We start from the raw sequence: 111,534 nt of genomic DNA on the forward strand, positions 1-111,534 counted from the left end.
CATCGGCCGGTTCTTCAGCAGCGCCTGGAACTCCCAGGTCCGCGCCCACCGCTTGTAGTAGGCGACATGTGAATCCAGCGTGCGCACCAGCGCGCCCGCCTTGCCCTCCGGCCGCAGTGCCGCGTCGACCTCGAAGTAGGCGGCGCTGGCAACGCTCATCATCTCGGCCGCCAGCCGGGTCGCGGTGGCGTCGGCGGGTTCCGCGACGAACACCACATCGACATCGCTGACGTAGTTCAGCTCGCACGCGCCGCTCTTGCCCATGGCGATCACCGCGAGCCGCACGGGCACCGGGCCGTCCTTGCACACGCGAGCCACCGCCACCGACAGCGCCGCGGTGAGCGCGGCGTCCGCCAGCGCGGTCAGATGACGACCGACCACCTGGTACGCCAGTACCGGTTCGTTCTCGACGGTGGCCGCGAGGTCGAGCGCGGCGAGCAGCATCAGCTGATCGCGATACCGCTTGCGCAGCAGCGCGACCACCTCGGGTCCGGACGCACCGGCCCGGAACAGCAGCGGACCCGCGTTGGGCCCCTCCTCCGGCACCGCATGCACCGCGTCGAGCAGATCGGCGATCAACTCATCGCGACCCGGCAACTCTTTGCGCCGCAAAATCTCCCAGGCCGCCGGATCGACGACGAGATGGTCGGCGAACGCACTGGACGAGCCGAGCAACGCGAACAGCCTGCCGCGCAACGCCGTTTCCGACCGGATCGCCGAATCCAGTGCGGCCCAATTGTTTTCCATCCGCTCGCGCAGTTTGACCAGCGTGTTCAGCGCCAGGTCGGCGTCGGGCGCACGCGAGAGCGCCCACAGCACGGAGATACTTTCGACGTTGTCCCAGCCCAATTCATGCAGCGAGGCGGCGGCGGAGGGCTCGAGGAGTCCGAGCCGCCCGACGCCGGGGACAGCAGAGCGAGCAGTCGGGGGCCGGACCATAGGTCTCAAATTACATGGTCGCGGCTAACGACTCGCCCGTACCTGGACATACGTTCGGTTGCAGAAACGCGCCTTTTCGCTACAGCCCGAGATATTCCTTGAGCTCGTACGGCGTCACCTGGCTGCGGTAGTCGGCCCACTCCCGGCGCTTGTTGCGCAGGAAGAAGTCGAACACGTGCTCACCGAGCGTCTCGGCGACCAGTTCGGACCGCTCCATCGCCTGCAGCGCCTCGTCCAACGTGCCGGGCAGTTCGCGGAAGCCCATCGCGCGGCGCTCGGCGACGGTCAGCGACCACACGTCGTCCTCGGCCTCCGGCGGCAGCGTGTAACCCTTCTCGATGCCGCGCAGACCGGCCGCGAGCAGCACGGCGAAGGTCAGGTACGGGTTGCAGGCCGAATCTGGGCTGCGGATCTCGACGCGGCGCGAGGAGGACTTGTTCGGCGTGTACATCGGCACCCGCACCAGCGCGGACCGGTTCGACCGGCCCCACGAGGCCGCGGTCGGCGCCTCGCCGCCGTGGATAAGCCGCTTGTAGGAGTTCACCCACTGGTTGGTGATCGCGCTGATCTCCGGCGCGTGCTCCAGGATGCCCGCGATGAACGCGCGCGCGGTGCTGGACAGGTTGATCGGGTCGTCCGGATCGTGGAAGGCGTTCGCCTCGCCCTCGAACAGGCTCATGTGCGTGTGCATCGCCGAGCCCGGGTACTGGGCGAACGGCTTGGGCATGAACGTCGCGCGCACGCCCTCGTCGATGCCGACTTCCTTGATCAGGTAGCGGAAGGTCATCACGTTGTCGGCCATGGACAGCGCGTCGGCGTAGCGCAGGTCGATCTCCTGCTGGCCCGGCGCGCCCTCGTGGTGGCTGAACTCGACCGAGATGCCCATCGACTCCAGTGCGTCGATGGCGTGGCGGCGGAAGTTGGGGGCCGAGTCGTGCACGGCCTGGTCGAAGAAGCCGCCGGAGTCGGCCGGGATCGGCTGCGAGCCGTCCACCGGGCCGTTCTCCAGCAGGAAGAACTCGATCTCGGGGTGCACGTAGCAGCTGAAGCCGACGTCGGCGGCCTTGTTCAGCTGGCGGCGCAGCACGTGGCGCGGGTCGGCCCAGGACGGCGAGCCGTCGGGCATGGTGATGTCACAGAACATCCGCGCGGAGTGCTGGTGTCCCTTGCTCGTCGCCCACGGCAACACCTGGAAGGTCGACGGATCCGGGCGGGCGACCATGTCGGCCTCCGACACCCGGGCGAAGCCCTCGATGGCCGAGCCGTCGAAGCCGATGCCCTCCTCGAAAGCGCCCTCTAGCTCGGCCGGAGCGATGGCAACAGACTTCAGATAACCCAACACGTCGGTGAACCAGAGCCGCACGAAGCGGATATCCCGCTCTTCGAGCGTCCGCAGCACGAATTCCTTCTGGCGATCCATGTCCGCGAGAGTAAGCACCCGGCGTTAAATCCGTGTTACATACACGCTGAGTGTGTTGTGCTTGTTGTGGGAAAATGACATCACCGGCCGATCGGTCAGCAGGTGAGGCCCGGCTCCGGATCTGTCAGATCGACCAAATAGTCGATGACCGCGTCGTCCACACAAGTCGATCCGCCCGAGAGCGCGATCGTGTGCCGATTGCCCTTATAGGTCAGCAGTGAGGCACCGAGCTGCGACGCCAGGTCCACGCCCGCCTGGTACGGCGTCGCCGGGTCCTCGGTGGTCGACACGACTACCACCTTCGGCAGACCGGTCACCGTGATCCGGTGCGGCTCACTGGTATTCGGCACCGGCCAGACCGTGCACTGATCCAGCGGGGCCGCGCCGGTGCCGCGACCGTCGTCCAGGAACGGCGCCGCCTTGCGGTATTCCATGTCCTGCTTGCCGGTGATGCCGCGGTCGCTGATGCGCGGATCGTCCACGCAGCGAATGGCATTGAACGCGTCGGTGGTGTTGCTGTAGGTGCCGTCGTCGCGGCGGCCGTCGTACAGGTCGGCCAGTTGCAGCAGGGTGTCGCCGCGGCCGTCGCGCAGTTCGGACAGGCCGAGGGTGAGCACCGGCCACAGGTCGTTGGTGTAGAGGGCTTGGCGTACGCCGGTGAGCGCGTCACCATAGTTCAGGCCGCGTGGGTCGGTGGTCGGAACGGTCTTGTCCCACAACGGGTTCACCAGTGCGCGGAAACGCTGCACCGTCTGCGTCTTGTCGGTGCCGAGCGGGCAGTCCGCCTTCTTCGTGCAGTCCGCGGCGTAGGCGTCGAACACCTTCTGGAAGCCCGCGGCCTGCCGCAGCGACTCCTGCACCGGGTCCTGCGAGGAGTCGATCGCGCCGTCCAGCACGAGGGCGCGCACGTGGTCCGGGAACTTCTCCGCGTAGGCCGAACCGATCTTGGTGCCGTACGAGTAACCGAGGTAGCTGAGCTTCGCGTCGCCGAGCGCCGCGCGCATCACGTCCATGTCCTGCACCACCTCGCGGGTGCCGACGCGGGCGAGGAAATCCTTGCCGGTGTGTTCGGTGCAGCGGTCCGCGTACTGCCGATTCTCGTTCTCCGCCGCGGCGATGCCCTCGGGCGTGTTGTCCTTCTGCGGTTCGGCCCGCTCGGCGTCCTGCTCCTTTGCGGTCTCGCAGACGATCGCCGGGGTGGACGAGCCGACGCCGCGCGGATCGAAGCCGACCCGGTCGAAGCGCTCGGCCAGCGGGGACTTGTTGCCCAGCGCCGACATGGTCAGGCCGGACTCCCCCGGCCCGCCGGGGTTCATCAGCAGCGAGCCGATCTTCTTGCCGGACGCCTTGATCCGCGAGACGGCGATCTGCGCGGTCGGCCCGTCCGGGGCGGCGTAGTCGACCGGCACGGTGATCCGTGCGCACTGCGCGGTCGGCGCGAAGCGATCGTCCGCGGATCCGAACCCGGTGCAGGTCCCCCACTGGACGGTCTGGGTGTAGAACTTCGTCAACTCGGCGGGTGCCGTAGGCATCGGCCCCGTCGGATGCCCGTTGACCGTGCACCCCGCCGCCACCAACGCCAGCACCGCCACCATCAGCGCACCGCGCCCACTCCGAACCAAAGCCATCCACTGATAGTGGCAGCTCGATGACTCGACAGAGACAACGCACCGGTCAGAAGCCCTGACCACGCCTCCACAGCGACGCGACGACGACTTGACGCAACGACGCAACGACGCAACGACGACTTGACGTACGAAGCGTGCTCCTGACGCATGCTGCAGCGTGCGTCAAGAGGATGTTCGGTACGTCAAGTCGTCATCGTGGGGCGTGTGCGCGAGTCGGAGTGTGAAATGCGGTTGGGTATTTATCGAGGGGTTCGGAGTATTCGTTGCCGAGTGGTCTGCGGATGGGAATTGATCTCGGTTTTGTCGAATTAGTTGGCCGACATTCACGTGTTTTGTCCTTTTGTCATTGGCGCGCTAATCTTCCGGCGATTTCCCCCTCGGCTCACCTATCGGAAGGTGCACTCTTGCGCGCGTACCGGAGGGCAGGACTCCTTTGCGCGGTGACGACTGCGCTCGTGCTCGGTCTGGTGTCGCCAGCGGATGCGGCGACCGCACCGGAGCGGGTGAAGGCCGGCGAGTTCACCAAGGTCTACGACCCGACCACAAATCTGTTGGGGCAGTGGTACATCAACGACCACACCTTCGTCTTCCACAAACCCACCAACACCTGGCACATGTTCGGCATCACCCACGTCGAGCCCGCCGACCCGGCGACCGAAGTCGTCTTCGCGCACGCCATCGCGCCGAGCCTGCATGGGCCGTGGGTGAAACAACTGCCCGCACTGCACGCCGATCCCGCCTACGGCGAGAGCCATCTGTGGGCGCCGCACATTGTTTTCGCCGACAACACCTATTACATGTTCTACGCCGCAGGACCGGACGGCAGTAACTCCGCGATCAATCTCGCCACCTCGACCGACCTTTATCACTGGGTCCGCGAACCGAGCGGCTCGCTGTTCACCGACGGCTATGACGCCCGCGACCCGATGGTGACTCGCGTCGACAACCAATGGGTCATGTATTACACAGCGACCAGGCCGCAATCGCGCGGACATCACGTCGTCGCCTACCGCACCAGCAACGACCTGCGGCACTGGCAAGAAGGCGGCGTGGCCTACACCGACCCGACCGTCGGCACCAGCGGCGGCAACACCGAATCGCCCTTCGTCGTGCAACACGGCATGTATTGGTACCTCTTCATCGGCCCACGTCCCGGCTATGTCGGTACCACCGCGTTCTACAGCGACAACCCGCTCCATTTCGACCCGGACAATCGCGCCGGTCAGATCGACGCACACGCCGCCGAGGTCATCGACGACCGCAACCACTACTGGGTCAGCTCGGCGGGCGACAACCAAGGCGGCGTCTCGATCGCCCCGCTGATCTGGTACTCCGAGCCCGACACAGCGGGCAACTGACCCCCGGTCACTTCCCCCGATGTGACCAATCGCATCGGTCGCGAACCTTAATACGGCCCGGCTACAACTGGCACACTGGAATTCGTCAGACGAACCCGGGGACCCGAATGGGCCCCGAGGAGACACCAGACGAAAGGGACGAAGATGTCCGTATCCGATTCGGAAACCCCTGCCTACGGTGCGGCACCCAGCCAGCCCAAGAAGGCTATGCGCAAGACCCGGGTGCACCACCTGCAGCAGATGAAGGCCGACGGCCAGCGCTGGGCCATGCTCACCGCGTACGACTATTCCTCGGCCCGGCTGTTCGAAGAAGCAGGCATCCCGGTGCTATTGGTCGGCGACTCCGCGGCGAACGTGGTCTACGGCTACGACACCACGGTGCCGATCACCGCGGACGAGCTCATCCCGCTGGTCCGCGGCGTGGTGCGCGGCGCACCGCACGCGCTGGTGGTGGCCGACCTGCCGTTCGGCACCTACGAGTCCTCCGCGCAGCAGGCGCTGGCCACCGCGACCCGGTTCATGAAGGAGGGCCAGGCGCAGGCGGTGAAATTCGAGGGCGGCGAGCGGGTAGCCGAGCAGATCGCGCTGATCACCTCGGCGGGTATTCCGGTGATGGCGCACATCGGGTTCACGCCGCAGAGCGTCAACACCCTCGGCGGGTTCCGCGTGCAGGGTCGCGGCGACGGCGCCGAGCAGCTCATCGCCGACGCCATCGCGGTGCAGGAGGCCGGCGCGTTCGCGGTGGTCATGGAGATGGTGCCCGCCGAACTGGCCGCGCAGGCCACCCGCAAGCTGACCATTCCCACCGTCGGCATCGGCGCGGGCGTGGAAACCGATGCGCAGGTGCTGGTCTGGCAGGACATGGCCGGATACACCAGCGGCAAGACCGCCAAGTTCGTCAAGCGGTTCGGCAATGTCGGCGATGAACTGCGCACGGCCGCGGCGGCCTACGCTGATGAGGTAGCCCGGGGCACCTACCCCGGGCCCGAACACAGCTTTTAGATCGACGCCATGGAGTAACGATGACCGGCCGAGCAGTGCACGCCCCCGCCGCACTGCTCGGCCAGCCGCCCGAACCGTTGCTCGATTGGGCGGCAAGCGTCCTCAAGGCACACGAGGTCGAGGTGACCGGCGCGCCGACGATCACGCGCCGCCGCGCCTGGTCGCTGATCGCCCGCATCCCGACCGAAACCGGCCCGGTGTGGGCCAAAGCCAACGCCCGCGCCTTCGCGCACGAGGGCCCGCTACTCCAGCTGCTCGCCCGGCTGCGTCCCGGTAGCGTGCTGGAACCCCTTGCGGTGCAAGAGGAGCACGGCTGGCTGCTGAGCCCGCACGGCGGCGACACCGCGCGCGATACCGACGCCGAATGGTCTGGGCTGCTCCGCTCCTACGCCGACCTCCAGCAGTCCGTCGCCCCGCACATCGACGACCTGATCGCGACCGGCACCTCGTACCTGCCGCCCGCTCGGCTCGGCTCGGTCTACCGGCATTTCGAGCCGCGCGTGCCCGGCCTCGCGCACCGCATCGAGGAGGCCGCCGCCGAACTGGCCGACTACGGCAGGCTGACCATCGAACACAACGACGTCCACCCCGACAACGTCTTCGCGGATACCGGTCAACTCTTCGACTGGGGCGACGCCGTGATCACCCACCCCTTCCTCTCCCATCGCATCCTGCACAACCCGCACCGCGACGACTACTTCGCGCGCTGGGGGCCGGTCTCCGCCGCCGAGATCCGCCTCGCCGAACGCCTCGCCCCGTTGATCGCCCTCAACCCGTGGCGCACCATCGACACCTCCATCCCCCGCTTCGCGCGCTGTGTCGAAGCACTGCTGGACGAGCTGCGCATCACCTTCCGTTAGCCAGACAGTCCGGGCCACGGTCGCGAATCAATGGCAGACTCGATGCGGACATTCGCGATAAGAAGTAGAGGTACCGATGCCGCACAGCCGTTGGATTTCCCGCAGCACGCTGCTGCTGGCGGGCGTTTTCGCCGCCGCAGCACTGACCGCATGTGGAGGCGAGTCGAACCCGGCTCCGACCGGGAGCTCTGGCTCGACAACGGGCTCAGCGACGGCGACCACCAAGCCGAGCGGCACCGCGGGCACGAACAAGCCGGGCACCCCGCCGGTCATCTCCGATGCCGCGTCCACTCAGCTCTGCGACATGATCAAGCCCGAGCTGTCGAACTGGCGGGTGCAGGGTCCGACGCTCGGCAAGATCGGCCTCAACGCGCTGGTGCACGAGTGGGCGCTGCGCAACGGCGGCATCAACGGCGCGGTGCTGGCCGACAAGCCGATCGTGGACCGGCTCACCACCAAGAGCTGCCCCGACGTACACCAGCAGGCGATCGAAGCGCTGGAACTGCCCGATCTGGCCTCCGGCCTGGCCTTCTGATGGGCGGCGCACAGTTGCGGACGCTGTACCCCGAGATCGAGGCGTACGACTCCGGCAAGCTCGACGTCGGCGACGGCCAGTCGATGTACTGGGAGGTCAGCGGCAACCCCGACGGTAAGCCGGTGGTCTTCCTGCACGGCGGGCCGGGCGGCGGTACCTCGCCGAGCCAGCGGCGGTTCTTCGATCCGGCGGCCTACCGGATCGTGCTGCTCGATCAGCGCGGCTGCGGACGCTCGACTCCGCACCTGGCCGACGACCCGAGCCTGGCGACCAACACCACCCAGCACTTGATCGCCGACATCGAGGCGCTGCGTATCCATCTCGGCATCGAGCGCTGGCAGGTGTTCGGCGGCTCGTGGGGTTCCACCCTCGCGCTCGCCTACGCCGAGACGTACCCGGATCGGGTGACCGAACTGGTGCTGCGCGGCATCTTCCTGTTGCGCCGCAAGGAAATCGACTGGTACTACAACGGCGCCGCGGGCTACGTGTACCCGGACGAGTGGGAGAAGTACCTCGCGCCGATACCGGAATCCGAGCGCGGCGAGGATCTGGTCGAGGTGTATCACCGGCTGCTGCACTCCCCCGACGAGGAGGTCGCGCTCGCGGCCGCCATCGCCTGGTCGACCTGGGAGGGTGCGACGAGTTCGCTGCTGCCGCAACCGGATCGGGTCGCCGAATCCGCCGATCCCCGGTTCGCCCTCGCCTTCGCGCGGATCGAGAACCACTACTTCCGCAATCACGCCTTCCTCGACGAGGGCCAGCTGCTGCGCGACGCCGACACCATCGCGCACATTCCGACGGTCATCGTGCAGGGCAGGCACGACATCGTCTGCCCGACGGTGAGCGCCTGGGATCTGCACAAGGCACTGCCCGATTCGGAGCTGCATATCGTCGAAGACGCCGGACATGCCTCCTTCGAGCCGGGAATCACGCATCATTTGATCGAAGCCACCGATAGATTCGCGAAGGCGGGATAACCATGACGGCCACCGCAGGCAAGGCCATCGTCGCGGCACTCAGCGACAACGTGGACCGGCTGCTGGCCGCTGAACCCGAGGTGCGCGCGGACGAACCGGATTCGGTCCACCAGATGCGCGTGGCCACCCGCAGGCTGCGCAGCGTGCTGCGCTCCTATCGCGGGCTGTTCGAACGGACACCGGCCAGGACGATGGGCGAGGAGCTCAGGTGGCTGGCCGGTGTGCTCGGCGTGGCCCGCGACGCCGAGGTGCGCGCCGAACGTTTCGAGACACTGCTGACCAAACACGGCCAGCAGTCCGAACATTCGGCAGCCGACCTCGAATTGGTGACCGCCCGGCTGGTCACCGCCGAGAACGCCAAGTACTCCGCCGCGCACGCCGACGTGCTGCTCGCCTTGGACAGCGTGCGCTACCGCGAGCTACGCGACGAACTCACCAAGTGGCGCACCGAACCGCCGCTACGTTCCTCCCGGGCCGAGGTACCAGCCGCAGAGTTCTTCAACGTCGTACTGGAACGCGACCGCGACCGCGTACTGGCCCTGATCGAGCAGGAAACCACCGTCACCCCCGCCGAACGAGTCGAGCTGCTGCACGATATCCGCAAGAGCGCCAAGCGATTACGCTACTCCTGCGAGGCCGCCGAACCCGTCCTCGGCACCGACGCCAGCGACCTGGGCACCCGCGCCAAACGCCTACAAACCGTCCTGGGCGACCACCGCGACGCCGTCGAATCCCAACACGCCATCTACGGCATAGCCGCCGACGCAGGCGCCGCAGGCGAAGACACCGCCCTCTACCGAATCCTCGCAGGCGCCGAAGACACCGCCGCCCGCCAAGCCCTAACCCGCTACCCCGACGCCGCCGCAGCCCTCTCCAGCGACTAGCCCCGACTGTCCGGCGACCCACGTCAGCCGCACCACTCTTGATTTCCCGCACTGGGAATTGCATGCGATTTCCGGTGCGCCGAATCAGAGGTAGTGCGGCAGACGTGCTCAACCGCAGGGAGGGTGCCTATGCGGGGTAGGCAAAGCTGATCTTGCGGGTGGTGGGGTCGGCGGAGACCAGGCGCACTCGGACGGACGCGCCTTCCGGGGGTTCGCCGACGCACGGGCCCAGGACTGGTGGGGCGGCGATGAAGATCTCTGCGGCTCGGTTGCCGTTGGCTTCGCGGACGACGACCGCGTCGAATTCGGTGCCTGCTCGTTCGGCGAGCAACGTGGATTCGGTGAGGTCGATGCAGGAGCGTTCTACCTTGTTCGCTATCGCGTCGCTGCGGCGCATGCTTTCGGCGGTTTCTACCAGCCCGTCGCGAACCCATTGGGGCACTTCGGTTCCTGCGCAGCGGGCCAGGCAGATCTCGGTGCTGAACCGGTCGGTCAGCCTGCGCAGCGGGGCGGTGACGTGGGCGTATGGTGCGCGGATGGCACTGTGCTGCAGGCTTTCCGGTGTGGTGACCTGGGTGTCTTCGTTCACCACGGTGTAGGACGCCCCACGCAGCAGACTCGTCGCCTCCGACATGAGCACAAGTGCGGCAGGCGTATTCGGATCCAACCCGGCCAACATCTGCCCGACCGAAAGTTCCTCGGGCCATTCGACGCCCAATGCAGCCGCTGTGCGATGCATGGACGCTATCGCCGACTCGGCCGGAGGGGGCATTGTGCGCAGCAACGCGGGTGCCCCGGCGTCGATCATGATGCGTGCCGCGCACATCCCGGTCAGCAGTGAAACCTGCTCATTCCAGTCGTCGGCGGCGGTCCGTGGCTCGACAATCAGCCGCCAATGACCGTCCGAGTTACCATCGCGCACAATGCTCTGCGCGGGCAGTCGCAGCCCGATCGCGCCGCGCAGCAGCCCGACTTCGATGCGCCGCGTGCCGAATTCCGGCAGGGCAGCTATCGACGGATGCAGCCGGCCCGCGTCGGCGTCGGCCTGCACGCCCGCATAGTCGAGCCTGGCGCGCGAACGCACCAGCGCCCGCTGCACCGAAAACCTTTGTGGTTCAGCCTTTTCGTCGAGCTCGATGGTCCACAGCGCGGCGGGCCTGGTCTGCTCGGGCAGCAGGCTCGCGGTGCCTTCCGACAGCACCGGCGGGTGCAGCGGCACAGTGCCGTCGGGTAGGTAGAAGGTTTGCCCCCTGGCGCTCGACTCCTTGGCGAGCGCGCCGTGCGGATCGATCACGGCGCCGACATCGGCGATGGCGTAGTGCAGGACGAAGCCGGTGTCGGTGCGTTCGAGATGCAGGGCCTGGTCCAGATCCATGGCCCCTGGCGGGTCGATCGTCACGAACGGGATGTCGGTGCGATCGGCCCGGTCGCCCGCGAACGCGTCGGACGCGTCGCGGGCTTCCGTGCTGGCCTCGACGGGATACGTCGAGGCCAGGCCGAATTCGGAACGGATGGCGCCGAAATCTACCGGCGCCGAGACGATCCGCTGATGCAATTCCACGCTGCGAGTGCCAGACCTACTGCAGCGCCAGCATGGTGCCGTTCAACGAGTCGAGCGGCCCGTACACGGTGAAGGTGACATGTCCGCCCGGGACGGCTGCCGACACCGCGGCCGCCGCGTCCAACGCTTCACCGAACGAAGCCGCCGAAGGATGAGGCAGACCCCCGAGGGTCTGTCCGAAACGGTTCTGGGCGACCCAGACCGTGTCAGCCGGGCTGAGGTCGACCTGCACCCCACCCGGCAGCGGCGTCACCGCTACGGCACTGGCGGAGCCAGCACCCATCATGGCGAAAACCGAAGCAGCCCCGGCGATCAACGCGCCGGCGACCAGTGAGCGAACAATCCGCATAGAGTTGAGACCTGCTTTCCCGCATTCGAAGTGTGAAGGGCTCGTTGCGGCCACGCAACGGGCCGTGCCAACGCGCACTACTTTATGACGTCGATCACGGTCCGGCTAGTTAGCGGCGCATACGCACGGCGAGTTCGCCGTTCCAACATGGCTGCGACGTGGCTGCTAACGTGGGCCGTAGTAGCGGGTCTCACACTGTGCCCGCACATTCTGAAATGTCCTGTACGTCGACAATTGGGAGTTCCACAGCTATGTCATCGATTCTGTACGACTACCTGTTGCCGTTGATCGGGGCAGACCAGGCAGCGTATTGGGCCCAGGTCTTCGTCATCGCACCGGTCTGACCCACAAGCCTTCTGCCACAACACGTCGCCTCCCGTTCACCTGACGGGAGGCGACTTTGGTCCCGGACCGCTAGCATCCCGCTCCGTGATCAGAACTACCGCCGCTCTCGCGGCCAGCGCGACCCTCTTTGCCCTGCTGCTCACCGGCTGCGGGGACGACAAAGCCAGCAGCACCCCCTCCTCCTCAGCTCCCGCCGCGCAATCCAACGGTGACGCGCAAGTCGTCGACAACGTGAAGGCGGGCGCCTTCGTCGTCAGCTTCCGCGGCGCGTTCCCGAAACTGGCCGACGGCAAGGACGACACGAAGATCGCCGGCATCCTCAGCGACACGTGCAAGGAAATCAAGGCGAGCAAGTCCGAAGACGACGTCGTCAAGAGCATCACCAAGCGGGCGTCCGGCAAGGCCGAGGCGACCCCCGAGGAGGCGAAGGCCATCTACCAGATGGCCAAGATGATGTGCTGAGTTACCGCTCCTTCAACCACGGCAGGTAGTCGGGCAGATACTTCAGCAGGTAACCGATCGTGATCATGGCGATGATCGCGATGACGGGGATGAGCACGGACATCGGTCCGGTCCTTACGTTGTGCTACCGGTGCGGGTCGTACGGCGCCGCCGAAAAACGGCGTCGGGTACTCGTATCGGTATACGCCGGTTGTGTTACGTGCGTGTGCTGTTTTCCGTCGGCGCTTCGTCCGGCGGATCCAGCTGTCGTTGCCCGGGGCTCGGGGGGATCACCGTGGGTTCACTGGCGGTTACCGCAGGCTGTTCGGCTGCTGCCGCAGGCTTGTCGGTCAGTGCCGCTGGTCGATCGGCGACCGCGGCAGGCTCGTCGGCCCGTTCCACCGGCACCTGTTGCGGCGCTGGCGGATTGGCAGGCACCTGCGGCGTGCTGCGCTCCAGGAAGCGGAGCAGCTCCACCGGGAACGGCAGCACCAGCGTCGAATTCTTCTCCGCCGCAACCTGAACCACCGTTTCCAGCAGGCGCAGCTGCAGCGCGGCAGGCGATTCCGACATCTGCGCGCCCGCCTGCGCCAGCATCTTCGAGGCCTGCAGTTCGCCCTCGGCGGAGATCACCCTGGCGCGGCGTTCGCGTTCGGCCTCGGCCTGGCGCGACATCGAGCGTTTCAGCGAATCCGGCAGTGCCACATCCTTGATCTCCACCCGATCGATGTGCACGCCCCACCCCAGCGCCGGGCTGTCGATCATGATTTCCAGGCCCTTGTTCAGCTCCTCGCGATTGGACAGCAGGCTGTCCAGGTCGCTCTTGCCGATGATCGAACGCAACGAGGTCTGCGCCACCTGACCGACGGCGAACAGATAGTTCTGCACCTCCACGACGGCGAGCACCGGGTCGAACACCCGGAAGTACACGACGGCATCCACCCGCACCGTCACGTTGTCGCGGGTGATGCCCTCCTGCGCGGGCACCGGCATGGTGACGATCTGCGTCGACACCTTACGCATCCGGTCGACGAACGGAATGATCATGCGCAGCCCCGGCTCTCGGGTCCCGACCACCCGCCCGAACCGGAAGATCAGCCCCTTCTCGAACTGCGTGACCACCCGCGCGCTCGCGGCCGTCAGCACGCCGCCTGCGAGCACCCCCACCCCCACAATGCTGCTGAGAATCGCGGCTATGTCCATAGCTGCCCCCGAATCGCGCCCGCCTGCAACAGGAGCGGGCACCTGGGCGCTCCGGCCCCGCGGCTACCACCATCATGGCACCGCGGAACCGGCTGCGGCAGAAGATCAGATCATGCTTATTTGACGGTCAACCGCTTGACGGCCGAGCCGTTCTCCAGGCCCTGCTGGGTCTCGCCCACCATCAACGCGCTGAACACCCGCACCATGTCACCCGCCGCGGGCGTGAACGGCTCGAAGTCCGCGATCTTCGCGGCGGTGACAGTCACGGTCTGGCGTTCGGCATTGCACTTCGCCTTGGTCTTGGCACCGACGGTCTGCTCCGCGCCCTCGCCGGTGCGGCGGACGAACACCTGCAGCGTCACGTCCCGGCCGCCCGTCACCTCGCAGGTGTAGGACACCGAGACGTCTACCCCACCGCCGGTCAATGCGGCGGCGGTGATGTCGACATTGTTGACGGTGGGTGGCGTCGCGGGGGTAGTGGTCGGAGCGGCGGCTGCGACACCGGCGCAGGCCACGGTGGCCAGTGCACTTGCGGATGCGAGGGTGCTCGCGCGACGCAGCATGGTGTGAACGTTGATGACGATCTCCTAGCAGTCGATCCTGCGGTGGCCCCGAATCGGACACACCGCACAAAACCTCGACCGACAATGTACTGGTATCCCGCCCGCCGCGGTCGCCCCAATCATCTGGCCACAGAGTGGATCTCAGCCGTTAACGCGCAGTTCGCCCGGCGACCACCAACTCGAAGGGCGGACGAGTTGGCCTGTAAGCCGGATCCTGTCCCCGGTTCGCACCGGGGGGCGACCATCCATCTGGACACACCGTTGCCGGGTGCCTCGAGCAGTCCACCCGCAGGCTCGGGCGAGCAGCCCTCGAACACCTGCGCAGCCGCACCGCGAACGGTGCGACCTTTGACCTTGCTCCGGGCGGGGTTTACCTAGCCGCCCCGGTCACCCGGGGCGCTGGTGCGCTCTTACCGCACCGTTTCACCCTCACCACACGACCCGAAGGCCGTGGGCGGTCTGTTCTCTGTGGCACTGTCCCGCGGGTTGCCCCGGGTTGCCGTTAGCAACCGCCCTGCTCTGTGGAGTCCGGACTTTCCTCGGCGTCGAGCGGCGGCACACACGTGCCCGTTCCCGATGCCGCGGTCGCCCGGCCAACTCGTCCGCCGTATCAGAGTACTGGTCGCCGCGCACTCCGCCAGGACGCGGGGGCCGCCTACGCAGTACGGTTGGCTGCCATGGAACGTGTCGAGGTCGGCTTCCCCTCCGGAAGCGAGCAGTGTGCCGCCTGGCTCTACCGTCCGGATGGTGCGCCGAAGTCCCGTCCACTCGTCGTCATGGGGCATGGCCTCGGGGCAAATCGTGAGATGGGACTCGACCGGTACGCGCGGCGTTTCGCCGCCGCGGGCATGGCCGTGCTGGTGTTCGACTACCGGCATTTCGGGGCCAGTCAGGGCGAGCCACGTCAGGTGATCCGGATCGGGCGCCAGCGCGAGGACTGGCAGTCCGCCATCGCCTACGCGCGCACCATCCGCGGCATCGACGCGACCCGGATCGCGCTGTGGGGCACCTCGTTCAGCGGCGGGCACGTGCTTGCGGTGGCGCCGCACGACGATTACCTGGCCGCGGTGGTCGCCCAGGTTCCGTTCACCAGCGGGTGGTCCTGCGCGATGGCGAAGGGGCCGATCAGCATGACCAAGGTGACCGCGATCGCCGCCACCGATCTGTTGATCGGGCCGCTGCGGCGCAAGCATGTCGGCATCCGGTTGGCCGGGCGCAAGCGGTCGGCGGCGTTGATGAGCGCGGCCGATGTGCCGGAGGGTAACGGCAGGCTGGCCGAGGAGAGCGAGCACTACAAGCCGAAGGTGGCTGCGCGCGTTGCCTTTTCGGCGCTGTTCGATTCGCCGGGTAAGCGGGCCAAGTCGTTGAAGATGCCGGTGCTGTACGCGTTGTGCGACAACGACTCGATCACCCCGATCAAATCCGCTCTGCGGGCGGCGGAACGGACCAAGCACGCGGTCGTGAAGCGTTATCAGGCCGGGCATTTCGATATCTACTTCGATGATGTTTTCGAGAAGGCGGTGTATGACCAGACGGAATTTCTGGTCTCGATCCTGCGGCCGTGAGGTGTTGCCGGCGGTGACCTGGCCACACGGCCGGATCAGCCCGTGCCGTATCGTGGACGTCAGCCGATTTCCCGGGCACTTCTCGCCCTCGTCGATGGCCCCGATGCGCCGCGAAGCATCATTCTCATGAAACTTGCGCTGCCCCACGGGAAGGCCCTTCCCGTCCGCCGGTGACCACCGCGCGGGCCAAGTCCCGCCCCGACCTGCGCCGCGAACGCCGCCAACGCGCCCACGGCTGCTGGAATCACCTCATCATCGCCCCGCTGTGGCCCAAACACGGCGTCAACCTCGGCACCATGCTGCGTACCTGCGACGCCGTCGGCGCCTGCATGGCAGTCCCGCGCCGCCCTTGGATCCCCGACGCCCTCGCCCACGGCAACACCCTCCGAAAACCCCAGTGCGTCCACTGGATCAACGGCCGCGTAGACCGCTGGCTCGAACGCCAACGCACCGGCGGCTCCGCCATAGTCGGCGTAGAACTCACCGACGAATCCATCCGCCTGGCCGACCTCCCCACCGCCCAACGCCGCACCATCATCGTCCTGGGTCACGAATCCACCGGCATCCCACCCGAAGGACTAGAACTACTCGACGTAGCCGTAGAAATCCCCATGGTAGGCACCGGAAACAGCCTCAACGTCGCCGTCGCCGGTTCCTTGGTGTTGTACAAGTTAGCGGGCTTGTGTTGACGAAAAAACGCTCTGTTCAAAGTGATTCGTAGAGCACAGGGGGTGAAGTCGCCGAACCTATAGCAGCTCTCCAACGCGCGGCCGGACCAGCTAGTTCCCTTGCCAATTTTTCGGCTAGCGTGCTAGCTTGGTCGATGTGATCGCAGAACAGCCGACCATGAAGGTCCTCAAGGCTCTCAAAGCCGCGGGCTGGGCTCGGTTGCGCGATAGCGCCGGCAGCCACACCATCTACGGTTGCCGCACCGGCAAACATGATGTCAGCGTCCCGGACGGACACAAATCCATCTCGCCGGGAGTTGTCCGCACCATCAAGAAGGCTGTTGCGTCCTGTGATTGCACGGAGGAGGAAGAACTGTGAGCAAGGCAATCACCTACGAGATTCACGCGAACCGTGTCGGCCGGTGGTGGGAAATCATCATCCCCGACATCTATGGTGACGATCCGTGCGGACAGGCACGGCACCTCACTGACGTCGACTATGAGGCGCGCACCATCATCGCGGCCAAACTCGATGTTCCGCTCTCTCAGGTCGACACCTCGCTGGTCGTTGACGACTTCGGGTGTGCACGCGACATCCAACCGCGTACCGAACGCATCGCCGCGCTTCGGATTCAAGTAGATCGCCTGACGAGCGAACTCAAGGCGGAACAAGTCGCGCTCGTGAAAGAGCTTCGGCGCGAGGAAGTTCCAGATGTCGACGTAGCGACCCTGCTCGGCGTGGCACGCCAACGAGTAGGCCAGCTCGCCGGGTAACCCAACCCGTCGCCACTCCGGCGATCGGGTTGCGTCAACTCACCCGCTGCGGCGAACATACGGTCGAAGCAGCAGGTCGCGATCGGTCGATCGGGTCGCAGCTGTTCAGGTTTCGAGCAGTTCGCGGGTGAGCGTTGCGGCCCACCACTTTTCGACTCGCGCTGGTGGCCAGCCGCGTTCGATGGTGAGTTCGGAGTAGACGTCTATGTTGCAGATTGCGGCGTAGATGTCGATGGCGGTTTGGAGATCGATGTCGGGGCGGAGAGTGCCCGGTGGCCAGGCGGACAGAACCTGGTGGTGGGCTTCATCGGCGCGGGCGCGGGCGTCTTGATAGGACTGTGCCAGTTCGGGTTCCGTGCGGCCCGCTTCGCGTAGCAGCACGATCACCTCGCCCGCGCGCTCGAATAGGCGGCGATCGTAGGCGACCATCGCGGCGAGTTGCCGGGATGGTTCGGGTGCGGCTTCCAGTTCGGCGAGCAATTGCGATAGGTCGGCGGATAGGTCGGCCGCGTCGGCCAGCGCCCAGGTGAGCCCGTTTTTGTTGCCGTAGGCCGCGTAGACGGTCGGCACCGAGACGCCCGCTTCGCGGGCCACGTCGCGCACGGTGGTCGCTGCCCAACCCTTAGCGACGAACAAAGTGCGTGCCGCGCGAGCTATTTCGGCGCTGGTCTGCTGCGCCTGGGCGGTGCGGCGCAGCGAGTCGTAGCGGCGGCGGGCCGGTTCCTCGGTCACGAGGGGTTCCCCTTTCGGTTTTCACTACTTATATTCAATATATGACAGATAAGATAGAGCGCGCGGGAGGCTGGCCGTTCTCCCGTATCGGGGGCCTCGCCGGGCTCGGTTTCGCAGTGATCATCGTCGGCGCGAACCTGATCCTGGAACCGGCGGGCATGCCACTCGTCGGCGCCGACATCGACAAGGTCAACACCTTCTTCACCACGAAAGCCGTGCCCGCCCAACTCTCGTCGGCCTGCACACCGGCGGCCTGGCTGTGCGTGATCGTGTTCGGCGCGGCCGCCGTCGCCACCATCTGGCCGCGCGAGCGCGCCGCAGGCTCGGCCTGGTCGCTGGTCGGCTTCGCCGGACTACTGCTGCAGACCGGCACGTTCGTCTGCGTCGTCGCCATCCGCCTCGCGCTCAGCGCCACCACCGACCATTCCCCCGCGGCCACCGCAGGGCTCTGGGCCGTGCACAACGCCCTGTTCACCATCAACGGACTCTTCCTCGCCACCGCCATACTCGGCCTATCCCTCGGCGGCCTGCGCACCGGCCTCATCCACCGCTGGCACGCCATCCTCGGATTGACCGCCGCCACCGGTCAATTCGTCTCCGCCACCCTCACCCCCCTGATCATCGACCACCCGAACCCACTCGCCCTGCTCAGCCTCATCACCTGGCTGATGTGGGTGGTCTGGCTCGCCGCCTACGGCATCACCCTGTTCCGCCTCCAACCCGCACGACTCGACCACCAACTCGCCGCCGCCTGACCTCGGCACACCCACTGTGGCAGCCGCACACCCGACGTACTGGGCGCGCGACTGCCAGAGTGGTTGTGCGGCAGAGTGTTTCCCGCAGGGGTAGATTGCGGTCGGGCGAACCGTCCGGAATCTAGGGGGCCGCGATGATAGATCCACTGATACTGGAAGCTCGACGCGTCCGTTTGCTGGAGCAACTGCGAGAGTTGCGGCGCGGCGTGACCGAACTCGCCGAGGGCTACGGCGCGCTGCAAACCTCGGGCCTGCTGATCGACACCGACGGCATCGGCGCCCTCACCACCCCCGCCTACTGCGTCGCGGGTGCCCGAGAAGTGTTCGAGGAGACGACCATCGAACTCGACGCCGCAGTCGACGCCCTCGACCGCGCCGCCATGTACACAACCCGCCTCCGCTCGGTCGTCCTGGACTGAGCACGGCCCGTTCCTGTCGGTGGCCGTCGCTACAGTGCCCGGTTATGAACCCCGCGACTGCCGTCGTCGCCGAGATCGTCAGTGGTATCGCACCGTTCGACGCGCTCGAACAGGAACATATCGACGAGGCTTTGACCTGGCTGGCGTCCACCGATGACGTGTTCCGCCGCATCAAACCTGCGACGCCACCACGGCATCTGGTCAGCTACGTCGTGCTCGTCGACCCGGACGCGCGGGCGGTGCTACTCGGCCGTCATCGACTCGCCGGATTATGGTTGCCGGCCGGCGGACATGTCGATCCCGGGGAGCATCCGCTCACGGCGGCACGTCGCGAGGCAGTCGAGGAGATCGGCATCGAAGCCGATTTCACCATCACCGGCACCGACCCGCTGTTCCTGACCATCACCACCACCCTAGGTCCGGACAGCCACGACGACGTCAGCCTGTGGTACCTCATTCGCGGCGCCCGCTCCGAGAGCTACCCCCTCGATCCTCGCGAGTTCAGCGCCGAACAGTGGTGGGACATAGACACATTCGCCATCCCCGACTCGGACCCGCACTTCGGCCGCTTCCTCGCCAAGTTGGACTCCATGCTGAGCACCGGTACCCGTCAGAGGGGTTGAGCGTCGGGTTCCAGCAGTCGTTTCGGGTGCATGCCGTCTACCTGGCCGATGAAGGGCGGGTGGATGCTGTAGCCGAGCATGCGGCGGATGTCCTCCGACACCGCTCGGACGGTGTCGCGGGTCGTCGACAAGGTGAAAGCTTCTTGCGGCCGTAGCCATGGTTCGCAGTATTGGGCGGTGAGGGCCAGGCGCGGGTGCTGTGCGCGATTGGCACCGCCCCCATGCCACAGTGTGCCGACGAAGAACACGCATGAGCCTGCCTTCATCACCACGGGTTCCCGCTCGCTCTCCTCGGGCATGCGGTGACCCCACAGGTGACTGCCCGGAATGATGTCGGTGGCACCGTTGTCGGCGGTGAAATCGTCGATCGCCCAGATCGTCGCCGCACCGAGGGCGGCGCGGGGGCGCGGTAGCGGATAGAAGCCGTCGTCGGTGTGCAGCATCTGCGCTTTCTCGCCGGGCAGGATGTTGATCACCTGCAGCATCGACAGCAGGTAGTTCGGCAGGAACAGCCGGTCGAGCAACGCCAGCACCCGCGGATGGTCCGCGATCCGGTCGCAGGCGCGGGTCTTGTTCAGCACGCTGTACACCCGCTGGGTGGTCTGTCCTTCGAATAGGTTGCGGCCGCGCCGATCCAACAGCGGCGCGACCGCTTCGCGGATCTCATAGAGTTCGTGCGGGGTGAGCAGATCAGGCAGGATCACGTATCCGTCGCGCTGGAGCGCGGCCAGATCCGCCCCGCTCACCGCCGGGTCGATGCTTTCGCCGCTGCTCGCGGTCCGGCGATAGGTCCCGGCCAGATCGCCGCCGAGGTCCATCATCGATGACACTTCAGCACTCATGGGGGCTCCTCGATAAACATAACTGAGTTCGGTTATGCTTCTGACTGTGGCACGCGCACCGATCGGACGTCAACAACTTCTCGACGCCGCCCGCGACGAACTAGTCCGCGGCAACGGCGTCATGGAGCTCAGCGCGCTCACCCGCCGAGCCGGCTTGAGCACCGGCGCGCTCTATCACCACTTCGGCTCCAAAAGTGGTCTGCTGGCAGCGATTTACCACGCCTTCTACGAAGGACTGCGCCACGCCACCGCCGACGCGCGGCTACCCGCCGACGCCGACTGGGCCACCCGCGAACGCGACCGCACCCACCGCTTCGTCGCCTATCACTTCGCCGACCCCCTGGCCCCCGTCCTCCTCGACCGCACCGCCCTCGACCCCCAGCTCACCGAGCTCGAAGCGGTCTACATCCAGAACATCAGCGACGACGCCGCCGCCAACATCCGCCACGGCCAAGCCCTCGGCCAACTCCCCACCGACATCGACCCCGACAGCGCAGGCGCCTTCGTCATCGGCGGCCTACGCCACGGCATCGCCCAACAACTCCGCACCACCCCACCCCCCACCCCCGACCAGGCCGCCGAACGCCTCTGGCGCCCAACCGCCGCCGCCCTCGGAATCGCCTGACCCCCAACCAATTCCGCCGGGTACACGGGTGTCACCGCGCATCGAGGCCGCGGAAAGCCCTTCAAACCGGCCGTCGCACGCCCCTGGCGCCCAACCGCCGCCGACCCCGGAATCTGCTGACCCCCACCGATTCCACCGGGCACACGGGCCCCACCGCCGCATCGACACCGAGGAAAAGCCCTTGGCTGCCCATCCCAGGTCGGCAGCGGGCATGCCGAAAGGCGGATGTCCGGCTATGCGGCGCGGATACGGTGGCCGTATGGAACAGGATGTGCGGGAACTTCATGCGCTGTCGTTCGGGACGGCGGCGGTCGAGTATGCCGAGCATCGGCCGGATTACGCGCCTGCTGCGGTGCGGTGGGCGTTGGAGTCCGCGCCCGGCGCGCGGGTGCTGGATCTCGGGGCTGGGACCGGGAAGTTGACTGGCACGCTGGTTGCACTGGGCGTCGATGTCATTGCGGTCGAGCCTGATCCGGCGATGCTGGCTCAGTTGCGTGGCACGCTGCCTGCTGTCCGGGCCCTGGCGGGTAGTGCCGAGGCGATACCGCTGCCGGACGGGTCCGTCGATGCTGTGCTGGCCGGAAACGCCATGCACTGGTTCGACATGACCGTCGCGGGGCCCGAGATCACGAGAGTCCTCGCGCCTGGCGGCATCCTGGCTGGTCTGTGGAATGTCATGGACGACCGGGTCGACTGGGTTGCCGGGCTCGAGCGGGTCAGCGGACGCGCGGCCATCGGTCCGCGTGACACGTTCAGCAGTTGGCGCGCCGCGACGGCGAGCCTGCACCTTCCCGGCACCGACGCGGACGCTCGGTTCGGCTCGCCCGAACAGTCCGAGTTCCCGCACGGGCAGCGTCGCACCGCCGACTCCCTGGTCGCGACGATCGCGACCCGCGCGGGAATGCTGGTCATGCCGGAGCCGGAACGTGAGGCCGCGCTCGGCCGGATCCGGGCTTTCCTCGCGAGCCGACCGGAGACCGCCAGCGGCGAATTCGCCCTCCCGATGCTGACCGGCGTGCTGCGCACCCGCCAACTGTGAAAGTGGTTGCTGCCCTGCAGGAGAACTCGATGGCATGCGGCGACCAAAGACCCGGCGAACTTCGCCGGGTCCGTGTTCGCGCGATTCGCCACCTCAATGGCGAAGAGTCTGGTTCCTGTCGCGATCGACGGCCCGGTCGCTCGCATACATAGGCAGCGGTCCGTCGGGACCACCGGTGAACGAGAACTGCGGGCGGATCGGCTTGGTGGTCGCCATGTCCAGCCCGACGCGTTGAGCAATGGTCGCCAGTGCGAGAACAGCTTCGGTGTTGGCGAAGACGTGCGCGACGCACATGCGTTTTCCGGCGCCGAACGGCAGGGTGGCATGGCGTTGGGTGGGTGTCAGGTTTTCGGTCAGGTAGCGGGTCGGGTCGTAGCGCTCGGGGTTCGGCCAGACTTCGTTGTGATGATGCACGGCGTGCAGGCTGATCGCGACGGTGGTGCCCGCCCGAATCGGGAAATCGCCGAGCAGGTCATCGTTTTTCGCAACGCGGGCCAGCCCGACAACGGGCGGATACAGTCGCATGGTCTCGGCGACAACGGCTTTCGTCCACGGTAGGGCGTCCACGTCGTCGGCGGTGGGGGTGCGGCCGCCGAGAACCTCGTCGAGTTCAGCATGCAAGCGCGCGCGGACATCGGGGTGTTCGGCGAGCATTTTCCACGTCCAGGTGAGCGCGGTGGCGGTGGTTTCCGTTCCGGCGCCGATGAATGTCATGAGCTCGTGCCGGATTTCGGCATCGGTGTAGCGGTGTCCGGTCTCCGGGTCGCACGCCGCCATCAGCAGCGCGAGCAGGTTGTCGCGGTGGGTGATCCGACCGCTGCGATGATCGGCGATGAGCTGGTCGATCACCCGCTCGACATGCCGTAGATCGGCGAGCGTGCGCGGCGCGATAAGCCAACTGGCGGCGCGCATCACCCGCATGGGCAGGTCGTGCCGGTTCGTGAGCTCGGCGAGTGCACGCAACCGACGAATGGGAGCCACGACGAACCCGAAGCTGAAATAACTCAGCAAGCGGGCGAAGTTGATCGCCGACATCGGTCCGGTCAGGTCGACCCCGAACATGGTGCGGACGACGATATCGAGCGTGAGCCTGCTCATTTCGGCGTTCATGTCGACGGATGCCCCGTCGGCACCGAGCCGCAGGACGCGCTCGGCACAATCGCGAGCGGCGTCGGTGATCGGGCCCGCGAACGCGGCGATGTTGCGTTTGCCGAACACCGGCTGCACCAGCTGCCGATTCTGTTGCCAGCGTTGCTCGTTCAGCTCCGTGACCAAGCCACGCCCGAATCCCACGGCGAGCATGTCGTATTCCGCGCTCTTGGGGTAGTTGGCCTGGTTGGTGACCAGGACATAACGCGCCAGCTCCGGGCTGCGCACCGCGACGTAGCGCCGGAATGGCATGCGGGCCACCACGATATCGTCCTGGCCGGGGAGTCCGCTGCCGTAGAAGTCGGCGACGCTGCGGCCGCGCCAGCGCGGCACCACCTGAGCGGCGATCTGCCACGACTGCCACCAGGACACTCGAGTGTGGTGCCAGCGCAGCAGCGCGGGCTGCCAGCGCGGCGGGTAGAGGGTCGGGTCGGGCGTGACCGAACTTGTCGTCATGGTGAATCCCCTTGTTCACGTGGCCTTTTGTCGCAGCGTATGCCGATACGGCAGGGCAAACGTCCGCCGTTCGAAGGACACGTGGCTGCCCGATCGGGGGCTATCGTCGAAGCATGACAGCGCGCGTCCCGGCGCCCGTGGGGTGGGAATTCTGGGTCAAGGTCTGGACCGCCTACGTGGTGGGCGGCATCATCGTCACCGGCGTTCTCGTTGTCGTCTTGCGGCGCGAGTTCGCCGGGAACATGTGGACGAGTTTGGCGTCGTTGGCAGGCCTGCTGGCCTGGTCGGCGCTGTTGGCGCCGCGCCGCAACAACCCGGAAGCGTTCTATCGCCGTGCGGTGGACCGGAACTCGGTGCTGTTCGTGGCCGGCGCCCTGGTGTTGTTTCTCGTTGCCGCCTGGTGGTCACCACAGGCCAACGCGGCCCTGATGGTGGTGTACGCACTGATCTACATGGCGCTGCCGGTGCGGTCGGCGATACTCGTCGCCGTAGCGATCAGTTTCACACCACTGGTCTACTCGCTCATAAGCCAGTGGGATGTGCCGATGGGCCTGACGATCTCGCTGATCTCGGTGGTGTTCAACCCGGCGATCGGGGCGACGATCACGCTGGCCATCGACCGTGGTGAACAATTGGCCGTGTTACTGCACCAGCTCGAAGGCAGCCGCGCCGATGTCGCGCGACTGTCCCGCGAAGCCGGTACGGCGGCCGAACGTGCCCGCCTGGCACGGGAAATCCACGACACCCTCACCCAGGGCTTCACCGGCATCGCGGCGCTGGCACAGGCCGTCGAGTCGGAGTTCGATGCGGATCCCGCTGTCGCACGCCGCCATATCGCGCTGATCGAAGCCACCGCGCGGGAAAACCTGGTCGAGGCACGCACCATGGTCGAGGCCTTGACACCGCCGGAACTCGGCACCGGCCCGTTGGCCGAATCGATGCGGCGGCGCTGTCGCAGGCTCGCCGACGAGACGGGTATCGACGTGGTCGTGCAGCTGGATTCGACTGTGCCGCAGCTCGATACCGCCACCGAAGTGGTACTGCTACGTGCCGTGCAGGAGGCGCTGACCAACGTGCGCAAACACGCGCACGCCGACAGCGTGCACGTCACACTCGCCCGGACCGACCAGGGTGTGCGACTGTCGGTGGCGGACAACGGAATCGGTTTCGACATCGATGACACCGACGGATTCGGCCTGCCCGGCCTGTACAGCCGGGCGCGGGAGATCGGCGCGACGGTCACGGTCACCAGCGGCTCGAGCACGGGCACCCGGGTGGATATCGTGGTGCCTGCGTGATCACCGTCCTGCTGGTCGACGACCATCCGGTAGTGCGGGAGGGTCTGCGCGGAATGCTTTCCCGGGAAACCGATCTCGCTGTTGTCGGCGAGGCGGCCGGCGGGACGGAGGCCGTGACGGTGGCAACCGCGCTGCGTCCCGACGTGGTGCTGATGGATCTGCGGATGCCCGAAGTCGACGGCGCCGCCGCGACCGAACAGATCCTGGCCGCCAGCCCCGACACCCGAGTGGTCATCCTCACCACCTACGAGACGCACACCGACATCGTGCGCGCGGTGGCGGCCGGGGCCTGCGGATACCTGCTGAAGGGCAGCTCACGCGCCGAACTCGCCGCAGCCGTGCGCGCTGCCGCCCGCGGCGAGACCGTGCTCGCGCCGTCGGTCAGCGCACGGCTGCATCCGCGGCGGCAGCACCCGCGCGTGGGATTATCGGCCCGCGAGGTGGAGGTCCTCGGTCACGTCGCGCGCGGACTGACCAACGCCGACATCGGTCGGCTCCTGCACATCAGCGAGACAACCGTGAAAACCCACCTGCAGCGAGCGTTCACGAAACTCGACGTCTCCGACCGCACCGCCGCCGTCACGGCAGCCCTGGCACAGGGACTGCTCGCGGCACCGTGAGCCCATCCTGTCGCACAAACACGATCGGCAGGTTGCCGTAGTTTCACGAGTTCGGCTGTTGCACTTGGGGATTGTCGATCTGTTCGCGGAGGATGTCGCCGTGGCCCGCGTGCCTGGCGAACTCTTGGATGAAGAGGAGCAGGGTCCAGCGCATGCTGACAGTGCCCTCGCGGGGATTGTCCTTGGTGTCGTCGAGGTCGAAGCGAGATGAGATCTCTCGTGATCGTTGGCTTGCGCGCTCGAACTCGGCGATGACGTCGGCCAGGGACTCGTCGTCGCTGACGGCGAAGGTGCCGAGGTCGCGGCGGGAGTAGCCGTCGCATTCGGATTCGTCGAGTCCGGCCCAGAACCGTTGGAACCAAATTCGTTCCGCGGCGGCGGCGTGCTTGAGCAGTGAAATCGGTGTTGTCAGCGACACGACGAGTCGTCGGCGGGCGTCAGCTTCGGAGAGGCCGCGGGCGGTGTCGATGAGCGCTCGGCGGTTGCGGTCGAGCATGTCCTCGATGATCGCTCGCTCGTCACCGATCGCAATTGGGTTGGTACTCATGATATTTAACTCCATTCGTAGTGTGGTTCAGGTTCGCAACGGTGGGAATTAATGGCACACGGCAGCGATAGACCAAGGGAGAGGGAGAAACGTCCGGCGTCAGGGGAACGACCAGGAAGAAGGGGGCATTCGATTCGCTCGTCGCACGGAGCGTGGCAAGGCGGGCTGACGTCAACACCGCAAGCCAGGAGGCTACTGCCTGGGTTCACTATATCGCACTCGGCGGCGGGATACGCCGACACCGAAAGTGTTGGCGGACTGAATAATCGCGTCGCCGCAATGCTGTCGACGGCCGACAGTTGTCGGAGTCGATGCGGGCCTAGCGCTGACCCACACCGACTACCGAGACCACCGCGTGGCAAGAGTCGAGCCTTCGTTCGATCAGCGGATGAGACCTGCTGAGACGAAGTCGCTCATGCCCCAACGGCGCGCACGAGGCCCGGCAACGTGGCTACTTGGCAAGATGATTGCAAACTCCGCTCTCAGCCGCCCAACTCGACCGCACGGCGTACGTCCTCGGCGTAAGCCTCGGGCTGTTCCCAGGCCGCAAAGTGGCCACCAGCCTGGTGTTCCACGTAATCGCGAATGTTCAGGAACGCTTCGGCATAACTTCGCGGCTCCGGTTTGATGTCGCGCGGGAACACGGAAAGCATTGTCGGCGTGGCGATTCGGTCAGGGAGGGTCGCCGGTTCGGTATAGGTGGCGAACGAGGTGCCGATCGTGCCGGTGACCCAGTAGGCGGTGACCCAGGTGAGCAGCTCGTCCACGGTGAAGGCCGACTCGTCGGACCAGGACTCCAGTTTCTCGACGAGCCACGCCGCGAGGCCGGCGGGTGAGTCGCCGAGGGCGACGGCGAGCGTGTTGGGTCGCGTCGACTGTTCCGCGATGTACCCGCCCTCGGTCCGGAACCACTGCGCCGACCGGTCGAGGTAGGCCACCGCGTCCGGCGCGAGCTTTGCCCGGTCCGCCGTGAGCGCACGCAGCGGGGCAATGTTCGTGAGGTGCAGGGCAGCGACCCGGTCCGGGTGTGCGGCAGCGAGGATTTCCGCGACGGTGCCGCCCACGTCGCCGCCGGACAGCGTGTACCGCGAGTAGCCGAGCTCAGCCAGCGCGTCCGCGACGATCCCGGCGATCCGGTTGACCGACATACCGGGCGTGGTGAGCGGAGCCGAGAACGGGAAGCCCGGCAGCGCGGGAACCACCACGTGCGTGTCCGCGAGCAACGGCAGGACGCGCTCGAATCGCAACACCGAGTCCGGCCAGCCGTGCAGCAGCACGACAACCGGGGCACCGGGATCCGCGGCACGCTGATGGATCACCCGCAGCTCGGTGTCGCCCGCCTGCACTGTCGCCCAAGGGAACTCGCCGATGCGGCGCTCGTGCACGCCCCAGTCGTACCCGTTGGCCCAACGGTCGAGCAGTTCGTCCAGGCGAGTGTCGCGGATGCCGCGCGTCTGGTCATCACTCCACGGGGTGGTGACGCGCCGCGTCCGCTGAAGCCGTGCCTGCATCTCGTCGATCATGTGTATCAGCGTACACACGAATGTGTATGCTCGTACACATGACTTTGCGCAACGCGGCAGCCACCCGGCAGCGAATCCTGGAGCACGCGCAACACCAGTTCGCCAAGCACGGATACACGGCGATCACGGTCAAGGGCGTAGCCGACGCGGCAGGCGTGTCACCGAACCTCATCACGCGCTATTTCGGCGGCAAGGACGGCCTTTTCCTGGCGGCAACGCAGGTGGAGATCCCGGTCTCGAACTCCTTCGACGGCGACCGTGCCACGCTGGGTGCGCGCCTCGCGGCGAGCATCGTCCAGCGCTGGTTCGGCGAATCCGGGCAGGATCCGCTACTCGTGCTGCAACGCGCGTCCGGCGAACGCCCGGAGGCGGCCGAGGCGCTGGCCGCCTTCCTCGACACCAACTCGCTGGAGCCGCTGCACCGCTACCTGCGCGACAGCGGCCTGGACGACGCGGACGCCCGCGGCCGGGCCGCCGCGATCGACGCCTTCGTGCTGGGCGTCTCGACCCGCCGCCGAGTCCTGCGTGCCGAACTCGGCGACCCCGCCGATCTCGAGGCCTGGCTCAGTGCAACCATCCAACGCCTCGCCGACGGATGATGCACCGTCAGCCGATTTCTTCGGCCAGCCCGACGACGATGCCCTCGGGACCACGGACGTAGCAGAGTCGAAAGATATTCTCGTAGTCCTCGATCGTGCCGACGAGTTCGGCGCCGTGGGCGCGCAGGCGGGCAACGACGTCATCGATGTCGTCGACGGCGAACATGATGCGACGAATGCCCAGTGTGTTCGCCGGTGCGTTCTTCGGTTCGGCGCTGATCGCCTCGGGCGTGTGGAACTGCGCCAGCTCGACCTTGCCGGGGCCGCCTGGAATCCGCAGCATCGCGACGTCCTCCCGGACGTCGTCGATTCCAATTATCCGTTCCACCCAACGTCCCTCGACCGGCCCCTTGTTCTCCAACTCCATCCCGAGTTCGACGAAGAACGCAATGACAGCGTCGATGTCCTCGACCACGATGAGAACGTTGTCCATCCGCTTGATCGCCACAGCCCTATCTCCTTTGTTAGCAGGTTCGGTCCGACAGTAATGACGAACGGCGAGAAGGAAACTCATCGCCGGGGCGGTGACGGTGCTGATCGGTCGGCCATACCGCGATGGCTGACCGATCGCGCGCCCCTGGCTCATCGACTGGATGAACCCTGCTGGTCGTAGGCTGCCGATGTCTCGCGGACCGCGGCGGCGACGGCCCGGAAATCCTTGCGCAGGATGTGCGAGTGGTTGCTCGGGACCTTCGCGCTGACCTGGAGGTTGGGGTTGCGGGCGAGGACGGGATCGAGTGACGCTCGCACCGCTTCCATTTCCTCTTGGCCGCCACCGAGATTGGCGCCGGTGGCCAGGACGTACCGCATCGGGCAGGTCACCTGGTCGAGGACCGGCGCGAGGGCGGCATGGAGTTCGTTGGCTTCGATGTTGATGTCGGCGTGCTGCTCGGCACTCATCCGCGCGGCCAGGCCGAGCGGCCGTGCCAGCGGCAGCAGAAATCGCATCTGGTGGAACAACTTTCGGATCCGCTCGCGACCTTCCTCGCCGGTCAAGCCGTACGGCAGCGCGCCGTCCACGCACACCACGCCGAGCACGCGGCCGGGATTGCGCTCGGCCCAGTGCGCCGCGAGCAACGCGCCGTAGGACCAGCCGACGAGGATCGGCCGGTCGACACCGGTCGCCTCGAGGACGGCATCGATGTCGCGCAGGCACGCCTCGAACGAATAGTCCGCCGACCGCTTCGACTTGCCGCGGGCCCGCTCGTCGAAGCTGATGTGCCGGTAGTCATTACCGAGTTCGGCGATGACATGCCGCCACGGCCGCCGGTCGGCATAGGAGCCGTTGAGGTAGACGATCGGGCGGCCGGGACCGCGGGTGTCGGTCACCGACAGTGCGGTGTCTTCGACCGGAACCAGGCCGGTCCAGGTCGAGTTGGTCGAGTTGTTCGCTGCGCTGTTCATGTGAGTACTGTCGCCAGCGCGGCTGACACCGACCTGACGCTGACCTGACACGCCCACTGACACGGCGTTCGACCTGAGCTACGACGACCGTCATCCGAATTTCCCCGTCGCACACCGGGTCTTGCGCATGATCGGCTAAAAGGGCGCGGGTACGTCGATAGTCAGCTCGGACGGCGTGGGGTTGGTGCTCACCTGGACCGCGACGCGGCCCGAACCGTCGAGGGAAAAGAAGGCGGCGTTCCATCCGTAATGGCCGTCGTACTGGGTTGACCGGGTATCGGTCATGCTCGCGCCAGTATCCAGATTGCGCATCGTGACCGTCGCGGGGATCGCGCAGTCGTTTCGGCCACCCGGCGCAGCGGACAGCGAGCCGAACGGACTGCTGACGGGGTCGGGCTTGAAATTCACCGTCACCCGCGCCGAGCTATCGATGAAATCCGCGAACTCGCGAGCTTGTTGCCCCTGACTGGTCGACACCTCGGCGGTGACCGTTCCCGAACACCCCGGTCCGCCGTCGATGTGCGCCGGCTCGAAAGTCACCGAGTCCGCGGCTGCCGGACCAGCGGAGATGACGAACACGACCATCGGAAGGGTCGATACTGCCGCAAACTTCAGAACGCCTCGCATCATGACTCCCGTCGTTGCGCGGATCTGCGGTGTACCGACCATCCCCGCAGACTTAGCAATCATCTGGCAAAGTTTCACGCTAGCAGAGTGAATCCGACCCCACTACCTCGCGCTGAGAACGCCCGCGATCGAGCAGCCCGCCGGTATCGACATCAGCGAGATCGTGGAGCGGCTTACCGCGCAGGGCTGACCGGCAGCGGCAACTCTGTCGCCCGAGCTATGCGCGGGCTCGCAGCCAAGCCACGATAGCGGCAACGGCGTCGGTATCCAGGTGGGCATCGTCGGCGTTGTAGCCCGCCCCGACCTGGGCCTGGGCCAGCTCCGAACGTGGTCGCGGCTCGTGTTTGAGCACGTGATTCGCGTCCTCGGGGAACAGGAACGTCACGTTCTCGCGTCCCTTCGCCGCACTCTGCAGCGGCCCGCCGTCGGCCTGCCAATCGACTTGGATGTCTTTCTTGCCGATCACGACGAGAACAGGCACGCCGACCCGCCCGAGCGGGGCCGCGGCATCGGCTGTCCACAACTCGCGAGCGAAGGGCAGGTTGGCCGGGTTTTCCAGGGAGCGCAGGATGTTCGTAACGTCGTCGGGGAGAGCAGGATCCGGGGCACTCGGCTCCCCTGCCAGAAACCGCACGATCGACGCGTCGTACAGGTCGAGCAACTCCGCGCCGTGCGGGATGGCCGCCGCCTGCTCGGCCAACTGCGACCGAGCGACGTCACCGACGGCGCGGCCCGGGGCACCGGTGAGAACCAGCCCGGCGAACGGGATTTCCGGATCCGACAGCGCGTAGTTGAGTACGTGCAACGTCCCCTCACTGTTGCCGAGTCCGAAAATCCGATCGCTGCGGATGTAGTCCTCGGCAGCGAGGACGCGCACGGCGCCGATGAGCTCGTCGAGGTGACTCTGCATGCTCAGCTTGCCGATCAGCAGCGGAATGGTCTCTCGCACACGGGGTCCCGACGCGCGCTTGTCGTAGCGCAACGAGGCGATGCCCGCCTCGGCGAGGGCCTCCGCCAGCAGTCGGCCGCTTCCGTTGGTTCCGGGAAGGAGGGGTGAAGTCCAGTCGCGGTCGGTGGGACCGCTACCGGCCACGAAGACCACACCGGGGAACGGGCCGGGACCGTCGGGCCGCACCAGCGTCCCGTACACGATGGTCGGTCCGAGTGGCCAGCTGACGTCGTGGCTCTGCACGCTCGTATCGTATGCCCCGAGCAGCCCGACGGACCGCTGCTGGGGCGGCGGAATCGGTTGCGATTGGCGCGGCGTTGGCAGCGGGATGCACTGGAGCATGTTCCGATGGCTCGAACACCGGATAGACTCTTATTCGGAACGCCGCTCCGAATATGCGGCAGATTTACCAGAGAAGCCGTGAACGGCAGGAAGGGAGTGTCGCGTGAGTGCGCACGACGAGCCGCTGCCGACGACCACGAAGCGCGCGGACGCCCAACGCAACGAGAAGGCCCTGCTCGATGCCGCCGCGTCGGTCTTCGTCACCGATGGCGTGGACGCACCCGTACGCCGGATCGCCACCGCGGCGGGCGTCGGCATGGGCACGATCTACCGCCACTTCCCCACCCGCGCGGACCTCGTCGTGGCTGTCTTCCGGCACCAGGTCGATGCCTGCGCCGAAGCCGGGCCCGCCCTGCTCGCGACAACGCCGTCACCGTTCACCGCACTCGGCAAATGGGTGGATCTGTTCGCGGACTTCCTGGCCACCAAGCACGGCCTCGCCGCGACGATGCGCAACGACGCCGAGGCCTTCAGCACCCTGCACGCACTCTTCGTCGATCGCCTCGTCCCGGTGCTCGACGACCTCCTCACCGCCGCACGGAACGCGGGCGAGATCACCGCCGATTTCACCGCCTACCAGCTGCTCCGAGCGATCGGCGACATCTGCGCGGGCGCGGAAATGGTGGACGCACAATACGACTCGCGCCTCACCATTCGACTGCTCCTCAACGGTTGCCGGTAGGGCCAGGCTCCAACCTCGCTCGAACTGTAGAGTTGAGCCCCACTCTCAGCGTCGGCGTAACACCCGCCAGAGAACGAACACACTGAGCGCGACCAGGGCGGCGGTAGGCACCGGCTGGCGGCGTGCCGCGTCCGCAAGCGAGTGGACTTGTCCCGCAACGGGTTCGGATACAGCAGGCGCGACGCGTTCGGTGGCGACACGGGCCTTCACGGTCGCCTGATCGGTCAGATCGGCGGATTTCCGGATCGCCTCAGCGGCCTTTTCCCGTGCCGCCGTGGTCTTTTCCTCGGTTATCCGCTGCTCCTCGGCGGATGCGGCTGCCGTATCGCGTGATTCCTCAGCCGCCTTCGCTTCCGCCCGTCGCAGCACTTCGGCCGCCTTCTCCTCGCCGATCCGGCGCATTTCCGCGGTCTTCTCTTCCGCGAGATGATCGGCTTCAGCCGCCTTTTCGCGAACAGCGTCGGCCACCTCGTTGAATCTGTCGTGTTCCGAGTGTTCTGCTGGACTCATCATTTCCTCCTGTCCGCTGACGTCGCGTGTTCGTCAGCGTCACTGTGCTGTTCGGCGTCCTCGTCGGACATCGCACGGGTGTCGCGTGGTGGCAGGAAGGGTTCCTCGTCCGGCGACATCCCCTGTTCGATGCGCCGACCGCGGGCGAGCTCGGCATCGAATTCGGCGCCGAGCAGCACCGCGACATTGGAGATCCACAGCCACACCAGAAAAACCGCGACGCCGCCGAGCGATCCGTAAACCTTGTTGTACGAACCGAAATTGGCGACGTAGACGGCGAATCCGGCCGAGGCGACGATCCACAACAACACAGCGAGCACACTGCCTGGACTGAGCCAGCGGAAGCCGGGTTGCTGCGCGTTCGGCGCGGCCCAGTACAGCAGCGCGAACAACAGACTGACCAGCACCGCCAGCACCGGCCATTTCGCGATGTCCCACACCAGCACTCCGGCCGACCCGACGCCGAGCCACCGCCCGAGCCGCTCGGCGACCGCGCCCGTGGCCACCACTCCGATGGCGCACAACGCAAGCAACGCCACAATCGCCGCGGTCAAGCCGATGCGCACCGGAACGGTCAGCCAAATCGGCCGACCCTCCTTGGTGTCATAGATCGTGTTGGCGGCGCGCATAAAGGCCGCGGTGTATCCCGAAGCCGTCCAAAAGGCCGTCGCCAGACCGATGATCGCCAACGGCCCCGACAATTGCCGAGCCCCTTGCAGCTGGTTGACCGAGTCGACGAGCAACGCGGTACCGCTGCCGGGCCCTATCTCTCGAATGGTGTCGACCAGCGACTGCGTGGCGGAGGGACCGAGCGCCCCCAGGATCGCGGTGAGCACGATGAGACCGGGAAAGATCGACAGCACGCTGTAATAGGTAAGTGCCGCAGCCCAATCCGAGAGGTTGTCGTCGAGGAACTCCGTCACGGTCCGCCGCAGCACACCCCACCACGACCGCCAGCGCAGCACCGATGGCCCGCTCGACCAGTCCACCAGCCGGTGTACGCGCCGCGCCGCGGCCTGCTTCGGCATGCCCGTCACCTCCCGATCGGGGAGCGAGTACCCGGGGACCGAGCGGGCAAACTCGACGAGCTACAGCTTGCGCACCATCTCGAATTCGACGCGGGGTTCGTCCGGTCTGACGAAACCACTCACCCCGGTTCGCACGAATCCGTTTCGCAGGTACAGCCGTTCGGCCACGGTGTTCCCCTCGGCGAACTCCAACCACACCGCGTTGTGCCCACCGGCGACAGCCCAGTCGAGGACGGTGCGCACGAGCAGATCGGCAACCCCGGTGCCCCGCGCCTCGGGCGCCACCCACATCGAAATCAGATGCACACCACCACGTTTGGGGTCTGACATACCGGCAACCGTGCCGAGCTCAGCCCCCTCGGCGCTAGCGATGAACTGCGCCCGATTCTCCAGCGCCGCCCGCCAATCCGCCTCGGTGCGAGCCTGCGCTTCCGCCAGGGTCGACCCGAAGAACTGCGGACTGTCGGTCAGCGTCCGCAATCGAATCCGCCGGAACACTTCCCATTCGTCGGCGGTCAACAGCCGGATGTCGATCGTCGATAAGCTCACCCGCCTTTTCTACTTGCCAGGCAACTGCCTGCGCAAACACTTTTGGCGGTGGACCGAGCGCTACCCCCTCGACGAATTCACCGCGGCCGCGCTGCGTGAGCCGGCGGCCGCGGCGAATTCCCGACCTCGACTAGATGGGCTGGAATCCGGCCCCGACGCCACCCTGGGCGTTGATCGCGGCGAGGATCACCACGATGGGCTGGAAGAAGGCCGGCGAGTGCACGGGGTTGGCCGCGTTGGTGCACGGCACGTCGAAGCCGACCGGGCCGAGCCCGGTGAGCCGTCCCTGATTCATGCCGACCAGCCGGTCGCCGACGACGACCGGACCGCCGGAATCGCCTGGCTTGGAGCAGTATTGGTTGATGCTGGTGCCTTCCAGCTCACCCCACACCACGCCGCAGTCGGTGCCGGTGGTACGACCGCTGGAGCACACCGTGGCGCCGGGGCCCGGCGCGTCGGCGATGCCCGCGATGGTGGTCGGGCCGACGGTGCGGACCGGGGTGACCTTCGCCGGATCCAGTTCCAGCACGGCGTAGTCCAGGCCCTTGCCGTCATCGGAGTACGCGACGGTGCCGAGCACTCCGGCCGCCGGCGTGCGCTCGGAGATCAGCCTGGCGCCGGTGGGCGCGCAGTGGCCCGCGGTGATGCCGACGAGCCTGCCCGCGCCGTCGTGACCGATAGCGGTCAGCGAACACACGGAGTCGTTGTCGAACGCGATGCCGGAGCTGCCGCCGAGCACCGCGGTGGGCGCCGCCGACGCCGTGCCCGCGGCACCGACGACCACCGACGCGATGGCCGCCGTCGCGAGGGCCATCGATCTGAATTTCGTTGTCACTTCTCTCCTTTTCGAAAAAGTGAGCGCGCCAGTACTGCGCGCTCACCAGGACCGGGGAGGGAACCGCCCCCGACACAATCTGCGGTCGCCGGATCAGCAAGCGAAAACGCCTGCGCAGAGAAATTCATCGACGCTGGTTATCCACTGGCTAACTCAGCATTGACAGGGAATGGGCGGGTCCACAACACATCTGTGCGCTGTGCCACATCGGATGGACACTCGAGACCTGAGCCACATGGCTCCGCGTCGACCCGGAAAAGCGTTCGCCCGAACTGACTTTCACCCTCACCCACCCCAGCTGCGGCCGTTTTGCCCGGCCGACGAGACTCAACTGTTATACGCTGCCCGACCACCGCGCGCGAATCCGGGCGGAAACCGCCAGGCCCCGGGCTCGCGACCGACTACCTCATCCTGGGCAGATGGTGGCAGAACAGGATGACCGGCGCCGAGCATCAGGCGACGGGCAGGTGAACACCGATGGTCGATCAGCCGACTGTTAGTCGGCCTTAAATGCGTTGAAGCAGTAGGTGATCCGCCTGCTACAGGTACGACGTGTCGTTCACCAGCCGCACGGACGAACCGCCATCCGGATAGAACTCCGCGATCGACAGCGACGCCAGATCCAGATGCAGCCGGTACAGCAGTGACGGCCCGACACCGAGCGCCAGCTGCAGCAGCGTCTTGATCGGCGTCACGTGGCTGACCACCACGAGGTTCGCTCCCGGATACAGCCCGATCAGGTCGCGGCGGACCGCGTCTACCCGCTCCCGGACCTGGTCGAAGCTCTCCCCACCGGGGGCGGGCAGCGAAGGATCACCGAGCCAGCGGGCATGCAATTCCGGATCGCGTTCGGCGGCCTCGGCGAAGCTCAGCCCTTCCCACTCGCCGAAGTCGGTCTCGATGAGCCCGTCCAGGACGGTGAGCGGCGCGTCCAGCGCGGTGGCGGCGGCCTCCGCGGTTTCGCGGGCCCGGCCCAGCGGGGAAGTCAGCACCGCAGTGATATTGCCTTTGGCAGCAAGCATTTTGGCGGCACGTGCGGCCTGCTCCTGGCCGAGTTCGGTCAGCGGCGGGTTGCCGCGACCCGAATAGCGGCGCTGCACAGAGAGTTCGGTCTGACCGTGGCGCAGGAGCAGCAGCCGGGTCGGGCGACCGGTGGCACCGGACCAGCCCGGTGCGGGTTGCGCGGCGACGGCCGAGGCGACCGGGTCCAGACGAACCGGTGCGGCCGTGGGCTTTTCGGCCTCGCGGGCCGTGCGCACCTCGTCGACCAGGGTGCCGTCGTCCATCGCCTCGTTGGCGAGGCGGTCGGCGTGCGAGTTCTCGGCGCGCGGAATCCAGGTGAAGCTCACCCGTTCGAAACCCGCGACGAGCCTGCGGGCCCGGTCGGCGAGCGGAATCATGGCCGCGTGCTTGACCTTCCAGCGCCCGGACATCTGCTCGACGACCAGCTTGGAATCCATTCGCACCGTGACGATCTCGGCACCGAGCTCGGCGGACGCCTCCAAACCGGCGATGAGGCCGCGATATTCGGCGACATTGTTGGTGGCGATGCCGATGAACTCGCGTCGTTCGGCGAGCACCCGCACATGGTCGGCGGCGAAGACGACGGAGCCGTAACCCGCCGGTCCCGGGTTGCCCCGCGAACCGCCGTCGGCCTCGACGATCACCTCGCGCTCGGTCACCGCGGCGACCGCCTCGTGCGAGCGCTCACAGCCCCGATTCCTTGGTGCGCACCAGGATTGCGCCGCATTCCGGGCAGCGCACGACCAGCTCCGGGGCGGTCTTCGCGATCCTGGCGATCTCGCCACGATCGAGCTCGATCCGGCACGCGCCGCAGCGACGAGCCTGCAGCAGCGCCGCGCCGACACCGTGCTGGGCGCTCTGCCGGTCATAGATCGCCATCAGGTCGGCCGGGAACAGCGAGATCAGCTTGGACCGGTCGGCTTCGCAACGGCCCTGGGCCACCTCGAGATCGGCCAGCGCCTCGCCGCGCTGGGTCAGCGCGTCGGCGAGCTCCTGCTCGGTCTTGTCCAGCCGGGCGCCCGCGTGCTGGTAGTCGTCGGCCGAGGCCTCGCGCTTCTCCATCACCTCGAGCAGTTCGTCCTCGAGCACCGAGCGCCTGCGCTCCAGGCTGCCGAGCTCGTGCTGGATCTCCGAAAGCTGTTTGGCGTTCACCGATCCGGCGGTCAGCATGCCCTTGTCGCGCTCCTCGCGCTTGCGGACAGCCTCGACCTCGCCTTCCAGCTTGCGGATGTCGCGGTCGAGGTCGTCCAGCATGATCTGCACGGCGACGGCGGCATCCTTGTGCGCGTTACGCTCGGCCTCCAGCCGGTCCACCTCCTGCTGTTCGGGCAGCACGGTGCGGCGGTGCGCGATCCGATTCAGCTCGGCGTCGACAGCGGCGAGCTGTAGCAGCTTGGCCTGGGTCGGTGGTTCGACATTCAACGCGGACAAACTCCTGAACACTATGGATTGGGGTCGGTGTTCAACCGTACCCCGCCGACCCGGCCGCGCTGACCGACGCCGCTCCAATCGGTGTGGACGGGGCGGTTGCCCGGGCGTGGCTACGCTATCGGGCCGGTCAGGAGCTCGAGGTTATGCGGGTGCGCGGGTTTTGATGGCGTCCCTGGAGACGAAGACGTCGTATTCACCGGGCACGGCGATCACCGCGTTGCCGTAGGCCGAGCGCACGAACGGCTCGGTCCACCAGCGGCCCTTCGTCATGTCGTTGAAGAAGTCCTGGTCGCCGTCGTTGAGGAAGATCTGGTGCTGGGTGGGCGACACGCCGTCCAGGCGCTGGCCGTACAACCGGCTGATCTTGTATCCGGAGTGGAAGCCGAGCGCGTTCACCCAGGGCTCCAGTTCGACGATGCCTGCCTGCAGCACCCACATGTCGCCCTCGACCTGGTACTTCAGGTGCTGGTCGTCGTGGTGGTCATCGCCGTAGAGGGTGAGGTCGACGTCGAGCAGGTGCTCCTGGCCCGCCACCGGCTTGGCCACCACGTGCGCCGCCTTGATTTCTCCGGTCAATCCGAGATAGGTCTGCAGCAGCGTTGCCAGCCAGAGCAGCAGTACCGCGACCAGTACCAGCACCAGGCCGCTGCCGCCGCGCGCGATCAGCGCCCGCGGCCCGACCCGTCGGGCGCGCACCAGCCCGGAGATGAGCAGCGCGAATCCGACCAGGATGATCAAGATCAACCCGATCTGCGCTGGGCCGAAGTTCACCGGGAAATTCATGCGGTAGTTGTACCCCCGGAACGCCGGTCGACTCGCGGAAACAGTCCACCGCACACACCAATCCGACAGACACGCCCCGACACGCCGTAGCGGAGGTATGGTCGCGGGGTCAAAGTTCGATATTTCGGGGGTTTTCCGTGTTGATCTGGGGTTGGCGTCAATATGTGACGCGGCTGGCCGTACTCACCTTGGTGTGTGGACGTTGCGGTAATCCGGCGGCGCACACACTGCACAAACTGGTCACCAAGTTCACCCTGTTCTTCATCCCGCTGATTCCCTTGAGCACCAAGCATTCCCTGCAGTGCACCTGGTGCGGTGCCGAGTCGAATCTCACGCAGCCGCAGGTGACCGAGCTGCTCGGTCAGGCGCAGGCCCAGCATATGCAGGGCGCGCAGCAGCCGATGGATCAGTCGTGGCAGGGCCAGCCGCCGCGTAACTACTGACGTCGGGCTTGGCGCGCAACTCTTGAAAGCAGCTGGATGCGCTGACCGTCCGCGAATAGGTCCGCTGCGTCGAAGGAGACGCTGAGCCGCTGCACGTGTGCGAACGAGCGCGCCCGCAGGTCGAACAGACGCTCTGACTGAGCTTGCCCAACACCCGCACAAACAGGAACGTGGTCCCCCGCCGATCAGCACGGCGCTGAAGTAGCCGCCGACTGCTTCGCGCAACCGTGAATTCAGCTCGGGGCGCTGACCGTCCACGGATCGGTCCGTTGCGTCGAGACGCGCGTCTCCAGGTCAGGCAGACCGTCGCGAACTACCCGTTCCGCCTGTGCGCACCAAGGGAATTCGGTGGCCCAGTGTGCGGCGTCGATGAGGGCGGGGCCGCCCTTGCGGAGATGTTCGTCGACCGGGTGATGGCGCAGGTCCGAGGTGACGTAGGCGTCGACGCCGCGGCGAGTTACCGCGTCGAGATAGGAATCACCGGCGCCGCCGCAGACGGCCACCGTGTAGATGGTGCGGTCCGGGTCGCCTGCCGCGCGGACACCCCACGCGGTCGCCGGTAGGGCGGCGGCGACTCGATCGGTGAAGGCGCGCAACGACTCCGGGGCCGCCAGCGTGCCGACGCGGCCGATGCCGACCGCCGAGGGCAGCAGGGCGCGTTCGGTGATGTGGTACGCCGGGTCCTCGTAAGGGTGCGCGGCGCGCAGCGCGGCAAGGATGGCGGAGCGAGCGGCGGGTGGTGCGATCACCTCGAGCCGGTCCTCGTCGACCTGCTGGAGTTCGCCGAGCGCGCCGATGGTCGGATTCGCTTGCGCCATCGGCCGGAACTGGCCCACCGCGGGCACCCGGAGCGCACAGTCGCGATAGTCGCCACTGCCACCTGCACCGGCGGCGAACAAAGCGGCCAGCACCGCATCAGTGTGTGCACGCGGCACCTGCACCACCCAGTTGTCCACGGGTACTTCTGGTTTCGCATCGATCGGACCCGTAACAGCGAGTCCAAGCGCGGCCGCCAGTGCGTCGGAGACACCAGGATCGGCCGAGTCCGCATTGGTGTGTGCAGTGAAAAGGGCACACCCTGAACGGATAAGCCGATGCAGCAGTGCACCTTTCGGAGTATCGGCCGCAACCGTGTCCACCCCACGCAACAACAACGGGTGATGCACCACCAAAGCCTGTGCCCGCCAATCGATCGCCTCCTCGACGACCCCCGCCGTCGCATCGACCGCGAACAACACCCGAGTGACCACCTCCCCCGGATCACCGGCAACCAGCCCCACCGAGTCCCACGACTCAGCCAACTTCGGTGGATACGCCGCGTCGAGCACCTCGATGAGATCCGCCAACGTAGTCATCGTTCACCCTCCTCAGATTCAGTCATGCACTGTCGCAAGGGTTCTCCCGCATGCGCATCGAGACCACGGCCTAAGATCACACCGCCCGTCGCCCGAGTCGCGCTAGTCAATTCATCGACCGCTGCGGCACCACGCACCACCACCTGATGGTTCACCGCGATGCCGAGGCAGGTGTCGGCGCGACGCCCTGGCTCACGTGCACCGTGATCGCGGCACCGGCAACCTGCGATCACCACAGGTCCGCCGTTCGAATCGCGGCGATCAGCTCATCCACCTCGGCGGTACCGCGCACTGCCACCCGTAGGTGGTTTGGGCCGAGGCCTGGGAAGGTGTCGGCGCGGCGGACGGCGATACCCTTGTCTGCCAGGTGTTTTCGGAGTAGTTCGCCGTCGGGGACGTGGAGCAGTAGGAATGGGGCCTCGGCTGGCGTGTGCACGTGGATGCCGAGTTCGGTCAGGCGATCGATCATTGCGTTGCGTTCGACGGCGATGGCCTTGGCGCGCTGTTGTTCTTCGGCGACTGCGGTGGGTTCGGCGGTGGCGGTGATCGCCTCCAATTGCAGGGTGCCGAGGGGCCAGTGGGCTCGGCCGTGATTCAGGCGGGCCAGTAGTTCGGGGGGACCGAGGAAGTAGCCGCAGCGGAGTCCGGCGAGGGCCCAGGTTTTGGTGAGGCTGCGTAAGACAAGTACGTCGGGGGCGGTGAATCCGGCGAGCGAGGCCGGTTCTCCCGGTATCGCGTCGGCGAAGGCCTCGTCGACCACGATGACCCGGCCTGGTGCGCGCAGTGCGCGGATGGTTTCGGCGGGGTGCAGTACCGAGGTGGGGTTGGTCGGGTTGCCGAGGACGACAAGGTCGGCCTCGGCGGGGACGGCCATCGGGTCGAGTGTGTACGGCGGCTCGAGCAGCACCCTGGTCACCGCGACGCCTGCCTCGCGCAGTGCGAGTTCGGGTTCGGTGAAGGACGGGTGGATGACGGCGGCCAGGCGCGGCGCGAGGCGCGGCAGCATGGCGAATCCCTCGGCGGCGCCGGCCAGCGGCAGCACCTCGTCCGGGCTGCGGCCGTGCCGGGCGGCGACGGCACACCGAGCGGTGTGATCTTCCTCGGCGCTCGGGTATCGCCCGAGCGAATCCAGCCGGGCCGCGAGCCGGTGCCGCAGCCAGTCCGGCGGCGCGCTGCCCTGCACGTTCACCGCGAAATCGAGCATCCCCGGGCGCGCGTCCACGTCGCCGTGGTGACGCAGTTTCGCGGGATCGACGCTGTCCTCGGGCACGAGATCACACCCTACGTGGCGGGCCCGTAGGTCGACCGGCCAGAATGGCTGTCGTGGGTGAGCTGCATGTCTCGTTTATCTGTACGGGCAACATCTGCCGTTCGCCGATGGCGGAGAAGATTTTCGCGACGCATCTGTCCCGCGCGGGACTGGCCGATCGGGTGCGGGTGAGCAGCGCGGGCACCGGTGCGTGGCACGTCGGCGACGATGCGGACCGGCGCACCAACGCGACCTTGCGCAAGTACGGCTATCCGACCGGGCATGCCGCCGCGGCCATCGGTGCCGACCATCGCGACGCCGATCTGCTGATCGCGCTGGACACCTCGCACGAGCGTGAACTGGCTCGGCTCGGGGTGCCGTCGGACCGGCGCAGGCTGCTGCGCAGTTTCGACCCGGCCGCCGATGGGCCCGACGTGCCCGACCCTTATTACGGCGGCACCGCGGACTTCGAACTGGTCCGGGATCAGATCGAGGCGGCGATGCCCGGGCTGCTCGACTGGGTGCGCGAAGAGCTCGGCGAGCCCGTGCCCGACAGGCGCGGCTGATGCGCAAGCTGACCTTCCTGCTGCGGCCGAGCTGGGTGATCCTCGCCGCGGTGGTCGCTGTGTTCGCCTACCTGTGCTTCACGGTGCTGGCGCCGTGGCAGCTCGGCAAGAACACCAGCACCTCGCACCGCAACCAACTCATCGCCGACTCGGTGGATGCCGCGCCGATCGATATCACCACCGTCCTCGGCAGCTCCGCCGCGGACGACTCGCACACCGAATGGCGCAAAGTCACCGCCGCCGGCAGCTACCTGCCGGACTCGACCGTGCTGGTCCGGCTGCGCCATCTCGACGGTGCCCCCGGCTATTCCGTGCTCACCGCGTTCCGGCTGGACGACGGACGCCTCCTGCTCATCGACCGCGGACTGGTCGCGGCAGTAGACGGCTCCCGCCCGCCGCCGATCCCCGACCCGCCCGCAGGCCCGCAACGCCTCGAGGCAAGAGTCCGGACGTCCGAGGGCATCACGCCAGGCAAGGACCCGTCGATCCAAGACGGCTACCGGCAGGTGTACTCGATCGACACCACCCAGGAAGCGGCGTTCCTGCAACAGCCACTGACCCCGATCCCCACCGGCGAACGCGGCGGCTACCTCCAACTCGACGAAAACCAGCCAGGCGCCTTCACTCCCACCCCTCTCCCCCAACTCGACGCGGGCCCCTACCTCTCCTACGGCCTCCAATGGCTCGCCTTCGGCATCATGGCCCCCCTCGGCCTCGGCTACTTCCTGTACGCCGAAATCCGCGAGCGCCGCAGGGAAAAAGCAAGCACCCCAACCAAACCCGCCGAACCGGTTCCCGCAAGCACCCCCGCCGACTCTCCGGCATCCGAATCCACCACCGCCACACCACCTCCCGCCGCCGCAATACCGAACACCGAAGCGCGCCTAGCAGACCGCTACGGCCGCGGCCGCGACTGACTCGTTCCGGTACCGCGACCGCTCAGCGCCCGACCTACCAGCTGCACCCCCACGCACCCTGCCACCCTTCGGCAATCGAACCCGCCACCCAGCACCTCCGGGCGCTTCCGTACAGCGCGCCTGGCGGGCCGCAAGCCCGCGCCTGCGACTGACCACCTTTGGCCTGGCGCCTGATCGTCGACCACAGCGCAGCCACCGCGACCGATGCCAGCAGTAAAGCCGGCGAACTGGGCCATACGGTGGTCACGGCCGCTGAATCTCCACGGCCGCTAATTCTTTCGGTCATAGCGTCTACGAGTCGTGCGGTGGCCCAACAAACTTCGCGATCATCTGCGGCCTAGCGCCTGATGATCGCCCACAGCGCTGCCACCAGAACCGACGCCAACTGCACGGATTCCGACATGTGTACGGCGCGATGGAGATCGGCGACTGTTGGGGCGGGGCCGTCGCCGAGGGTGGGGCGGAGTTCGGTGCCGTGGCGGTATTGGGTGCGGCCGCCGAGGCGGACGCCGAGGGCGCCTGCCATCGAGGCCTCGACTACGCCCGCGTTGGGGCTGGGGTGTTTTGCGGCGTCGCGGCGCCAGGCGTGCAGGGCGGCGGCGCGGCGGCCACCGACCACTGGGGCGAGGGCGACGGTGAGCAGGCCGGTGAGGCGGGCGGGGAGGAGGTTGGCCAGGTCGTCGGTGCGGGCTGCGGCCCAACCGAAGTGGCGGTAGCGGTCGTTGCGGTAGCCGATCATGGCGTCGAGGGTGTTGATCGCGCGGTAGCCGAGCAGGCCGGGCACGCCGGCGATCGCGCCCCAGACCAGCGGGGCCACCGTCGCGTCGGAGGTGTTCTCGGCGATGGATTCCAGTGCGGCGCGGGCTAATCCGTCGGCGTCGAGCACCTCGGGATCGCGGCCGCACAGCGAGGGAAGCAGGGCACGCGCGCCGTCCAGGTCGCCTGCCTCGAGCCGGTCGGCCATTTCGCTACCCGCCTTCGCCAGACTGTGCCCGCCGAGCACCGTCCAGGTAGCCAGCGCGGTCACGGGCAGTCCGAGCCCGCGAACCCCGACACCCAACCCGACCACCCCACCCACCAACAGCACCTCGTGCAGCACCCCCGCACTACGCCGATCACCATAGGTCACCGATTCGAGCGCACTTGCCGCCGAACCGAATCCGGCCACCGGATGCCACCGCCGCGGATCCCCCAACACCCGATCGAGCGCAAAACCGAGCAGCAACCCAGCCGCGGTCGAGGTCCCCTTCTGCACCCGCCGAGCCTATCCGGTCCCGCCACCCGAACAACCCCCACCGCGCACACGATGACGCTCCTCTCGAACGAATGCCGCCACCGCGTCCCGCTCGCGACACCAGGCAGACTTCCCTACGCCGCAACCACGCGCACGGACTGTCGAGCCGCGCACGAAATCGCCGGTCGCTTCGTGCGCGCCGCGCCAATTCATGCGCCGCAAGCCGCGGGTACGTCGGCTGGCGCGCACGATTTGTCGAGCCGCGCATGAAATTGCCTGCTGCTTCGTGCGCGGCAAGCCAAATCCTGCGCGGCAGGCGAAACGTGCGGGTTTCATGGGTGATCGGCCGGGCTAGTGACGCAGACCTCGCTGGTGGCGGGCGTGGCGGGTCGGTTTTGGGCGGCGTGTCACACTCTGATTTGCTGCGTCGTCTACCCGGCGACGCACTCATAGGACTCACGCCCGGCGGGGCGGAACGACCGAACGGCGAACAGCAGTGACTTCCGAACAGCCAAGCACTCCCGAGCCCATCGACCAGGCCGAACTGGCTCGGCGATTCGAGGAGCACCGGCCGTATCTGCGCAGGCTCGCCTACAGCACGCTGGGCAGCCTCACCGACGCCGACGACGTGGTGCAGGACGCGTGGCTGCGGCTGCAGCGCCAGCACGAGGCGGGTACCGCAGGGCAGATCGAGAACCTGCGCGCCTGGCTCAGCACCGTCACCGGGCGTCTCGCGCTGGATCAGCTGGGCTCGGCCCGCGCCCGCCGCGAGCAGTATGTCGGCGAATGGTTGCCGGAGCCCGAGGTCACCAGCTGGGACGATCCGGCGGACCGGATCACCCAGGACGAGCGGGTCACCACGGCGCTGCTGGTCGTGCTCGAATCCCTGTCGCCCGCCGAGCGCACCGCGTTCGTGCTGCAGGACGTGTTCGGCATGACCGGCCCGGAGGTCGCCGAGGTGGTCGGCCGCACCCCGGCCGCCGTGCGGCAGCTCGCTTCGCGCGCCCGTAAGCGTGTCGAGGACGGCACGCCGCGTTTCCCCGCCTCGCCTGACGAGCAGGAGAAGGTCGTCTCCGCCTTCGCGGTCGCCTGGCGCTCCGGTGATCTCAGCGCGCTGCTCGGCGTGCTCGATACCAACGTCAGCCTGACCGCCGACGGTGGCGGCAAGGTCCCCGCGATCCGCCAGCCGGTGCACGGCGCCGAACTCATCGCCAAGATGCTGCTCGGTTGGTACCACGCCCCGTCCGCGGCGAACGGGTGGGGCCGCGCGGTGCTGGTCAACGGCGCCCCCGGCCTGGTCGTCTTCGACGGCAACCACACCGGCGTCTTCGCCTTCACCATCGATGACGGCCGCATCGTCGCCATCAACGTCGTCCGCAACCCCGACAAACTGCACGACCTCCCCACCACCGGCGAGCCCGACTGGTACCTCGGCGCAACCCCCACCGAGGACGAATAGTCCACCCCCACACCGCTTGTGTCAGCCGCACACCCCCACTGCTGGGTGTGCGGCTGACACAACGGGCGCGGTTGTCCCGAATTCACCGCCGCCTCGAATGTCACCGGCTGGAAGAACGCTTGAAAACAGCACCACAGCCAGTCCTCACGCTGGAACCCAGACCTTGCCCATCACAGGCTGCGGAAGAGAAAGCCGGGTACCCCACCTGACGTGCCCAGCACTACTCCGGTCATCCGATGAACCAGTCGAAAACCCCGGGGACAGCACACCACCGGAGATCTCTCCGCACACTAACCCGGACCTGTACTCACAGAGACCCTCGGAATAGTGGACCTATCCGGGCAAGTGCTTCTTAGACCTCCGCACATGAGCAGCTCATAGAAGCTGAAGACCTATCCACGTTTTCCCGTGAGTAGTGCTGAGCACGTCAGGTGGGGTACCCGGCTTTAGGTGTGCGTCAGGTGCGCGGTGCCGCGTTCTGGAGGTGGTCATCTGGCTGTGGTTCCGTAACAAGCGCTTTGGACAAGAACGGGGGTGGTCAGCGGTGGTTTCGGTGGTCGGTCACACCCGCCAGGCGCTGCCTGAGCCGGTATGCCCAAGATCTGCACTCTCTCTCGGGATCGGCACTCGGAGAAGGGCCCTATTCCGAGTGCCGATCCCGAGTTAAGGTGCGGATTCTGCTGTTGGCGTGGCGAGTTGGAGGCCGCTCCCCCTTTGTGTGAGCTGCACACCCGGCGTACAGGGGGTGTGAGGCTGACACAGTGGGTGTACGGATGGGTTCTCGCGTGGCGACCTTGCCGTGGTGGCGTTGCGAGAGGTCGATAATCAGCGAATCTCGGCTCCCGGGTGGTGCAGATACAAGCCGTGCACCCGCTGTGTCAGCTACACACCCGGTACAGGGGGTGCGAGGCTGACGCAGTCGGTGTGCGGATGGGTTCTCGCGTGGCGACCTGGCCGTGGTTGCGCTCTGCGCGCTCCAGTGGGGTCGAATGTGTTGGTGTGGAGGGGATCTCACAGAGGTTGCATACCTCTCACAGGGTCCTGGCGGGCGCTGGGATCCTGTAAGAGGTATGGACGTTCTGTGGGATCGGCCGGGGGCGGCGAGGCGGGTTATGCAGGCGCGCAACCGAACTGGCGCAGATCGCGCGAGCCCGCCGGGCTGCGGATAACGCAGGTCCGCGACCGACGTAGCGCGGATCGAGTCAGCCTGCCAGCCCACGGGTAACACAGGTCCACAATCGACGCAGCGCGGATCGAGTCAGCCTGCCAGCCCACCGGTAACACAGGTCCACAATCGACGCAGCGCGGATCGAGTCAGCCTGCCAGCCCACCGGTAACACAGGTCCACGACCGACGCAGCGCGGATCGAGTCAGCCTGCCAGCCCACCGGTAACACAGGTCCGCGACCGACGTAGCGCGGATCGAGTCAGCCTGCCAGGCCAACGGGCTTCGCGGTCGTATATCCATGTGCCGCAGCTACTTCCACTGATAGCAGCCTGCCTGCGTCGGCTGTCAAACCGTGGGCGAGGTCGGGATTGGCGGTGCAGGCTTCTTTCCAGCCGAGGGCGGCGATGGCGCGGACGTACGGGAGAGTCGCGTTGGTGAGGGCGACGGTGGCGGTATGAGGGACGGCTCCTGGCATGTTTGCTACGCAGTAGAACAGCGAATTGTGTACTCGGAAGGTGGGGTTCGCGTGGGTGGTGGGGTGGGAGCCCTCGAAGCAGCCGCCCTGGTCGATGGCGATGTCGACGAGGACCGAGCCGGGGCGCATTTGGGCGACTAGATCGTCGGGGACGAGTTTGGGGGCGCGAGCGCCGGGTACCAGGACGGAGCCGATGACCAGGTCGGTGGCGGCGACGGCGCGTTGGATTTCGGCGGCGTTGGACGCGACGGTGGCGATTCGGCCGTCGAAGCGTGCGTCCAACTCGCGTAGGCGGTGCAAGTTGGTGTCCAGCACGGTGACTCGTGCGCCCATGCCTGCGGCGACCGCGGCCGCGTTGGAGCCGGCCATGCCGCCGCCGAGCACCACCACGTCGGCCGGGCGCACCCCGGGTACACCGCCGAGCAGCATGCCCGCACCGCCCAGTGGCGCCATCAGATGGTAGGCACCGACCTGACTGCCGAGCTTGCCCGCGACCTCACTCATCGGCGCGAGCAGCGGCAGTGAACCGTCGGCGGCCCGCACGGTTTCGTATGCGATGGCGGTGATCCCGGAGCTCAGGATGGCGTCGGTGCATTCGCGAGACGCCGCCAGGTGCAGATAGGTGAACAGCACCTGCCCGCGCCGCAGCCGCGGATACTCCTCGGCGATCGGCTCCTTCACCTTCAACACCAGGTCGGCCTCCCACCACACCTGATCGACGGTCACCAGCCGCGCCCCCGCATGGGCATAATCGGCGTCCCCGAACCCCGACCCGACGCCCGCACCCGCCTCGATCAGCACCTCGTGTCCGTGCGCGGCCAACTCCCCGGCCCCGGCCGGTGTGAGGGCGACCCGGAACTCCTGTTCCTTGACCTCGCGTGGCACTCCGATCTTCATAACGCCATCGTGAACCCCACACCGGGCGCACGCCACGAACGACGCGCGGGTATCACACGATGATCACGAGACCGCCCGCTCACCGGCCATTTCTGCGCAAGTTGATCAGCACCCGGACGGCGACCTAGACAATCAGCGCTGATCGGACGCCGATTCCGCGGGCCCGCCTGATCAACAGCGACCAGCCCGCAGCCCTTCGACGAGGAGCTCGGTCGTGAAGTGGTCGAATTCGTCAGCAACCACATCGGCTACGTCACCGACGCCGAAGAATTCGCCACACAGCTGAACCAGCTAACTCACCTGAGCCCACGCGGGTCGCCGCGGCGAGCCCGACCCGTACCGCCGCCGCGCATACTTCAGCGGCATGCGCGCGGATCAGCCAGCAATTCCATGCGCGTCACACCATTACTTACGCGGCGACGGGCGGTTGCGTCCGTGCGGAGGTGCGTCGCCCCGGCTGTCCGCAGTCGCTGCGCCAACGCGTGGCAGATCCGTCGCACGGGGTTGCCCCACTGTCGATGCTCGAAGTAGTACACCCGCCCGGCCGGAGCGGACACTTTCGCGCTCAGGGCAGCATCTCATGCGAAACCCGAGCGAAAAGTGTCCGCGCAGGCCGGGTACGTCCGTTAGACAGTGATCTCGGCGCCGAGCGGCGGAATCCGCAGCTGCTTCTCGCGCCCCGCGTACTCGAACAGCAGACTCAGCCGATCCAGCGTCTCGCTGAAATGCACCCATCCTTCGCCGTGCACCGGCACGATCACCGCGTCGCCGAGCAGCTCGGCGGCCTGCACCGCGGTGCGGGCGTTCAGGGTGAGGTCGATGTCGCCGAAGTGACCGACGTTGGCCGCGCCGACGAACAGCACCGCGACGTCGATCTGCCCGATCCGCTCGACGATCTGCGCGACGCGATCGACGGAGGCGTTGTCACCCGAGACGTACACGGTCGGCTGCCCGTCGGCCTGCAGCACGAAGCCGGTGACGATCCCGGTCAACGATTCGCAGCCCTCGGGCCCGTGCAGCGCGGGCACGCCGGTGATCCGGACCCCGCCGATCGTCACGGACTCCCAATTCTCCAGTCCCCGAACACCATTGATCCGTTCCGCAGCGCCGGGCGTAGACAGCACCGCGCCCGCGGTCTTCAAGAATTCGCGACCGGAGTTGTCCAGGTTGTCGGCGTGCTCGTCGTGCGAGAGCAACACGACGTCCACCGCACCGACCTGGTCCGCAGACACCGCCGGACCGTTGAGCTTGTGCAGAGTGACCGGACCCGACGGGTAGTCGCCGGGCTCGTCGAAGGTGGGGTCGGTCAGGAAGGTCTGGCCCGCATACCGGAGGCGCACCGTGGGTCCGCCGATGTGCAGTACTTCGAGCTGGTTGCCGTGTTCGATGGTCATGCCGTCGAGTTTGCCGACTCGCCGGAGCGCCCAACAGTGGCCCGAGAGCCGCCTACCGCTAAAATCGGGCCATGCATACCGTGGCCGTTCTCGCCTATGACGGCATGAGCCCCTTCCATCTGTCCGTGCCGAGCCTCGTTTTCGGCCGGGTCGGCATCGGCGGACCGGCGCCCTACCAGGTCGACGTGTGCGCCGAAAGACCCGGAAGTCTGCGCACCCCAGCGGGTTTCGATATCCAAGTGCGACACGGTCTCGATCGCCTGGTCCGCGCGGACACGGTGATCATCCCCAGTTGGGAACGCGACATGCCGCTGTCCAAGGAACTGCGCACCGCCCTGCACCAGGCGCACACCGCGGGCGCGCGGATCGTCGGCCTGTGCCTCGGCTCGTGGGCGATCGCCGCCAGCGGCCTGGCCGACGGCCGCGAGGTCACCACCCACTGGGCCGGCGCCGCCGCCCTGGCCCGCGCCTGCCCCGCGGTCCGGGTCCGCGCCGACACCCTCTGGTCCGACCTGGGCGACGTGATCACCTCGGCGGGCGTCGCCGCCGCCCTCGACTGCTGCCTGCACCTCGTCCGCAACGACCTCGGCAGCCGCGCCGCGACCGAACTGGCCAGAGACCTGGTCACCGCGCCGCACCGCAGCGGCTCGCAAGCCCAGTACATCCCCATCGCGGTCCCCGACGCCACCGACGACGACCCGATCGAACGTGCGATGGTCTGGGCCCGAACACATCTCAGCGAAGCGATCGACCTGGACGGCTGGGCCCGCATCGCGCTGATGTCGCGGCGCACCTTCACCCGCCGCTTCCGCGACCGCACCGGAAACAGCCCGCAGCAGTGGCTGCTGCACCAGCGCGCCGACCGCGCCAGGCTGCTGCTGGAAACCACCGACGACACCATGGAACGCATCGCCACCGACACCGGCTTCGGCACCGCGGTCAGCCTGCGCCACCACTTCCACCGCATCCTCGGCACCAGCCCCGCCGCCCACCGCGCGTTGTTCCAGGGCGCACGGTTAAGTTCGACCGCATGAGGATTCAGATCGGCGAGTTCGCCCCGGAGATCGACGAGAGCGCCTGGGTCGCGCCCAACGCAACGGTGATCGGCCGGGTGCGGCTCGCGGCCGAGGTGAGTGTTTGGTACGGCGCCGTGCTGCGTGGCGACCTCGAGGAGGTCAGCGTCGGCGAGCGGACCAACATTCAGGACGGCTGCGTGCTGCACGCCGATCCGGGCTTCCCGCTCACCGTCGGCAGCGGGGTTTCGGTGGGGCACAACGCGATCCTGCACGGCTGCACGGTCGGCGACGATGTGCTGGTCGGGATGGGCGCCACCGTGCTCAACGGCGCGGTGATCGGCGCGGGCAGCCTGATCGCGGCCAACGCGCTGATTCCGGAGGGCGCGCAGATTCCGCCGGGGTCACTCGTCGCCGGTGTGCCCGGCAAGGTCCGGCGCGAACTCAGCGAGGCCGAGCAAGACGGCATTCGGCTGAACGGGGCTGTGTACCTACACAACACGGCCAATCACCGTACGGCAAAAGAGGTGTGAGACAGCGCACACTGGTCAAGTGACCAACAGGAATCGCTGATAACATTTCGCCAGCGTGCCCGGTGACCCGGGGTCTCCTGCCGAAACGGTAGTCGTGCGGCTTGTAGCGCAGTGGTTAGCCCATCTGGGTCGATGGGTCCGTAAGCGAGCGAAGCGAGCGAACCGAATCGCAGCGCACGGTCGCACACGACGGAGCCGACCATGGCAAAGTTGTGAGTGAGCGTAGCGAGCTGAAGACGCGGCGCGCGATCGCACACGATGGAGCTGGCGTCAGCCAGACGATGTCGTGAGTGAGCGTAGCGAGCGAACCGGAGAGGCAGCGCGCGATCGCGCACGACGCAGCCGAGCGTCAGCGAGGCGAAGTCGTGAGCGTGCAAGGCAGGAGGTATCGGTGATGGCTTACGTGCAGGCGAATATGCACCGGTCCACGGGGCGGATCAGCGTTGCCGACATCGCGGCCCAGCCGGGCGGCGTCGAGGCACTACAACGGCGAGTCCATGAATTGCGTTCCAGCGGGGTAGATTTCGCCGCCAATGCGATCGAGCAGGAAATGGCGGCGCTGAACTTACCGCGTCAGTGAACCCGAACCCACGGTCACCGCATGTCACTCGACGGCGGTGACCGTGGCCAGTCCAGCCGTGGTGTGCTGATCCAACGCCATCAGCGCGGCCCGAACCCGCACCGGCTGCCACCCACCATCGGTGCGCCGCAGCCGCACCGTGCCCTCGGTGCGATGCCGCGCCAACTCCCGTGACATCTCCTGTGCCGCCGCCAGATCGTCCGGATGAATCTGCGGCGGCGGCTGACCGGGCAGATCCGCCCAGGCGATACTCGGCATCGGCGGCCCGATCCAGCGAATCAGTTGCAACGAGCGCAGATTCACGATCGCGCGATACTCCCCCGGCGCGGTGGACGCTTCCAGCAGCCGATATTCCAGAATCATCGGCGGCGGCGCGGCAGGCACCGAGGTCGCGGCACCGATGTCCTGGGTCACTCCGCGAAACAGCACCTCCCTGCGCCCGGCCGCATCGACCTCGAGGATGATCCGGCAGGCGAAATGCCCTGCGCGCAAGGCATCGTCGTCGCGGCGGACCGTCCATACCGCCTGATGTTCGGTGCCCGGCGCGGAATTCACGATCTTCGCCAGCGCCTCGCTCTCGTCCCGATTGGTGACCAGCCGGGTGAACGCGCCCGCGATGGCCAGTTCCGCCTCCCGGTCCTCGGGCGCGACGCCGTACAGATCGAGCAGGTCCACGCTGCGCACCGATCGATTGGTGGTGAGGTTGAAGTACCACGCGCCCACCGGTTCTCGCGCAGGCAGCGGTTCCGTCACCGGCCCGATCCACAGTCGAACGGCATGCGCTCGTTCCGGCGTGATCAGCAGTGGTTCGGCTCGCACGGTGCGGCGGCCGTCGTCCGATACCCGCGCGACCAGGGCGCGAGTCCGACAGGCCTGCGCGAGTGCGGCTTCCGCGTCAGCGAGCGAGAGCGGGTTACGCAGGATATTGCTCAGCGGCACGAAGGATTTCGGCGCGGCACCGAACGCGATCACCTTGCCCGGCGTGCCCGAAAAGCATTCGACCAGGATCCATTTCGCCATCAGCCGCGTCCGATCGATCGCGCCCGATCAGTTACTGCCGCGAGAAGCGTTCGACCAGTTGACATTTCAACATCACCCGTTCCTGATCGCGCGGTTCCGCACGGTCAGGAACGAAATACCATGTCCAGCACCCGTTCGTGGTACGAGCCAGCGAACCTTGTGACCAGGTCCACAAGAAGGGCGTCCAGTCCGACAAGAACCTTGGCCTCGCCGCGCGCGGCCCCGCGCAGGATCGTCTTGGCCGCCGCGGCCGGGCTGGTGCGCGCGACATGCGCCTCGAAACGCCGGGCGACCGCCGCGGCGTCGACGCCGGGCGCGACGCTCGCCGACCGCGCGATGGTGGTGAGCACCCCGCCCGGATACACCGCGGTCACCCGAACCTTGCCGCCCGCGGCCCGCATGTCCTGGCGCAGCGAGTCGGTGAACCCGCGCACCGCGAACTTCGCCGCGTTGTACGGCGCGTGCTGCGCCACCCCGACCAGCCCGAAGGCCGAGGACATGTTCACCACATGCGCCCGCTCGGCGGTCAGCAGATGCGGCAGAAAGGCTTTGGTGCCGTTGACGACTCCCCAGAAGTCCACGTCCATCACCTGCTCGAAATCGCTGAACGGCGACTCCACCACCCCGCCGACGTGCAGGATCCCGGCGTTGTTGAACAGCGCCTCGACCCGGCCGTAGTGCCCTACGGTCGCCGCGGCGTGGTCGAGGACGGCGGACCGATCGGTGACGTCGAGGGTGGTGGTCGTAGGCTCTTGGCCGACGGCAGCACAGAGTTCTTTGGTCTCGGCGACGGCGTCGGCCGACTTGTCCGACAGCGCGAGCAACGCGCCGTCGCGGGCCAGCGCCAGGGCCAGTTCGCGGCCGATGCCTGCGCCGGCACCCGTGATCGCGACCACCCGATCCGCGAAATATGCCACGGCTCAACCCTTTCCAACCCATCCGACATCCAAATCGGATATCCATGAAGGCTAACCACCCGAAGCTGGGCGCGCGACCTATGCCCCATTCCGGCGATCCGCGACCAGGCCGCCGCACGCCGGTGAAATAATGAAGGTCCATCACCCGCACCGTCGCGACGCCATCCCGCACGCCCGGCCCTCGCGCGAATCGACTGGAGACCAGATGCCAACTGTCCCGCCCATGCTGCAGCGCATCCTGGACAAGCCCGTCGCCGATGGCGAAAAACTCCTGGAAAGCGCGCTCTCGGCCTTCCTGGACTTCGGCATCAAACGGACCAGCATGGGCGAGATCGCCCGGCGTGCAGGCATCAGCCCCGCCACCCTCTACCGCCGCTTCGAATCGAAGAACGAGCTGGTAGAGGCCGTGAGCGTGCGGGAAGCGCAGCGCTTCGTCGCGATGATCGACAAGCAGGTGCGGGCCGTCACCGGCACCGAGGACCAGCTGGTGGAGATCTTTGTCGCGTTCATCACCGCCATCGCGAACAACGAGTTGCTGCGCCGGCTGCTGCGCACCGAGCCGGACCTGATCCTGCCCCGGCTGACCACCGACGCGGGACCGATCCTGGCCGTCGGCCGCAGCTACCTGGCGGAGAAGCTGCGCGAGCTGCGGGATACCGAGAGCACCCACGATTTCGATGCCGACCTGGTCGCCGAGATCATGGCTCGGCTCGCGCTGTCGCTGGCGCTCACTCCGGACGGGCTCATTCCCGTCGCCGATCGGGATGCCGCGCGCGAGTTCGCGCGCCGGACGTTGATGCCCATGGTGGGCGTGCACGTCACCGCATAATCAGAGTGCGGGCGGCGAAACCCCGAACGCCGCGGCCACCCGCTCGTTGAGATCGGCCCGAGCTGCCGCGTCCAGCGATCGGCCGTCGACGAACTCGCGGGCCAGCTCGATGATGGTCGCTGCGTGCGCCGATCCCGGGTTCGGCAGCGGCAATCGCGATACGTACTGGGTGATCCACCGACGCCTGCCCGAATACAGGCGATTCCCACAAACCGCGTCGTAGAACCGCAGTCCGAGCGCCGAATTCGCCACGCCCATAAGTAGATACGCGAGCCGCTCGGCATCAGACGGGGTTTCCGCCAGGTCGGGTAGCGAGATCCAATAACAGTCGCCGTTCACCACCGCGCCCGATCGATCGAGCGCGAATCGCGGTCGATCACTGATATCCGGAAACACCACCTTCGGCTCCCGCCACAGATGCGGACGCTGCGGCACCCATATCTCGAACCATTCGCGGCCACTCGGACCGAGGTAGTGACGCGCCGCGAGAGTGTCCTTGTGGGTGCGCAGATACTCAGCGGCACAGGGAAATTCATTCAGATCGATCGGCGTACGGTTCGGCCGCGTCAGATCGTAGGGATAGAGCACGCGGGTGTCGTGCGCTCGGGCGACGCACCACGGTTCGAGGTCATGATGGGTGATCAGCTCGCGTAGTAGCTCCGGTTCAGGCGGCGGCTCGACATCAGACCACCGATCGGAAATGAACACCTTGTCAGCAGTCGTCTTGATCCCCACCCGAATTCGCCCGACCTCACCGAACGTCCGCCAGGTCGCCGCCGCGATCCCAGCAAGCCAGGAATCAACCTCGGCGTTCGACATGCGCCACGCAGTCTCGGGTTCCGCACTGCGCCGCAAGGCTTTCCGGCGTCCGGACTGGTTGGACGGCGGATCCGGCGGCAACTGTCGCGCGAGATTCGATCCGAGTTGCCGCGCCCCTTCGGCCCGCAGATTCACCCCCAACCCATCAGGATCCTGCGGTCCGTCGCTCCGGAGGTCAGTGCCCGGCCCACCTGGCTGCTGCGCGCTCTCGGCCCTTAGATCCACGCCCGGCCCATCAGGCTGCCGCGGCCCCTCGGCCCGAAAGTCCGCACTCGGCCCATCAGGTCGCAGCGGTCCCTCGACCCGCGGGGGCCCGCTCGGCTCATCAGGTCGCAGCGCTGCCCCATTCCCCAGATCCACGCCCGACCCATCAGCTTCCCGCGAATCCTCGGCCCGTAGGTGCCCGCTCAGCTCATCAGACTGCTGCGAACGCTCGGCCCGCAGATTCAGCCCCGGCCCGACGGATTCCTGCGCTCCCTCGACCCCCAGATCCACGCCCGACCCGTCAGATTGCAATGGCCCCTCGCCTCGCAGGCCCTCCCCCGGCCCATCAAGTCGCAGCAGACCCTCGGCCCGAAAGTTGGCACTCGGCTCGTCGGGTTGGCGCGGTCCCTCGGCTTGAAGGTTGATGCTCGGCCTATCAGGTTGCAGCGGACCGTCGGACTGTAGGTGGGCGTTCGAATCAGGGTTCGCAGCGCGTTCTATCGAGGAAACCTCCTGCACCCCTGCGGTTTCCAATCTCGAACGTGTCGCATGTCCGGTGACTAGGCTGCCGACCTCGACCGCGAAGGTTCGTCCGCTGTGCGCGACCAGGCAACCACGATCACCGAGCAGGGCGCCGAAAAGGTCGGTCTTCGAGGCGATTTCGCCGTCCTCGACCTCGTACGCGGAGACGTACCGGCATTCGCCGACCCCGCCACGAGTCGCGATGGTGATCGCGGGCAGCACGGCAGCCTCGAACAACTTGGTGTCGCCCAGGTCGTACAGCTCGACCGGTGTCAGCTCGGCGAGCAGCAATCGGCGAATGTTCGCGCCTGCCTTGGTTGTCAGAAACCTGTTGGCGCACAACAACCCGAGCACACCACCCGGGCATAGCAATCGGGGCAGTGTTGCGACGAACGGGTGCGTGAGGTCGATTCGCCCGCGCAACCCGAACTGCTTACTGAGCAGTTGGGCGGTCGCCCCGCCTAGCTGTTGGGTGCGCACATATGGCGGGTTCGTGATCACGGCATCGAATGATCCCGCTGCGAGTTCCTCTGATGCCGTGAGGAAGTCGCCGACATGCCAGTCGACCCCATCCCCCGCGTTCCGCGCTCGCGCCACCGCGAGGGCCGCTGCGTCGAGGTCGTACCCGGTCAGCTCGACCCGGACCCCCGGCAGCCGGATCGCGGCCTCGTCCCGCAACGCGAACAGTAGCTCCCCGTCACCGCACGCCGGATCGAGTACCCGCAGGACCCCGGATGCCGGCGGCGGCACGTGGGTGAGCAGCCGTCCGGCCAGGAAGCGCGCGAGCTCGGGCGGCGTGTAGTGCCTGCCGTGCCGCTTGCGATCCCGTGCGGCGGGGGCTCCGGACGCCATGCGGTGGATTCTGCCTTGTCAGAGCCCGGCATTCAGGGCAATGGCGAGCACTGGTCCCGGGCCTGGGCCATAGCGCTGGTACAGACCGCTTCGCGACCATTTCGCACTGGCACTTTCGATGCTAACGTTCGGTCTCATAATGGGACCAAATGGAGGTGTGGGGATGACGGCAGCGGATGTGGGCACCGAACAGTACTCGGTGTTGGCCAAGGTGCTCGATGAGCGTTGGACGTGTCGGCAGTTCCTGGCTGATCCGGTGCCGCGGGAGGTCGTCGAGACGCTGCTGCGGCTGGCGCAGCGCACGGCCTCCTGGTGCAACACTCAGCCGTGGGAGGTGGTGCTGACCGAAGGGGCGGGCACCGATCGGTTCCGCGAGGAGTTGCTCGCGCACATCCAAACCGCAACGCCGGAACCGGATTTCCCGTTTCCGGCGCAGTACACCGGGGTGTTCCGGGATCGTCGGCGCGAGTGTGGCATGCAGTTGTACGACAGTGTCGGTATCAGCAAGGGCGATAACGAGAAGACGATGCGGCAGGCTGTGCGCAACTTCGAACTGTTCGACGCACCGCATGTGGCGATCGTGACCACCGAGGCGGACATCGGCGTCTACGGTGCCGTCGACTGCGGCGCCTACATCGGTAACTTCCTGCTCGGGGCGCAAAGCCTAGGCCTCGGGGCGGCCCCGCAGGCGGCGCTGGCGTCGTACGCACCGTTCATCCGCGCCTACTTCGGCATCCCGGACAATCGCCGCGTGGTCGCCGGGATCTCCTTCGGCTACCCGGACACCGAACATCCGGTCAACGGGTTCCGCACCTCTCGCGAGGACCTGGCTCAGGTAGCGACCTGGTTCACCGACTGAACCTCGGGCTCGAGCAGCCCCGGCCCGGCCTCGGGCAGCACGTCGCGGGCGGTCAGCACCTGGCCGCACACGTCGCATTCGAGGTTCGCGTGCGCCTCGCCCGTGCAGCCCTGGTGGGTGTAGCGCACGGGCGGGCCGTCGGGCGCCATGTAGGTGTCGCCCCAATCCCGGATGGCCATGAGGATCGGATAGATGTCATGGCCCTTCTGGGTGAGCCGGTACTCCTCGTGCGCGCCGACCGCGGCCTTCTTCTTCACCAGGATCTCGTGTTCGATCAACCGGTCCAGGCGGTCCTGCAGGCGGCTGCGCGAGATGCCGAGCGCACTCTGGAACCCGTTGAAGCGGCGGATGCCGGAGAACGCGAATTTCAGGATCAGCAGGGTCCAGCGGTCGCCGAAGATCACGAGCGGGCGCGTGATCGAGCACGGCACGTCGGCAAGTTCTTCGTAGCGCACTTCTCGATGCTACCGAGCGAGGGTCCGGTAGCAGCCGCTCATGGAGTCACCGTCTCGAGCGCGCACTCCGACATCGGATCTGCTTCCTCCAGCAGCGTCACGTGCTCCATCGGGCATCCTGCGCATCCGCTCGGTATCCGCCCTCCCACTTCGCGGCGGCGCAATTGCCGAGCAGGGCGTTGCCGGTAGCCGTTCACGGCGTCGCCTTCTCCAGCACGCACTCCGACATCGGATCGGCCTCTTCGAGCGACGGCACATCCTCCCCGTCGAGCACCTTGCGCATCCCGCTCGGTATCCAACTGTCCCTCCCACTTCGCGACGACGAAGGTGGCGACGCAATTGCGAGCGGGGCTTTGCCAGTAGCCGTTCACGGCGTCGCCTTCTCCAGCGCGCACTCCGACATCGGATCGGCCTCTTCCAGCGGTGGCACATCCTCCCCGTCGAGCACCTTGCGCATCCGTTCGGTGTCCAACTGCCCCTCCCACTTCGCGACGACGAAGGTGGCGACGCAGTTGCCGAGCAGATTCACCGTGACCCGCATCGAGTCCATGATGCGGTCCGCGCCGAGCAGCAGCGCGACCGCGGCCACCGGAATGGAGCCGTGACCGATCGCGGTAATGGTGGCCGACAGCGCCAGGAACGACGAACCCGGCACGCCCGCCATGCCTTTCGAGGTCAGCATCAGTACGCCGACCGCGGTGATCTGCTCCCCCAGACTCAGGTCGACGCCGAGCGCCTGCGCCAGAAACAGCACGCAGATCGACAAATACAGCGTCGCGCCGTCGAGATTGAACGAATATCCGGTCGGCACAACAAGTCCCGTGGTCGCCTTGGAACAACCGGCCTCGGTGAGCTTGATCATGATGCGCGGCAACACAACTTCGGTCGATGCGGTGCCGAGCGCGAGGAACAATTCGTCCTTGATGTACCTGACGAATTTCCACAGATTCACCCCCGCGAACACCCGCGCCACCACCGCGAGAATCAGCAGAAACAGCAGTGCCGCAAGGTAACAGCAGGCAATCAGCTTGCCGTAACTGCCGAGCGAGGACAGCCCGTACTGGCCGACGATGTAGGCCATCGCCCCGAACGCGCCGAGCGGCGCCAACCGCATGATCCACCCGATGATGGTGAAGAAGACCCGCCCGATGTGGTCGATACCTTCGAGGATCACCGGCGGCCCGTGCTCACCGAACTTCGCCAGCCCCAACCCGAACAGCACGGCGAAGAACAACACCTGCAGCAACGCGTTCTCCGCGAACGCCGAAACCACCGACGCCGGAATGATATTGAGCAGGAAGTCGACGGTGTGCGGCAGTTCACCGTTCTTGGTCGTCCGCGCGATCTTCTCCGCACCGGTGGCCAACGTCTGCGGATCGATATCGAAGCCAGTCCCGGGCTTGACGAGATTGCCCACCACCAACCCGAACAGCAGCGCGAACGTGGTGACCACCTCGAAGTAGATCAGCGCCTTCACCCCGATCCGCCCCACCGCCTTCATGTCCCCCACATGCGCGATCCCGAGCACCACGGTGCAAAAGATGATCGGCGCGATCACCATCTTGATCAACTTGATGAACCCGTCCGCCAACGGCTTCAAATCCGCCCCGACCCCCGGCCAGCACGCCCCGACCACAACCCCCGCCACGATCGCAACGAGCAGCTGCACGAACAGCGACCGATACCAGGGCGGTTTCCGCACGGTCGCAGTTGCGGCTACGGAATCGATCGTCACGCTCATCCGCGAACCGTACGAACCCCATGTATCCGACCGATGTCCCCGATGTTGCCGCCCCAAAACCCCTCGTTCCAGGATCTGCACTGACTCTCGGGATCGGCACTCGGAATAGGGCTCTATTCCGAGTGCCGATCCCGAGAGAGAGTGCAGATCCTGGCCAACAGACGCGCTGGCTAGCCGAGCTACTTGGCGAGGTCCTCGATGAGGTCCAGGGCCGGGTACAGGACGGCACGCAGCGGCCGGAGTCTCGACAGCCCGACGACGCGTTCGACGAGCGGGGCGATCCGGCGGATCAGCAGTCGGGTGCGTTCTTGGCTGGCGCTGCGGTCGTGGACCCAGAACAGGACGATGCCCATGTGGGCCAGCCACAGCAGATTCGGCAGCTCGGCCATCAGCCGCTTGTCACCCTTGACGTCGTCGCCGATGACCAGGTTGCGCATGATGGCGGTGGATGTCTCTCGGGCGGGCCGACTTTCGTCGCTGAATGGACTCAGTGGGCTGGTGGGCTCGGCGGCGCTGGCGAAGAACTTGCCGCCGAACTCGTGGTAGGGGGCGGCTACGTCGACGAAGGCCAGTTCCATCGTCTGCCATCGGGCGGCGAGCGAGTCGCCGCGGGTGGTCTGCCTGACCTGCTGTTCGTGCAGGGTCTGGACCTGTTGGTAGAAGCCCTGAACCAGGTGTTCCTTGGAAGTGAAGTAGTAGTAGGCGTTACCGACGCTGACACCGGCTTCGCCCGCGATCGCGCGCATCGTGGTCTTCGTGTAGCCGTTCTGCTCGAACAGGCGCAGGGCGGCGTCGATGATCTGCCGGCGAGTTTCCTCGCCGCGCGCGGTCGCGGGCTCGGGGCGGGTCATGCGAGTCAGGCTAGTGTGGCCGCGGCGACCGGAACGGGAGGGACGGTGGCCTGCTTCTCCTGGTGCCTGCTGCGGCGGATCGAGTTCAGGGCGATCAGGTTTGCGAAGTGCATGCCACCGAGCACCAGCAGCACCATGCCGAGCTTCATGGCGAGTTCTTCGATCGCGACGCGCACATCGTCGACCGAGCCGCTGATGCGCAACGCCAGCGCCACGAAGCCCGCGTTGACGAGCCAGAACCCGATGACCAGCAGACGATTCACGACTTCGGCGAGATCGTTGTCGCCATTCATGACATCCACCAGAAACCGTGCGCCGGTGTGGTGCAGGGTGCGTGCCACCCAGAACGTGAGCGCCAAGCTGATGGTCGCGTAGGCCGCGTATGTGACGACGACAAGGTTCATTGTCCCAGCTCCTCAGTTATTTGAACGTGTTCAACTATGAGACTAGGCCGTTTGTTGAACACGTTCAAGTGTGTGAGTGACGCGACATCCTGCCGGGGGCGCGGAGTCCTTGCCGGACAACGAAAGTGGGCCCCGGGTATACCCGGGGCCCACTGTTCAGAGCTCAGATCAGAGCGGAATGTTCTTCAGGTGGCTGGCCCGCGACGGTGCGGCGGCCAGCGCGGCGGCGATGATGCTGCGCGTCTTCGCCGGGTCGATCACCTGGTCCACCACGCCGATCGCGACGGCTCGTTCGACGCCGCCCGCGATGCGCTCGTGCTCAGCGGTGAGACGCTCATGCAGTGCTTCGCGCTCCTCTTCAGGCGCGGCAGCCAGCGCCTTCTTGTGCAGGATGCCGACGGCGGCCTTGGCACCCATCACAGCGACCTCGGATCCGGGCCACGCGTACACGGCGGTCGCGCCGAGCGAACGGGCGTTCATCGCGATGTAGGCGCCACCATAGATCTTGCGGGTGACCAGGGTGACCCGGGGAACCCGCGCCTCGGCGAACGCGTGCAGCAGCTTGGCGCCGCGACGCACCACACCTTCCCACTCCATGCTGACGCCGGGCAGGTACCCCGGAACGTCGGTGAGCACGACGAGCGGAATGCCGAACGAGTTGCACAGCCGCACGAAACGCGCTGCCTTCTCGGCACTTTCGGAGTTCAAGCAGCCACCGAGGCGGATCGGGTTGTTGGCGAGCACTCCGACGGTGCGCCCGGCCAACCGGCCGAGACCGGTGACGATGCTGCGCGCGTAACCGCCCTGCAGCTCCTCGAACGAGCTTTCGCCGTCGACGTTGTCGAGCAGTTCGTGGATGATCGGCTTCACGTCATAGGCACGCTTCGCCGACTCCGGCAGCATCGCCTTGAGGTCGACGTCGCCGTGCTCGGCCGCGACCAGATCGAACTCGCCCTGCTCGGCGAACATCGACACCAGACGACGCGCGCGATGCACCGCGTCGGCCTCGTCATCGGCGACGATATGGGTGACGCCGGACTTCTTGCCGTGCGTCACGGGTCCGCCAAGGGTCGCCATGTCGACCTGCTCGCCGGTCACGCTGCGCACCACGTCGGGTCCGGTGACGAAGATGCGGCCCTCGGGGGCCATGATCACGATGTCGGTGAGCGCGGGACCGTATGCGGCGCCACCCGCGGCGAAACCGACCACCACGGAAATCTGCGGTACCAGGCCGGACGCGCGAACCATCGCCTCGAAGACCAGGCCGACGGCGTGCAGCGCCTCGACCCCCTCGGCCAGCCGGGCGCCACCGGAATGCCAGATGCCGACGATCGGCACACCGGAGTCGATGGCCGTGTCGATCGCGTCGACGATGTGCTTGCAACCCTCCACGCCCATCGCGCCACCCATCACGGTGGCGTCGGAGCAGTAGGCGACGGTGCGGACACCGTCGACCTCACCGATGGCGGCGAGCACACCGGACTTGTCGCGGGGATGCAGCGGAAGCAGCGTGCCGGGATCGAAGAAGCGCTGTAGTCGACCGAGCGGATCGCGCGGATCCAGGTCCGTCCCCTGTTGAAACGCGGGAGCGATAATCGTCATCGCGTTTACTCCTCACCTCGATGAGTGCACCGCTGGCGCGGCTGCAAATGTGGAAACCCCGGCGGGATCGGACCTGCTGGCCCGATCCCGCCGGGGTCGTCGTGCAGTCGATACAGGCGGTTATGCCCGACCGAAGGCGAGCGCCACGTTGTGCCCACCGAAACCGAAGGAGTTGTTGATCGCGTACTCGATCTCCTGACGGCGAGCTTCGCCGTGCACCACATCCAGATCGATCGCCGGATCCTGGTTCTCCAGGTTCAGCGTCGGCGGGACGATGCCGTCCCGGATGCTGAGCACGGTGAGTACGGACTCGAGCGCGCCGACGGCGCCGATCGAGTGTCCCAGTGCGGATTTCGGGGCGTAGACCGAAGCGTGCTTGCCAATCGCCAGGTTGATCGCGTTCGCCTCGGCGGTATCACCGATCGGCGTAGCGGTCGCATGCGCGTTGACGTGAGTGATGTCCTTCGCGGTGAGACCAGCGGTCTGCAGCGCTCGGGTCATCGCACGGGCCGCACCGACGCCATCGGGGGCGGGAGCGACCAGGTGGAAACCATCGGACGTGATACCGGCACCCAGCAGACGAGCATGGATGGTGGCACCGCGCGCCTTGGCGTGCTCCTCGGTCTCGACGACCATCAGCGCACCCGCCTCACCGAAGACGAAACCGTCGCGGTCCTTGTCGAACGGACGCGAGGCACCCTTCGGATCGTCGTTGCGGGTGCTCATGGCACGCATCATGCTGAACGCCGCGATCGGCACCGCGTCGATGTAACCCTCGACACCACCGGTGACGACCATGTCGGCATCGCCCATGACGATCATGCGCCATGCGTTGGCGATGGCCTCGGAGCCGGACGAGCATGCCGAGACCGGAGTGACCACTCCTGCCCTGGCCTTCAATTCGAGGCCGACAACGGCCGAAGGACCGTTCGGCATGACCATCTGCACAGCCAACGGCGAAATCTTGCGATAGCCACCGCTCTTCAGCTTGTCGACCGAGTCGATGAGGGCGTCGCCGCCACCCAACCCGGTGCCGATGGCCACACCCAGCCGTTCCGGGTCGACCTCCGGGCTGCCTGCGTTACGCCAGACTTCGCGACCGAGCACGGTCGCGAGCTGCTCGACGTACGCCATGCGCCGGCACTCGACTCGGGTCAGCAGGGTCTCGGGCCGAACCTTCAGGTGACCGCCGATGCGGACCGGAAGGTCGTATTCCTCGACGAAGGAATCCTCGAGAACGTCGATACCGCTCTCGCCGTTGAGGAGTCCCTTCCACGTCGCATCGACATCACCAGCGATCGACGTGGTCGCCGCCAGGCTAGTGACGACGACGTTGGGGAAGTTCCCGTTCAAGGTGGAAGGAGTGGTCACAGTGTCAGCCCTACTCGGCGTCGAACTTGGCCTTGAGCTCCGCGGCGGCTTCGCTGTTCTCCGCCTCGAGCTTCTGGATGTAGCCGACAGCGTCGCCGACGGTCTTCAAGCTCGCCAGATCCTCGTCCGGGATCTTCACGCCGTACTTGTCCTCGGTCTGCACCGCGATCTCGACCATGGACAGCGAGTCGATGTCCAGGTCATCGACGAAGGACTTCTCGATCGTCACCTCGGAGGGTTCGATACCCGTCACCTCTTCGATGATCTTGCCGAGTTCCTCGACGATTTGTTCCTGGGTCAGAGCGGCCACTTCGTGGCTCCCTTCTTGTTCTTTGTAGGGCGTGTACTGGTTTTTCGGATCGAGACGGCCGAAGGTTACGTCCGCTCGGTCACAACCGTGCATATCGATGCATGGCTGCGCAGGAAAGCTAGCCGGAGATGCTTACCCCGGCCAACGCGGGGAGGTCTTCCGGGGTCTTCAGGGCCACTGTGCGCGTGCCCTTCAGCTCCCGTTTCGCAATGCCGACCAGGGTGCCCGCCGGTGGCAACTCTGCCACCATGGAAACCTCTGCCTGCCTTACGGTTTCGGTGCACAGGTCCCACCGGACGGGCCGGGTAACCTGGGCAGCAAGCTTGTTGATCGCGTCGCGTCCCGAGGTGACCGGCTTGCCGTCGAAGTTCGACAGCAGGATCCGAGTCGGGTTGTTCGGCACGATCTGCGATATGGCATCGGTCACAGCGTCCTGTGCCGGTGCCATGAACGCGGTGTGGAAAGCACCCGCGACGGGCAGCGCGCGAATCCGTGCCTTCTCCGGCGGGTTCGCGGCGAGTTCCGCCAGCGCGTCCAACCGACCCGCGGCCACGATCTGGCCCACCGCGTTGCGGTTGGCCGGAACGAGGTCGAGTTCGGCGAGCCGAGCGAGCACGGCGGCCTCATCGCCACCGAGCACCGCGGACATGCCGGTCGGTTCCAACGCACACGCCTTGGCCATCTCCGAACCACGGATGGCGGCCAAACGTACCGCATCATCCGGGGAGATGACCCCGGCGACAGCGGCGGCGGCGAGTTCACCGACCGAGTGCCCGGCGACGATGGTAGCGGCCGGAAGCGCATCCGTGGGGATTTCCGCATAGGCCAGCAACGCGGCGGCCACGACGAGTGGCTGGGTCACTGCCGTATCGGTAATCTCCTCCGCCGTCGCGGTGGTGCCGAGGCGAACCAGGTCCAGGCCGGAGGCCATGGACCAGAGGATAAGCCGGTCACGCGCGCCAGGGAGATCGAGCCAAGGCGCGAGCATGCCGGGAGTCTGGGACCCCTGTCCAGGGGCGAACAACGCGATCACTCCCTAAGAGAACACTGTGAGGTGCCTCGCCGGAGATGTCGACGCGAATGAAGCTTGCCCTCGCGTTTTGTGGGAGTCCCACAAAAGGCCACGTGGGTCGACCCGGATCGAACGTCCCACGAATTCCGTTACAGGCCCTCTTCGCCCAATGTGAAATGAGTGGCCTCTGGGGTAGGTGTTGACGTTTCGTTACGGGTTCGTGTCAAACGACCCACGGTTGCGGCGATTCTGAGCACATACGCGTCCCGCGGATTCATCGGATCACGTCCCGTGATTTCGGCAATCCGTTTGAGGCGGTAGCGAACGGTATTTGGATGGACGTACAACTGACGCGCGCACGTCTCGACGGCTCCACCGCAATCCAGATAGGCCTCGAGCGTGTCCGCCAGTGACGATCCCGCCGAGGCCAACGGAAGGACAAGATACTCGTTCAACGCGTCGATCGCAGCTCGATCGCCGAGCAAAGCGCGTTCCGGCAGCAATTCGGTCGCATGCACCGGGCGTGGCGCGCCGCGCCAGCCCACCACGGCCTCCATACCGGCCAGCGCTTCGACCGCGCTGGCGTGCGCGGCACCCAGCGTGCGGGTGGTCGGGCCGATCACGACGGGACCGTCGGAAAAGACCTCGGCCAGCAGGTCTGCCAGAAACGGCGATATATAAGAGGAGTCGCCGAGGTGGCCACTGACCACCATCACCAGCCTGGTGCCCTGTACTACTGCCAGCGCGGCGCGGCCGTGCCTGGCGGCGATCGCGTGCACCGAACCCACCGATGACACGCCCTGCTCGCCGGGCGGGGTGCCGACCAGCACCGTTGCCGGTGCGGTGGCATCCCAGTTCAACGTGGCGGCCCGCGACAGCATGTCCGGGCCGGTGTCACCACGCACCACGGCGTCGACGACGAGCGCCTCCAGCCGGGTGTCCCACGCGCCACGCGATTCGGCGGCGCTGGCGTACACCGAGGCGGCCGCGAAACCGAGCTCACGCCCGTACCGCAACACCGCCTCGGTGAGCGCGACCAGCTGCCGGTCGTTGCGCGCGAGCGCGGGCAGCCACTGTTCGAAGAACTCCATGGCCACCCGGACCATGTCCACGGTCTGGCGCAGCGTCAGCCGCCGCGCCAGATCCTGCGGGATCACCTGGAACGCGTCGAGGCTGAATCGGATGTCGCTGTCCGGGTCCTGCAGCCATTCCAGGAAGTTCACCACCGCGGTCTGCACCAGCATCTGGACGCCGGCGCGCTGCGCGGCGTCCAGATCGGCGAAGAACGGCAACCGATCCTGCATCGACCCGACCGCCTCGGTAGAGAGACGGCCTGAGAACTGCTTCACGCGCTTGAGCAGCGTGTCCGGTAGTGGGTCGCGGGTTTGCCGGTTCGGGGAGAGCGCGCCCGTCGGCAGATACACCTCGTGCTCGGAAGAGCCCTCGGAGATCCGTCGCGGCCGCGGCGGTTTACGGTCCACCATTCAATCGTCCGCTACTCGCCGTCCCCATCGGAACTCGACGCGTTCTTCGGCGCGGCGTCGACGTCGTCGATGCGGTACTTCGAGGCGGCCTCGATCACCTTGGCGTTGTCGATCTTTCCGGCCTTCGCGAGGCCGGAAAGGGCGGCTACCACGATCGATTGCGCGTCGACGTTGAACACGCGGCGGGCGGCGGCCCTGGTGTCGGAGAAGCCGAAGCCGTCGGTGCCGAGTGTGATGAAGTCGCCTGGCACCCACTTGCGCACCTGGTCCGGTACCGCACGCATCCAGTCCGTCGCGGCGACGAACGGGCCCTCGGCCCGCGACAGCGCCTCGGTGACGTACGGGGTGCCGTGGTCCTCGTCGGGGTAACGCAGTGCGGCGATCTCGCGGTGCAGTGCCTCCTTGCGGAGTTCACCCCACGAGGTCACCGACCAGACATCGGCCTGCACACCCCAGTCCTCGGCCAGCAGCGCCTGCGCGCGCAGGCCGTCCGGCACGGTGACGCCGGAGACCAGGATCTGGGCCCGCACGTCGCCTTCGCCGCCGGGCTTGTAGAGGTAGATGCCCTTGAGCAGACCCGCGATGTCGACGTTTTCCGGCTCGGCCGGCTGCTGGTACGGCTCGTTGTAGAGGGTGATGTAGTAGAAAATGTCCTCGCCGCCGAAACCGCCGTCCGCCTTGCGGGTGTCGGTGCCAGGCACCGCGTACGGACCCGGATCCGGGGTGCCGCCGCCGTACATCCGGCGCAGGCCGTCCCGGACGATGTGCGCGATCTCGAAGGAGAACGCCGGATCGTAGGTGACCACAGCCGGATTGGTGGACGCGAGCAGCAGCGAGTGTCCGTCGTTGTGCTGCAGGCCCTCACCGGTCAATGTGGTTCGCCCAGCGGTTGCTCCGAGCACGAAACCGCGCGCCAGCTGGTCCGCCGCGGCCCACAGGCCGTCGCCGGTGCGCTGGAAACCGAACATCGAGTAGAAGATGTACAGCGGGATCATCGGCTCGCCGTGCGTCGAGTACGAGGTGCCGACCGCGGTGAACGACGCGGTCGATCCGGCCTCGTTGATGCCCTCGTGCAGGATCTGCCCGACCGAGCTCTCTTTGTAGGCAAGCATCAACTCGGCGTCGACCGATGTGTACAACTGGCCGTTGCGGTTGTAGATCTTCAACGAAGGGAACCACGAGTCCATACCGAAGGTACGGGCCTCGTCGGGGATGATCGGGACGATCCGCTTGCCGATCTCCTTGTCCCGCAGCAGCTCCTTCATCAGCCGCACCAGCGCCATGGTGGTGGCAACGTTCTGCTTGCCCGAGCCCTTGCGCACCGACTTGTACGCCTCGTCGCCCGGAAGTTGCAGCGGCTTTGCTGTGGTGCGTCGTTCGGGCAGGTAGCCGCCGAGCGCCTTGCGGCGATCCAGCATGTACTGGATCTCGCGCGACTCCATGCCCGGGTGGTAGTACGGCGGCAGGTACGGATCCTTCTCCAACTCGGCGTCGGTGATCGGAATCCGTTGCAGGTCACGGAAATCCTTGAGGTCCTGCAGGGTCAGCTTCTTCATCTGGTGCGTGGCGTTGCGGCCCTCGAAGTGCTTGCCGAGGGTGTAGCCCTTGATGGTCTTGGCCAGGATCACGGTCGGCTGACCCTTGTGCGCCATCGCGGCCGCGTAGGCGGCGTACACCTTGCGGTAGTCGTGGCCGCCGCGCTTGAGGTTCCAGATGTCCTGATCGGACAGGTCCTGCACGAGTGCCTTGGTGCGCGGGTCGCGGCCGAAGAAGTGGTCGCGCACGTACGCGCCGTCGTTGGCCTTGTAGGTCTGGTAGTCGCCGTCCGGGGTGGAGTTCATCAGATTCACCAGCGCGCCATCGCGATCCGCGCCGAGCAGCGCGTCCCACTCACGACCCCAGATCACCTTGATGACGTTCCAGCCCGCACCGCGGAAGAACGACTCCAGCTCCTGAATGATCTTGCCGTTGCCGCGCACCGGGCCGTCGAGCCGCTGCAGGTTGCAGTTGACCACGAAGGTCAGGTTGTCCAGGCCTTCCAGCGCCGCGACATGCGCGAGACCGCGCGACTCCGGCTCGTCCATCTCACCGTCGCCGAGGAACGCCCACACATGCTGATCGGAGGTGTCCTTGATGCCGCGGTCGTGCAGGTAGTGGTTGAACCGGGCCTGGTAGATGGCGTTCATCGGGCCGAGACCCATGGACACCGTTGGGAATTCCCAGAAGTCCGACATCAGTCGCGGGTGCGGGTACGACGGGACACCGTGGCCGGGACCGCCGTGGCTGTACTCCTGCCGGAAGCCGTCGAGCCGGTCGGTGCCGAGCCTGCCCTCGAGGAAGGCCCGCGCGTAGATGCCCGGCGAGGCATGCCCCTGGATGAAGATCGAGTCGCCGCCGCCGGAGTGATCCTTGCCGCGGAAGAAGTGGTTGAAGCCGACCTCGTACAGCGCCGCCGAGGACGCGTAGGTCGAAATATGGCCGCCGACACCGATTCCCGGCCGCTGCGCGCGATGCACCATGATCGCGGCGTTCCAGCGGATCCAGGCGCGGAAGCGCCGTTCCACCTCTTCGTCGCCGGGGAACCACGGCTCGTTTTCGGTAGGGATGGTGTTGACGTAGTCGGTAGATGTCAACGCGGGGATGGCGACACGGCGTTCACCGGCCCGCTCCAGCAGACGGAGCATGAGGTAACGCGCTCGGCCGGGGCCCTCACGGTCGAGCATCTCATCGAACGACTCGAGCCATTCGCTGGTTTCCTCCGGGTCGATGTCCGGTAGGTAGGACGCCACCCCTTCGCGGATCACCCGCACGCGCTCGGTCGGCTGGGCTTGCGAACCGTTCGGATCGCGGCCTGCCGGAGCGGCGGACTCGGATCCAGCGGGTTGCGCTGGAGCGGAAGAGTGGATCAGGTCGGTCAAATCTGCTCCTCGTACAGGGGTGGACATGCGGATAGCGTCGGTATCCCTGAGTGGTGTCGCGTGGGTTTGCGTACCACTCGTTTACGAAAGGTCGGGGCGCACCCTCCATCCTTGCCGATGGTGTGCCCCAGGTCATCATGTCAGCAGGAAATCCAGTACCGTGCGCTGGGCAAGACTGCGCCTCGCTGGCGCTCGGCTCCGTCATGCCCATGGGCGCTGTGTCGTCGATTCGCTCGCTACGCTCGCTCATGAGCCCAGGCCACTGTAGTTTTCGAGCGCCGAGCGAGGCGCACGTCATACGGGAGGACGATGAAGACGCTGGACCCGCGCGGGTTCGGATTGGTGTGCGCGACCGGAGCGGTCGTTGTCGGCTTGGTCGTGGCCGGCTGCGCGAACGGGGTCGTGGGCACGGCGAATCCCAATACCGCTGATCTAGCGGCCTACAAGACCGAGGCGGCCGCCTCGTCGGCCGCGGCCACCTCGTCCAAGCGCGCTGCGGCGCAGGACAAGGCGATCACCGACAACTGTGCGCAGTTCCCGACCACCACCGGTGTCGGGGTCTCCAAGTACAACGAGTTCGTCGACGCGCACGACGCCAACGCCGCCGACTACGCCGCCAAGCGAGAGCTCGCCGCGTCAACCCTGGATGACGCCGCGAACAAGGTGGAGACCGGAGTCAACACCGCGAAGGACTCGATCCCGCCGGATCTGGCGGGAAAATTTACCGACTACGTCACAGCGGCGCGCGCGCTCTCCGCCGAGACCCGCAAGATGACCTACTCCGCGCCTGTCGGGCCGCTCAACGACGCAAGTAGGCGGGTCAACGACGCGCGCAACGCCGTCCGCGACGCCTGCCCGAAGCGCTGAAACGGTCCATGACACAACATTGTCACGCGACATTCCGGGCCATTTTCTTCGGATCGGCTTGCGCTGGAGGCCATAACCATGTTCGCTTGCAACTACCTATTGTCGGGAGTTGAGGAGGACACCACCGTGGTCGCCGCGGCGGACGCGCAGAACTACGCTCAGAAGCTTGGCATTACACACGGCTTGGTTGTCCAGGAATTGGGCTGGGACGAGGACGTCGACGACGACTTGCGAGCCGACGTCGAGGAGTCCATCGGCAGCGATCTTGTCGATGAGGATTCCGACGAAGTAGTCGACGTTGTGCTGCTGTGGTGGCGCGACGGGGACGGTGATCTGGTCGACGCACTGATGGATGCGATCGGTCCACTCGCCGACGAAGGCTTCGTCTGGGTACTCACGCCCAAGACCGGACATCCGGGACATGTTGAACCAAGCGAAATCGCAGAATCCGCACCGACCGCCGGTCTGACTCAGACATCGGCGATCGCCCTGGGTAGCTGGGCGGGCAGCCGCCTGGTGCAACCGAAGGCGCCCTCGAAGCAGCGCTGACCCACCTTTCGCTATGGTGTCGCCGGGCGGTGATCGCGCCGCCCGGCGGAAACCCGACACGATGGAGGATTTGCGATGCCGCTCGAAGTTGGCACTGTCGCGCCGGATTTCACGCTCAAGGATCAGAACAATCAGGACGTCAGCCTGTCGGACTACCACGGCAAGAAGAACGTCCTGATCGTCTTCTACCCGCTCGCCTTCACCGGCATCTGCCAAGGTGAACTGTGCAAGGTGCGCGACGAACTGCCCAAGTTCCAGAACGACAACGCGGAGATCCTCGCGATCTCCGTCGGCCCGCCCCCCACCCACAAGATCTGGGCGGCCGAACAGGGCTACGTCTTCCCCTTGCTGTCCGACTTCTGGCCGCACGGCGCCGTCGCTCAGGCCTACGACGTCTTCAACCAGAAATCCGGCTACCCCAACCGCGGCACCTTCGTAGTCGACCGCGAAGGATTCATCCGTTTCTCGGAGATGAACGGCCCCGGAGAGGCCCGTGACCAGGCGGCTTGGGAGAAAGCGCTCGCCGCGCTAGATTCATAACTCGCCGGTAACGGTGAAGGGCGTATAGCTCAGCGGTAGAGCTCTGGTTTTACACACCAGCGGTCGGGGGTTCGATCCCCTCTGCGCCCACCATTTCACTCGCAGGCGAGGTGTGCTCATGGAGCACATTCGCACTGCTCGTTTCACTCGAGTCTTGTGGGGGCGCAGCCCCCACACCCCACCCGGCGGGCTTCGCCCCCGGACCCCCTCCCCGGCACGCCGGTCCCGAAGCCGCGCTCCCCGGATCCCCGCCCAGGCTCAACTGCCAACTGTGTCGTAGGTGCTGGCTATCCTTACCGGCCATGGGAGCGCAGAACGATCCGGGGCTCGTGCCGCGTGAACGCGTTGCCCTGTCCGGGAGTTGGAGGCTGCAGGCCTATGTATTTGCACTTGAGCCAGACCATGTACAACTCGAGGCACTGAAGTCGCACTGCGGTGCACAGCGATTCGCGTTCAACTGGGGGCTGGCCCTGGTCAAGGCGAATCTCGCACAGCGAGAGGCCGAGCGTTCTTACGGAATCGAAGAGGTGGAGGTCGTGGTGCGGGATAGGCGGCCGAATCAGTTGTAGTCTCTCAACGGTTTGCTCCAAGTCCTTGTCCCGGTAGTGGGAGGTCGTTGTGCAGCGTCATATCCGAGTGAACGAAACGTTGCTGGCTTTGGCCGCGATCGTGGCCGTTGGCACGGTGGGAGGCGTCACCGCCGCCCCAGCTCATGCCCATGCGCCAACCGCGATGTCTGCCCCGGCGCATGTTCAGGTCGTACACCAGCCCGATCAAGAGCAAGGCGACGAGGACGAAAGCGCCACCGGCACGGAGCGGACACTCAGCAAGGTAGAGCTGGCGGCCGGTTTGTACTGCGGTGCATACATTCGCCAACACCATCCCGATGCCGCGGTGGTCGACTCCAAAGGCCATGGCCTCATCGACAATTCGATGTACATCGTCGGGCCGGACGGCACCGTCGTTTTCGACGGCGACTGCCTCAACTGCGTTACAGAACACGACCTGCTGCGCTCCGGCAAGACCGGAAAGCCCGGAGTCCGCTGCAACTATTGACCCACAGACCAGCAGTTGCGCCATATCCGCCCGATTTTCGGCGACATCGATACGGTTGTAGATCGGTGGCAAGACAGCGCTTCAGCGAGCGCTATAGAAAGGCTGAACTCAGGGCGAAACGCACGGCTACCACAGAGTTCTGTCATTAACTCGTCCACCGTTCTCGGTGGTAGCTGCCGGGCGGCTGAATCAGCAGTCGAGAGGCCGGCCAAGCGGCGCGTACTCCGGTTGTGAGAAGCAGAGATTGATCAACGCGAGCAGTAAGTAGCCGATGTGCGCGTCTACTCCGGCGGCAGACCCTGGAGGCTGCAGTGTCGGTTGATTAGTCGTATCGGCTGCTGTCCGCTCAGATGTGTTGATACCTGTGAAAAAACCGGGAATAGGTCCCGATGGGCCTGCCTGCGCTCGGCGTGTTGTGAGCAGCTTCCGGGGTTATCGCAGTGGTTGACGGCATTGTGAATTACGGCGGCACCCGTTGCCAAAGCACGCGACCCAGGGAGCCTCGAACATGGAATTCGAATGGGACAGACGGGCATTTCTACGCACGGTCGGGGCGACCGGGGTGATGGCTGCGGCAGCGGGTGTGGTGCCAGGCACGGTGCGCGCAACACCGGCCGTACGTGAGGAACAGGCCCGAGTGGCGATCATCGGTGCGGGGCTGGGTGGGGCGATCACCGCGTTCCGGCTGGCCGAGGCCGGTGTGGCGTCGGTGGTTCTAGAGCGCGGCAGACGGTGGCCGATCACCGCGGCCGGTAACACGTTCCCCGTTCTGCTGCGTCCGGACCAGCGGTCGGTGTGGATGGTCGCACAGCAGCAGAAGTCGGGCTCGTCGAGCAAAGATGATGTGCTGAACATGTTGGGCGACATGTTGTCGGGAGTCCGTGAGCCGCTGCCGCCGTACACCGGGCTGGTGGACTACATCGTCGGGGACACGACGGACATCGTCACCGGGGCCGGGGTGGGCGGGTCCACCTTGGTCTTCGCCGGGATGTTCCCGCAGCCGAACAGGGCGGTGTTCTCCCGGGTCTTCCCTGGCTTCCTCGACTACGACGAGCTGGACCGGATCTACTTTCCGCGAGCACGCCAACGACTTGGCGGCGGCCCGATTCCCGATGACGTCCTGGCGAATCCGGCCTACGCCTCGGGCCGGCTGTACCGGTCCTACGTGGAACGGGCGGGGGTGCGGGCCGAGCGGCTCAACGTCAACTTCGACTGGGACGTCATCCGCAAGGAGCTGAACGGGAAGGTCCGGCCTGCGGCCTCGATCGGCAACTACGTGACGACCAGCTGCAACAGTGGGGCGAAACTCAGCGTCGACCGCACCTATCTGGCCCGAGCCGAGGCCACGGGCCGCTGCACGGTCAAACCCCTGCACCGGGTCACGGACATCACCCAGGACCCCAAGGGGCGCTACGCCATCACTAGCGACCGGCTGAACGAGCAGGGAGCGGTCGTCGAGCGGGTCGTCATTGTCGCCGACGCGCTGGTGCTGGCTGCCGGCGCGGCCCGCACTCCCGCGATGCTGACCAAGGCCCGAGCCACCGGGCGACTCCCGCACCTGGCCGAACAGGTGGGCGCCGGCTGGGGCACCAACTGCGACCGGTTCCTCTTGATGAGCCTGCTGCCGGACGCCACCGGAGCGCCCCAGGGCGGGCCGCCGACCTTCATGGCCCGCGACGATGCGAGTGATTCGGACTCGCCGGCCACCCTCGTCATGGGCCCGATACCTTTCCCCGTCGAGACCCACGCGATGGCCTGCCTGGGCATGGGGCTACCGGACAAGTTCGGTCGCTTCGAGTACAACGCGCAAAGCGGTCGCGCAGAGCTGAATTGGGCGGCCGACAGCAACGAGAGCGCGGCGGATGCGGTCAACGCCCTGGCTGCCCGGGTCATCGCCGGCACCGGAAGCCCGCTCGCCAACTCTTTCGACACTGGCGCACTACGGCAGACAACGGTCCATCCACTGGGCGGAGCCGTGCTGGGCCAGGCCACCGACGAGTACGGCCGACTGCACGGCTACAAGAACCTGTACTGCATGGACGGGTCATTGATGCCCGGCTCCACCGCCGCCGTCAACCCCGCGCTCACGATTGCCGCCATCATCGAACGCTGCCTGGATCACGTCATTCCGGCAGACTTCGCATGAGCCCACCTGTCGCCGCTACATCCAATGGCGGCCCGGCGCGTCCCTGAGCCCCTCCTCCGAACGCCAGTCCAGAAGGGGCCTCTTCCTAGCCCGTCGGCCACTCGCAGTGAGCCCGTGCACGGGATCGTCGAATTGCACCACCCCTTCGACTGGTCCATGGTCAGGCAGGCTCCGCTGTCGGCCTTGACCGCGGTAGCCAACCCGGCGAGTTCGCGGGTCGCCCCCGAAACCAACGTCCACCAATCCGTGGACCGGCCGGCTGCGAAATACCTTGTGCTGCGCGAGGAAGGAGGCACTCCGATGCCTGAGCCACCGCTGTCCGGCCGAGAACGAGAGTCCCGACTCTTGGATGCGTTTGTCCAGATGGCCGACACTCTGGTCGACCATTACGACATCGTCGACGTCCTGCATGAACTCGTGTCCCACTGTGTCCGGCTCCTCGACACCGCCGCCGCCGGACTCCTCATGTCCGATCAACGCGGCAGCCTGCAGGTTCTGGCCTGCTCGACCGAACAGACCCGGGTGCTCGAGCTCTACCAGATCCAGACCAGCGAAGGGCCGTGCTGGGACTGTGTCCACTCCGGCACACCGGTCTCGGTCGCGGACCTCGCCACCGCATCAGACCGCTGGCCCCGATTCGCGCCCCGAGCCGCGAGCGAAGGTTTCACCGCGGTGTACGCGTTACCGATGCGACTACGCCGCGAGACCATCGGTGCGCTGAACCTGTTCAGGCGACAACGAAACCCCGTCTCCGACCGAGACTTGCAGACCGCCCAAGCGCTCGCAGACACCGCGACTATCGGCATCCTGCATGAACGAGCGATCCGTCGCAGCGAGGTGCTTACCGAACAACTGCAGGTCGCGTTGCACAACCGCGTCCTCATCGAGCAAGCCAAAGGCGTACTCGCACAAGCGGGCACGCTCGGCATGGATCAAGCCTTCGAGGCCCTTCGCGGCTACGGACGCCGGCGCGGCACACGACTGTCCGACGTCGCCCAGCAACTGGTCACCGGCGCGATCAGTCCCGACACGGTGCTCACCGATCGGTACCGTAGCGATTCCAGGAACTAAACGGAGGCAGACCTTGGTAAAACGCACGATGACCGTGTCGGACAGCATCCTGGTCCAGGCCGACCCGCTTGCGGTGTACCAGCGGATCAGCGACCCGACCCAGATGGGCGAATGGAGTCCGGAAAACCGTGGCGCAACGGTGGCCGAGCCGAGGGAATCAGCCTATGTCGGAATGGTTTTCGTCGGGCACAACAAGCGCGGGCCTGCCCGGTGGACGACCCGCTGCACGGTGACAGCGGCGGATCCCGGCGAGCGGTTCGCCTTCCGCGTGCACGTGATCGGACTCCGCAAGCCGGTCATCCGTGGACCGATCGCGAGCTGGGAGTATCGCTTCGAGCCCGAGGCCGGCGGGACTCGCGTCACCGAGACGTGGCACGACGACCGGACCGCCTGGCCGGACAGCGTCGCCGCCGTTTTCGACCGAATCGTCACCTACGGAAAGACTTTCGCGGACTTCCAACGCAAGAACATCCACCGCACGTTGCGAAATCTCGAGCGCACGATCGGCTAGCCCTGCCGGATCGCGGGGTACGTCGAGGGAACCGACCGCACCCACTCCGGGCCGAGAGGCCTGCTACTTGTTGAGGGTGATGGTCGCGATTCCGACGAGCAGACCGGCCTTGACCGCGTCGGTGTTGAACGTCTTGTTCAACAGGGCGGCAGCGTCTTTGGACACTAACACCCGGGTTCCTTCCAGGATGGCAGTGTTGTCGGCACCGGCCTGCAACGGCTTCAGCGTGCTGCCGTCGAGGTCGAACAGCAATGCGTGCGTCGCGGCCGGGGTGCCGTTGACGCTCACCTCGCCGTAGAGCACCGAGGTACCCGGATCGATGTCGAAGTTGGTCAACTGGACTGTGGTCGGTCCCGCGGTCAGTGACAGACCGCTGCCGTTGTGGTTGATGTCGCCCTGCACGTAGGGGTTGACGGTGCCGGGGGTGTAGTACTTCACGTGGCCGCCGGTGATGGGAAAGCTGACCGATCCGTTGTCGAGGGTCGCCGTGCCGATCCCGCCCGGAGCCAGCCCGAGGCTGGTCAGCGCGTCGGTGAAGCCCTTGTCCAGCGCGACTGCGGTGCTCTTCCCGGTCAAGGCATCTATTTGCGCGGCAGGCTTGGGAGCCGCCGTCGTAGTGGTTACGGCAGAGGTGCCGCTGGATGTGCTTTCCTTGTTGTCGCTCGAGCACGCGGCCAACGGCACGAGTGCCAATATGGCAATAGCAGCAAGCACGGTGGTTTTGCGGTAGTCGACCATAAATCTCAACCCCTTAATGGTTGTCAGGTGTGGTCGAGTAGTAATTCGCATCAGAAGATGACCCGGATTGGCCGGTTACCGCGCTGCTTTACCGAATAAATGTCTCGACCTACCGGCGCAGCTGGAGTAGTCCGGAGCGGATTCGGTTGATCGTCGTTTCGAGCGGGATGCCGAGTATTTCTGCGATCTCCTGATATGTGTAGGCCCCGTAGTAGGCCAGCACAACAGCATGTCGTTCCGGCACGGGCAATTCCAGCATCCGCTTCGGAATCTGCTGTCCTATGCGATTTTCGATCGCGGTGCCTGACCTGGCGCGGGTGTCACCGCCGTTCGACTCTCGGCACGCCGCGGCGCGGGTCGCGCGGACCTGCTCGACTGCTCGCCGGTGCGCCGCTGCCACCACTCGAGCGAGCAATCCGTCCTTGGCCCGACGGTACTGGCGTGCGGTGTGCCCTAGTTCGGCAAACACCTCGAGAACGATGATCTCGGACTGTGCGCGATCGCCGACAACGGCCATAACAACGCCCGAAACCACCGGTGCGAGCTGGTCGTACCGTAGTCCGAGAGCGTGCCGATCCCCCGCAGCGAGGGCATCCATCAACGTCTCCAGTGTCGAGCAGCCGGCATGGGTCAGGTACGCGACGCGGGGCTCGGCAGAATCAGTTGTCATCGCGGCGTCCACACACCGTTCGCCGGCGGCGTAGCTACCTCGGTGTCGCATTCCGTGATCACCAGGGTGCAGCCACCGGGGCCGACGGCAAAAACCGATCCGCCCGCCTCGGCGCAGGAGGCGATCCGTGCGCCGGCATCGTGCAGGTGAAGGATCAGTTCGGCGAGATCGCTGGTCCATAGGAGGACGACGGAGCTGCTCACGGATTGCCCAGAGTTGGTGCCCGCGTCGGCAACCACGAACTGCATTGCGCCGATGCGCAGCACGACCCACCCGTCGGCAGCCCGATGGACCTCGCATCCGATCGCGAGATAGAAATCCAAGACCGTTTCAACCAAGCGCCCCAGGGTAGTTCGGCGGAGCGTACCTGCTCCGATGCACCCGGCACGGTGGCCGGTGGGGATCAGCGAGGTGAAAAGCAATGGCCGACAAGGAAAATGTGCAAGCCGCGAGTCATGGCCATAGCGAGATGATCGCTCAACCACACTCGGCCGACGAGGGAGAACCGATCATCGCCGCGGAAGCGGCGGCGGCGCGGGCCAGCACCGAAGATCATCCGCTCGGGCGGCCGGGGCGCCGATTCGACCGGTCCTCACCGTTCATGATCGGCCTGATGGGTGCGTTCGGTGTGGCGGTCGCCTACGGCACCATCCAAGCCGTCCTCGCTGTGACTCAGGTACTTATCCTGGTCGTCATCGCGTTGTTCCTGGCCATCGGGATGGAGCCGGTGGTTTCCTGGCTGGTTCGGCCGTGGTTCCCGCGGTGGGCGGCAGTCACTTTGGTGTTCTTGGTCGGGCTCGGTCTGTTCGCCGGATTCCTCGCCGCCGCCATCCCGCCGCTGGTGCACCAGGGTGGCGCCCTGGCGCACAACGCCCCGGACTACCTCCAGCACCTGCGTCAGCGCTATCCGGTCATCGACAACCTCGACGAGCGCTTCCACCTACAGGACAAGCTGCAAAAGACCCTGGATTCGAACTCCTCCACGCTGACCGACGGCGTCCTCGGCGCCGGCCGACTGGCGTTCTCCATCATCAGCGACACCGTCATCGTCGCGGTGCTCACCGGGTACTTCATGGCGAACTTCTCCCAGGTCCGTGCGTCGATCTACCGGCTGCTGCCGCGTTCGCGCCGACCACGCGCCATTCTGATCGGCGACGAGATCTTCGTCAAAGTCGGCGGCTACATTCTGGGCAACCTGATCATCTCCCTGATCACCGCGGTACTCACCTTTATCTGGTTGCTGTACTTCGACGTCCCCTATCCCCTGCTGCTCGCCGTCCTGGTTGCGGTGCTCGACCTGATTCCGGTCATCGGATCCACGGTGGCCGGGGTGATCGTCGCGCTTGTCGCGCTGACGGTTTCGGTGCCGGTCACCATCGCCACGGTGATCTTCTTCATCGTGCTGCGGCTGATCGAGGACTATGTGCTCGTTCCTCGGATCATCGGCAGATCGGTGGAGGTCCCGGCGCTCGTCACCGTGGTGGCAGTACTGCTCGGCGGCGCGTTGCTCGGCATCGTCGGCGCACTGCTCGCCATCCCCGTCGCCGCCGCGTTACTGCTGATCATGCGCGAAACCGCGTTCCCGTCGCTGGACCAGCGCTGAGACGGCGACTCCCTATCCATCATGGTGGCGCGGGAGTAGCGTGGAGCGCGAGTCACGTTGATGCCTCTAGCGTGCTCCCCGTTGAGTTGCTGTCCCTGACCCCCGGCAGTCGCTGCGCAATCGCGCGACATTGCAGAGGGGTCAGTATGCGTACCGGATCCAGCCTCCCGACGATGCCGATGAGCCGTCCGGCTCTCGACGACGATCGAAACCGCACAGTCGCCAGCACCGATCGTGCCGAATCCGCTTCCCCCGCAAGAAGATCCACTCGGCACTCCGGCCGCGAAAGCTACGACAACCTCGAACCGCTGCTTGGCGAACTGGCCGAGTACGACGCCGCCGATCCGCGCCGAAATGCCTTGCGCGAGGACCTGATCCGGCGCTGCCTGCCACTGGCCGAACACATCGCCCGAAAATTCGCCGGCCGCGGCGAATCCTACGATGACCTGCTCCAATCGGCCTCGTTGGGCATCGTGCAAGCCGTCGACCGCTTCGACCCCAGCCACGGCTCCGCGTTCCTCGCCTTCGCGGTCCCCACCCTCATGGGCGAGGTCCGCCACCACTTCCGCGACCGCACCTGGGCGGTCCGAGTTCCGCGGCGGCTCAAGGAAATACAGCAGAGCCTCGGCCCCGCGATCGAGAGCCTCGGCCAGGAACTGTGCCGGCCGCCCACCGCCCGAGAAATCGCCGCACACCTCGACCTCGACCTGGTCGAGGTCACCCATGCCCTCATCGCCCGCAATGGCTACCAGTCCGTCCCCATCGACGTCACCACCAGCGCCGACCCGGATGACAACCCCGCCCGATCGGCCATTGACAGCCTCGGCACCGACGACCCGCACTACCGCACCATCGAGGACTATCTCACTGTCCAACCCTTGATCGAAGCACTACCCGAAACCGACCGCCGCATACTGATCTTGCGTTTCTACGAGTTCAAGACGCAGACCCAGATCGCCGACCACCTCGGCGTTTCCCAGATGCAGGTCTCCCGGATCCTGGCTCGAATCCTCACCTCACTACATGAAGAGGCACTCAGCGACTGAAGTCGGCATTGATGAGCGCGGCACAGAGCGTCTTACGCTGATTATCGGATGTTGCGACGCAGCCTCGGACTACCAACTCGTTTCCGTCCTGCGATGGTGAGACAGATGGGGCGTGCTAGCGTCGAATGCGAACACGCGGAGGGGGATTCAGTGGTCGATTTCACGGTCGATTCGTCCAAGCTCGCATTAATCACAGGCGCTAAACGATACGGCTACGGGGATAACGTCTGGTGGCAAGACACCCCCGCTCCGACTGACTCGCGAGTCTGATCCGGCCGCCTTCGATACCGACGAATGAATAGAGACCGTGGCACCGATTCCTGACCCACTTCGGCACCCACCCGACGATGCAGGACCACCTTTAGAAACCTCCCCCTCACTCCTGGAGACCGGGGACCGTATCCAGCGCCCAGGCGGAAAATACGTAAGCCGATCCGTCACTGTCGACGAGCGAGACGCAACAACGCGCTACGTCCACATTCAGCTCTACACGACGTAACTCGACACGACGTAACTTGCGAAGGTCCGAAGCCACAGACCGATCGGGACGACCCTGGCGCCGGAGGCTGTCATTCGTGGTCGGGTGGACCACCGCAGCAGGGGGTTCCGGCGCATTCGGCGCAGTTACCGGTGGGGAAGACGTAGGGACGGCGAGCGTCTTGCGTTGCCGGATTGTTGTTCTTGCCGAAGAGGTGCGCGAGGTTGTAGGGCTCTTGTAGGTGGGAATTTCGCGTCATGATCATCCTGGATAGCAGAAGGCGGGCGTCTTGCGTGGCTGGATGGCTCCTACCGAAGTGGTGCGTGAGGTCGGCGATGACCCACTCCTGCTCATGGCAGGCGGGGGCGCGTTCTCCGTTCTTGTAGAGAACACGCACCACTGCCTTGCGGCACTCCATGGTTTCGGGCTGATACGAGCCGATCCATTGCTGCTGCAGGCGGAGATTAATCCGATAGAGCTGTAATGCTTGCTCTAGTCGGCCGGTCGCTTCGCATGCCGTGGCGAGTTGCGCGCGAGTGGAGCGCGACTGGCGGTGTTCGGGACCGAGAAACTGCTCGTTCTCGAGCAGCACGATTTTGAGCAGCGGAATTGCTCGCTCGTACTGCTTGTCGATGTGCAGGGCGGAGGCGAACCCGGCGCGGGCTGAATTGGTATCGGAGTGGATAGAGCCGAGGACACGCTCACAGTCGTTGAGGACCTGTTCGAAGTGCTCGATCGCGTGCGGCAGATCTCCGGCGTCCCGGTAAGTGCAAGCCAAGCGAGCATGAGTGGTCAGCGTCCGGGGATGGTCTGCTCCGAGGTTGCGGATCTGCTCGGTGAGAACCTGCGACAGCACCGGGATCGCGCGGCGGTATTGCTCGTCGCGGCGCAGGGCTTCGGCCAGATCGGCGCGGGCGGCCATGGTCTGGCGATGCTCGGGACCAAGGACGCGTTCGCGGTGGGTCAGGGCTCGCTCGAAGTGCTCGATCGCCTGGGCCAGATCGCCTGCGGCCAAACAGGTGCGGGCCAGGCGTGCGTGCGTGGTCAACGTCCGCGGGTGGTAGGTCCCAAGCAGCCGCTGCTGGGCGGTGAGAACCTGTTCGTACAGTTCACGAGCACGACAGAACTGGCCAGTCGCGCGCAAGGAGTCGGCGAGGTCGGACCGCACGGCGATGTTATCGCGGTGCTCATCACCCAGGCGTCGTTCCTGGTCGCGGAGCGCGTGCTCGAGAAGCGGAACTGCGCGCTTGTATTGGCCGGCCGCCCGAAGTGCACGCCCCAGATCGGTACGTACCGACATCGTGGCAGGGTGATCGTCTCCGAAAGTCTCTTCCCGTCGAGCTAGGGACTTCTCGTACAACTCGATGACGCGGGCAAGGTCGTTGTCGGCAGGGTGATGCACCCCCAGGGTGCGCGCCAAGTCGGGGTACCGCTGGGCGAGCTGATCGTCGGTGAGTCCACTGGTCGCCGCTACCGCTCGGCTCGTACGCAACGAAAGCATCGGGGTGGGGCTACTATTCGCCGGTTTCACATTTGTCGCGGGTTGAGCGCGCCGCTGCTGTAGCTCGACGATCACCCGGCGGGCTTTGGTGCGGTGTTTGTACACCGACTCCACCGAAAGACCCATCTGTTTCGCGATCTCACGGACCGTCAAACCACTCATAGTCTTGGTCAGTACGTCACGCTGCGGCGGCGACAGTAGTCCGAAGACTTCCACCATCGCCTCCTGAGCCAGCACTCGGTCCAACCCGCCTGGCGGGCCGGGATCCTCATCGGCGGTGAGTTCCTCGAGCGGCATCGCGTAGTCCTTGCGCGTGCTCGCCCGTCGAATCTGATCGACCAGCTTGTTCTTCGCGACGCTGCGCAGCCAGCTGCGCGGTTGCTCGATCGATCGAACTTTCGCCCAGTCCAGCAACGCTGCGAGCATGGTCTCCTGCACCACATCACCGACGTCGACAACAGCGTCGACGTCAGCGTTGTAGGCCGCCCGCCTGTTGCGGACGTAGGTGACGATGTATTCCCGGTGGGATTCGAAAAACGCTTTGTAGGCAGCAGATTCGATCCGCCGGTCTTCCGCGTCGTCAGACTCCGCGAGGTCCACGTACTCTCACGCCTTCATCGTCATCATCATCGTGCTTGGACAGGTCACGGTGAGGATTCGATAAGTCAGTCGACGTGGACTCAGACATGTTGGAGCCCTTCTTATACCGCTTGTCCAGCCCCAGGAGGATCATCTCGAAGGCCAGCCACAGCCCCCCCACCACGATGGTGCCGTGATGGGAGAGCGCGTGCACCGCACCGTTGCTGGTGAATTTGGCCGCGAAGTCGAGGACCTCATTGCAGCCCGCGCTGACGACCAGAGTGGCCGCGGCGGACTGGCGCCGGTCGAACCGGAAGTTGACATCCCCGCCCGAGGCGGCAGAGGTCATAGGAATCATCAGGCTTCTCCTTCTCCAACAACAAGACGCGCCGGGTGGTCTCACAACGAGACACTCCAGACGTTCTCCAGCAACAAGACATTTCGGGTGATCCCGGCTCCTGCCAGATTTGGGATCGACAAGAACGAACAGTCCGTTCTTGCGACGAAGATCTTTCCCCGGCCAGACGGCAGAAGCAACCGCACCCCGATTGGCCGGAGACGCCACTCAGACCAAATCCCGGAGTGGCGATGTGTCGTGCATCACAGTCATTCTGTGATCTACGTCACGTAAAGTCCAGAGAACATGTTCGCCTGAACGATAACTAGGCGGATTCAGGTTCTCCTGCGTCCAGCAATGAGATGGGACGCCGCCTCGGCTCCTGCCAGAGATTTCGGGGCGGCGTACCCCAAACCAAATCCCTTCAGGATTCCTAACTTTGGGAATACCTACCCTGGCTATGCCGCCACCGCTTGATGCGGTCCAGCAAGCCGATGGCAGCGGTATGCCAGGAGTGTGCCAAAAACCTGACGCCCACCGGAAGAGCAAGCCCGGCTCGGGTGCCGCCTACCGGCGAGTAGTTCCTTCGAAAATTCTTTCGCCACAGATCGTGTCGCCGTGTCGATCGGCGTGTCGCGCCTGCCCGGTGCATGGTCGACACCAAACCGATGCATGGCGAACATGTCGCCGCCCTCGGAGAGCTCGGTGCCCAGCGCCCCGGACACCGGTAACCATCGTGGTGCGCCCCGCCACCTCGGCCAGCTCATCCGACCACCCCGCTACTCGGTGGCGAGCACCTTCGCCGCAATGATCATCGCCACCGAATGGGTGATCGTGGCGTTGCTCGCGATACCCAACCCGATTACCACCGTGGCCGGGTTCGGGCTGGCCGCAATCGCATTGGCGGCGTTCACCACCGCCATCGCCGCCGCGATCGGTCGCGGCACCACCACACCGTGTCGATGCTTCGGCACCTCCACCCACTCGGTCTCGCGAATTCAACTGGCCCGCAACATCGTCCTGCTGTCGGTGACCACGACCGGCTTGACCACCACCCTGCTCGCCATCGCCCTCCACGCAGACAGTGCCGCCACCCCGGTCGCCGGGCTGTGGATCGCTGCCGGCATCGGAGCCCTGATCGATGCCGTGCTGACCGTCTTCGAAGACCTGGCAGACCTGTTCATCACTCCCCCATCGCCACCCACCGTGACGACTCGACGGTCCGCCGCCACTCGATAGGAACACCCCCGATGAGCTTCCTCATTGCCCTCACCATCGTCTTGTCCGTCGCTACCGCCGGACACCTGATGATCACCCTCGGCCCGGTCCGGCGCCTGCGCTCGCACACCGACCTGCTCGACCAACTCAACCCCCAACACCACCGCACCCTCCCCCGCTGCCCTCGTTACCCCACGGCTCGGCCGATGAGTTTGTGGCTCCCGGCCGGTCAAAGCTCGTGACGCCCTAGGAAAGGACACCGCTATGTCGGAGCTTCTCGTCGACTTCATCACCTCCCTCGACGGCTACGCATCGGGAGAGGGATGGCCCGGGTTCTGGGGCCTCGAGGGCCCGGAGTACCTCGGATGGCTCGGCGAGCAGCCCGAGGCCACCCACCTGATGGGAGCCAACACCTACCGCCTGATGTCGGGCTTCGCCGTCGGCGAGGTGCCCGATGGCCAAGACGAGTTCCGGCCAGAGGAAGAGGCGTCCGTCGACGAGCTCACCAAAGCGTCCAAGGTGGTGTTCTCCTCCTCACTCGCCGAGCCACTGACGTGGGCCAACTCCACGCTCGTCCGCGACGACGCCATCGAGGCCGTCCGCGCCATGAAATCGAGTGGTTCGGGGCTCCTCAGCACGATCGGCAGCCTGAGCCTGTGCCGGTCCCTGCTCCGAGCCGGACTCGTCGACCGATTCCGGGTCGTGATGTTCCCCGTCATCACCGGCGCCACGGGCGCAGAACGCATCTACGACGGCTACCCGGACGTTGCCCTCGAGATGATCGAGCACCGCACCTTCGACGGCGGCATCCAGTTGGTCGAGTACAAGCCCCGCGTCCTCGAGCATCCGCCGCTCGGCGCCCCTGCGTAACGTCGCCTGCCCACCGCCCTAGCGCGCCTTCAATCGGATGCGGGCCGCAGGTTGGTCATGAGCAGGCCGAGGGTGAATTCGAAGCGGTCGTGTCCGGTGCCGGAGATCAGGTCGGCGGCATGGCGTCGAGTCAGCGGGAATTTCTCGGCAGGCAGGGCGGTGAAGCGGTCCAACAGTTCCTGGTGGCTGAGCACCCATTCCTGATCCTGGTGTCGGCGTCGTTGCTGCACGAGTGACTGCTCCAGTGCATAAGCGCTGACGTAGAGCGAGAGCGCGTCGCGGGCCCATCCGGCCGTCTTCGGTTCGATGCCACCCGCGAGCAGGATCGCCAGGATTCCTTCGCCGACCCGCAGTGTCTCTAGATTGGTGGGCACCATGGCCAGCGCGGCACGGGAGACGCCTGGGTATTTCAGATACTGGTCGCGGATCTGCGTGTACACGTCGAGCAGTTGCTCTTGCCAGGCAGCCGGGTCCGGTTCGGGAAGGACAACTTCTACGTAGAGCCTGCCGATCAGCAGATCGTCGATGTCGTCCTTGTTGACGATGTGCGCGTACAGCGACGAGGGACCGGTGCCGAGCACCGCGGCGACTCGGCGGACGGTCAGGGCGTCATACCCCTCGGTGGCGACGACTTCCAGAGCGGCGTCGGTGATCCGTTCGACGGTGATCGGCTTCTTGCGTGGTGCCGCCGCGGCCTCCGCCGTGGGTTGGGCGTGGCGAGCTGCGCGGCGTTGGCGGGGATCGGCGGGCATGCTGGAACTCTACCTTGACACGATCTAAGTTCGTTAGATAGAACTTAGATCGTAATAACGAACTTAGTTCGTTCTGATGTTCATGGAGGTGTGTGATGCGAGTTTCCGTTGTCGGAGCCGGTCTGGGAGGTCTGGCCCTCGCGCAGGGTCTGCGTGGGGCCGGGATCGAGGCAGCTGTGTTCGAGCGCGACCCGGGGATCGTCGCGCGATTCCAGGGTTACCGCCTCGTACTGAACCCGATCGGTTTCCAGGCGGTGCGCGACTGCCTGCCGGAACGCTGGCACCCACTGCTGGACCAGATCGTCATGGACGCCTCCGCCGAGCAGCTGATCCTGGACCCGCAGCTCAACGAGATCGGCAAGCTCGGCGCGGGCCGGACCGGCATCGTCGTCGACCGCCAAGTACTCCGACACCTGTTGCTGACCGGGCTCACCGTGCACACCGACGCCGCGCTCACCGGCTACGACGTGCTGACCGACGGCACCGTCCAAGCCCAATTCGCCCGCCGCGACCCGGCCACCGCCGACCTGCTCGTCGGCGCGGACGGCGTCACCTCCGCGGTCCGCGGGGTCCTCTCGCCGCAGACCACCCCGACCGACACCGGTGTCCGGTTCGTCATCGGCCGCACCCCACTGACCGAGCAGTTCGCCAGCCTGTCCAAGGCCTACGGCTCCAAGATCGCCGGCGACGGCGTCAGCCTGCTGCTCGGCGCGATGCTCTTCCCCACCCCGCCCAAGCAAGCCGCCGAACAACTAGCCCCCGAAGTCACGCTGCCCGACATCGGTGATTACGTGCGCTGGGCCATGATCCTGCCGCCGAACGGCTCGCTGGAGGGTCTGACCGCGCAGGACGCCGTGCTGTCCAGAATGCAAGGCTGGCACCCAGACCTGCGTGCACTGATCGAGCAGGCCGACCCCGACAACAGCACCCTGCTGTCCATCCGGGTGGTCAAACCCGGAAAGCGTTGGACCCCAGGCCCGGTCACACTCCTCGGCGACGCCATCCACGCCACCTCCCCCACCGGCGGCAACGGCGCCAACACCGCACTACGCGACGCCGACCTGCTGCGCCGCAGCCTGATCGAAGCCGACCAAGGCCGCCAAGACCTGCTCAGCACGATCGACGACTACGAACGCCAAATGTTCGAGTACGGCACCGAAGCCGTGCAAAGCAGCCTCGAAAAACTACCCGCCTTCGCCCCCGAAGCGAAACTGTCCTGAGGCCCGATCCACCTCGCGAAGGAACGATGGCTAGTAGTGATAGGTGAAATAGCCCGAGGTCCAGCAGTCCTTGGCGAGTCCTCGCGACTCGCGTTGCGGACGGCTTCGAATACCGTAGTCACTTGGCCGGATTCGGGGTCGTCGACGGCGATCTCGACTCCGGCGAGGTTGAAGTGAGCCGCGGTTGTATCGACTGCACCACGACGATCTATGCCTGGTCGGCCCGCGGTTTGCGGGATAGTCCTTCGAGGATCAGGATCAGGTTCAGGCCGAATTCGAACTGGGCGGAACCGTCGATGGTCAGGGCTAGTTCGGGGCCAGCGCGGTCAGGGTGGGATAGCGGGATGAGGGCAGGGTGTCGGGTCGGTTGCGCCGGTCGGGGTCCCGGTACACGGCGGTCATCTGGATTTCCCAACTGGTAGCTCCGAGAACGTGATTGAGCAGCGTGATGTAGGCCCGGGCGGCGGTTTCCCGGTCGAATCCGGCATCCGAGAGTGCCCGCAAAATGACCTCGGCCGAATCGGCGGTTTCGCGTCCCGTCAGCGGGCGGGTCAGTAACAGCGTGATCAGGCGTCTTAGCTCGGCGAGACGCTCTCACCCTTCCACCGCTTGGGGGCCGGGCCACCTAATCCGTTCGATGCGAGCAGGGGGCTCTGAAACGCGATGGAACGCACTCCGTTTGGGGACACACCAGAATCCCGATGCCTCCATTACCGACTGGTGTGCGGGCTGCCCGCCAACATCGACCCGCCCGGTTGTGGGCGTCTCACGTTCCCTGCCGGAAGTATCGCCGCTCTCACGATGCCTGCGCCGTTGGGAAGCGTCGTGCGGACCTATATGCAACAACACCTCATAGCGCTCGGCCCGATCGTGGCACACGTCGGGTCGAACCGGTGGACCTTTCTGACACGGCCTGATGTGCCCGATGACGACACACGACAGTTCATCGACATGTCTGCAACGGCCCGTAGGAGTGGACGGCGCGGCGCACGTCTTCGTTGACCAGGTCGATGTTCATCATCGCCCCCGTCAGCCCGCCCTGCGCGGCCGCGTCGATCACCTGTGCGCGGTGGCCTCGCACGTTCCCTGCCGCCCACACTCCAGCAACGGCGGTCGCGCCCACCTGGGGGTCGGCGTTCAAGGTCGCACCGATGACCTGGCCGTCCATCTCCTTCTCCTCGGCCCGAAGTCCCAGCTCGGCGAGCAGATCGTCCACCTTCGCCACGGACACCGGAAAGACCACCGCAGCCTGGACGGCGGTGACCCTGTCACCGACCCGGATGCCGCTGAGCTCATCATTGGTGACCTCGATGCCGGTGACGTGACCGGGCACCACGGTGATCTGGCGCGCCGCGAGTTCGGCCCGCTGGAGCGCGGTCAGCTCCACGGCCTCGTTGGTGAACAAGATGATTTTGTCGCTCCACTGGCGCCACAACTGCGCCTGGTGGAGTGAGGCGGCGCCGCCGGCGATGAGGCCGATGGTCTTATCCCGCACCTCCCATCCGTGGCAATACGCGCAGTGCAGAACGTCCCGGCCCCAGCGGTCGGTCAAGTGCGGGATGTCGGGCAGTTCGTCGACGACGCCGGTGGCGACGAGTACTCTCCTGGCGTCGAGGGCCGTGTCGTCCGCAAGGGTGACTCGCAGGGTGAATTCACTGACCCGTTCCACACCCACTGCGGTTCCGCTGGCGACGATGCCGCCGTACTGCTCGACCTCCGAACGTCCAATGGCCAGCAGTTCGCGTGGGTCGACACCCTCACGCCCGAGGTAGCTGTGAACCTGTCCGGCAGCCGCGTTACGGGGCGAGCCCGCGTCGACGACCAGCACCTTCCGCCGGGCACGGCCCAGCGTCACGGCTGCCGCCAGTCCCGCAGCACCCCCACCGATAACGACAACGTCGAATGCATTCATGCCGCGAGACTGCCCACCCTCCGGCACGCCCGGCAAGATAACTTGCCAGCACGGCAAATACTTGAAGGGCAGCCAGAACGTTCAGAACCAAGCCTTCCTGACACGCGCCATCAGGGCTGACCTGTCCGATCAACTGCGGATCTTCGTGACGGCTGTTGGCCCGCCAAATTCCTACATCCGATAATGCCGCCGTGCGGGCGTTCTGCGCGGCGAGATCGACTGCGGTGCAGAACGTCCGCTCTTGCCGCTTAGGAGGCTGTTCCGATTGGTCAGGCTGGGTCTTTCAACCGGTGCAGGACGACCTGGCCCTACCATTCGAGTCGGCCAGCTCTCGATTGAGGTCTGTCACGCAGTCCAGGAACCATCCGGATTCTGGACCAACTCGCGGTCGCCGGAACGGGAGACCAGTGGGCCTATCAGCTGGTTCAGTTCATCATCGGTCATCGCGCCGCCATGCCCGAGACCGACCCAGTCATGCGCATCTTTTAGCGCCTTCAGGGAGATCTCGAAGGCGTGAAACATATAGCCGACGAGCTGCATCTCCTGGACGGCCCCAAGCTCTCGCACCAACCAGGTGCCCACTTCAGCGGGCGTTTCTCCCCGCTGAGCCCGCGCACGCAGCTCACCCACGATGCGCTCCCTGTCGCGCACTACGATCATCCTCTCGGGATGCACTGGCGGTTCCCGCGCAATCGTCAGCCAGCCTATCGCGATCCTTGATCCGTCACCCATCCGGTAATGCCGCTGGGCGCGCGTTGGTCGGCCGTCCAAATCGATTGGCTGACAGCGCTTCCCAACGCCCGCACATGCCGATTACAGGAAGCTCGAAGCGATTCATTCCTCGATGCGGAACACCGCGATACGGTCAGCGGAGTCTGCGACCGTTTGCGGACTCGGATCATCGACCAGTGTTCTGCGGAATTCAAGCCCGCGCCCTCAGCCGGGCCCGCGCCGCCTGTCACTGGCTCCGACGACACAAACTTACGCCCGCCAACTCGGCTCCCAGCGAAAAAGACTCCAGCACAATGGAATACAACTGCGGTGTCAGATGTATCCGGCCAGACCCTCACGTGCCGAGCTGGTGGCCATCGGCTTGCTGCCGGCCGGAGTGCGCACTGCGGGCGTCCAGCAGGAATTCGGTCAGTGGAGTGGCGTCGGCCGAGCCCGGGTCTGCCGTGAACACCACGGCCCTCAGGTCGCCGTCGGGAATGTGGACGGTGTCGCAGTCCAGTGCGATCTGCCCCAGATCCTCATGCTGCAGCAGCATCCGGCTGTCGTACTGCCCGGTGGTGGGCGTGCTGGCCAAGAGTTCGGCGAACACGGCGCTGGCGCGCTGGAGGTCGGCGGTCAAAGACGCCAGGTCTTCGTCCGCGGGGTATCGGGTCGAGGCCGCATGCAACTCGGCCACCAGCAGGCGCTGGAAGCGCGCGTCGTCATGCGGCGACCGCGTCACCCGGCCGCCCTGGCCAACGAACACCCGCCAGGGGATGTTGCCCTCGCGCGGGTGGAGTGAGGGCACCCCGCAGGCCAGCGTTTCCCACGCCCGGTTCCAGCCGACGACCGTCCACGTGGCGTCGAGCACGCACACCGGCGTGCTCTCTATCCGGTCCACGAGTCGGCGCGCGCCATCACTGAGCCGCCGTGGCACCCGCCCGTCCACCGGCGCGTAACCGGCCAGCGCGCACAGGTGCTCGTACTCCGACCTGCTCACCCGGAGTGCCCGAGCCAAGGCGTTCAACACGCCAGGCGAAGGATGTCGGCGCCCCTGCTCCATCCGTTTCAGGTGCTCCGTCGAAACGCCGGCCAATTCGGCAAGCTCTTCCCGGCGCAGGCCGCCCGTGCGCCTGCGGCCATAACTGGCGACGCCCACCTGTTCGGGTCGGGTGCGTTCACGTCGCTCCCGCAACACCGTTCCCAAAGTGTTCGCGTCCGACATGGCCGAAGAATATCAGCGGCATCGCCGCCAGAAGGGGACAAACTGGCCCCCGCTACGGCGGCCGAAACCCGGAAGGGTGACCACCATGATTGATGTCAACCAACTCGCCGACCGGGTCGCTGTCACCGAGACCGTGGCTCGTTTCGCTTGGTCACAGGATCTCGAGGACTGGGACGGTCTGCGTGCGATCGTGGCCGACACCGTCACGATGGACGTTTCCGAGCACTTGGGCGTGCCGTCGCAAGAATTGAGTGCCGATGATTTCGTGGCCGCATGCCGGGCGGTACTGGAAGGGTTTCAGAGTACTCACCATTCGACCTCCAACGTCATCGTCGAGCTCGAGGGCGACCACGCTACCTACCGGAGTTTCGTGGTGGCCTACCACCATGTTCCCGCCGACGAGGTCGACTGGCTCGTGATGCGTGCTTTCTGGCACGTCGACCTGCAGCGGGTCGACAATGAATGGCGAATCAGGCGCATCCGCGTCGTGCGGAAAGCCCCTTTCGCAGGCAATCCCGAGCTTTACGCGATCGCCGCGGGGTCTGCAGACAAGGCGGGCGTGAAGTGAGTGCATCGACCGACGACGTGCGCGCCGTTCCGTTTCGCATGGCCGCCGCGATGTCCGATCGTGACGTCGAAAAGCTGGTGGCCAACTACACCGACGACTTCGAATGTGTGGTGCCGGTGCACCCTGATCGCTCCTTCCGCGGTGCCGACCAGGTTCGCGCGAACTACACGATGATCTTCGCCCGGTATTCGAATGGCCTGGACGCCCGGGTCATCGACTCCGTGGTGGACGGTGACCGGGTGTGGACGGAGTGGGAGATGATCGGCACGCGGGCCGAGGGGGTCGTCGAGACCATCCGCGGCACAGTCATCATCCAGGTCGAGGACGGCCGCGCCGCAGCGGTCCGCTTCTATCTCGATCCGGTCGATGCCCCGGATACATCGGCGCAGCTGAACATCCTCGACTGAATTCCGGCTCGGTAGACGAACCGAACATCCTTCGCATTGACCCCAAGGAGTCGATTTTCATGCAGCTCACCGTTCTGGCCGCGTCCGGCCCGACCGGACTCTCCCTCACCCGGCAGGCACTCGAACGTGGCCATATCGTCAGGGCCGTCGCCCGCAATCCGGACCGGATCACCGTTCCGGACGCCCCGGGGCTGACCAAGATCGTCGCGGACGTGTTCCACACTGACGAGATCGCCTCGGCGCTCGAAGGCAGTGAACTGGTGCTGTCCGGACTGGGTGTGCCCAAGGGGACGAAGCCGGGGGTGCTGACCGCGGGCGCCCGGTCGGCGGTGGCGTCGGGCGCCCGCGTCATTTGGCTGGGCGCTTACGGCACGGGCCCCTCGGCCTCGGTGGCAAGCGCGCTCAACCGGCTGGTCCTCAAGGGACTCGGTGCGGAGGTCGCCGACAAGGTCGAGTCGGACGCCGTGGTCACCGAAGCCGGCGGGACGGTTTTCCACGCCGGACCCCTGTCGAACAAACCGATCAGCCCGGACCGGCGCACCGTCGGGCTCGATGCCTCCCCCAGGAGCATCTTCCGAATCATGGTGAGCCGGGACACCGTTGCCGCCGCGATGCTCGACGAAGCGGAGAACCCGCGGTTCCCCGGCCGGATCGCTGTTCCACTCACGCGCTGCCCCCGAAGGCCCATGGGCGGCTCGCCTGCAGGTCGCTGACGCCGCGCGCGGGATTCGAAGACCCCTCGGTCCGTGTCACAGTCAGGGGGTGGCAAGCCCCGGTCGATGCACCACGAAAGTAAAGGCGCAGGGACATTTCGATGATCTCCGGACCGGATGTACCGCCGGCAGCGGATTGTTCCGGGACGGGCACCAAGAACTCATCAGAGCACGAACTCGAGAACCCGGGTTTTCCACAGGTTGGGCTTACCGTCCGAGTTCGTCCGCTCATGCCGCTTACGGGTCGCTTACGACCACGCCGGGCCGGACGTCCTTGCATCCCGGCGAACATCACACTTGCGGCCGGCCAACTCGGCGCGACCGACGTCGCGATCCGCATCGCTGGGGTGTACGCCATGGCCGGGCGTCGTCTCGCGTGGCGCCGCAATAATCGAGCGACCGAGCCGAGTCGAGTCGAGCACATGGGCCTACTTGCGTCGCTGTCGCGGCCTACCGGATCCCGGGGCCTGGTAGGCGGCGAGGAAGACCTCGACCCCGGTGTCGGCGTAATGGTCGAGTTCAGTGGCGCTGAACTCGGTGTCGTCACCGCAGAACATGACCTTGTTGACCGGGATCGAAACGACGAGCCAGGTGAAGTGGTTGGCAGCCAGTTCCGGCTCGTCGACCTGTAGCAGGCCGCGTTCGGTGAGCTGTGCGAAACACGAGGCGAGCATGGCGTGGACGCGTTCGGGCCCGGCCTCGAAATAGGCGCGTCCCAGCTGCGGGAAACGCCCGGCCTCGGCGATGACCAGTCGCCGGACACGCAGTTGAGCGGTCCTGGTGAGCAGGTGGACGAACCGGTGGGCGACCGCACGCAGCGTGGTCTGCACCTCGTCGGTGGTAGCGAGTTCACCGATGGCGTCGCGAAAGATCTTGTCGATGCCCTCGAGACGATCGAGGACGATGTGTTCGAACAGTCTGTCCTTGCTGCCGAACCGTTTATAGATCGTCTGTTTCGAGGATCCGGCGACCGCGGCGATCTCGTCGGTCTTGGCGCCGATATAGCCGTCACGCAGGAACACCTCCAGCGCGGCCTCCATGATCCGCTGACGCGCCTGCTCGGCGGCACTGCCTTCGACCCGGTCGGGTTCGGTCTCCGGCTGTGACACAAGGCCTCCTGGCTGTCGAGTTCGGGGATCTGTTGACACCCCCGAGAGTGTACCGTACTGTTCAGTTCACCCAGTACTGTACAGTACGGTACACCCACTCGATCGCTTCGAACTGCCCGTGATCACACAGTCATCGCACTGAAACCAGCCCTGCCCGACAACATTCCGCACCACCCGGCTCGCGCCGGGAACACTCTGATGGAGAACCCGATGCGCAAGATCATTTCCAGCCTGTTCGTTTCCGCCGACGGCGTCGCCGAAGCACCCCAAACCTGGCACTCCCCCTACTTCAACGACGAAATGGGCGCCGCGATCGGAACGGCGATGGCCACCTCCGACGCCATGCTGCTCGGTCGCGTGCAGTACGAGGAGTTCGCCGCGCATTGGCCGACCAGTGATGACGAGTTCGCCGAGTTCATGAACAACCAGAAAAAATACGTCGTCACCAACACCCTGACGCAAGCCGACTGGAACAACACCGAGATCATCACCGGCGACGTGCAGGCTGGACTCGAAACGCTCAAAGCCTCCGAGGGCGGCGACCTCGCCATCACCGGCAGCCTCACCCTCGTGCAGTCACTGCTGCGCACCGGCCTGCTCGACCAGCTGCAATTGTTCGTCCACCCCGTCATCGTCGGCAAAGGCGCACGCTGGTTCGACAACCTCGACGACAGCATCGAGGTGAAGCTGGCCTCGCTCGAAACGTTCAGCACCGGCGTGATCAACCAGATCTACACCCCCGCCAAATAACAACCAGCACAACCAGCCCCGGACCTTCGGTCCGGGGCTGGCAATGGGGGTCAGTGCGGACCGGTTCCGGAACTACGAATCAGCGTCGATGGGGGTGCCCGTCAGGCTTTCCGCGCTGTAGGGCAACCCCTGACCGAGTGCCCAACTTTCCACAATCCAGCCGTTGTCGATGCGGAAGATCTCGATCATCATCGGTTGCGGGCCGTCGGCCGAAACCGGGATTCCTTCGACAGACGAGCGCACAGCTACCTTGTCGCGGTCGACCAGAACGTCTTCTGCGACGACGGCAATATCGGGAAACGTGGCCACGAGGCTGCGCCACGCACACTTGCCTGCCTCGAATCCGGTGACACCAAGGACATGGCTGACAAAGTCCGGAGTGTGCAGTTCGTCGGCCTGGTCGAATTGCCGGGTATTGAAGCATTCCTGCATCCGCCGCACCACCCATCAGGGGAAAAGACGGAAGGCGGGTTCTGGGTCGAGCTGAAGACGATCAAGCAACCCACCTCGACGGAAAGGATTTCCTTGACGGCAATCGCGGCCGGCAACACAGGCCAGATTGTCGCTCCGGGCCTGATACTCGCGGATAAAAGCCAGGGCCGCACCGCAACAACAGTGTCCGGAGTACGGGTGACGGGTCAGTGATTCCGCAATAGGGTGAGCCGTTCCGGTCGGACGCTTCAGCCGGAACGAGTGAGCGACAAGTAGCCGCGGAGCGCGCGTTGGCCGGCTGTCCGAACTGGTTGGCTGACAGCGCTTCTCAACGCGCATGAGTAGCCGAATACCGCAGCTCCAGGCTCGGGCAGAAGGCGCCTGCCCGAGCCTGGAGTTACGTCTGTCGTCTAGGCGACGTGTTCGTCCGGGTGCGGCGTGACATGACGCGACACGAGCTACTGAATGGTCACACCCTTGGACCTCTTGCGCACGACGATCTTGTGCTTCGCATTGCGCATCAAGACAAACGCGTCGACTTTGGTTCCCGCGGAACGACTCATCTCGACCGGAATCGCAGCGTGCTCACTCGATCCATTACAAATCGTTTCGACCTCCCCGACTTCACCGCCCTGGATGCCTGGATCGGACACTTGGACAGCAATCGTCTTTACCTCTGAGGAGGCATCGCAGTTGTAGGTGATATCCACGACGAGGTTCCCATCTTTTTCGGTTACCTTGTCGATGCTGGTCACCGAGGCCGTCTGGGCGGCAGAGGCGGGAGTGGCTGTCATAAACATTGCCGCAACTGTTACCACCAGGGTCGTTCCAGTGCAGGCAATGCGTCCGAGAGTTCGGTTGGTCATCATGACTATTCGTTTCGCCGACAGGGCTTGGATGGGTCACCGGGTCGCTCGGACCTGCGAAGTCCCTGGCGCAGGTGTGACGACATCCGCAAATGCCGCTGGGCGCGCTCGCCCTTCTCAACGCACAGTCATGGCTTCCCATTAGGCACTGACCGACTCACGGTGACCTGGCACACGGGCGGATTTCAGGGTGTTTCAGCGACGATGTTCGTCCGGAACCGTTGCCGGGAGCGGAGGATTGCTGCTCGATCCGGATAAAGCGAGTGCTTGAAGTCTCCTACTGTTCCTGCGAAATCGGTTGTGCAGGAGGCGAATATGGACAGTCATGGCGGTTCGCGGTCGGTGGTGATCGTGGGTGCGGGTGTTGCCGGTCTGACGGCGGCCACCGCGTTGACACGCTCGGGTTGGCGGGTGGAGGTCGTCGAGGCCGATCCGGAACGGTCGACCGCGGGATGGGGCTTGTGTCTGACCGGTCCGTCGCTGCGCGCACTCGAGGAACTGGGCGTGGTCGAGGCGTGTCTGTCCGAAGGCTATGGGATGAACGCGATTACCCATGTCGACGTCGAGGGCATGCCTGCCGACCGGGTGGAGCTGCCGCGGCTGATCGGCGGGCAGCGACCGGCGATGGTCGGGAACGCCCGTGCTGAACTGCACCGCATTCTGTATGCGGAGGCCGAACGGTGCGGGGCGGTGATACATCACGGCATGACCGTGACGGCGGTGGAGCAGGCGGCTGACCGGCCTACCGGTGGGGTGTCGCTCATCTCGGCCGATTCGCCGCCGACTACCGTGACCGCTTCGGCGAACTGCCCTCCGATGCCGCGGCCCGTCGGTAAGCAATCCGGCTATGCCTCAGTGAGATCGCGCTCGGCAACCCGTGCCGGCAAACGGGTGTCACCGCGCCCAGGGGGCGGTGACCGGCGGCTGACCGGGGATCAGTCCCTGCCCGCCGACGGGCAGCACCACGATCGCCTCGAACGGTTCGGCGTTCGGGTTGGCCATGGCGAACTGCTGGTACGCGGGCACGATGAGGGCGTCTCCCGCTGCGACGGTGAGGGTTTCGTCGCCCATGGTGACGATCATCGATCCCGAGAGCGCGATGAAGATCTCCTCGCGGTCCAGGGCGTGTGGCGGGGCGTCGACGCCGGGTTTGATGCTGAGCCGCCAGGCACAGTTCTCGGTGGAACCGCGGCTGGGGGCGGCCAGGCCGACGAAGTCTGCGTGGTCGTTCTCGAATCGCGGGGCCTGGTCGGCGGTGATGAGCGGCATGGGTCTCTCCGGTGCGGTGTGAATGAGGTTGTGTATGTGGACTACTGAGCCCAGGGCGGGCTGACGCGATCGCCGCCGGGGGCCTGGGCGTACGCGCCGACCGGCAGCACCGCCACCGCCTCGAACGGCTCGTCGCCCGGGACGCTCAGGTGAAAGACGGTGTGCGCGGGGATGATCAGGGCGTCCCCGGCGCACAGCTCGCCGGTCTCGCCGTCGATGATCACCTGCGCCCGCCCGGAAAGCGCGATGAAGATCTCCTCACGCGACACCGCGTGTGCGTGACCGGGATTACCCGCTTCGAGGGTGAATCGCCACACGCTGTTCTCGCTGGAACCCCGGCTGGGCGCGGCCAATCCGACGGCGGTCATGAAGGGGGCCTGGAAGGTGGGTGCGTCGGCGGATTTGATGAGTGGCATGCTCTGCTCCTGATATTCAACCAAAGTGTTCAACTATGGTGTACAACTTGAGTTGAACATATTGGAGTGAAGGGAGTCAAGCATGGATTTCGGCGTACTGCTCGGGCAGGCCTACCAGGGGTTCGTGCAGGAGTTGCACGCACACCTGGCCGGGCACGGACATCAGATGCTGGGCGCGTCGTACGGGTACGTGCTGCGCACACTCGCGGACAACGCGCTCACCGCGAGCCAATTGGGTGAGCGCCTGGGGATTACCGCGCAGGGTGCGGCCAAGGTGGTGGATGAGATGGTCCGGCAGGGTTATCTCGAGCGCCGCGCCGACCCGAATGACAAGCGTGCCAAACTGCTGCATCTGTCCGAGCGCGGGCGCGACATGCTCGACACCGTCCGGACCTTCCACGCGGACTACGAGCGGAGATTGACCGCACGGGTGGGCGCGGATCAGATCGTCGCCGTGCGGGCGGTGCTCGGCGAGATCATCGCCGCCGCAACCGATTCCACTACCGCACGCGCCTTCCGGCCGCTGTGAGCCGAGCTATCGCATTCACACCCGTGTGGGCGATCGGCTCGCGCTGGGCGGTTGGCGGAGACGACTGCTCACGCATGGTGGGGCGCGAGGGCTTGGGGCGGCTGAAGTGTGGGGCGATTCAGGCGTCTGATGGTTGCGGATGAGGGAGGATGCTGATGTCGCGGGCGTCTCGGGTCGGGCGTGTGACACGGCCATCGGCAGAGCGCGTTGCGAGGGATGAGGGTCGGATTGGTTGCCAGGGTCGATGGGTTTCAGCAGCGGCACCGTGGAGTGGGGTTTCCGCTGGCGGTGATTTATAAGTTCGTCGACGATCAGGGTGGATACCTTGCGGCCTTGATCACCTATTACGCGTTTGTGTCGTTGTTTCCGCTGCTGCTGATTCTGACGACCGTGCTCAGCGTGATTCTCAAGGCCGATCCACATCTTCAGCAGCGCATCCTCGACTCCGCCGTGAGCCAGTTTCCGGTGATCGGGGACCAACTCAGCCGTCCGGAGCGGCTCAGCGGTGGCACCGTCGGGCTGATCGTCGGGATCGGTATTGCGGCGTTCGGTGGTCTCGGTGTGTCGGTGGCGGTGCAGAACGCGATGAACGTCGCCTGGGCGGTGCCCGTCAATCAGCGGCCTAACCCCTTCACCGTCCGGGTGCGGGGACTGATAGGACTGCTCATCCTGGGTCCGCTGATCCTCGCATTGACGGTGTTATCGCGGATCGGTGCCGCGTGGCATATCGGATTCGGGTTCGCGTGGCTGCTTACCGCAGCATCAGTCGTGTGCAACGCAGGGTTGTTCGCGATCGCGTTCAAATGGGCCCCGGCCAGACCTCTGAGCTGGCGGCAGGTCGCGCCAGGTGCGGTCGCCGCCGCCGTCGCGTGGCAGCTGCTGCAGCGGTTCGGTTCGCTCTATGTCGGTCGGGTGGTGAATCATTCGTCGGACACCAACGGCGTGTTCGCCGTGGTTCTCGGGCTGCTCGGCTTCCTCTACCTGGCCTCGTTCTCGGTCGTGCTGTGCGCGGAGATCAACGTCGTGTGGATCGAGAAGCTCTATCCCCGTGCCCTATTGGCGCCGTTCACCGAGAACGTCAGCCTCACCACCGGAGACCGGCGCACGTACACCGATCAGGCACAAGCCCAGCGCAACAAGGACTTCGAAGACATCACGGTCACCTTCGACCAGCCGCCCGAGAAGTGAACTCGCCGTCGAACCAGGTCGGGCTGATCACCGCGCCGGGTGATAGGTGACGGCAGTGACCGAATACGGTGCCAGTTCACGCACAGTGGTGGCTTCGGATTTTTCGGTTCGTAGGTCGTTGTCCTTGTCGCCGAACGACGTGACAGTGATATCGCCATCCAGTCGGCTGCCGGGAAGCTGGACCTGGACCCGATGTGCTGCAGCGGGATCGGTATTGATGAGCACGACGGTGATGGTGCCGTCGGGCTGGGACAGCGCGTGGGTGATCACCGACGGATTGTCCGATTGAGCCTCGAGCAGGCGGGTTCCAGGCTGCATGAGATGGCTGACGAGTTCGAGGGTGTAGTAAGGGGCGAAGGGTGTGTTGCGGGCCGGCTCGCAAATGTGTCGCTGACTTCGGGTGTCGACACAGCCACCGGTCGACAGTAGGCCGATGGTGCCGAAATTCGCATCGCCGTGCAGTTGGGGATGGTCCTCGTCCGCAGCCATGGCGATCTGCCACGCGTACCAGTCGACGCCGAGTGCTCCCTGCTCCAGCCAGGTCAGCATGTCGTCGACGAGAAACAGGGCGTTGACGATACCGACGGCTTGCTTGCCGAAGCTGACCGCGCTCGAATTCGTCTCGCCGACAAGGATGTCCGCGTGGCTACCAGACGCCACGAGCTGTTGACGCAGCGCCTGACTCAGTGCGCCGATCGCGCGGGGCGCGGCCAGCAGCGCCGCATCGTCTGTCTCTTCGCGCTGGGGATACCAGTGGAGGTCGACGAAATCGATCAGCGGACCCAGGACCGCCAGCACCTGGTTGTTCCAATCGGTGGCGAACGCATTCCACATTTCCGCGTGTCCGCCCGCGGTCGCCGGGAACAGCGGGGCCACCGGGATGCCGATGCGAATGGCCGGGTCCGCCTGCCGCATCGCGGTAACGAACTGTGCGGCGTTGTGCGCCCACGAGGTAGGTCCTTCGGGTGTGCCGTCCGGATTCTTGTGCGCGTCCGGCCAGGCCCACGCGGGACCGGAACCGTTGAGATAGCTTTCCTCGCCGATCTCCCAATTCCGGATGCCGTAGTTGTTCGTGCGGTTCGCGTAGCGCACCCACGCCGCCGCTTCGTCGGGCGTGCCGGTCCCGTAATCGACATGCACCAACGCGCTGCTTCGTGCGTCGCGGGCAAAGGACGCGAACTTGTCGAAACTAGCGGGCGGGGGTGGGTAGATCCAGCTCAAGCCGTCGCGGTCCTTGTCGGGGTCCACCCGCAGTGTGCCGGTCCGGAAATCGAAGAGGTCGGGGGCAGAGCCGGAGAGGTAACCCATCGCCCGAATACCCGAATCGCGTACTCGGGCAACGGCTCCGACGTCGTCGAACAACGTCGGAGAGTAGGGATCGGCGACCCCGATCACGTCCTCGGCCGGTGCGGCGAGGATCCGTCCGCTATCGGTCGTGACATGTGTGTCCGCTGTCGGCGGCGGATGGTTTTCCGCGCATCCAGACGTCGTCACCAACATCGCAGCACCTACCACCGCGACACAGCGTGTTCTCGACAAGGCCCTCATAGCCGATGCTCCCCTCTCATCGAACACGGCAGACCGACCGCACAAGTAGCTTAGATACTAACTATCTTAGTGTCAAAGATAATTGACGCGCGCAGCGCGCTACACGGTACGTTCTGGTGGTGTCGAGGGTCAGGATTCTGTTGTGGCTGGGGCACGTCTCGTTGCCGGCGTTCGGGTTGTGGTTGCTGGTTTCCCGGCCTGCGCTCGACCATGACTACGAGCACCAAGGGGGGCATTTCTGGCTGGTGCTCGCTACTGCTGTCATCGCGATGGCGTTGGGCGTCATGCTGTTTCGGGCCGCTCGGATGCGTGCTGACGCGCGGCTGATTCTGGTGTCGCTGATGTTCCAGTTCAGCGCGGGCTTCCTCGCGTTGCACGCCTTGGCGACGCCGGGTGTCATTCTGCTGACGCCAAACGCCGGTTTCGTCTATGCGGTCCCGGTCGGGCTGGGGCTCGGTGGTCTTGCCGCGCTGGCGTCGTCGGTGGAATTCGGTCCGGCCGCGGCCGCCCGATTGCAGCGGTTCGCGTGGTTGTTGTCCGCGCTGCCGACGCTGCTGCTCGGGGTGTGGGCAGTGGTTTCGATGGCACAGCTGCCACCGTTGGATCACGCGCCCGATCCGGCCGAGGCTCGGGGGCCGTTGATCGGCGTGGCCTTTCTTGGGTCGGTGTGCTATTTCGTTGCGGCGCTTCGGTATGCCCGGCAGTATCTGCGTCGGCGCGGTGTGATGCTGCTCAGCGTGCTCACCGCCTTTGTGCTGCTGGCCGAGGCGCTGTTCGCGGTGGGATTCGGGCGCAGCTGGCACACCTCGTGGTGGGAATGGCATGTGCTGATGCTGGCCGCGTTTGTGCTCATCTCCGCCAGCGCGCACCTGCAATTCCGCAGGGAGGGTTCGACTCTCGGGCTGTTCGACAGTGTCACGCTGCGCCAGACCGTGGCCGGGCTGGAGCGCGACTACGCGCACGCGCTGAACGAGATGGTCGACGCGTTGCGTGAGCGCGCCGAGGGCGGCGTGGTCTCGACCGAGCCGCTCGGCGCGGTCGGGGTCCGGCTGTCCAAGCGATTCGGGCTGACCGAGCGCCAGCTCGCGGTGCTGCAGCAGGGCGCCCACGCATTGGGCAGCGAGCGAGAGCAGGTCCGCAGGCTCGGCGTGCTGGCGGCAATCGGCGAGCGCTCCAACGTGATTCGGCGCGAAGAGGACCTGCTCGACGAGGTGCTGCAGCTGGTGTCGGCGGCCTTCGACCGGGATCGGTTCCGGCTGGGCCTGATTCGAGGCGGCGAATTGAGCTTTCCTGACGGCGGCGCCGCCGATCCAGGAGCGGTGGCCTTGCCACTGGTCGTCAAGGGCAGCCAGGCCGGAGTCCTCGAAGTGCGCCGTGCGGACGGGTATTTCGGCGACGCCGAGTTGGCGATGCTGCGCTCGTTCGCCGACCGGACCTCGGTCATGCTGGAGAACGCTCGCCTCTATCAGCAGATCGACGGGCTGTTCCGGTCCTACATGTCGCCTGCGGTGGCGACCGCGCTGATCGCGGACCCGTCCAGGGCCGGACTGGGTGGCCGGCGCGCCGAGGTCAGCGTGCTCATGGCCGACCTGTCCGGGTTCACGCCCTTCGCCGAGTCCTCGACTCCGGAAGCTGTTGTGCACATGCTCAATACGTTCTACGGCGCGATCGTGCCGGTCATCCTGGACCAGGGCGGCACGGTGGTGCAGTTTGTCGGTGACGCGGTGATGGCCCTGTTCAACGCGCCTACCCACCAGCCGGATCACGCGCTGCGGGCGGCGCGGGCCGGGCTCGAGCTACAGCGGGTGGTCGCCGAAACCGTGCGGGAACATCCCGGCTGGCCGCGCTTCCGGGTCGGCGTCAATACCGGTCCGGCGCTGGTCGGTAACGTCGGCGCGCAGCAGATGCGCAACTACACCGCGATCGGTGACACCACGAATCTTGCTGCGCGACTGGAGAGTTTGGCCGAACCCGGCACCGTGGTCATCGGCTCGCTGACCTATGCGCAGCTCGGCCCGCGCGCGCAGGTGCGCGGCCGTGGCACGTTGACTGTCAAAGGCCGGAGTGAACCGGTGACCTGCTATGTGTTGGATGGACTACGGTGACCACCGATTTCGAGATACTGCGTGGATTGACCGATCAGGAGCGACGCGAAATCCTTGCCTCGTGCACGCCACGCCGGTTCAAACGCCGGGAAATCCTCTGCCACGAAGGCGATCCCGGCGACTGCCTGCATCTGATCAAATCCGGCCGGCTCATCGTTCGCGTCGCCACTCCGTTCGGGAACACCGCCACCCTGACCATGCTCGGTCCGGGCTACTCATTCGGCGAATTGGCGGTGGCGGACAGCAACTCTCGCCGCACCGCGACCGTCGAAGCGGTGGAAAATGTCGAGACATTGACGTTGAGCCGAGCGCAGCTGACCACGCTGCGGCAGACCTACCCGGAGATCGACCAGGTCATCATCGCTACGTTGGCCGCTCAGGTGCGCAGACTGTCCGCGCAGGTGCTCGAGGCGTTGTATCTACCGGTGGAAACCCGGGTGGTGCGACGGCTCGTCGACCTTGCCCGCATCTATGGCGGCGCGCATCCCATTGCCGAGATCCGGCTCAACCAAGACGATTTGGCGTCCATGGCGGGCACCACGAGGGCCACGACGAACAAGGTGCTGCGCGAACTGCAACAGCGCGAGATCCTCGCGCTGACCCGTGGCCGCATCACCGTGGTCGACCGGGCGGCGCTGGTGCGCGCCGCCGCAGGCTGAACGGCTACTTGGCCAGCGCCTTGCCACCGGTGGGTGCGACCGCGAACCAGGTGCCACCAACGCCCTGACCGAGCAGATCTCCCGGCTTCTGATCCTTCGAGAAGTAGTAGACCGGCCACCCGCCGACGGTGATCTGGCACGAGCCGTCCGCGCGCTCGACAAATCCGGTCAGCGCAGGGTCGATGCCGTCGACGTACAGTGCTTGGCCCCGGCTGACCAGCAGCGGCGGCCAGGTGACGGCGCAGTCGCCGTTGCAATTCGACTTCGACGGGTTGGCGGTGTCCTTGTCGAATCGGTAGAGCGAGCGACCGTCACGGTCGGTCACCCGCGGGCCGACAGTGGGATCGTTGGTCACCTTGAGCTGCACCGCATTGGTGCCCTGCGGTGCCTGGCCGCTGTAGATGTTCAGCCAGCCCTGCGTTTTCGCGAGTACGGGCGCCGATGCCGATGGGGCGGGTGCCGGCGGTTGCGCCATAGCGGCCGGGGCCCCGGACAGGCCGAGCACCGCGGCGGCGGCGATCGCGATGGCGGCGGTATTGATCATCTTGGCGAGTTTCGACATGTGGTTTTCCTCCGAAGTGGCTTCCGTGGTGTGTCGCCAATTCTTCGGTTCCGGGCTCGAATAATCTGTTCGCTCACCGACGTCCACTGTGTGTCCGCGCTGACACAACGCAAGGTCCGGTCTTGATCACGATCGGTTGTGCCGCCGCGTTGCCCGGGGCCGGGATCGTCATGGTGCTCACCTACCGAGGTGGGCCAGCAGCCGGGACATCGGGCCGCGGCGTGCGCCGGGCAGCCATTCCGCAATGGCGGCAATCACTTCCGGATCGACGTGCTGCGGCAGTTGATAGTCCGCGGGGACGGAGGGGCCGCTGCCAGGGAAGAACATGTGGTCGTCGGCCGCGAACACCTTGATGGTCACGCCCGGTTTTCCGGCCAGGCCGGCCCGCCACCCGGCTAGGTCGTCGACCTCGGTGACCTGGTAGTCACGACCGCCTTGCAGCACCAGGATCGGCCGGTCGAGGGACGCGGCGGTGGCGACCTGGTCGAACTCACGCAGGTCCAGCCAGTAGGAGGCGGGCCAGCCGAACAGCAGCTCCGCTCCGGGGGTTTCGAGGGTCAGCGCCGGATCTTCGGTCCGGGCGATCGTTTCGGTGCTGTGCGCGAGGGCCGTTGCCGGGTCAATGTCTGCGATGTAGCTGAATATGCGCGCCGCGGCGCGTGGCAGCGGGATCGTGTCCGCGGCCAGCATCACCACACCCGCGATCGAGGGTTCCGCTGCGGCGACGCGGACCGCGGCCTTGCCGCCGCCGCTGTGGCCCGCCACGAAGACCCGGGCGGGGTCGACTCCGGGCTGCTGCTGCAACAACCGCACTGCGGCAAGCACATTCGGCAGATACTCCTCGACCATGGTGCAGCCGGGTTCGTGCTCCATGCTGGTGTGCACATGGGTCACCTTGTCGAACCGCACCACCGCGACACCGCGACTGGCCAGACCCCACGCGAGGTCCTTGAACGGCTTGTTCGGCCCCACCGTCACGTCTCGGTCGCTGGGGCCGGAGGCGATCAGCACGACCCCGGGCCGGTCGCGGCCGCCCCGGGGCATGGTCAGCGTGCCTGGGACGGTGAGCGGTCCGCATTCCAGGGTGATGTCCTGTTCGGTGAAACGGCGTGGCGTGGCGTAACGCGGTGGGGTCCAGGCAGATTCAGCAGGCGGCGCGAGCCGCAGGCCGTGCAGCCGACCGCCCGCGTCGACCGCGAGACGTAGCTCGAGCTCACCGTTCTCGCAGTGCAGCGGCACCACCGCTCGGGTGAGCTGGTCATCGACCGGGGTGATGACCACCTCGCCGAGGGCACGTACCTGGCCCGTTTTCGCGATCTCCCCGACCCACCCGGTCCGGACGGTGTCCGCCGACACCGCCGCCGCCAGCACGGGCGCGAACAGCTCCTCGAGATCGTCGAAGCGCCCCTCGCGCAGCATCGCCAGCACGGTCTTCGCCACGGTTTCCGGGTCGGTGTGTCTCGTCATCGCTCAACCTTTCTCGTTTGATGAGAACGTTAGCAAGATATGAGATAGTTGAGAAGTGGATGCCTTGGAGCTGATCGCACACCCGGCGCGGCTGCGGATCGTGCACACGTTGCGCGGTGGCCGCACACTGACCACCGCCGAACTGGGCACCCGACTGCCCGGGGTTTCGAAGGCGATGGTGTACCGGCACGTCGAGGCGCTGGCCGCGGCCGGCATCCTGGAAGTCGCGCAGGAGCGGCGGGTGCGTGGCGCGGTCGAACGGCACTATCGGCTACGTGCGGACCGGGCGACGATCAGCGCAGAGGAGGCGGTAGCGGCCACGATCGACGATCACCGGCGGATCTTCGTCACGGCGATGGCTGTGCTGATCTCGGAGTTCACCGCGTATCTCGACCGCGAAAACGCCGATCCGGCAGGAGATCTCGTTGGCTACCGGCAGCATGCGCTGTGGCTGGACCACACCGAGCTCGAGGAGCTCATCCTGGAGTTGCGGCAGGTGATCGTGCCCCGCATGACCAATGAACCAGCGCCCGGGCGCGGGCGGTATCTGCTCAGCCCCATCCTGTTTCCGGTCGAGGTGGCGCCGGAAGCGTAGGAACGGTCGGCGGCCGCGGCGAACGAGACTCGTTGAGCCACAATGTGTTCAGCAGTGTGATCACGGCCAGGACCATGCCTGCGGGCCTCGAGCGGCACCGAGTCGCTGCCCATGGTAGAACCGTGCAGGTGACCGCCGAACCGGTTCAGCACCTGACCTTCGACGACGAATACTTCGCGGCGCCTGCGGAACTCATGTATCAGCTCGCCGAAAGCGGGCCGATACACCGGTTCACGGCGCCACAAGGGGTCAGCGGCTGGATGATCACCAGCCACGAGCTGGCCTAGGCAGTGTTCACCGATGCCCGCGTGATCAAAACGCCGGAAACCATGAACGGCTCGTATGTCCCGGACACCAGCGGCCTGAGCCGTCGCAGCCGGTTCAACCGGTGGGCGAACTCGCACCTGATCACGCACATGCTCGGATCCCAGCCGCCCGACCACGACCGGTTGCGCAGCGTCGTGGCCGACTCGTTCAGCCCGCGCGCTGTCGCCGACCGCGCCCCTCGCGTCACCCGCCTCGCCGACGAGTTGCTGGACCGGATGGACGCCACGGGACCGGTCGACCTGTCCGCCGCGTTCGCCATCCCGCTGCCGGTCCGGATCGCCGCCGAGATCACCGGAGTTCCGGCCCGGCATGCCGACATCATCACCAGATCCTCGTACGCCCTCGGCGATTTCCTCCTCGAGCCTGCCCGAACTACGCAGCGGGGTAATCGGATTCGCCAGGGTGATACTCCCCTATCTGGTCCTGCGACGGTTCGCGCCGCGTGACGACGTACTCAGCACACTCGCCGCCGCGCATCGACGCGGTGAGCTGAGCTTCAAAGAAGCCACCTCGACCGCCTCGATCGTTCTCCTTGCCGGACACGAAGCGGTGACGTCCATGATTCTCAACACCGTCTACGCCCTCCTGACCAACCCCACCGAAATGGCGCGCGTCAAGGCCGACCCCAAGGCCCTCGCCCCGGTCATCGAGGAAACGCTGCGCGTACACACGCCGCAGCCGGTGGCAACGCTGCGCGTGGCCGCCGAACCGATCACCCTCGCCGGTCAGGAAATCCGTGCCGGAGAATGGATTTGGATTTCCCTGCTCGCCGCCGGCTACGACAGCAAAGCCAACGCATGTCCCGCAACCTTCGACTCCACCCGCAAGCCGCGGCGCTCCCTATCCTTCGGTCACGGCATCCACTACTGCATCGGTGCTCCCCTCGCCCCTTCCCTCACCCACATCGCGGTCACCCAACTCCTCGCTCGATACCCCGACATCGCGTTGGCGGTCGCCCCGGACGAGCTGAAATGGCGGCGCGCCATCTTCTTCCGACGCATCCAAGAGTTGCCCGTCACTCTCCGCTGATGAGGCGGTCGCGGTGTATGCCGATGACTGCGATCTCGGAGCTGTGTCGGTACTGGTATATCCGCGCGGGTGTGGTCAGAATCGACGGTTGTGTGGATACGCAGGCGCCAGGCGAACGTCGTTGTCACCCGTGAATCCCTTGACCATCAGCAACACCGCACCCACACTCTGGTGCGCCCCAGCGTCGTGTCCCCCGGTGCCCCATTAGTTCTCGTGCTGCACGAATTCCGCGACACCGGGGAGTCGATGCGTAGCCGATACGCCGGGAGATCGTTCGATAGTTTCGCCCGCGACGGCGGCGCCGTCGTCGCTTATCCCGATGACATTGCGCGCGAATGGAATTCGGCACGCAAGGCGGTGATGCTGTCGCGGCGCATCAAGCGCGTCAATGACGTCGGATATCTCCGGGGGTTGGCCGAACACCTCGTCACGACGTGGTCGCTGGATCCACATCGCGTCTTCGTCGTCGGGTTCTCTCTCGGCGGGCAGATGGCGATCCGGTTGCTGTGCGATGCACCTGATCTGCTCGCGGGGGCTGCCCTGATTTCCAGCACCCTCCCTGCGGCGAGTAACCGGGTCTGCAGCGAGCGACCACCGATGCCAGTGCCGGTGCTCACCTTTCATGGCACCGCCGATCCCCTCGCCCTATGGCGTGGCGGCACAGTCGGATTCCGGATCTCACCGACGCAGCAGCGCGCCCTCTTCGGGAAAGGGCAGCATCTGTCATTCCCCGATACACTCCGGTGGTTCGCCGCCCGCAACGGCATCGAAACACCACCCGCGTTCCAGTGGATTCCCACCGGTAGCGGATGGGTCGGCCGCACCGAATACCACCAACCCGGACACAAGCCCGTGACCGGCTACACCGTCGTCGGCGGAAAGCACGAAATCCCCGGCCCCATCGGCCGGAGCCTGCTCCCCGATACGACGGTCGGCGGCGGACTGGTCGCCGCCGAGGTGATCGCGCAGTTCCTCGGAATCAACGGAACCAACCGCCATTGCTGAACTGCCCGTTGCCAATTGACCCGGCGGCTGCGTTGAATCGCCCGCAGCTGTGGGAACTGACTTTCCCACAGGGCGCGGACTGGCCGCTAATCGGAGTCGGTTGTGCGGGTGGCTACTACGAGGAGTAGTTGGGCTAGTTGGTCTAGTAGTTCGTTGGGGTGGAGGAGGTCGGGTTCTAGGTAGGACTGGGTTAGGCCGCCGTTGCGGACGGCGAATAGCCAGCGGACGACGGTGTCGGTGGGGACGGTTAGGCGTAGGCCCGCTGCGGTGAGTACGGCGTTGATGCGGCTGCTCATTCGGGCGCGTAGGCGTGTGGTCGCCTCTACTAAGACGGCTGCTGCTGCGGGGTCGCGTAGTGCGTGCAGGGCGAATTCGGAGTTGACCAGATGCCATCGGAGATCCTGCGGGATCGTGCCTAGAAAAGCAGGTACGTACTCCTGCACCACCGTGTTGTCCGTCCGCGGGGTGGTGCTGATCGCGTCGAGGAGGTGGGCGGTTTGCTGCTCGTACAGCGCTAGGAACAGTTCGTCCTTGGAGGCGAAGTTGCCGTAGAAGCCGCCGCGGGTCATGCCTGCCCGTTCGCAGATGTCTTCTACCGAGCTCGCGTGGAACCCCCGTTCAGCGAACGCGTCCAACGCGGCGCTCAGTAACCGGTCCCGAGTTTGCCGTCGTTTGCGGGACAACGGCCGGTCAGGAGGGGTAGTGACGTCCATCTCATCGTCATCCCGTTGCGTACCCACCGGAAAAGTGTACATACTTGAATAAAATACATATCTGTATATTTTGTGAGACTTCACAACACCTTCGGAGGCAGTCGCCACGGCCGACCAGGTCGGCGGGCGCGCACGGATCAGGCCTCGCGCCTGACCACCTAGCCAGCACAAGGAGTTTCGAAGATGCTCGACGCACGTAGCGAACACGATCTGCAATCGTCATCGGCCGGGCTCGGGTAGGCGAAATGAACCAGAGGAAGGGACTTTTCGGGGAACGGCTGACGGTGCTTTTCCGTGCGGCGGGTGCGCCTCCGACGAAATCCGTTGTCCGCGCGGTCAATACCCGGACCAACGGGGCGACGACCGTCACCGAGCAGCAGATCAGCAAGTGGCGCCGCGCGGACCGGGTGCCCGCCACTTTCGAAGCCGTGCGCCCGGTGCTGGAGGTACTCATCACGGCGGCCCGAAGCCGTAGCGGCGTGCCGGCCGGCCTCGATCCTTCGTTGCTCGATCTGGCGAACTGGCACGAGACCTGGGCGGTGTCTCGCTCGGACGGGCCCGCCGTCGCGTGCGACCCGAACCGTGAGCCGTACCGCGGCCTCGCTCCGTACCGCGCCGAGGACGCCGACCTGTTCTTCGGTCGCGACGCAGCGTTGCGCCAACTCACCGACCTGGTCGAGTCCGCGGCGACGAGCGACACGTCGCTGGTGCTGCTGCTCGGCTATCCGGGCACGGGCAAGTCGTCGTTGCTGGCCGCCGGGCTGCAGGCTCATCCGGGATCCCGCACACCGATCCTGATCAGCCTCGGCACCGATCCCCTCGCCGCGCTGCGTACCGTCCCCTATTCCGGCGACGGCAATCGGCTGATCCTGATCGACCAGGGCGAGGAACTGTTCACCCGGTGCGCAGACGAAGTACGCAATCTCGTCCTCGACGCGGTGCGCGGGTTGGCGGCCGCGAATGTGGTTGTACTGGTCCTCGATGTCAACCGTGTCCCCGACATCCTGGACTACGAACCGCTCGCGGACGCACTGCCCGAGCGATCCATGGTGCTCGGCGCGATGACCGAAGACGAACTGCGCGAAGCGATCACCGCCCCGGCCGCTGCGCTCGGCTTGCGGGTAGACCCGCACCTCGTCGATGTCCTGCTGGCCGATGTCCACGCCGCCGCGTCCCCGAACGCCCGGGCCGCGCTGCTGCCCCTGCTGTCGCACGTACTGCGGGAGATCTGGTCGAAGCGCAAGAGCAAAACCCTGACACTGGACCTGTACGAGGCTGCGGGCCGAGTCTCGGGCACCATCGCCGCGACCGCCGAACGGGTGTGGTCCGAGCTCGACACCGACGAACGGGAAGCCGCGAGAAGACTTCTCATCGCGCTCACCCTGGCCGGACCGCACACCACCATCCGTAATCGGGTCCGCTACGACGTCCTGGTCAGCGAGTCCGCCAACCCGCGACGCACCGCGGCGATCATCGACAGGTTCGCCGCCGCGCGCCTGCTGATCCACCACGCCGGCGAGGTCGAACTGCTGCACGATGCGCTGCTCACGGGGTGGCCGCGGATGACGGGCTGGCTTGCCGAGGAAGCGAAGTTTGCCCCGGCCCGCCAACGCGTCGAGGAGGACGCGCGCGCTTGGTCGGCCGGTGGCCACCCCGTGCGGCTGCTCTACGGCAAAGGTCGCCTGGACACCGCGACCGAACTCGACGCGAAGACGAACTCACTGAACTGCGTCGCGCGTGAATTCATCGCCGAGTCGGCACGC

The 111,534-nt window shown here is 66.1% G+C and carries 118 protein-coding genes, 1 tRNA gene, 1 other RNA gene and 1 pseudogene (2 of these 121 running past the window's edge); 60 read left to right on the forward strand and 61 right to left on the reverse strand.

The window, feature by feature from the left end:
- The 3 genes from ACIBK2_RS30915 to ACIBK2_RS30925 form a co-directional block, all read right to left on the reverse strand.
- Positions 1–939, reverse strand: partial view of a bifunctional [glutamine synthetase] adenylyltransferase/[glutamine synthetase]-adenylyl-L-tyrosine phosphorylase gene (locus tag ACIBK2_RS30915; protein ID WP_396972230.1) — the 5' portion only. Its footprint begins 2,073 nt before the window's first position; only the first 939 of its 3,012 coding nucleotides appear in the window; its start codon is at positions 937–939; its stop codon lies off the left edge, out of view.
- A gap of 79 nt (positions 940–1,018) precedes the next feature.
- Positions 1,019–2,359 carry a glutamine synthetase family protein gene (locus ACIBK2_RS30920; RefSeq protein ID WP_107655058.1) on the reverse strand — a complete coding sequence of 447 codons (1,341 nt, stop codon included), beginning with the start codon at positions 2,357–2,359 and terminating at the stop codon, positions 1,019–1,021.
- A gap of 95 nt (positions 2,360–2,454) precedes the next feature.
- A complete protein-coding gene (locus tag ACIBK2_RS30925; RefSeq protein WP_396972233.1) occupies positions 2,455–3,987 on the reverse strand; it encodes an alpha/beta hydrolase in 1,533 nt (510 codons plus the stop codon).
- A 440-nt stretch (positions 3,988–4,427) separates the two neighbouring features.
- Between ACIBK2_RS30925 and ACIBK2_RS30930 the strand changes: the two genes are divergently transcribed.
- The 6 genes from ACIBK2_RS30930 to ACIBK2_RS30955 all read left to right on the forward strand — a co-directional run bounded on the left by ACIBK2_RS30930 (position 4,428) and on the right by ACIBK2_RS30955 (position 9,603).
- Entirely contained in the window at positions 4,428–5,345 is a 918-nt protein-coding gene (locus tag ACIBK2_RS30930; protein ID WP_396972235.1) for a glycosyl hydrolase family 32, read from the forward strand.
- 144 nt (positions 5,346–5,489) lie between these two features.
- Positions 5,490–6,347: a 3-methyl-2-oxobutanoate hydroxymethyltransferase gene (gene panB, locus ACIBK2_RS30935; RefSeq protein WP_396972237.1), complete on the forward strand. Its 858-nt coding sequence runs from the start codon at positions 5,490–5,492 to the stop codon at positions 6,345–6,347.
- 20 nt (positions 6,348–6,367) lie between these two features.
- Positions 6,368–7,207, forward strand: a complete 840-nt coding sequence (locus tag ACIBK2_RS30940; protein WP_396972239.1) for a phosphotransferase — start codon at positions 6,368–6,370, stop codon at positions 7,205–7,207.
- 76 nt (positions 7,208–7,283) lie between these two features.
- Complete coding sequence (locus ACIBK2_RS30945) at positions 7,284–7,742, forward strand: hypothetical protein (RefSeq protein WP_396972241.1); 459 nt, start codon at positions 7,284–7,286, stop codon at positions 7,740–7,742.
- A complete protein-coding gene (gene pip, locus ACIBK2_RS30950) occupies positions 7,742–8,719 on the forward strand; it encodes a prolyl aminopeptidase (RefSeq protein ID WP_396972243.1) in 978 nt (325 codons plus the stop codon). Before ACIBK2_RS30945 ends, pip begins: the two co-directional genes overlap by 1 nt.
- Positions 8,720–8,721: 2 nt before the next feature.
- Entirely contained in the window at positions 8,722–9,603 is an 882-nt protein-coding gene (locus tag ACIBK2_RS30955; RefSeq protein ID WP_396972245.1) for a CHAD domain-containing protein, read from the forward strand.
- 127 nt (positions 9,604–9,730) lie between these two features.
- Here the strand turns inward: ACIBK2_RS30955 and ACIBK2_RS30960 are convergent, their stop codons facing one another.
- Positions 9,731–11,164 carry an RNB domain-containing ribonuclease gene (locus tag ACIBK2_RS30960; RefSeq protein WP_396972247.1) on the reverse strand — a complete coding sequence of 478 codons (1,434 nt, stop codon included), beginning with the start codon at positions 11,162–11,164 and terminating at the stop codon, positions 9,731–9,733.
- Between the two features lie 16 nt (positions 11,165–11,180).
- Positions 11,181–11,513 carry a hypothetical protein gene (locus ACIBK2_RS30965; RefSeq protein ID WP_150408191.1) on the reverse strand — a complete coding sequence of 111 codons (333 nt, stop codon included), beginning with the start codon at positions 11,511–11,513 and terminating at the stop codon, positions 11,181–11,183.
- Positions 11,514–11,942: 429 nt separating this feature from the next.
- Between ACIBK2_RS30965 and ACIBK2_RS30970 the strand changes: the two genes are divergently transcribed.
- On the forward strand, positions 11,943–12,320 hold the full coding sequence (locus tag ACIBK2_RS30970; RefSeq protein ID WP_396972250.1) for a hypothetical protein: 378 nt from the start codon (positions 11,943–11,945) through the stop codon (positions 12,318–12,320).
- A 195-nt stretch (positions 12,321–12,515) separates the two neighbouring features.
- On the opposite strand, the gene ACIBK2_RS30975 is transcribed toward ACIBK2_RS30970, so the two are convergent.
- The 3 genes from ACIBK2_RS30975 to rnpB all read right to left on the reverse strand — a co-directional run bounded on the left by ACIBK2_RS30975 (position 12,516) and on the right by rnpB (position 14,666).
- Positions 12,516–13,502: an SPFH domain-containing protein gene (locus tag ACIBK2_RS30975; RefSeq protein ID WP_396972252.1), complete on the reverse strand. Its 987-nt coding sequence runs from the start codon at positions 13,500–13,502 to the stop codon at positions 12,516–12,518.
- A gap of 116 nt (positions 13,503–13,618) precedes the next feature.
- Positions 13,619–14,065, reverse strand: coding sequence for a hypothetical protein (locus tag ACIBK2_RS30980; RefSeq protein WP_396972254.1), 447 nt, complete (start codon positions 14,063–14,065; stop codon positions 13,619–13,621).
- A 187-nt stretch (positions 14,066–14,252) separates the two neighbouring features.
- Positions 14,253–14,666: RNase P RNA component class A (rnpB, locus tag ACIBK2_RS30985), an RNA gene on the reverse strand.
- A 76-nt stretch (positions 14,667–14,742) separates the two neighbouring features.
- Between rnpB and ACIBK2_RS30990 the strand changes: the two genes are divergently transcribed.
- From ACIBK2_RS30990 to ACIBK2_RS31005, 4 genes are all read left to right on the forward strand, one after another.
- Complete coding sequence (locus tag ACIBK2_RS30990) at positions 14,743–15,630, forward strand: alpha/beta hydrolase (RefSeq protein WP_396972256.1); 888 nt, start codon at positions 14,743–14,745, stop codon at positions 15,628–15,630.
- Between the two features lie 170 nt (positions 15,631–15,800).
- Positions 15,801–16,319 (forward strand): TrmH family RNA methyltransferase, encoded by a 519-nt coding sequence (locus tag ACIBK2_RS30995; RefSeq protein ID WP_396972258.1) that lies wholly within the window; start codon positions 15,801–15,803, stop codon positions 16,317–16,319.
- 136 nt (positions 16,320–16,455) lie between these two features.
- Positions 16,456–16,677 carry a type II toxin-antitoxin system HicA family toxin gene (locus ACIBK2_RS31000; protein WP_396972510.1) on the forward strand — a complete coding sequence of 74 codons (222 nt, stop codon included), beginning with the start codon at positions 16,456–16,458 and terminating at the stop codon, positions 16,675–16,677.
- Positions 16,674–17,072, forward strand: coding sequence for a hypothetical protein (locus ACIBK2_RS31005; protein ID WP_396972260.1), 399 nt, complete (start codon positions 16,674–16,676; stop codon positions 17,070–17,072). The genes ACIBK2_RS31000 and ACIBK2_RS31005 overlap by 4 nt, the downstream gene beginning before the upstream one ends.
- 105 nt (positions 17,073–17,177) lie before the next feature.
- On the opposite strand, the gene ACIBK2_RS31010 is transcribed toward ACIBK2_RS31005, so the two are convergent.
- Complete coding sequence (locus tag ACIBK2_RS31010) at positions 17,178–17,804, reverse strand: TetR/AcrR family transcriptional regulator (protein ID WP_396972262.1); 627 nt, start codon at positions 17,802–17,804, stop codon at positions 17,178–17,180.
- A gap of 41 nt (positions 17,805–17,845) precedes the next feature.
- On the opposite strand from ACIBK2_RS31010, the gene ACIBK2_RS31015 reads away from it, so the two are divergent.
- The 3 genes from ACIBK2_RS31015 to ACIBK2_RS31025 all read left to right on the forward strand — a co-directional run bounded on the left by ACIBK2_RS31015 (position 17,846) and on the right by ACIBK2_RS31025 (position 19,601).
- Positions 17,846–18,559: a hypothetical protein gene (locus ACIBK2_RS31015; protein WP_396972264.1), complete on the forward strand. Its 714-nt coding sequence runs from the start codon at positions 17,846–17,848 to the stop codon at positions 18,557–18,559.
- Positions 18,560–18,693: 134 nt separating this feature from the next.
- Complete coding sequence (locus ACIBK2_RS31020) at positions 18,694–18,978, forward strand: hypothetical protein (protein WP_396972266.1); 285 nt, start codon at positions 18,694–18,696, stop codon at positions 18,976–18,978.
- Positions 18,979–19,022: 44 nt separating this feature from the next.
- The gene (locus tag ACIBK2_RS31025) at positions 19,023–19,601 is read left to right on the forward strand and encodes an NUDIX hydrolase (RefSeq protein WP_396972268.1); all 579 of its coding nucleotides are present in this window, start codon (positions 19,023–19,025) and stop codon (positions 19,599–19,601) included.
- Here the strand turns inward: ACIBK2_RS31025 and ACIBK2_RS31030 are convergent.
- Complete coding sequence (locus tag ACIBK2_RS31030; RefSeq protein WP_396972270.1) at positions 19,589–20,443, reverse strand: phytanoyl-CoA dioxygenase family protein; 855 nt, start codon at positions 20,441–20,443, stop codon at positions 19,589–19,591. The two genes, ACIBK2_RS31025 and ACIBK2_RS31030, sit on opposite strands and share 13 nt — an antisense overlap.
- A 46-nt stretch (positions 20,444–20,489) precedes the next feature.
- Between ACIBK2_RS31030 and ACIBK2_RS31035 the strand changes: the two genes are divergently transcribed.
- Together ACIBK2_RS31035 and ACIBK2_RS31040 are read left to right on the forward strand one after the other, a co-directional pair.
- A complete protein-coding gene (locus ACIBK2_RS31035) occupies positions 20,490–21,068 on the forward strand; it encodes a TetR/AcrR family transcriptional regulator (protein ID WP_396972272.1) in 579 nt (192 codons plus the stop codon).
- A gap of 259 nt (positions 21,069–21,327) precedes the next feature.
- Positions 21,328–22,107 carry a class I SAM-dependent methyltransferase gene (locus ACIBK2_RS31040; protein WP_396972274.1) on the forward strand — a complete coding sequence of 260 codons (780 nt, stop codon included), beginning with the start codon at positions 21,328–21,330 and terminating at the stop codon, positions 22,105–22,107.
- Positions 22,108–22,200: 93 nt separating this feature from the next.
- Here ACIBK2_RS31040 and ACIBK2_RS31045 read toward each other — a convergent pair whose 3' ends face one another.
- On the reverse strand, positions 22,201–23,712 hold the full coding sequence (locus ACIBK2_RS31045) for a cytochrome P450 (protein ID WP_396972276.1): 1,512 nt from the start codon (positions 23,710–23,712) through the stop codon (positions 22,201–22,203).
- A 113-nt stretch (positions 23,713–23,825) separates the two neighbouring features.
- Between ACIBK2_RS31045 and ACIBK2_RS31050 the strand changes: the two genes are divergently transcribed.
- A complete protein-coding gene (locus tag ACIBK2_RS31050) occupies positions 23,826–25,010 on the forward strand; it encodes a sensor histidine kinase (RefSeq protein WP_396972278.1) in 1,185 nt (394 codons plus the stop codon).
- Positions 25,007–25,630: a response regulator gene (locus tag ACIBK2_RS31055; RefSeq protein WP_396972280.1), complete on the forward strand. Its 624-nt coding sequence runs from the start codon at positions 25,007–25,009 to the stop codon at positions 25,628–25,630. The genes ACIBK2_RS31050 and ACIBK2_RS31055 overlap by 4 nt, the downstream gene beginning before the upstream one ends.
- A 43-nt stretch (positions 25,631–25,673) precedes the next feature.
- Here the strand turns inward: ACIBK2_RS31055 and ACIBK2_RS31060 are convergent, their stop codons facing one another.
- Together ACIBK2_RS31060 and ACIBK2_RS31065 are read right to left on the reverse strand one after the other, a co-directional pair.
- The gene (locus ACIBK2_RS31060; protein ID WP_396972281.1) at positions 25,674–26,177 is read right to left on the reverse strand and encodes a DinB family protein; all 504 of its coding nucleotides are present in this window, start codon (positions 26,175–26,177) and stop codon (positions 25,674–25,676) included.
- 482 nt (positions 26,178–26,659) lie between these two features.
- Positions 26,660–27,700, reverse strand: a complete 1,041-nt coding sequence (locus ACIBK2_RS31065; protein ID WP_396972282.1) for an epoxide hydrolase family protein — start codon at positions 27,698–27,700, stop codon at positions 26,660–26,662.
- A gap of 38 nt (positions 27,701–27,738) precedes the next feature.
- Between ACIBK2_RS31065 and ACIBK2_RS31070 the strand changes: the two genes are divergently transcribed.
- Positions 27,739–28,299, forward strand: coding sequence for a TetR/AcrR family transcriptional regulator (locus tag ACIBK2_RS31070; RefSeq protein WP_396972283.1), 561 nt, complete (start codon positions 27,739–27,741; stop codon positions 28,297–28,299).
- Positions 28,300–28,306: 7 nt separating this feature from the next.
- Here ACIBK2_RS31070 and ACIBK2_RS31075 read toward each other — a convergent pair whose 3' ends face one another.
- The 4 genes from ACIBK2_RS31075 to ACIBK2_RS31090 all read right to left on the reverse strand — a co-directional run bounded on the left by ACIBK2_RS31075 (position 28,307) and on the right by ACIBK2_RS31090 (position 31,522).
- Entirely contained in the window at positions 28,307–28,747 is a 441-nt protein-coding gene (locus ACIBK2_RS31075) for a VOC family protein (protein ID WP_396972285.1), read from the reverse strand.
- A 134-nt stretch (positions 28,748–28,881) separates the two neighbouring features.
- The gene (locus ACIBK2_RS31080; protein ID WP_396972287.1) at positions 28,882–29,703 is read right to left on the reverse strand and encodes an alpha/beta fold hydrolase; all 822 of its coding nucleotides are present in this window, start codon (positions 29,701–29,703) and stop codon (positions 28,882–28,884) included.
- A 135-nt stretch (positions 29,704–29,838) separates the two neighbouring features.
- A complete protein-coding gene (locus ACIBK2_RS31085) occupies positions 29,839–30,288 on the reverse strand; it encodes a hypothetical protein (RefSeq protein WP_396972289.1) in 450 nt (149 codons plus the stop codon).
- 259 nt (positions 30,289–30,547) lie between these two features.
- Positions 30,548–31,522: an alpha/beta hydrolase family protein gene (locus tag ACIBK2_RS31090; RefSeq protein ID WP_396972291.1), complete on the reverse strand. Its 975-nt coding sequence runs from the start codon at positions 31,520–31,522 to the stop codon at positions 30,548–30,550.
- A 202-nt stretch (positions 31,523–31,724) separates the two neighbouring features.
- Between ACIBK2_RS31090 and ACIBK2_RS31095 the strand changes: the two genes are divergently transcribed.
- A complete protein-coding gene (locus ACIBK2_RS31095; protein WP_396972293.1) occupies positions 31,725–32,303 on the forward strand; it encodes a TetR/AcrR family transcriptional regulator in 579 nt (192 codons plus the stop codon).
- A gap of 45 nt (positions 32,304–32,348) precedes the next feature.
- Here ACIBK2_RS31095 and ACIBK2_RS31100 read toward each other — a convergent pair whose 3' ends face one another.
- From ACIBK2_RS31100 to ACIBK2_RS31130, 7 genes are all read right to left on the reverse strand, one after another.
- The gene (locus ACIBK2_RS31100) at positions 32,349–32,813 is read right to left on the reverse strand and encodes a hypothetical protein (RefSeq protein WP_396972295.1); all 465 of its coding nucleotides are present in this window, start codon (positions 32,811–32,813) and stop codon (positions 32,349–32,351) included.
- Positions 32,813–33,841, reverse strand: a complete 1,029-nt coding sequence (locus tag ACIBK2_RS31105) for a YihY/virulence factor BrkB family protein (protein WP_396972297.1) — start codon at positions 33,839–33,841, stop codon at positions 32,813–32,815. Before ACIBK2_RS31105 ends, ACIBK2_RS31100 begins: the two co-directional genes overlap by 1 nt.
- A 60-nt stretch (positions 33,842–33,901) precedes the next feature.
- Complete coding sequence (locus tag ACIBK2_RS31110) at positions 33,902–34,390, reverse strand: GNAT family N-acetyltransferase (protein ID WP_396972299.1); 489 nt, start codon at positions 34,388–34,390, stop codon at positions 33,902–33,904.
- Positions 34,391–34,520: 130 nt separating this feature from the next.
- Positions 34,521–35,225 (reverse strand): S1 family peptidase, encoded by a 705-nt coding sequence (locus tag ACIBK2_RS31115; protein WP_396972301.1) that lies wholly within the window; start codon positions 35,223–35,225, stop codon positions 34,521–34,523.
- Positions 35,226–35,764: 539 nt separating this feature from the next.
- The gene (locus tag ACIBK2_RS31120) at positions 35,765–36,907 is read right to left on the reverse strand and encodes a bifunctional RNase H/acid phosphatase (protein ID WP_396972303.1); all 1,143 of its coding nucleotides are present in this window, start codon (positions 36,905–36,907) and stop codon (positions 35,765–35,767) included.
- A gap of 25 nt (positions 36,908–36,932) precedes the next feature.
- Positions 36,933–37,670, reverse strand: coding sequence for a zinc ribbon domain-containing protein (locus ACIBK2_RS31125; protein WP_396972512.1), 738 nt, complete (start codon positions 37,668–37,670; stop codon positions 36,933–36,935).
- Between the two features lie 150 nt (positions 37,671–37,820).
- Positions 37,821–38,462 carry a hypothetical protein gene (locus ACIBK2_RS31130; RefSeq protein WP_396972305.1) on the reverse strand — a complete coding sequence of 214 codons (642 nt, stop codon included), beginning with the start codon at positions 38,460–38,462 and terminating at the stop codon, positions 37,821–37,823.
- A gap of 164 nt (positions 38,463–38,626) precedes the next feature.
- Here ACIBK2_RS31130 and ACIBK2_RS31135 point away from each other — a divergent pair, with 164 nt between their 5' ends.
- Entirely contained in the window at positions 38,627–38,905 is a 279-nt protein-coding gene (locus tag ACIBK2_RS31135; protein WP_396972307.1) for a hypothetical protein, read from the forward strand.
- A gap of 233 nt (positions 38,906–39,138) precedes the next feature.
- Here ACIBK2_RS31135 and ACIBK2_RS31140 read toward each other — a convergent pair whose 3' ends face one another.
- Positions 39,139–40,260 carry a Nif3-like dinuclear metal center hexameric protein gene (locus tag ACIBK2_RS31140; protein WP_396972309.1) on the reverse strand — a complete coding sequence of 374 codons (1,122 nt, stop codon included), beginning with the start codon at positions 40,258–40,260 and terminating at the stop codon, positions 39,139–39,141.
- A gap of 229 nt (positions 40,261–40,489) precedes the next feature.
- Entirely contained in the window at positions 40,490–41,530 is a 1,041-nt protein-coding gene (cobC, locus tag ACIBK2_RS31145; RefSeq protein ID WP_396972311.1) for an Rv2231c family pyridoxal phosphate-dependent protein CobC, read from the reverse strand.
- Positions 41,531–41,574: 44 nt separating this feature from the next.
- Between cobC and ACIBK2_RS31150 the strand changes: the two genes are divergently transcribed.
- Both ACIBK2_RS31150 and ACIBK2_RS31155 read left to right on the forward strand, forming a co-directional pair.
- Positions 41,575–42,075, forward strand: a complete 501-nt coding sequence (locus ACIBK2_RS31150) for a low molecular weight protein-tyrosine-phosphatase (protein ID WP_396972313.1) — start codon at positions 41,575–41,577, stop codon at positions 42,073–42,075.
- Positions 42,075–42,992 carry an SURF1 family protein gene (locus ACIBK2_RS31155; protein ID WP_396972315.1) on the forward strand — a complete coding sequence of 306 codons (918 nt, stop codon included), beginning with the start codon at positions 42,075–42,077 and terminating at the stop codon, positions 42,990–42,992. Before ACIBK2_RS31150 ends, ACIBK2_RS31155 begins: the two co-directional genes overlap by 1 nt.
- Positions 42,993–43,329: 337 nt before the next feature.
- Here the strand turns inward: ACIBK2_RS31155 and ACIBK2_RS31160 are convergent, their stop codons facing one another.
- Entirely contained in the window at positions 43,330–44,247 is a 918-nt protein-coding gene (locus ACIBK2_RS31160; RefSeq protein WP_396972317.1) for a cobalamin biosynthesis protein, read from the reverse strand.
- A gap of 475 nt (positions 44,248–44,722) precedes the next feature.
- Between ACIBK2_RS31160 and sigJ the strand changes: the two genes are divergently transcribed.
- Positions 44,723–45,685, forward strand: coding sequence for an RNA polymerase sigma factor SigJ (gene sigJ, locus ACIBK2_RS31165; protein WP_396972319.1), 963 nt, complete (start codon positions 44,723–44,725; stop codon positions 45,683–45,685).
- A gap of 1,426 nt (positions 45,686–47,111) precedes the next feature.
- On the opposite strand, the gene ald is transcribed toward sigJ, so the two are convergent.
- Entirely contained in the window at positions 47,112–48,224 is a 1,113-nt protein-coding gene (gene ald, locus ACIBK2_RS31170) for an alanine dehydrogenase (protein ID WP_396972321.1), read from the reverse strand.
- A gap of 626 nt (positions 48,225–48,850) precedes the next feature.
- A complete protein-coding gene (locus ACIBK2_RS31175) occupies positions 48,851–49,618 on the reverse strand; it encodes an MBL fold metallo-hydrolase (RefSeq protein WP_396972323.1) in 768 nt (255 codons plus the stop codon).
- A 71-nt stretch (positions 49,619–49,689) separates the two neighbouring features.
- Here ACIBK2_RS31175 and ACIBK2_RS31180 point away from each other — a divergent pair, with 71 nt between their 5' ends.
- The 3 genes from ACIBK2_RS31180 (at position 49,690) to ACIBK2_RS31190 (ending at position 51,744) form a co-directional block, all read left to right on the forward strand.
- A complete protein-coding gene (locus tag ACIBK2_RS31180) occupies positions 49,690–50,652 on the forward strand; it encodes a GlxA family transcriptional regulator (RefSeq protein ID WP_396972325.1) in 963 nt (320 codons plus the stop codon).
- Positions 50,649–51,164, forward strand: a complete 516-nt coding sequence (locus tag ACIBK2_RS31185) for a gamma carbonic anhydrase family protein (RefSeq protein ID WP_396972328.1) — start codon at positions 50,649–50,651, stop codon at positions 51,162–51,164. Before ACIBK2_RS31180 ends, ACIBK2_RS31185 begins: the two co-directional genes overlap by 4 nt.
- Positions 51,165–51,558: 394 nt before the next feature.
- On the forward strand, positions 51,559–51,744 hold the full coding sequence (locus ACIBK2_RS31190; protein ID WP_396972330.1) for a hypothetical protein: 186 nt from the start codon (positions 51,559–51,561) through the stop codon (positions 51,742–51,744).
- Between the two features lie 24 nt (positions 51,745–51,768).
- Here the strand turns inward: ACIBK2_RS31190 and ACIBK2_RS31195 are convergent, their stop codons facing one another.
- Positions 51,769–52,764, reverse strand: a complete 996-nt coding sequence (locus tag ACIBK2_RS31195) for a GAF domain-containing protein (protein WP_396972332.1) — start codon at positions 52,762–52,764, stop codon at positions 51,769–51,771.
- A gap of 104 nt (positions 52,765–52,868) precedes the next feature.
- The gene (locus ACIBK2_RS31200; protein ID WP_396972334.1) at positions 52,869–53,681 is read right to left on the reverse strand and encodes an SDR family NAD(P)-dependent oxidoreductase; all 813 of its coding nucleotides are present in this window, start codon (positions 53,679–53,681) and stop codon (positions 52,869–52,871) included.
- A 205-nt stretch (positions 53,682–53,886) separates the two neighbouring features.
- Between ACIBK2_RS31200 and ACIBK2_RS31205 the strand changes: the two genes are divergently transcribed.
- Complete coding sequence (locus ACIBK2_RS31205) at positions 53,887–54,510, forward strand: TetR/AcrR family transcriptional regulator (RefSeq protein WP_396972336.1); 624 nt, start codon at positions 53,887–53,889, stop codon at positions 54,508–54,510.
- Here ACIBK2_RS31205 and ACIBK2_RS31210 read toward each other — a convergent pair whose 3' ends face one another.
- A complete protein-coding gene (locus ACIBK2_RS31210) occupies positions 54,511–56,907 on the reverse strand; it encodes an Eco57I restriction-modification methylase domain-containing protein (RefSeq protein WP_396972338.1) in 2,397 nt (798 codons plus the stop codon).
- A 163-nt stretch (positions 56,908–57,070) separates the two neighbouring features.
- On the opposite strand from ACIBK2_RS31210, the gene ACIBK2_RS31215 reads away from it, so the two are divergent.
- On the forward strand, positions 57,071–57,766 hold the full coding sequence (locus tag ACIBK2_RS31215) for a nitroreductase (RefSeq protein ID WP_396972340.1): 696 nt from the start codon (positions 57,071–57,073) through the stop codon (positions 57,764–57,766).
- Here the strand turns inward: ACIBK2_RS31215 and ACIBK2_RS31220 are convergent.
- The 10 genes from ACIBK2_RS31220 to aceE all read right to left on the reverse strand — a co-directional run bounded on the left by ACIBK2_RS31220 (position 57,739) and on the right by aceE (position 69,914).
- Positions 57,739–58,221, reverse strand: coding sequence for a winged helix-turn-helix transcriptional regulator (locus tag ACIBK2_RS31220; protein ID WP_396972342.1), 483 nt, complete (start codon positions 58,219–58,221; stop codon positions 57,739–57,741). The genes ACIBK2_RS31215 and ACIBK2_RS31220 overlap by 28 nt on opposite strands.
- 367 nt (positions 58,222–58,588) lie before the next feature.
- Positions 58,589–59,962: a C4-dicarboxylate transporter DctA gene (gene dctA / locus ACIBK2_RS31225; protein WP_396972344.1), complete on the reverse strand. Its 1,374-nt coding sequence runs from the start codon at positions 59,960–59,962 to the stop codon at positions 58,589–58,591.
- Positions 59,963–60,141: 179 nt separating this feature from the next.
- Positions 60,142–60,813, reverse strand: a complete 672-nt coding sequence (locus tag ACIBK2_RS31230) for a TetR family transcriptional regulator (protein WP_396972346.1) — start codon at positions 60,811–60,813, stop codon at positions 60,142–60,144.
- 5 nt (positions 60,814–60,818) lie between these two features.
- A complete protein-coding gene (locus ACIBK2_RS31235) occupies positions 60,819–61,217 on the reverse strand; it encodes a hypothetical protein (protein WP_396972348.1) in 399 nt (132 codons plus the stop codon).
- A gap of 168 nt (positions 61,218–61,385) precedes the next feature.
- On the reverse strand, positions 61,386–62,819 hold the full coding sequence (locus ACIBK2_RS31240; RefSeq protein WP_396972350.1) for an acyl-CoA carboxylase subunit beta: 1,434 nt from the start codon (positions 62,817–62,819) through the stop codon (positions 61,386–61,388).
- 120 nt (positions 62,820–62,939) lie between these two features.
- On the reverse strand, positions 62,940–64,190 hold the full coding sequence (locus tag ACIBK2_RS31245) for a KasA/KasB family beta-ketoacyl-ACP synthase (RefSeq protein ID WP_150408151.1): 1,251 nt from the start codon (positions 64,188–64,190) through the stop codon (positions 62,940–62,942).
- 10 nt (positions 64,191–64,200) lie between these two features.
- Positions 64,201–64,500 (reverse strand): meromycolate extension acyl carrier protein AcpM, encoded by a 300-nt coding sequence (gene acpM, locus ACIBK2_RS31250; protein ID WP_150408150.1) that lies wholly within the window; start codon positions 64,498–64,500, stop codon positions 64,201–64,203.
- A gap of 118 nt (positions 64,501–64,618) precedes the next feature.
- Entirely contained in the window at positions 64,619–65,533 is a 915-nt protein-coding gene (locus tag ACIBK2_RS31255) for an ACP S-malonyltransferase (RefSeq protein WP_396972353.1), read from the reverse strand.
- 128 nt (positions 65,534–65,661) lie between these two features.
- Complete coding sequence (locus ACIBK2_RS31260; RefSeq protein ID WP_357382274.1) at positions 65,662–66,996, reverse strand: helix-turn-helix domain-containing protein; 1,335 nt, start codon at positions 66,994–66,996, stop codon at positions 65,662–65,664.
- 11 nt (positions 66,997–67,007) lie between these two features.
- Positions 67,008–69,914, reverse strand: a complete 2,907-nt coding sequence (aceE, locus tag ACIBK2_RS31265; RefSeq protein ID WP_396972356.1) for a pyruvate dehydrogenase (acetyl-transferring), homodimeric type — start codon at positions 69,912–69,914, stop codon at positions 67,008–67,010.
- Positions 69,915–70,223: 309 nt separating this feature from the next.
- On the opposite strand from aceE, the gene ACIBK2_RS31270 reads away from it, so the two are divergent.
- From ACIBK2_RS31270 to ACIBK2_RS31310, 9 genes are all read left to right on the forward strand, one after another.
- Complete coding sequence (locus ACIBK2_RS31270; RefSeq protein ID WP_357382276.1) at positions 70,224–70,781, forward strand: hypothetical protein; 558 nt, start codon at positions 70,224–70,226, stop codon at positions 70,779–70,781.
- 126 nt (positions 70,782–70,907) lie between these two features.
- Positions 70,908–71,330 carry a DUF3052 domain-containing protein gene (locus tag ACIBK2_RS31275; RefSeq protein WP_150408147.1) on the forward strand — a complete coding sequence of 141 codons (423 nt, stop codon included), beginning with the start codon at positions 70,908–70,910 and terminating at the stop codon, positions 71,328–71,330.
- A gap of 75 nt (positions 71,331–71,405) precedes the next feature.
- Complete coding sequence (locus ACIBK2_RS31280; protein ID WP_379291685.1) at positions 71,406–71,870, forward strand: peroxiredoxin; 465 nt, start codon at positions 71,406–71,408, stop codon at positions 71,868–71,870.
- Positions 71,871–71,888: 18 nt separating this feature from the next.
- A tRNA-Val gene (locus tag ACIBK2_RS31285) sits at positions 71,889–71,963 on the forward strand.
- A gap of 209 nt (positions 71,964–72,172) precedes the next feature.
- Complete coding sequence (locus tag ACIBK2_RS31290) at positions 72,173–72,439, forward strand: helix-turn-helix domain-containing protein (protein ID WP_396972359.1); 267 nt, start codon at positions 72,173–72,175, stop codon at positions 72,437–72,439.
- Positions 72,440–72,506: 67 nt separating this feature from the next.
- Positions 72,507–72,926 carry a hypothetical protein gene (locus tag ACIBK2_RS31295; RefSeq protein ID WP_396972361.1) on the forward strand — a complete coding sequence of 140 codons (420 nt, stop codon included), beginning with the start codon at positions 72,507–72,509 and terminating at the stop codon, positions 72,924–72,926.
- 508 nt (positions 72,927–73,434) lie between these two features.
- Positions 73,435–75,072: a GMC oxidoreductase gene (locus ACIBK2_RS31300; protein ID WP_396972363.1), complete on the forward strand. Its 1,638-nt coding sequence runs from the start codon at positions 73,435–73,437 to the stop codon at positions 75,070–75,072.
- 300 nt (positions 75,073–75,372) lie between these two features.
- Positions 75,373–76,143, forward strand: a complete 771-nt coding sequence (locus ACIBK2_RS31305) for a GAF and ANTAR domain-containing protein (protein ID WP_396972365.1) — start codon at positions 75,373–75,375, stop codon at positions 76,141–76,143.
- A gap of 28 nt (positions 76,144–76,171) precedes the next feature.
- Complete coding sequence (locus ACIBK2_RS31310; RefSeq protein ID WP_396972367.1) at positions 76,172–76,654, forward strand: SRPBCC family protein; 483 nt, start codon at positions 76,172–76,174, stop codon at positions 76,652–76,654.
- 63 nt (positions 76,655–76,717) lie between these two features.
- Here the strand turns inward: ACIBK2_RS31310 and ACIBK2_RS31315 are convergent, their stop codons facing one another.
- The 3 genes from ACIBK2_RS31315 to ACIBK2_RS31325 all read right to left on the reverse strand — a co-directional run bounded on the left by ACIBK2_RS31315 (position 76,718) and on the right by ACIBK2_RS31325 (position 78,400).
- Positions 76,718–77,392, reverse strand: a complete 675-nt coding sequence (locus ACIBK2_RS31315) for a hypothetical protein (RefSeq protein ID WP_396972514.1) — start codon at positions 77,390–77,392, stop codon at positions 76,718–76,720.
- Between the two features lie 109 nt (positions 77,393–77,501).
- Positions 77,502–78,062 (reverse strand): sigma factor-like helix-turn-helix DNA-binding protein, encoded by a 561-nt coding sequence (locus ACIBK2_RS31320; protein ID WP_396972369.1) that lies wholly within the window; start codon positions 78,060–78,062, stop codon positions 77,502–77,504.
- Entirely contained in the window at positions 78,059–78,400 is a 342-nt protein-coding gene (locus tag ACIBK2_RS31325; protein ID WP_396972371.1) for a hypothetical protein, read from the reverse strand. The genes ACIBK2_RS31320 and ACIBK2_RS31325 overlap by 4 nt, the downstream gene beginning before the upstream one ends.
- Before the next feature lie 83 nt (positions 78,401–78,483).
- Here ACIBK2_RS31325 and ACIBK2_RS31330 point away from each other — a divergent pair, with 83 nt between their 5' ends.
- Both ACIBK2_RS31330 and ACIBK2_RS31335 read left to right on the forward strand, forming a co-directional pair.
- Positions 78,484–79,665 (forward strand): AI-2E family transporter, encoded by a 1,182-nt coding sequence (locus tag ACIBK2_RS31330; RefSeq protein WP_396972373.1) that lies wholly within the window; start codon positions 78,484–78,486, stop codon positions 79,663–79,665.
- Positions 79,666–79,811: 146 nt separating this feature from the next.
- Positions 79,812–80,711, forward strand: a complete 900-nt coding sequence (locus ACIBK2_RS31335) for a SigB/SigF/SigG family RNA polymerase sigma factor (protein ID WP_396972375.1) — start codon at positions 79,812–79,814, stop codon at positions 80,709–80,711.
- Between the two features lie 569 nt (positions 80,712–81,280).
- Here ACIBK2_RS31335 and ACIBK2_RS31340 read toward each other — a convergent pair.
- Positions 81,281–83,290, reverse strand: coding sequence for a sigma-70 family RNA polymerase sigma factor (locus ACIBK2_RS31340; protein WP_396972377.1), 2,010 nt, complete (start codon positions 83,288–83,290; stop codon positions 81,281–81,283).
- A complete protein-coding gene (locus ACIBK2_RS31345; protein WP_396972379.1) occupies positions 83,271–83,627 on the reverse strand; it encodes a hypothetical protein in 357 nt (118 codons plus the stop codon). Before ACIBK2_RS31345 ends, ACIBK2_RS31340 begins: the two co-directional genes overlap by 20 nt.
- 651 nt (positions 83,628–84,278) lie before the next feature.
- On the opposite strand from ACIBK2_RS31345, the gene ACIBK2_RS31350 reads away from it, so the two are divergent.
- Genes ACIBK2_RS31350 through ACIBK2_RS31360 form a run of 3 tightly spaced genes read left to right on the forward strand, consistent with a single transcriptional unit; the run spans position 84,279 to position 85,694 of the window.
- Entirely contained in the window at positions 84,279–84,845 is a 567-nt protein-coding gene (locus tag ACIBK2_RS31350) for a MauE/DoxX family redox-associated membrane protein (protein ID WP_396972381.1), read from the forward strand.
- Between the two features lie 11 nt (positions 84,846–84,856).
- The gene (locus ACIBK2_RS31355) at positions 84,857–85,066 is read left to right on the forward strand and encodes a hypothetical protein (protein ID WP_396972383.1); all 210 of its coding nucleotides are present in this window, start codon (positions 84,857–84,859) and stop codon (positions 85,064–85,066) included.
- 22 nt (positions 85,067–85,088) lie between these two features.
- Positions 85,089–85,694 carry a dihydrofolate reductase family protein gene (locus ACIBK2_RS31360; RefSeq protein WP_396972385.1) on the forward strand — a complete coding sequence of 202 codons (606 nt, stop codon included), beginning with the start codon at positions 85,089–85,091 and terminating at the stop codon, positions 85,692–85,694.
- A gap of 29 nt (positions 85,695–85,723) precedes the next feature.
- Here ACIBK2_RS31360 and ACIBK2_RS31365 read toward each other — a convergent pair whose 3' ends face one another.
- Positions 85,724–86,446 (reverse strand): TetR/AcrR family transcriptional regulator, encoded by a 723-nt coding sequence (locus ACIBK2_RS31365; RefSeq protein WP_396972387.1) that lies wholly within the window; start codon positions 86,444–86,446, stop codon positions 85,724–85,726.
- 95 nt (positions 86,447–86,541) lie between these two features.
- Here ACIBK2_RS31365 and ACIBK2_RS31370 point away from each other — a divergent pair, with 95 nt between their 5' ends.
- Entirely contained in the window at positions 86,542–87,666 is a 1,125-nt protein-coding gene (locus ACIBK2_RS31370; protein WP_396972389.1) for an FAD-dependent oxidoreductase, read from the forward strand.
- A gap of 306 nt (positions 87,667–87,972) precedes the next feature.
- Here ACIBK2_RS31370 and ACIBK2_RS31375 read toward each other — a convergent pair whose 3' ends face one another.
- The 4 genes from ACIBK2_RS31375 to ACIBK2_RS31390 all read right to left on the reverse strand — a co-directional run bounded on the left by ACIBK2_RS31375 (position 87,973) and on the right by ACIBK2_RS31390 (position 91,514).
- Positions 87,973–88,236 (reverse strand): TetR/AcrR family transcriptional regulator C-terminal domain-containing protein, encoded by a 264-nt coding sequence (locus ACIBK2_RS31375; RefSeq protein WP_396972516.1) that lies wholly within the window; start codon positions 88,234–88,236, stop codon positions 87,973–87,975.
- 373 nt (positions 88,237–88,609) lie between these two features.
- Positions 88,610–89,578 (reverse strand): NAD(P)/FAD-dependent oxidoreductase, encoded by a 969-nt coding sequence (locus tag ACIBK2_RS31380; RefSeq protein WP_396972391.1) that lies wholly within the window; start codon positions 89,576–89,578, stop codon positions 88,610–88,612.
- A 345-nt stretch (positions 89,579–89,923) separates the two neighbouring features.
- Complete coding sequence (locus tag ACIBK2_RS31385) at positions 89,924–90,208, reverse strand: hypothetical protein (RefSeq protein WP_396972393.1); 285 nt, start codon at positions 90,206–90,208, stop codon at positions 89,924–89,926.
- A gap of 436 nt (positions 90,209–90,644) precedes the next feature.
- A complete protein-coding gene (locus tag ACIBK2_RS31390) occupies positions 90,645–91,514 on the reverse strand; it encodes a helix-turn-helix domain-containing protein (protein WP_396972395.1) in 870 nt (289 codons plus the stop codon).
- A gap of 85 nt (positions 91,515–91,599) precedes the next feature.
- On the opposite strand from ACIBK2_RS31390, the gene ACIBK2_RS31395 reads away from it, so the two are divergent.
- From ACIBK2_RS31395 to ACIBK2_RS31405, 3 genes are read left to right on the forward strand one after another with little or no spacing between them, the layout of a single operon-like run.
- Positions 91,600–92,082 (forward strand): nuclear transport factor 2 family protein, encoded by a 483-nt coding sequence (locus ACIBK2_RS31395; protein WP_396972397.1) that lies wholly within the window; start codon positions 91,600–91,602, stop codon positions 92,080–92,082.
- Positions 92,079–92,489: a nuclear transport factor 2 family protein gene (locus ACIBK2_RS31400; protein ID WP_396972399.1), complete on the forward strand. Its 411-nt coding sequence runs from the start codon at positions 92,079–92,081 to the stop codon at positions 92,487–92,489. The genes ACIBK2_RS31395 and ACIBK2_RS31400 overlap by 4 nt, the downstream gene beginning before the upstream one ends.
- A gap of 59 nt (positions 92,490–92,548) precedes the next feature.
- Positions 92,549–93,202 carry an NAD(P)-dependent oxidoreductase gene (locus tag ACIBK2_RS31405; protein ID WP_396972401.1) on the forward strand — a complete coding sequence of 218 codons (654 nt, stop codon included), beginning with the start codon at positions 92,549–92,551 and terminating at the stop codon, positions 93,200–93,202.
- A 428-nt stretch (positions 93,203–93,630) separates the two neighbouring features.
- Here the strand turns inward: ACIBK2_RS31405 and ACIBK2_RS31410 are convergent, their stop codons facing one another.
- Positions 93,631–94,311 carry a TetR/AcrR family transcriptional regulator gene (locus ACIBK2_RS31410; RefSeq protein ID WP_396972404.1) on the reverse strand — a complete coding sequence of 227 codons (681 nt, stop codon included), beginning with the start codon at positions 94,309–94,311 and terminating at the stop codon, positions 93,631–93,633.
- Between the two features lie 210 nt (positions 94,312–94,521).
- On the opposite strand from ACIBK2_RS31410, the gene ACIBK2_RS31415 reads away from it, so the two are divergent.
- Complete coding sequence (locus ACIBK2_RS31415; protein ID WP_396972406.1) at positions 94,522–95,061, forward strand: dihydrofolate reductase family protein; 540 nt, start codon at positions 94,522–94,524, stop codon at positions 95,059–95,061.
- A gap of 72 nt (positions 95,062–95,133) precedes the next feature.
- On the opposite strand, the gene ACIBK2_RS31420 is transcribed toward ACIBK2_RS31415, so the two are convergent.
- Positions 95,134–95,493, reverse strand: coding sequence for an ester cyclase (locus tag ACIBK2_RS31420; RefSeq protein WP_396972518.1), 360 nt, complete (start codon positions 95,491–95,493; stop codon positions 95,134–95,136).
- On the opposite strand from ACIBK2_RS31420, the gene ACIBK2_RS31425 reads away from it, so the two are divergent.
- On the forward strand, positions 95,422–95,706 hold the full coding sequence (locus ACIBK2_RS31425; protein ID WP_396972522.1) for a hypothetical protein: 285 nt from the start codon (positions 95,422–95,424) through the stop codon (positions 95,704–95,706). The genes ACIBK2_RS31420 and ACIBK2_RS31425 overlap by 72 nt on opposite strands.
- 245 nt (positions 95,707–95,951) lie before the next feature.
- On the opposite strand, the gene ACIBK2_RS31430 is transcribed toward ACIBK2_RS31425, so the two are convergent.
- Positions 95,952–96,362 carry a hypothetical protein gene (locus tag ACIBK2_RS31430; RefSeq protein WP_396972408.1) on the reverse strand — a complete coding sequence of 137 codons (411 nt, stop codon included), beginning with the start codon at positions 96,360–96,362 and terminating at the stop codon, positions 95,952–95,954.
- A 312-nt stretch (positions 96,363–96,674) separates the two neighbouring features.
- On the opposite strand from ACIBK2_RS31430, the pseudogene ACIBK2_RS31435 reads away from it, so the two are divergent.
- A pseudogene (locus ACIBK2_RS31435) lies at positions 96,675–97,106 on the forward strand (FAD-dependent oxidoreductase); the annotation flags it as partial.
- A gap of 147 nt (positions 97,107–97,253) precedes the next feature.
- Here the strand turns inward: ACIBK2_RS31435 and ACIBK2_RS31440 are convergent.
- Both ACIBK2_RS31440 and ACIBK2_RS31445 read right to left on the reverse strand, forming a co-directional pair.
- Complete coding sequence (locus ACIBK2_RS31440) at positions 97,254–97,628, reverse strand: cupin domain-containing protein (RefSeq protein WP_396972410.1); 375 nt, start codon at positions 97,626–97,628, stop codon at positions 97,254–97,256.
- 41 nt (positions 97,629–97,669) lie between these two features.
- Positions 97,670–98,044 (reverse strand): cupin domain-containing protein, encoded by a 375-nt coding sequence (locus ACIBK2_RS31445; RefSeq protein WP_396972411.1) that lies wholly within the window; start codon positions 98,042–98,044, stop codon positions 97,670–97,672.
- Between the two features lie 82 nt (positions 98,045–98,126).
- Here ACIBK2_RS31445 and ACIBK2_RS31450 point away from each other — a divergent pair, with 82 nt between their 5' ends.
- Together ACIBK2_RS31450 and ACIBK2_RS31455 are read left to right on the forward strand one after the other, a co-directional pair.
- Positions 98,127–98,573: a MarR family winged helix-turn-helix transcriptional regulator gene (locus tag ACIBK2_RS31450; RefSeq protein ID WP_396972413.1), complete on the forward strand. Its 447-nt coding sequence runs from the start codon at positions 98,127–98,129 to the stop codon at positions 98,571–98,573.
- Between the two features lie 288 nt (positions 98,574–98,861).
- The gene (locus ACIBK2_RS31455) at positions 98,862–99,761 is read left to right on the forward strand and encodes a YihY/virulence factor BrkB family protein (RefSeq protein WP_396972415.1); all 900 of its coding nucleotides are present in this window, start codon (positions 98,862–98,864) and stop codon (positions 99,759–99,761) included.
- Positions 99,762–99,788: 27 nt separating this feature from the next.
- On the opposite strand, the gene ACIBK2_RS31460 is transcribed toward ACIBK2_RS31455, so the two are convergent.
- Entirely contained in the window at positions 99,789–101,255 is a 1,467-nt protein-coding gene (locus ACIBK2_RS31460; RefSeq protein WP_396972417.1) for a hypothetical protein, read from the reverse strand.
- A gap of 173 nt (positions 101,256–101,428) precedes the next feature.
- On the opposite strand from ACIBK2_RS31460, the gene ACIBK2_RS31465 reads away from it, so the two are divergent.
- Together ACIBK2_RS31465 and ACIBK2_RS31470 are read left to right on the forward strand one after the other, a co-directional pair.
- Positions 101,429–103,414: an adenylate/guanylate cyclase domain-containing protein gene (locus ACIBK2_RS31465; RefSeq protein ID WP_396972419.1), complete on the forward strand. Its 1,986-nt coding sequence runs from the start codon at positions 101,429–101,431 to the stop codon at positions 103,412–103,414.
- Positions 103,411–104,073, forward strand: a complete 663-nt coding sequence (locus ACIBK2_RS31470; protein WP_396972421.1) for a Crp/Fnr family transcriptional regulator — start codon at positions 103,411–103,413, stop codon at positions 104,071–104,073. The genes ACIBK2_RS31465 and ACIBK2_RS31470 overlap by 4 nt, the downstream gene beginning before the upstream one ends.
- A 4-nt stretch (positions 104,074–104,077) precedes the next feature.
- Here the strand turns inward: ACIBK2_RS31470 and ACIBK2_RS31475 are convergent, their stop codons facing one another.
- Both ACIBK2_RS31475 and ACIBK2_RS31480 read right to left on the reverse strand, forming a co-directional pair.
- Positions 104,078–104,635 (reverse strand): hypothetical protein, encoded by a 558-nt coding sequence (locus ACIBK2_RS31475; protein ID WP_396972422.1) that lies wholly within the window; start codon positions 104,633–104,635, stop codon positions 104,078–104,080.
- 177 nt (positions 104,636–104,812) lie between these two features.
- Positions 104,813–106,102, reverse strand: a complete 1,290-nt coding sequence (locus tag ACIBK2_RS31480; RefSeq protein ID WP_396972424.1) for an alpha/beta hydrolase family protein — start codon at positions 106,100–106,102, stop codon at positions 104,813–104,815.
- A 55-nt stretch (positions 106,103–106,157) separates the two neighbouring features.
- On the opposite strand from ACIBK2_RS31480, the gene ACIBK2_RS31485 reads away from it, so the two are divergent.
- The 5 genes from ACIBK2_RS31485 (at position 106,158) to ACIBK2_RS31505 (ending at position 109,058) form a co-directional block, all read left to right on the forward strand.
- Positions 106,158–106,697 (forward strand): helix-turn-helix domain-containing protein, encoded by a 540-nt coding sequence (locus ACIBK2_RS31485; RefSeq protein WP_396972426.1) that lies wholly within the window; start codon positions 106,158–106,160, stop codon positions 106,695–106,697.
- 128 nt (positions 106,698–106,825) lie between these two features.
- Positions 106,826–106,984 carry a hypothetical protein gene (locus ACIBK2_RS31490; protein WP_396972428.1) on the forward strand — a complete coding sequence of 53 codons (159 nt, stop codon included), beginning with the start codon at positions 106,826–106,828 and terminating at the stop codon, positions 106,982–106,984.
- Positions 106,985–107,005: 21 nt separating this feature from the next.
- Positions 107,006–107,470 carry a hypothetical protein gene (locus ACIBK2_RS31495; protein ID WP_396972430.1) on the forward strand — a complete coding sequence of 155 codons (465 nt, stop codon included), beginning with the start codon at positions 107,006–107,008 and terminating at the stop codon, positions 107,468–107,470.
- The gene (locus tag ACIBK2_RS31500; RefSeq protein WP_396972432.1) at positions 107,427–108,053 is read left to right on the forward strand and encodes a cytochrome P450; all 627 of its coding nucleotides are present in this window, start codon (positions 107,427–107,429) and stop codon (positions 108,051–108,053) included. Before ACIBK2_RS31495 ends, ACIBK2_RS31500 begins: the two co-directional genes overlap by 44 nt.
- 90 nt (positions 108,054–108,143) lie before the next feature.
- Positions 108,144–109,058 (forward strand): alpha/beta hydrolase family esterase, encoded by a 915-nt coding sequence (locus ACIBK2_RS31505; RefSeq protein WP_396972434.1) that lies wholly within the window; start codon positions 108,144–108,146, stop codon positions 109,056–109,058.
- Positions 109,059–109,144: 86 nt separating this feature from the next.
- Here the strand turns inward: ACIBK2_RS31505 and ACIBK2_RS31510 are convergent, their stop codons facing one another.
- A complete protein-coding gene (locus tag ACIBK2_RS31510; RefSeq protein WP_396972436.1) occupies positions 109,145–109,798 on the reverse strand; it encodes a TetR/AcrR family transcriptional regulator in 654 nt (217 codons plus the stop codon).
- Between the two features lie 218 nt (positions 109,799–110,016).
- On the opposite strand from ACIBK2_RS31510, the gene ACIBK2_RS31515 reads away from it, so the two are divergent.
- A protein-coding gene (locus tag ACIBK2_RS31515; protein ID WP_396972438.1) for an AAA family ATPase crosses the window boundary here: on the forward strand, positions 110,017–111,534 show its 5' portion. 270 nt of this gene lie beyond the right edge of the window; the window shows 1,518 of its 1,788 coding nt (coding positions 1–1,518); the start codon lies at positions 110,017–110,019; the stop codon falls past the right edge of the window.

The organism is Nocardia sp. NPDC050175 (assembly GCF_044459885.1).
Lineage (GTDB): Bacteria > Actinomycetota > Actinomycetes > Mycobacteriales > Mycobacteriaceae > Nocardia.

Coding starts and splice junctions, on each gene's coding strand:
- ACIBK2_RS31230 (WP_396972346.1), bottom strand. CDS start 60,813: ATGACCCGCCCCGAGCCCGCGACCGCGCGCGGCGAGGAAACTCGCCGG.
- ACIBK2_RS31020 (WP_396972266.1), top strand. CDS start 18,694: ATGATAGATCCACTGATACTGGAAGCTCGACGCGTCCGTTTGCTGGAG.
- ACIBK2_RS31330 (WP_396972373.1), top strand. CDS start 78,484: ATGGCCGACAAGGAAAATGTGCAAGCCGCGAGTCATGGCCATAGCGAG.
- ACIBK2_RS31050 (WP_396972278.1), top strand. CDS start 23,826: ATGACAGCGCGCGTCCCGGCGCCCGTGGGGTGGGAATTCTGGGTCAAG.
- ACIBK2_RS31430 (WP_396972408.1), bottom strand. CDS start 96,362: ATGATGACCAACCGAACTCTCGGACGCATTGCCTGCACTGGAACGACC.
- ACIBK2_RS31270 (WP_357382276.1), top strand. CDS start 70,224: ATGAAGACGCTGGACCCGCGCGGGTTCGGATTGGTGTGCGCGACCGGA.
- ACIBK2_RS31345 (WP_396972379.1), bottom strand. CDS start 83,627: ATGATTCCTATGACCTCTGCCGCCTCGGGCGGGGATGTCAACTTCCGG.
- ACIBK2_RS31180 (WP_396972325.1), top strand. CDS start 49,690: ATGCATACCGTGGCCGTTCTCGCCTATGACGGCATGAGCCCCTTCCAT.
- ACIBK2_RS31205 (WP_396972336.1), top strand. CDS start 53,887: ATGCCAACTGTCCCGCCCATGCTGCAGCGCATCCTGGACAAGCCCGTC.
- ACIBK2_RS31015 (WP_396972264.1), top strand. CDS start 17,846: ATGACAGATAAGATAGAGCGCGCGGGAGGCTGGCCGTTCTCCCGTATC.
- ACIBK2_RS30990 (WP_396972256.1), top strand. CDS start 14,743: ATGGAACGTGTCGAGGTCGGCTTCCCCTCCGGAAGCGAGCAGTGTGCC.
- ACIBK2_RS31185 (WP_396972328.1), top strand. CDS start 50,649: ATGAGGATTCAGATCGGCGAGTTCGCCCCGGAGATCGACGAGAGCGCC.
- ACIBK2_RS31450 (WP_396972413.1), top strand. CDS start 98,127: ATGGATTTCGGCGTACTGCTCGGGCAGGCCTACCAGGGGTTCGTGCAG.
- ald (WP_396972321.1), bottom strand. CDS start 48,224: ATGAAGATCGGAGTGCCACGCGAGGTCAAGGAACAGGAGTTCCGGGTC.
- ACIBK2_RS31350 (WP_396972381.1), top strand. CDS start 84,279: ATGGCGAACATGTCGCCGCCCTCGGAGAGCTCGGTGCCCAGCGCCCCG.
- ACIBK2_RS30920 (WP_107655058.1), bottom strand. CDS start 2,359: ATGGATCGCCAGAAGGAATTCGTGCTGCGGACGCTCGAAGAGCGGGAT.
- ACIBK2_RS31140 (WP_396972309.1), bottom strand. CDS start 40,260: ATGACTACGTTGGCGGATCTCATCGAGGTGCTCGACGCGGCGTATCCA.
- ACIBK2_RS31305 (WP_396972365.1), top strand. CDS start 75,373: ATGCCTGAGCCACCGCTGTCCGGCCGAGAACGAGAGTCCCGACTCTTG.
- ACIBK2_RS31040 (WP_396972274.1), top strand. CDS start 21,328: ATGGAACAGGATGTGCGGGAACTTCATGCGCTGTCGTTCGGGACGGCG.
- ACIBK2_RS31175 (WP_396972323.1), bottom strand. CDS start 49,618: ATGACCATCGAACACGGCAACCAGCTCGAAGTACTGCACATCGGCGGA.
- ACIBK2_RS31365 (WP_396972387.1), bottom strand. CDS start 86,446: ATGCCCGCCGATCCCCGCCAACGCCGCGCAGCTCGCCACGCCCAACCC.
- ACIBK2_RS31290 (WP_396972359.1), top strand. CDS start 72,173: ATGGGAGCGCAGAACGATCCGGGGCTCGTGCCGCGTGAACGCGTTGCC.
- ACIBK2_RS31155 (WP_396972315.1), top strand. CDS start 42,075: ATGCGCAAGCTGACCTTCCTGCTGCGGCCGAGCTGGGTGATCCTCGCC.
- ACIBK2_RS31100 (WP_396972295.1), bottom strand. CDS start 32,813: ATGAGTCCAGCAGAACACTCGGAACACGACAGATTCAACGAGGTGGCC.
- ACIBK2_RS31380 (WP_396972391.1), bottom strand. CDS start 89,578: ATGAATGCATTCGACGTTGTCGTTATCGGTGGGGGTGCTGCGGGACTG.
- ACIBK2_RS30940 (WP_396972239.1), top strand. CDS start 6,368: ATGACCGGCCGAGCAGTGCACGCCCCCGCCGCACTGCTCGGCCAGCCG.
- ACIBK2_RS31085 (WP_396972289.1), bottom strand. CDS start 30,288: ATGGTCGTGTTCGTCATCTCCGCTGGTCCGGCAGCCGCGGACTCGGTG.
- ACIBK2_RS31065 (WP_396972282.1), bottom strand. CDS start 27,700: ATGATCGACGAGATGCAGGCACGGCTTCAGCGGACGCGGCGCGTCACC.
- ACIBK2_RS31130 (WP_396972305.1), bottom strand. CDS start 38,462: ATGAATTTCCCGGTGAACTTCGGCCCAGCGCAGATCGGGTTGATCTTG.
- ACIBK2_RS31240 (WP_396972350.1), bottom strand. CDS start 62,819: ATGACGATTATCGCTCCCGCGTTTCAACAGGGGACGGACCTGGATCCG.
- ACIBK2_RS31415 (WP_396972406.1), top strand. CDS start 94,522: ATGCGCAAGATCATTTCCAGCCTGTTCGTTTCCGCCGACGGCGTCGCC.
- ACIBK2_RS31105 (WP_396972297.1), bottom strand. CDS start 33,841: ATGCCGAAGCAGGCCGCGGCGCGGCGCGTACACCGGCTGGTGGACTGG.
- ACIBK2_RS30965 (WP_150408191.1), bottom strand. CDS start 11,513: ATGCGGATTGTTCGCTCACTGGTCGCCGGCGCGTTGATCGCCGGGGCT.
- ACIBK2_RS31080 (WP_396972287.1), bottom strand. CDS start 29,703: ATGAACAGCGCAGCGAACAACTCGACCAACTCGACCTGGACCGGCCTG.
- ACIBK2_RS31425 (WP_396972522.1), top strand. CDS start 95,422: ATGGCTGACAAAGTCCGGAGTGTGCAGTTCGTCGGCCTGGTCGAATTG.
- ACIBK2_RS30975 (WP_396972252.1), bottom strand. CDS start 13,502: ATGGACATAGCCGCGATTCTCAGCAGCATTGTGGGGGTGGGGGTGCTC.
- ACIBK2_RS30980 (WP_396972254.1), bottom strand. CDS start 14,065: ATGCTGCGTCGCGCGAGCACCCTCGCATCCGCAAGTGCACTGGCCACC.
- ACIBK2_RS31235 (WP_396972348.1), bottom strand. CDS start 61,217: ATGAACCTTGTCGTCGTCACATACGCGGCCTACGCGACCATCAGCTTG.
- ACIBK2_RS31060 (WP_396972281.1), bottom strand. CDS start 26,177: ATGAGTACCAACCCAATTGCGATCGGTGACGAGCGAGCGATCATCGAG.
- ACIBK2_RS31390 (WP_396972395.1), bottom strand. CDS start 91,514: ATGTCGGACGCGAACACTTTGGGAACGGTGTTGCGGGAGCGACGTGAA.
- ACIBK2_RS31420 (WP_396972518.1), bottom strand. CDS start 95,493: ATGCAGGAATGCTTCAATACCCGGCAATTCGACCAGGCCGACGAACTG.
- ACIBK2_RS31025 (WP_396972268.1), top strand. CDS start 19,023: ATGAACCCCGCGACTGCCGTCGTCGCCGAGATCGTCAGTGGTATCGCA.
- pip (WP_396972243.1), top strand. CDS start 7,742: ATGGGCGGCGCACAGTTGCGGACGCTGTACCCCGAGATCGAGGCGTAC.
- ACIBK2_RS31070 (WP_396972283.1), top strand. CDS start 27,739: ATGACTTTGCGCAACGCGGCAGCCACCCGGCAGCGAATCCTGGAGCAC.
- ACIBK2_RS31475 (WP_396972422.1), bottom strand. CDS start 104,635: ATGTCGAAACTCGCCAAGATGATCAATACCGCCGCCATCGCGATCGCC.
- ACIBK2_RS31215 (WP_396972340.1), top strand. CDS start 57,071: ATGACGGCAGCGGATGTGGGCACCGAACAGTACTCGGTGTTGGCCAAG.
- ACIBK2_RS31030 (WP_396972270.1), bottom strand. CDS start 20,443: ATGAGTGCTGAAGTGTCATCGATGATGGACCTCGGCGGCGATCTGGCC.
- ACIBK2_RS31370 (WP_396972389.1), top strand. CDS start 86,542: ATGCGAGTTTCCGTTGTCGGAGCCGGTCTGGGAGGTCTGGCCCTCGCG.
- ACIBK2_RS30945 (WP_396972241.1), top strand. CDS start 7,284: ATGCCGCACAGCCGTTGGATTTCCCGCAGCACGCTGCTGCTGGCGGGC.
- ACIBK2_RS31395 (WP_396972397.1), top strand. CDS start 91,600: ATGATTGATGTCAACCAACTCGCCGACCGGGTCGCTGTCACCGAGACC.
- ACIBK2_RS31150 (WP_396972313.1), top strand. CDS start 41,575: ATGGCTGTCGTGGGTGAGCTGCATGTCTCGTTTATCTGTACGGGCAAC.
- ACIBK2_RS31210 (WP_396972338.1), bottom strand. CDS start 56,907: ATGGCGTCCGGAGCCCCCGCCGCACGGGATCGCAAGCGGCACGGCAGG.
- ACIBK2_RS31445 (WP_396972411.1), bottom strand. CDS start 98,044: ATGCCACTCATCAAATCCGCCGACGCACCCACCTTCCAGGCCCCCTTC.
- ACIBK2_RS31320 (WP_396972369.1), bottom strand. CDS start 78,062: ATGACAACTGATTCTGCCGAGCCCCGCGTCGCGTACCTGACCCATGCC.
- ACIBK2_RS30925 (WP_396972233.1), bottom strand. CDS start 3,987: ATGGCTTTGGTTCGGAGTGGGCGCGGTGCGCTGATGGTGGCGGTGCTG.
- ACIBK2_RS31405 (WP_396972401.1), top strand. CDS start 92,549: ATGCAGCTCACCGTTCTGGCCGCGTCCGGCCCGACCGGACTCTCCCTC.
- ACIBK2_RS31190 (WP_396972330.1), top strand. CDS start 51,559: ATGGCTTACGTGCAGGCGAATATGCACCGGTCCACGGGGCGGATCAGC.
- ACIBK2_RS31360 (WP_396972385.1), top strand. CDS start 85,089: ATGTCGGAGCTTCTCGTCGACTTCATCACCTCCCTCGACGGCTACGCA.
- ACIBK2_RS31315 (WP_396972514.1), bottom strand. CDS start 77,392: ATGGTCGACTACCGCAAAACCACCGTGCTTGCTGCTATTGCCATATTG.
- panB (WP_396972237.1), top strand. CDS start 5,490: ATGTCCGTATCCGATTCGGAAACCCCTGCCTACGGTGCGGCACCCAGC.
- ACIBK2_RS31045 (WP_396972276.1), bottom strand. CDS start 23,712: ATGACGACAAGTTCGGTCACGCCCGACCCGACCCTCTACCCGCCGCGC.
- ACIBK2_RS31440 (WP_396972410.1), bottom strand. CDS start 97,628: ATGCCGCTCATCACCGCCGACCAGGCCCCGCGATTCGAGAACGACCAC.
- dctA (WP_396972344.1), bottom strand. CDS start 59,962: ATGAGCGTGACGATCGATTCCGTAGCCGCAACTGCGACCGTGCGGAAA.
- ACIBK2_RS31310 (WP_396972367.1), top strand. CDS start 76,172: ATGACCGTGTCGGACAGCATCCTGGTCCAGGCCGACCCGCTTGCGGTG.
- ACIBK2_RS31355 (WP_396972383.1), top strand. CDS start 84,857: ATGAGCTTCCTCATTGCCCTCACCATCGTCTTGTCCGTCGCTACCGCC.
- ACIBK2_RS31280 (WP_379291685.1), top strand. CDS start 71,406: ATGCCGCTCGAAGTTGGCACTGTCGCGCCGGATTTCACGCTCAAGGAT.
- ACIBK2_RS31480 (WP_396972424.1), bottom strand. CDS start 106,102: ATGACGAGACACACCGACCCGGAAACCGTGGCGAAGACCGTGCTGGCG.
- ACIBK2_RS31300 (WP_396972363.1), top strand. CDS start 73,435: ATGGAATTCGAATGGGACAGACGGGCATTTCTACGCACGGTCGGGGCG.
- ACIBK2_RS31260 (WP_357382274.1), bottom strand. CDS start 66,996: ATGGTGGACCGTAAACCGCCGCGGCCGCGACGGATCTCCGAGGGCTCT.
- ACIBK2_RS31195 (WP_396972332.1), bottom strand. CDS start 52,764: ATGGCGAAATGGATCCTGGTCGAATGCTTTTCGGGCACGCCGGGCAAG.
- ACIBK2_RS30955 (WP_396972245.1), top strand. CDS start 8,722: ATGACGGCCACCGCAGGCAAGGCCATCGTCGCGGCACTCAGCGACAAC.
- ACIBK2_RS31335 (WP_396972375.1), top strand. CDS start 79,812: ATGCGTACCGGATCCAGCCTCCCGACGATGCCGATGAGCCGTCCGGCT.